Consider the following 96,828-nt stretch of genomic DNA (forward strand, 5'->3'; position numbering starts at 1 on the left):
CGACGGGCCGTCGCCGTAGAAATCGTCGTATAACTTCGTATAAGTGTATCGCTATACGAAGGTTAGTTACGAGAACTCGTGCGGATAGCGCGTACCCGCGTCGGCGGGCAGGCCCACCGATTCGAGCGCCTCCGCTACGCGCGAGCGCGCCCCGGGTCCGTGAGCGAGCCCGAGCGACTCGAGCGGCTCGGCCACGATCCGGTCGACGCGCTGGCGCGGGTCGAGCGACGAGTACGGGTCCTGAAACACCGCCTGCACCGACCCCCGAAACCGACGCATGAGCGACCGATCGCGCAGCTGCAGCGGCGCACCCTCGAACAGGACCGAGCCGCGGCTCGGCGCCGCCAACCCGAGCAGCAGGGCGAGCAGCGTGGACTTGCCCGCGCCCGACTCCCCCACGATGCCCACGGAGTCGCCCGCGCCCACACTCAGGTCGATGCCCTCGAGCGTGAGCCGCTTGCCGTACGAAAAGTCGACCCCGCGGGCCTCGATGAGCGTCACTGTGCCCCGTCCTCTGCGCTTGTTCCGGATCCCGGCTCGCCAGCAGCCCCATCGAGCGCGGCGTCGAGCACCCGTGCGTGCGCGACAAGTTGCGCCGTGTACGGGTGTGCAGGCGAGTGGACTAGCGATGCGACCGTTCCTTCTTCGACCACGTCCCCACGCTGCAAGACGAGCACGCGGTCGGTCATGCGCGACACCACGGCGAGATCGTGGCTCACAAACAGGAGACCCATGCCGCGTTCGGCCACGAGCCGGTCCAGCAGCGCGAGCACCTCGGCCTGCACGGTCACATCAAGCGCGGTCGTCGGTTCGTCGGCAATGAGCAGCTGGGGTCGCGCGGCCAGCGCCAGCGCAATCGCGACGCGCTGCCGCTGCCCGCCCGACAGCTCGTGCGGAAACGCGCGCGCATACCGAGGCTCCGTCAGGCTCACCTCGGTCAGCGCCTTCAGCACCGCGGCCTGTAGGGCAGCCCCGCGCAGCCCAAGGTGACGGCGCATCGGCTCGGCGATCTGCTTGCCCACCCGCATGAGGGGATCGAGCGCGGTCAGGGGCTCCTGAAACACGATGCCCGCGACCGCGCCGCGCAGCGGCTTCAGCGCGGTCTCGCTGGCTCCCACGGTCTCGACGCCGTTCAGCAGCACCGACCCCGAGGCCGTGAGCATCGACGGAAGCAGGCTGGTCAGGGCGAGCGAGGTGAGGGATTTGCCGGATCCGGATTCCCCAATCAGCCCCACCCGTTCCCCGGGAGCGACCGTGAACGACACCTCGTTGACCAGCCGGGCCGTGCCCGTTGCGATCGAGAGGTCGGTCACGCGCAGCAGCTCTGGCGGCGAGGCAGGAGCAACCGAAGTAGCAGCAGTTTCAGAGGCGGCGCTCACGCGGCACTCCCCTTTCGGCGGGTCGGGTCGGCGACGTCACGCAGGCCATCCGCGATGAAGTTCACGCCGAGCACGAGCACGATGAGTGCGATACCGGGAGCGATCGCCCCAGCGGGGGCGACGAGCACGGTGCCCTGCGCCTCCTGCAGCAGTCGACCCCACGAGGCGTTGGGCGGCGGAGCCCCGAGACCGAGGTATGACAGGCTGGCCTCCGCGAGCACTGCCGCACCGAACTGGAGCGCGAACGTGACGTAGAGCGTGGGGGCCATGTTCGGCAGCAGATGCCGCCACACGACACCCCAGGTCGAGGTGCCACTGGTGCGCGCGGCGGTGATGAACTGCTCTGACGCGATGCGCTTGGCGAGGATGCGTGAGATTCGTGCGACCACGGCCGACATGGCGAGGCCGATCGCGATGATCGCCGAGCCGAGCGACGGCGGCTGCAGCGCGACGATGAGCATGGCCGTGAGTAGCACGGGGAAGGCGATCGCGACGTCGATGAATGCTGAGATTGCGTCGTCAATCCAGGAGGTCGCGAGTGCCGCGACGAGGCCGATAATGACGCCCAGCACGGCCGCAATCGCGACCGACCCGAGCCCCACCATGAGCGCGATGCGTGCACCCACCATCAGCTGGCTGGCGAGGTCGCGGCCCAGCTTGTCAGTGCCGAGCAGGTGTTCGAGATTCGGGGCCTCGAGCCGGCCGCCCGAGGTATCGTCGAGCGCGTACGGCAGCCACACGAGCGACACCAGCGCGGTGAGCACGACGAGGCCAACCATTACGATGCCCGCCCACAACGTGATGCTGCGGCGGCGCTTCTTGGATCCGGATCCAGTACCAGCGGCCTGAGCGGCCTCGCGGCCGTAAGTATTGGGCGCCCCGGGCCCACCAACAGACCCGGTCGCGCCGGTCACTGGAGCGGTCATGCGCTAACTCCCGTCGTGGCGCGGAGTCTCGGGTCCACGAAGCGCTGCGCGAGATCGGCCGCGAAGCCGACGAGCAGCACGATGAGTGTGGTCACCACGAGCACTCCTTGAATCGCGGCGAAGTCGTGGCGCGCAATGCCGTCGACGAGGTAGCTGCCGAGGCCGGGGAGCGCAAACACGCTCTCAACGACGACCGCGCCCAGCAGCGTTGAGGCGAGCTCGATGCCGAGGATCGAGATAACCGGCACCGAACCGTTGCGCAGGCCGTGACGCCACAGGGCCTCGCCGAAGCCGGAACCGTGGGCGCGGGCCGTGCGCAGGTAGTCGCTGCCGAGCACGTCGATCGTGGCAGAGCGCACGTACCGCGTGAGCGAGGCGCCCATCACGATCGCGATCGCGATCGCGGGGAGCGCGAGGGACGACAGCGCGTCGACCGGATAGGCCCAGTCGTCGGTAGGAAACCCGCCGGTCGGAAACCAACCGAGCATGAGTCCGAAGATCCAGACGAGGATCATGCCGATCCAGAACACGGGCACCGCGATGCCGAACTGCGCGACACCCGAGAGCGCGACGCCGTACCAGCGGTCGGCGCGCACGGCGCTCGTGACGCCCGCGACGAGGGCGACGATGACCGCGCCCACGAACGCGATGAGCGTCAGCGGAATCGTGACCTGTAGCCGGGCAGCGACGTCCGGGCCAATCGCGGCACCGGTGATGACCGATTCGCCGAGGTCGAAGCGCAGCATCTGCGCGGCCCACGCGCCAAACTGCACGAGCAGCGGCTTGTCGGAGCCGACCTGGGCCTGGGCCGCAGCAATCTGCTCGTCAGTCGCGCCCACCGAGAGCAGCGCGTTCGCGGGGTCACCCGGCAGCATTCGCAACAGCACAAAGATCAGCACCATCGCGATCGCGAATGATCCGAGCAGGAGCGCGCCACGTCGCAGCACGTATCCGAGCATCGGTGTTCCTTCCTGGCCGGGGCGAGCGCCCTGACGCATGAGAGTATTCTCTCGCGTGAAACAGCGCAACGCGCCGAGGTCTCCCCCGGCGCGTTGCGCTGCGTCGTTACAGCTGGTGGGTGTTGCTCGTTTCTGGCCCGCTATTCTTTGACGATGTCGTAGGCGAAGAACTGCGAGTTGAGCCCGTTGACGGGGTAGCCCGAGACGCTGTCAGATGCCACGACGATCTGCGGGTAGAGGTAGAGCCACACGCTCGCCGCATCGGTCGCGATCTGGCGGTTCGCCTTCTTGAGCAGGTCGGCCTGTTCGGCTTCGGTCTTAGCCTGTTCTGCGTCCGAGATCCAGGTGCTGACCTGGGGGTTATCGTAGCCCCAGTAAAAGTCGGGGTTGCCGTACCAGACCACGTCGCGGTCGTTGACGTGCTCCTGCAGCGTTGCCTCGAAGTCGCGCTCCTTGAACACCTTGGTGTACCACTCGTCGGCGCTGATCGTGTTGATCTTGACCTCGATGCCGACCTTCTTCAGCTCGGACTGCAGCAGCTCGGCGACCGCGGGGTGCGGGTCGTAGCTCGGGGTGTCGAGCGTGAACGTGAATCCGTCGGGCAGGCCGGCTTCTGCGAGCAGCTTGGCTGAGCGATCCGGATCATAGGGGTTCAGATCGTTCAGATCCTCGTACCACGGGTCACTCGGGGGCACCATCGAGCCGATCAGGGTGCCGTAATCGCCCCAGATCGCGTTCAGCAGCTTCTCGCGGTCGATCGCCGAGTAAACGGCCTGGCGCACCTTGGCGTCGTCAAACGGGGCAACGCGGTCGTTGAAGGCGAGCAATTCCTTGGTGGTGGACTGGCCTTCACTGATCGTAAAGCCGCCCTCCTGCTCGAACTGCGGCAGCGAGTCGGGGTTCTGGACGCTCGTGATGAGGTCGACGCGGCCGCTGCGCAGCGCTGTGTCCTCTGCCGTGGCATCGGTGAAGTAGTTGAACACGACCTGCTTGTTGGCGGCCTTGTCACCCCAGTAGTCGTCCCAGCGGTTGAGCGTGAGCGTTGAGCCGCGCTTCCACTCGCCGAGCGTGTAGGGGCCGGTGCCGTCGGCCTGCTTCTCAATGTCAGTGGCATCTGCGTTAATGATCCACACGTACGAGAGGAGGTACGGCAGCGAGATCGACGGCTGCGCCAGCGTGAAGACAACCGTGTGGTCGTCGGGCGTCTCAATGCCCGTGATGACCTCAAGGCTGCTCTTGCGCGCCGACTGCGAGTCGGGGCCGAGCACGGCCTCGAGGCTAGCCTTCACGTCTGCCGAGGTGAGCTTCTTACCCGACTGGAACGAGACGTCGTCGCGCAGCGTGTAGGTATAAACGAGACCGTCCGCGCTCACCTCGTGGCCGGTAGCGAGCAGGGGCTCGACGGTGCCATCGTCATTGAGCTTCGACAGGCTCTCGTACACGTTGCCCGTGAGCGCCTCGGTGACGCCCTGGCCACCGCCCGCGGTGTTGCTCAGGTTGACCGGCTCGTAGAGCGAGCCGATCGAGATCTTGGCATCGGCACCGGTCGCGCCACCGCTGCTCGAGCCCGCGCACCCGGTGAGCGCGAGGGCCGAAACGGCGAGCACGCCTGCAGCGGCGAAGAGGTGCTTCTTGAAGGAGGGCATTGAGGTCCTTTGATGCTTGAGGGGTCGAGGAACTGGGTGCTACGGGAGCGGGTGATTACGATCTGAATCGCGACCGGGCCCGCCACCCGATTTAGACGAGGGAGTCGTAGATGTCGAAGTCGCCGGAGAAGCGGGGCTGCTTCTCGCCCGCGGTGATCGCCCAGGGCAGGCGGTTCTGCGGAGGCGGCATCGGGCAATTGTACTGCGCCGAGTAGCCGCAGGGCGGCACGAACGCGCGGTTGAAGTCGAGTCGCACTGGGGCGCCAGCCGTGCGCTCGGCGCCGGTGAACTCGACGAACAAGAACCGGCCCGCGCCGTAGGTCTGTGAGTCGTCGGTCGCGGTGTTGGTCGAGTCACCGAAGACGAGCAGCAGCGTGCCATCGTCATCGAACGCGGCGAGCGTGAACGTCTGTCCGTCGCGCTCGAAGGTGATGTCGCCGGGCACGATGAGGTCGCGGGTGCCTCCGGCGTCGCGAATATGCTCGAAGGGCACGGTGCGGTGGGCCGCCACCGGCGTGAAGGTGGCGTCGATGACCCAGTCGGGGTTGTAATCGAACGTGTCGACGCGCTCGAACGCCTGGATCGCCGCCGAGTTCGCATCCCACACGCGGAAGCCGTACTCGGGCTCGCCAGTGTTGATGTTGGTGCGCTGCAGCTCGGTCACCGTGATGCCCGCAGCGTCAGCGGCCCGAGCCTCAGCCACCTGAGCGGCAGCCTCGTCGGCGGTGGTGCCGGCGGGCAGCCAGCGCGTCAGCGTGAGACTCAGGTTGCCCGTGGGGCTGGTGAGTGCCTCGTGCCGGCCCTGGCGCCAGGCGTCGTGTGCAGCGATCTCGGTATCTACGGCGGTGCTCAATTCGGTGTCCTTCGTCGCGCTCATTGCTTGAGTATCTCAATGCGAGCTATTCAATTACTGAAAGTATCGCGCATCTATCGGCTTGCTCGCTAATTGAACCTGACACAGGCCGTAACGTTTGTCCAGCGCTTCCTGCCCGATTCAGCCCATCCGGGGAACCTGTTATTTCAGTCTTGACTTATATAAGGCATGGTGGAACCATAAAGGACATGCACGCGCTCGATATTCTCGGAGACCCGGTGCGGCGGCGCATTCTCGAACTCGTGCGCGACGGTGAGGAGCCCGCTGGCGCGCTAGCCGCGACGATCACCGATGAGTTTGGCATCAGCCAGCCCGCGGTCTCACAGCACCTGCGGGTTCTGCGAGAGAACGGCTTCGTGACAGTACGTCCCCTAGGCACGCGTCGACTGTACGCCATTGATCCGGAGGGGCTTCGCGAAGCCAGCGAGTGGCTGTCGCCATTCGAACGATTCTGGCGCGGCCCCCTCTCGGCTCTCGGCACCGAGCTCGCCCGGGGCAAGCGCGAACGCAGGCTTGCCGAATCGAATAACCAACCCCATACACCCAAGAAGGAGTGACCATCATGGTTGACGTATCCAAGCAAGTCGACGCCGTGACGCGCGGCCTGCAGGTTGCCGAGGTCGACGGCAAAGCCCTGAACATACAGACCCTCTCGCAGGTGTACCCCGCGGGCATTGACGACGTGTGGAGCGCCGCGACGAACGCCGAGCGCATCACTCGCTGGTTCCTACCGGTCTCGGGCGAACTCGAAGTCGGCGGCCGCTACCAACTTGAGGGCAACGCCGGGGGCGAGGTAGTCGAGTGTTCGCCCCCGCGCGACGGCACCGCCGAGTACCACGTGACCTGGGAGATGGGCGGCGGGGTGACCTGGCTCACGGTGCGCCTCACCGCCGAGGGCACTGAGGCGACTCGCTTCGAGCTCGAACACCGCGCACTGGCCTCGGACATCCCCGCGGGAATGTGGGAGATGTTTGGTCCCGGTGCCACCGGCGTGGGTTGGGACGGCGGCCTGTTGGGCCTGTCGCTGCATCTGGGTGCAGTCGAGGGCTCCCTCTCCCCCGCGGAGGCCGCGGCATGGGCGGCGACTGACGAGGGCAAGGCCTTCTACCGTGGTGCCGCCGATGGGTGGGCCACAGCGCACGTCGCCGCGGGCGCCTCACCCGAGGCGGCCGCGCAGGCCGCCGACGCGACCTTCGGGTTTTATACGGGCACCGCACCCGGCGCATAGCCGCGAGGTCGCCCGGCAGTGCGAGGGCCAGTCGCCCTTGCACTGCCGGCGCGACTAAGCCGACAGAACCGCCGAACTACCAGATCGAGACGCGCTCGGCCTCGTCCATCCACAGGGCGTCGCCGGGTACCGTCGCGAACGCCTCGTGGAACGCCTTGAGGTTCTTTACGATCTGGTTGCAGCGGAACTCGTTGGGCGAGTGTGGGTCGATCGACAGCAGTCGCTTCGTCTCCTCGGGGCGCGACTTCTGCTGCCAGGCCTGTGACCAGGCGAGGAAGAAGCGCTCGGCGCCCGTCAACCCGTCGATCACCGGCGACTCGGCACCGGCTAGCGAGCGCAGGTACGCCTTCCACGCGATCTCGAGCCCCGAAAGGTCGCCGATGTTCTCGCCGATCGTCAGCTCGCCGTTGACCGTCTGGCCGTCGGCGCCCTCGGGCGAGAGCTCGTTGTACTGCGAAATCAGCGCGCCCGTCAGCTTTTCGAACGCGGCCCGATCCTCCTCGCTCCACCAGTCGACCAGCTTGCCGTCGCCGTCGTAGCGCGAGCCCTGGTCGTCGAAGCCGTGCCCGATCTCGTGACCGATCACGGCACCGATCGCACCGAAGTTGGTCGCCGCGTCCCACGTCGCGTCGAAGAACGGCGGCTGCAGAATAGCGGCCGGGAACACGATCTCATTGAAGCCGGGGTTGTAGTACGCGTTGACCGTCTGCGGGGTCATGAACCACTCGTCGCGGTCGATAGGCTTGCCCATCTTCGCGAACTCGCGGGCGAACTCGTACTCAGCGACCCGGCGCGAGTTGCCGAACAGGTCGCCCGCGTCGGCGGCGAGCGCCGAGTAGTCGCGCCACTTCACGGGGTAGCCGATCTTGGGGGTGAACTTGTCGAGCTTCTCGAGCGCGCGCTCGCGCGTCTCGGGGCTCATCCACGCGAGCGAGGTGATCGAGTCGCGGTAGGCCTCGATGAGGTGGCCCACGAGCTCGTCCATGGCACCCTTCGAGTTCTCATCGAAGTGGCGCTCAACGTAGAGCCGGCCGACAGCTTCACCCATGGCGCCCTCCACGAAGGAGACGCCTCGACGCCAGCGGTCGCGCTGCTCGGGGGCACCCGTGAGGGCCGTGCCGTAGAAATCGAAGTTGGCGCGCGAGATCTCCTGCGACAGGAGCGCCGCCGAGCCGCGCACGACCGCCCAGGTGAGCCAGGCCCGCCAGGCCTCAAGCTCGCTCTCTACGAGCAGCGAAGCAATGCCCGCGAGCGCGTCGGGCTGCGCAGCGACGACCTCGGCGAACGCCGACTCGGGCGCCCCCATGGCCGTCAGGTACGCCGACCAGCCCAGCTCGGGCGTGAGCTCCTGCAGCTCGGCGAACGTACGCAGGTTGTACATCTTTTGAATGTCGCGGCTCGCAACCTTGTCCCAGTGGGTAGCGGCAATGCGCTGCTCGAGCCCGTAGGCGAGCTCGGCGACCCGCTCGGCGTTCGCGACGCCCGCGAGCCCCAGCATGCGCTCGATGTGGGCGCGGTACTGCCCACGAATCTCTTCAAACTGCTCTTCGCGGTAGTAGGACTCGTCGGGCAGGCCAATACCGCTCTGCATCACGAACACGATGTAGCGATCCGGATTGCCGGGATCGTTGTCGATAAACATGCCGAAGAAGCCGCCGAGCCCCTGGCGCTCGAGATCCGCGACGAGCGCGGTGAGCTCGTCGATCGAGGCCACCGCGCGCACGCGCCCGAGATCGGCCGCGATGGGCGCGGCCCCCAGCTCGTCGGCGCGCGCGGTGTCCATGAAGCTCGCGTAGAGGGCCGCGACCTTATCTGCTTCGGTGTGTGCGCCGGATCCGGGCGCCGGGGCATCAGTATGCGTGATGATGTCGCGCACCGCGGCCTCGGCGTTCTCGGCCAGCACGGCGAAGGAACCATAGCGGGCCTTGTCGCCGGGAATCTCGGTGCGATCGATCCACCGTCCGTTGACGTGGCGATACAGGTCGTCTTGCGGGCGGGTCTCGGGGTCGAGTTCTGCGAGGTCGATGCCGGAGGCGGGCGCTGCGTTGCTCATGTGTTCAGCCTAGCGGTCGCCCCCGACACACACCCGGTAGCGGCTCATGATGCCGCCGCCTCTACTGACCGGCGCCGCCGCTCCCGTCAACCTCGTCGATGCCATCGACGATAAAGTGCAGGTTTGTTTCACTCAGCGACAACACGTGCTCGCCGGGAACGAAGGTGTCCAGGCCGTCCAGGAACTCTCGGATCTGCTGGTTATCGGCCTCGTCGGCCACCTCAAGCACCACTGACTCGACGTCGGAGTTGACGGGCAGATACACGTAGACGTAGCCGCCCTGCGCCTCCACCTCGACGTTGGTCACGTACTCGACCCCCTGCACCGTGACAGTGCTTGGGCCGTCGGCCGTGGGCCGGTTCAGCCAGAGCACCGCGGCCAGCACCACGAGCGCGATGAGCGCAACGCCGCCCGAGATGAGCCAGACCCGCACGGACACCGCGCTGCGCCGGTGCCGTACCCGGCGCAGCGGCGGTTGTGCCGCCAGTGCGCCGGGCTCTACGTCCGCGTCGTGATTAGCCATGGCTGTCTCCTCAGTCATCTGCGGTTATCCCTCGCTCTTTGCGCGCTGGCGGCGTATTCCGATAAACACGACGGCCAGGCCCAACAGCACCGCGAGGCCTGCAAGCCCGAGTTTGAGATCGGATCCGGTGATGGCGAGGTCGCCGACCGGCACCTGCACGAACGGGTACCGCAGTGTGTCATCGCCGTGAATGTCGGCGATGTCCACGTTACCCGCGTCGTCGAGCGTGACGATCTGTGCCTCCAGGGAAACGATGAGCTCCCCCTCTGCCACCGCCGTGACGCTCCCCGCGCTCAGGGTGTAGCCACTCGGGGTCTCCGTGGTCGTGCGGTATTCCCGCGGCTTCAGGTAGCCCGCTGCAGCAGCATCGAAGTCGGTGGGAAGCACCTCGAATGAGTAGCGTCCCTCATCGTCCGTCAGCTGCACCGAATTGCCGAGGATATCCTCCACAACCGTCCAGTCGCCGTCGATGCGCTCCCACAGCGTGATCTCCTGGTCGGCAAGCGCGAGCTCGCCCTTCTGCTGCTCACCGTCCTCGTTGGCGTCGTCCCAGACCACTCCACCGATCTCGGCGAAGTGCTCATAGGTCTTCAGCCCCAGGTCCATCTCGAGGTCATCGCGCACGGTGGTGAAGTCCACGACCTCACCGGCCAGGTCGGCAATCGAGAACACGTGGGTGACGCCCGTGTGGGCCCCACCGAACTCGGAGCCGACCGTGCTGGCGTCACTGACGTCGCTATCGATGGCCTTATCGTCGCCCACATTCAGCGGCGACCACGACTCGTAACCGTTCCGGTCAGACGTGACCCGGTACTCGCGCGGCTGCAGGAAGTTAGCCTCGCCCTCGTCGTAGTGAGTGGGGGTCACCTCGAACGCGTAACGGCCGCGCTCGTCGGTGACCTGCGTGCGGGCGCCCCGCACGTCGTCGGCTGGAGTCCACACGCCGTCCACAAGCTCCCACAGGGTGACCGTGCGGCCCGGAGCACCGAACTCCTCACCACTCTGTAGCCCGTCGAGGTCAGCGTCTTCCCAGATCGCACCACCGATCGTCACCGACGTGTCGTAGACCGCGAACCCGGCGTCGGCCGTGCGCACGTCGCGCGCGGTATCCAATTCCACGCGACCGTTGTCGGTATCGACGAGAGTGATCGGCTCGGTCAGCACGTAACTGAAGGGCTTCTCGATGTCGATGCCGCCGTAGTTCGGGTTGCCCGCGGCGTCCATCAGGCTGCCCGCGTAGAAGAAGACGTTGTCAATCTCTACGAGCCTCATCTGGGCGGGCGCTTCGACCAACACGCGGTATTCCTCGGCCTGCCGGTAGTGCGGCGACTGCTTGTCGAGGTCTGCAACCTCGACCGCAAATTCGTAGCTGCCGTCCGCGGCAGAGGTGACCGAGGAGTTGCCATCCAGGTCCTTATGGGCTTCCCACAGCCCCGAATCCTGGTTCAGGCGGAACAGGTTCACCACGAGGCCGTCAATGCCGGGCTCGTCGCTGGCCTGCGCGCCATCACGGTTCAGGTCCTCGAACAGGGTGTCGCCGAGCACGCGCACGGAGTCGTGCACGACCACGCCACCGTCGACTCCCAGGTCATCTGCCGAGGTATCGAAGCGGGCAAACCCGCTTCCATCAACCGCCACCAGCGTGACGACGTCAGCAACCGCAGTGTGATCCGGATCAGCAATACTGTGCTGGTAGCCCTGTGAGGCTCCCTCCCCGAGGCTCACGAAGTTCGAGTCGCGCGCAGTGTCGCCGCCCGCCTGGTGCGGCGCAACGGTCTGGCGCGAGGACAGGGTCATCTCGACCACATACTCGAACGGCTTGTTGAGGCCCGGGCTCGCGGGGTCGGTGTTTGCGACCTCGGCCGTGAACGTGTAGCCGCCGTCTGCGTCGGTTACCGTTTCCTCGACGGGCACCAGCTCGCCGGCAATCAGCTTGTTGAGGACGACACGGACACCCTTGATGCCGGGCTCCGTCGGGTCCTGCACACCGTCACGGTTCTGGTCGTTCCAGATGTAGTCGCCCAGCGTGACGTGAGTGGCCAGCGGAATCAGACCGAGATCGACATCTTCAGCGGGCACGCCCGCGAACGTTTCAATCGGCAGCAGCTGATCTGCGTCGCGCATGGCGCCCAGGATCCGGGGATCCGACACGGCCGTGTTGGAGACGGCACGCTCCGCGTGCGTGAAGTCGCTGTCGAGCGCGGTGTCCGTGCCCTGCAGCTTCTTCGTCACCTCCTGCCAGAGCGGCACCTCTCCCACCTTGACGCGGTACTCGTAGGGGGTGAGCGCCTTGTTGTTGATGATGTGCAGGTTCTCAAACAGGTACTCGTTGACGTCGGTGAGTTCGATGGTCGCGTCGGCTGCCGTCGCGAACTCGGGCTCAATCATGACCCCGTTGGCGTCCTGACGAGCAGGCACCCAGTCGTTGCCCTGACGCACCTCGAGGGCCGCATGGTAGATGCTGTCGGCCTGCTGCTTGTCGTTCTGCACGCCGTCACTGTCAGTATCGATAAACACTTCGCCCGAAAGGGACGAGTGCCCATGCTTGACGAGCCCGAGGTCGATGGTGTTGTCGGTGATACCGAAGTCCACGCCACCCACCGTCTCGATGATGCTCACCAGGTGGGTGCCCACGGCGCCCGCGTGCATCGTGCCATTCTTCTCGAAGTCCGAGTCGACCTCGTGCGCGGAGTCGGGCCCAACTGAACCCGCCCGAGTCTGTGCAAACGTGTATCCGGTCACCAGATCGTCCACGACAACCTGGTACTTCGTCTCGATGCGCTTGCTGCCCTCGTAGAGGCTGCTCGGCACGTCACGGAAGTAGTAGTAGCCGTCTGCATTCGACGTGGTCGACTGCGTGAACGCGGTGCGGGTCCAGTCGCCGCCATCGCGAGTGTACTGCTCTAGCCGCAGCTTCTGGCCTGCAATGCCAGGCTCATTCGCGTCCTGAATACCATCGCGGTTCAGGTCGTCCCACACCCGGTTGCCGATCACGCCTACGGTCGATCGGTCATAGAAACCGATGCTCACCGAAAGCCGCTCGGCAAACTTCGACTCGACCAGCTGCTGCAGGTCGAACTTCAGCGCGTTGGTCTTCACGACCGTCGATCCCTTAGGGGTGACGCCGTCGTTGTCATCGGCCCGGTTGAACGGGTCCGTGTGATGCACGATCGGCGAAACGACTGTCTCGTGGTTAAACGCGTTGTTCTCGTCCGTGACCTCGATCGTGTAGCTGCTGTCCGTCGGCAGCACCGTGAAGTCGTATGTGCCGTCGGTACGCGTCTGCATGACCATGTCACGACCCTGCTCGTCGACGACGGTCTTGCCATCCGATCCCTTGAGGGTGACGTAGTAGTCCTTGATGCCGGGCTCGCCGGCGCCACGGATGCCGTCTAGGGTCTTGAGCTGCTCCTTAAAGATGGTGCCGCCGAACTTCACGGTGTGCGCCACCCCCATGTCGAAGCTCATGCGCTCATCATCGGTCGTCGCCGAGGTCACGTGCGCAACATCGGTGATTGTGACGAGCGCGGAGTCGTTGACCGCGGCGGGAATGCCCGCGGCTACTCCGGGCTTGAACACGCTCACGCCGGTGTCCTTGAACACCTCCAGGGTCGTCGCCGAGAACTGGTCATACGCCTTCGGGAACTCGAACATGACCCGGTAGTCACCGGGCTTGATGTTCGAGAACGTGTAGTACCCGTCGTGTCCGTTAAAGTCCTGCTCGGTCACGGTGTCAATCGGTCCCTCCGAGCGGATCGGCTTCGAGAAGACTTCATCAAGCACGGGCTTCCCGTCCTTGTCGACAACAACCCAATCACCTGCCACCCGAGCGATCCGATTGCCCAGGTAGTCGACGTTGTATCCCTCCGGCGACAGCAGGGTGACCTTGACGCCGTTGATGCCGGGGTCGTCGATCGTGCCGTCGTAGTCCAGGTCCTTTGAGGGCTTCAGCAGCGTGCGGCCATTGCCATCGACAAACGAGTCGCCCTCGTCTTGCAGGCCGTTGTAGTCCACGTCGTTCCAGACGTAGTTGCCGATGTAAGCCTTGTCCTTCTGCTCCGTCACGAATGCGCCGGCATTGTTGGACTCCTGCGGCAGGAAGCGGCCCACCCGCTGGGTCGCAACGAACGAGTTCCACACGGCGTAGTCGCTTGCCTCGCCCTGGGGGAACTGCTCGAGAAACGCCGGAGCGTTCAGCGGCGCGTGCATGTTGTAGGTGAGCTTGAGCTTGTTCTGGCCCGGAAGCACTTCATTGGCGTTGTTGAAGAGCACCAAAATGCTCTTTGCCTTCTTCAGCAACGCTTCGTTGCCCTGCACATCGGCGAGCTTGACGAAGTGCGCGTCTCGTACGGCCGACGGCTGGCCGGGCACACCGAGGGAATCGTAGAACGATTCCTTGGCGGCCTCGGCCTTCGCAACCATGTCGGCCTCTACGATCTCACCGTTCGGCAGCTTCTTCATCGGGCCGACATAGACCGTGTACTCGTTCTTGCCGTAGAGCTTCTTGTCGGCGCCCTCGCGTTCGAGGCGCATACCGTCGGCCTGCAACCATGCCGAGTACTTCGAGTTGCGCGGGGTCGCCCCGTCAAACATCGAGGTGTCACCCAGATGCGGCAATTCGTCAAACATGATCGGGTAGGGGTATGCGCGGTCGTCGGCCTCCTTCGAGTTATCGACCGCGATCTCAAACGTGAAATCTCCGCCCTCACGCACCGGGGTCATGTTGGGCGAGACGGTGCCGGCCTTGTTCAGGTCGGAGTAGGCCACCTTTCGTTTGCCAAAGTTATCGAAGGTCTCGTACTGGAACATCGTCTTCTCGGAGAAGACCAGGCGGTCGTTGGCCTTGTCGTTTTCGTTGTAGTCGTTGTTGTCGGTCGCGTACCCCAGCTTGTTCGACGCGTTCTGTCGCGAGTTCAGGGGCGACAGCAGTCCGGTGCTGTTGGTGATCACGGCCCGCGACTTCAGCCCCTCGGCGTCGGTACCCGGCGAGTACGCGTCGACCGATCCGATGAACTCGACCACAACCTTGTCCCCGGGGAACACGTCGCCCTCGAACCACACGGACACCACGTTACGGTCGAGACCGTCCCAGGGGCCCGCATAGATTCGCGTGTGCTTCAGCTTCGACTCGGGGTGTGCCTCCGTGCCGTCGGCACGCACCAGCTTCCAGGTCCACAGATTGTTCTGTTGGTCCGTCAACGAGTAACGCGAGCGGTGATCGGTGCTGAGCGGGTGCCCCGCATCGATGTCTTCCTGCGGCACATAGGTGAACTGTCCGCCAGCTTCCATCACCGCGGGCAGCTGGAATGTCACGAACGGGTCGATCAGCATGTCTTCGGAGTAGATGTTGTCTTCATCACGCGACCACATTGAGTCGTCGGCGTTGATGAACTCACCCTTGAACTTCAGGTGCGGGGACGACTTCGGGGAGATGGCCAGCACGTCCGACCAGCCGAACCGTTCGTCGACGGGCTTCGTTGAGTCGCTTCGGTAGTAGAGCGCGTCGTAGTTGACGTTCACGACCGGGCGTGAGGGGGTGAGGTACGAACGCGACTCGCTCTGCGCGAGCTTGGAAACGCTCGTGCCCACGTAGTTGCCCCACACCTGCGCGGTGTCGTAGACGAACAGGGTCGATACTGCGTCTGACGAGACGCGCACACCCAGCTTGATCGCGAAATCGGTCACGGTGTTTGGGTAGGTCGAGGTGCTGTCGTTGGCTGGGTCCGTATCGAGCACCGACTGCTTTCCATCCAGGTCCGGATCAGCATCGACATCAAGTCGCAGCCCCTGGGGCACGAGGTAGTTGTCGGGGTCGAGCGCCTTCACCACGACCCGAACCTTCTTGAGGCCCGGTCGATCCTGCTCGGGAATGTCGAAGCGCTCGTTCGTGTCGATGGGGGTGCCACCGGGGTTGAGCAGCTGCCAGGAGCCCGCCTCGTATCCGTCTTCTGCCTGCTCGTGTGAGATGTACACAAACGTCTTGAATGCCTCATCGACGCTCGTGCCGTTTGCAGCGAGGCGGTCGAGCGTATCCTGCGGGAGCGCCCACGTACCCGATGACACAAAGAACGTGTTCGTGTTGATCTTGCGGTTACTGACCGACACCGTGCTGTCGCCCGTGGTATCGGTGGGCAGGATGTTCTCTACCACAAATTCCTTGAGCCCCGAGCCAGTGTTTTCGGCATGGGTGATCAGGTACTCGATCGTGTCCGACGAGTTGAAGTAGGTGTCACCCGACATGCCGTTGGAGTAGGCGATGCGGGGGCGCGTGGTGTTGACCCGCACTTCGGCCTTCGGCTTCAGGACCTCAATCTCGGCGTCATCCTTCGCAAAGATGCTCTCGAGGTCGCCGTTGCTATCGATGTCTTCCTGCGCACGATGATCAGTCTCGTGCTCGTGGTAGATGATCGACTTCAGCGACTGCACGATGAAATCGTCGGGGTGCTGCCCGCCCTCGATCAGCGTCTTGTCGTTCGGAATGAGCGACACGTAGGAGTCGACAATGAGTTCGTCGGCGGTCCACACCGGGTCGCCGTCTAGGACGTTGTCAGTGAATCCCTCCACGAGCTGTGCCTCGTAGAGCAGCTTGAAGCTCTCACCCGAGCGCAGTTCACCGCGAGTGCCGCGATCGTTGGCTGGGGTAGTGACCAGCCACTGGATCCGGTTGCGCGTCGAGTCCGCCTCGATCTCTGTGGGAGTCTCGCGCGTGACCGTGTAGCCGAGTGCCTCAAATGCCGCACGATCGTACACATCGCTGCCGAGCTTGATGCGGACATCGCCGGTCGCCTCCGCGAACTTGGTGACGTACTGCGTCACCAAGAAGCGGGAGTTGTGCACGTCACCCGAGGTCTTGTTCTCCTCGTACGGGTTCGCGTGGGGCGTGGGCGCGTTCGTGACCTCGGTGGAGTACCAGTACTTGCCCGCGGCATCGACCTGGATCTTCTCCTGTTCGACCGAGTCGGCGTAGTTCGCCACCCGAGTCGAGTTGGTGATCGAGGGCTTCGCGAGGTTAAGCTTCGTGCCACCGAAGGCGCCCGACTTGTCGTGCTTCGAGGCGAGGCCCGCGGGGGTGAGGTCGACGCCTGGCACCTGCCAGTTGACGTTCTCATTCAGTGAGATTGCGGTCGCATCGTCGTAGCGCTTCGTGGGCGAGATGAGGCGCTCGGTGACCTTGAGCGCCCCCATGTTGTTGCTCCACGTGCTGGTGGCGTCGCGCCGCGTGCGGTCGTTCGCGGTAATCGAGAGCCCGTTCGACGACTTTACGTTGTTCGGGGCGCTCGAAACACCCTGGTCGCGCGAGGTCAGGGACGGCGTCGCGCCGGTCTGGTACCAGTCAGACACGACCGGGTTGAAGACGGGGCGCTTGGTGTTGGCGAGCGTCACAACCTCTTGATAGCGAGCATCATCCGTGTCCGCACCAAACGCCGGGGTGTCAATGGTGACGACCTTCGGGGAGATCACGAGTGACTGCCCGTACGCGATGTCTGCCGCCCGGTCCTGATTCACCGTGAAGTGCATGACATAGCGCTCGCCGTGCACGCCCTTTTCCAATTCAACCGTGACGTTGAAGAACTCGGTCACGTCGGTCTTGAGAGTCGAGGACTTGAAGGTGATGTCGTTCACCGTGGCGGCGAAGTCGACATTCTGCACGCTCTGAATATCGCTGTAGTAGCGAGCGTAGGAGCCGTCCTTCATCACGGGAACGACGCCGTAGGGCAGTGCGATGGTGACCGTCGGCTCGAACCAAGAGCCTCGAGCGCCGCCGATGGTCTGTGGCGCGTTGACCCAGATGTCGGCATTGTAGTTATCACCCGAGTAGCGGTTGTAGCCACTGTTAACTCGGTTGTACTCGCCGATGACCTCGAGCTGCTGGTTCTCGACGGTCGATTCGATCGTGAACTCTTCGTAGAGATCGACGCTGAAGTCCTGGATCGAGCGATCATAGGGCCTGCCGTTCGCCCCCTTCGTAGCCTCGTACTGAGACTCGTCCTTGGTCGCCTTGCTCCACACGCGCAGCGTGGGCTTGCGCATGGCAATCTGGTCGCCCGTGACGAGCACGGGCTTGCCGGTTGCTGCCGTCACGTCGGTGACCTGCGCGTTGAGGCCGCGCACGTACTTACCCCAGGGCTCCACCGAGTAGTAGGAGGTGTAGTACCCGAAGTCGTACAGGAGGTCGTTGACGTCAAGTCCCTCTGACATGCCGTCGTTCGGGTACCGCCAGGGGTTCACCGTGCTGATGCCCGCGTTGAAGGCCCCGTACTCCTTGCTGTATACCTCGGCGTAGGCTTCGTCCGCCAGCGTGGTGAGGGTGAACTCGTCGTGCCAGTACGAAATCCCGTCTGCCGAGGGTGGCAGCTCCTCGTACACGCGCACTCGCAGGTCGACGCGCTGATTTTTGTCGGCCGCAACCGCCTGCGGGGCGTTGAACATTCCGGTCAGCGGGGCGGCAACCTTGATTTTCACGACGTACGGGATCATGTCGTCGCGTGAGGCCTCGGCGAAGCTGCCCGCCTCCTGCGACTGGGCAGGGGCACGGTAGCCGCGATCATTTGTCGGGCTCTGGGCGACCTCGACCTGGTAAGTAGTCGGGTCGAGCGCGCGGCCCGCACCGTCGAAGGCGGTGACTCCCAGCAGGGCGCCCTGTGCGTCGTAGGGCGTGATGCCGAGCGGCAGGATCTCGGTGTACTCGAGCCCGCCGACGATCGGGTAGTCACCGAGGTTCGCTGCGTGCAACTTCACGGTGAACTCCTCGTGCAGCTGGACGGCGTAGCTGTGGCTGTCTTCCACGTAGGGGGTCAACCCGTAACGGTGACGGTTGGACGAGTTGAGCGAACCGTCGTACTCGTAGAAGTTGGCGTCGCCGAACTTGCTCACGTCGGTCGCGTTGCGCTCGACGTCGGGCACCATTTCGCTCGCGCCGTAGAGCCACGCACGGTTCAACTGCATACCGTCTTGGGTCCAGAGGATGCGCTCGTCTGCCGTGACCTTGAGGTCGTTGACGCGCCCCTTCGAGGCAAAGGCAAAGTTCTCATCGAGCGTCGACGACGTAAACGTCGTGTAGAGGTCGTTTGCCTCCGTCTCTCGCAAGTAGGCCTGGTGCGACTTCTGCTTATCCGCAGACGAATCGTAGAAGGTGGTCTGGGTGTACGAAGTCGACGAGTCGCTCGCGTTGCGGCGCTGGTTGTTCGCGCCGGGCTGCCACGAGTACGAGTTCGACAGGAACTCTGCCTTCGTCATTTCGTGACCCTTGTCACCACTGATCCCCGCGTCGTGCAGCAGCGAGGCCATGTCCATGGCAACGGTCTTGGCAGTGTTCGAGACCGGTGCATTGCTGCCGTACCAGCCGAAGAACGGCGCAAACACCGATTTGCCGTTCGGGTAGGTTGCCACGGGCAGGTCGTTCGTGCGAACCGTCGCCCGGTAGATGATCTCGAGCTGCTCGCCGCGGCCCAGCTGTTCATCCTCGAAGGTGTAAGTAAACACCTGGAACTCGATCTCGTCGGCCGGGTTCACTGCGGTGTTGATCGGCTCGGTGCTCGACAGACGACCCCAGCCATCGTTGTGGCGGTCGTTCCTAAACTCCTGCGATCCGGCAATATCCAGCCCTGGCGCCGTGCGCACCGTCACCTTGGGCAGTTTGAGGTCGGTGCGCGGCTGGCCGTCTGCCTGCAGCACCCGCAGCGTCAGCTTGCCATCGGCAATGGCCTGTTCGACGTTGAGCACACCGCCGCTCACGTAACCCGCAAGTTCGGTTTCCAGGTACTCGGGAATCTTGTCAAAGACCACCGGGTCTTTGAGCGGTGCCTTGCCGTAGGACGTGTTCGTGTTGATGCCCTGCGAGCTGTTGTGGTTCTTCGCGGTCACTCGGGTGAAGAAGGTGTCACCCGGGCGGTACCCGGACTTGCCGATCAACGTGCCGTTATAGGGGGCGTTCGCCTCATCGAGCGTCTCGAATGACTGCAGGTTGAACTCGACTGTGGGGATCGCCTTCCATGCCCGGGACGTGGCTTTGGAGGTGTAGTGGTACTCCGCGACCGGAGCACCCGCCTCGTCCTGGTGCGTCAGCATCATCTGCGCCTGCGAGGTAATGTCGTACCACTTCTTGGTCTGCTGGGCTGGCTGTTTGCCCTCGGCTTTCCAGTGCCCAATGCCCGCAATGTCGAACTGCGGCGCCTCGAACATCGCGCTGCTGTGCATCGCCGGCACGACACCGTACGCGATCCGGAGCTCGTTCACATCGCTCAGCTTGTGTGCCGCAGGATCGAAACTGACCCAGTTCTTCTGGCCGCTCTGATTGAGGCCGTCGAGGATAAACACCTGCGGCTCGGCGAACTCGCCGACAAAGCCGGCGGGGTAGCTCGGCTTGGGCAGCTCCGTGAGCTCGAAGCCACCGAGAGCGAGCGTGTCGAGCGTCAGGTACAGGTCGAGACGGGTGTTGTTGTGCAGAATCTCGTTCTTGATGTTCTTGACCGTGAGGGTCATCTTCTCGCCCGAAACGTTCTCGGTGTTGAACTTGCTCTCGATACGGAGCTGGTCGGGGTCAGCGTACTTGTAGGCGTGGTTCGAGACCAGACCGAGGTGTTCGACGAAGGCGTCGCCGTCGTAGTTCTTCTGCGCCGTCGCGCCCGAGACTCGGTTTCCGTTTACGCCATCGCTGTTGTAGCTCATGACGTGGTGCGCGAAGGCGGGGCGGGTGTAGATGTTCCACACCGGCAACTTGCCCTGGGTGATGCTGAGGTCGGTGTTTCCGTCGTCCGTCGCCGTGAACTCAACATAGAAAAACACCGATTCATTGTGCTCGAGCGTGAGATCGTACTCGACGTCGGCGCGCTTCGGGTTGAGCTGCGAGATCGCCACGTTTTCGGCGAGTACCTGCTTGGCCTGCACGGGGTTGGGTTTCGCCTGCTGCGTGATTTCGTCGATAAGCGAGCTGCGATTGCCGTCGGCGAGCAGCACGTCAGATGCAGCCTCAACGGCTGTGATCTCGAGGTATGCCGGGGCCTCGATGTGCGCCTGCGGCTGGAACACCGGGATCGCGCCAGCCTCCGTGTCACTGGGTGCCGGGGCACCGACGTTCCGCACTTCATACAGCGCCTTCACCGTGTCACCCACGGCGATGTTGCGGTAGTCGATCTGCTCGCCAGTGTCGGCGTCGTAGAACAGGTGCGTCGCGTCGGCGCGCGTGAAGTCGTTGTTCATGTGCACCGCAGAGGTCTGCATCCGCGCGACGCGAGTGTATAGGCGGGGCGCCTTTTGGCTGGTTGACGAGTTGCCCGTGTGCGTCAGCGTCGGCTTCTCCCCGCGGTTGCCCGAGGCGCCATCGGTCACAAAGATCGGCTGGTATGCGGTGACCTGCGCGTTCGCGTTGAACGTGCTGTCGTACATGATCTGCTCGTGGCTACCCTTGGGGCGCTGAGTTTCATGCATGAACGTGGGCTTGGAATCCCAGTTGTGGTCGGTGGCGTTGGCATCGGGGTCAACCCAGACGCCCGATACGAGCACGTTGGCGCCCTCGCGCATGCGCTTGGGGAGGGTGACGCCGGGCGCCGGCTCGGCGAGCGAGCCCCACAGCCGTACCGTGTCGTCCTTGGGCACGAAGGTGACCGCGATGTTGTCGACGTGCTGCTTGAGCAGGGTCCCGGCCCCACCGAGCGTGACCTTGGTCTGCTCCGTGGACAGTGCTCCCGAGTCAAAGAGGGGCTGCAGGTTGAACTCGTAGTTTCCTGCGCCATTGAGGCTGAAGTCGGCCGGATCAACGTCCACGGCCTTCGACCCCTGAGAGACCTTCACTGACTTGACTGACCAGTCGCTGTCCGTGAAGATATCTGCCGGGATCTCGATGAGCTGCGAACGGAAGGCCGCATCGGGCTTCACGTTGATGAGCACCGTCTTGATATCGGCCTCGGAAGTGTTCGTGATGCCCACCTCAACACGGGAGGTGTTGGGGGTGACCCCGTCCTTCCCGTAGTCGTACGCCTTCAGGCTGTCGAACTGCATGTCCAGCGTCGCGCCGAGCTTGGGGGTGTAGCCCGTCAGCGTCGCGCTCGTGGTGTGCATGAGCGTGCGCTTCAGTGTGTCGTCGGGCAGACGGTAGAGGTTCGTGGTGCCTTTGAGGGCCTTGTTGCCGTTGACGATGCCGCCGACGCGCACGTCGACTTCTGAGAGGGCGGCGTTCGCCGCGCCGTTGCCGAGGCGATCCTCGGCAACACCATCGAGCTCGGCGGTGCGTTCGCCGAAGCCCGCGATCTTGTTGAACGTGGCCTCGAACTTCGCGGGGTAAACGTCGGCGTCGCCAAATGAGACGGTGAAGCTGCCGTCTCCGTCATCGTGAACGCCCTTGGCGAGCGAGTTGTCGTAGTCGAATCGAGGGGCCTGGGTGAGCGGCTGGTCAAAGCGCAGCGCTACAGACTCACCGTTCTGGCCCAGCACACGCACTCCGGTCAGGTACGGCAGCGTGCTGGTCGCCTCGATGACGACGTGCTTGGGGTCCAGGTGGTAGATCGGGTCGTCGCTCGGACTTGCGGGGTACACAAACTCGTAGATCAGCTCGTCGTGGAAAGACGAGGGGTCGTGCAGGCCCAGCCACTCGTCGTATTCGGTGGCCGCGGGGGTGTACACATCGGGTCCGTGGCCCCCGTAGTACGACCAATCTGCGGTGTTCACGTTCCAGATGGAAGCGAGGTATTCGCCCACGTTACCCATCGTGATCACCTTGTTGGCGAGCGATGTGTTGTCGTGTGCTCCAGTCTTGGCCTGAGCGAACGGGTACTCCACGAGAGAGTTGATCGACGTGCTGGCGCTACGCGTCAGCTCCTTCTTGAGACCAAAAGTGTCGGTCGAGGTGAGCCCGGTTGCCTTCTTCGCACCCACCGTCTGCAACGGCGAGATCGATGACGAGTGGAATCGGCCCATGTACTCGACGATGTCGTCGTTGACGCCCGGCATTTGCGGTGCCGCATCATTACTGTCGCGCGTGAACTCGAGGTTCACCTCGACGCGCGACACCGGCGCTTCCGGCCGCACATCAGCGTCCCACGCGTCCTTGTAATAGGGGTGATTCTGCACGCCTGCGACCGAATTATGGGTCGCAAAGAGCTCTGCATCGGCCATGTCGGGGCGGGCCGTGTTAATGCGCCAGTATCGGGCGCCCTCCTGTGAGTTGTCCACCCACTGGTCGCCGTCGACGGTCTTCCAGAGCACTTCCTGGCCGCCGACCATCCGGTACACGTCGACCGATTGGACGTACGGCTTCATCTCATCACGAATCTTCAGGTAGTAGAGATCGAAGTGCTCGTACGGCAGCGTCACGTCGACGCTCACCCGTTGATTGTTGTTGTCTTGCTTGGCAGTGGGGCGCGTCAGCGTCGACGTGAACCCGCCCAACGACTTGTAGCCCTGGTCGAGCGTGTAGTCATCGGTGTAGTAGTAGCCCGGGTTGCTCCACCGCTTGTAGATTTCGACCGAGTACTTGCTGCCGGCACCGAACGGCTGGGTGACCTGGTTGACGCCCTCGACCTTGACCCCGGTCTTCGTTTCACGGACCGTGATCTGGTTCTGCTTCGTGGCCGACTTGTCCGCGACATAGGGCAGCTCGGGGGTACCGGTGAACGTTGCCCGCACGTTCTGCGAGGATCCGATCTCGATGTCGGCATCGTACTCAACGATGGCGATCGTCTGCAGTCCCTGCAGGCTCAGGTTTTTACCCGAAATGATGACTTTGGCAATGTCCTTCAGCGTGACGTCGGCCAGGGAGACCTCGTCCGTGCTGAACTCCTGCTTCGTGCCTGCCTTGTCGACAAATGTGATCTTCGGGTCGGTGACGTTGTCTAGGTAGGCACGTTGCAGCGCAATCTTGTTGAAGACGAGAGCGCCCGACTTGGTCGGGGCGAGCAAGTCGATGACATACTCCGACTCAACGGCAGTTACGCCGCGGGTTTCGAGCTGGAATTCAACGCCGAAGGTCGACTCGTATCCGACCGGGGTCGTTCCCGTAGTCTTCGTTGAACCGTAAACACCCACGGCCTCGACCTCGGGCAGCAGCTCGTTGGGGAGCTGAATGTCGATGGTGCCCGTGGTCTTGGCGGTGGCTTCCTTGTCGTACGGCTTCGGCTGGTACGTGCGCATGTGGCCGGTGAAGTCATGCTTCTTGAGCAGCCCCTGCCCGGCCGTCGCCGTTACCGTCACAAAGTTCACCGCACCGTTCGTCGTGATGTCGTCGGTGTCAATGATGACCTTGGCCACCCGTGCGGGCAGGTCGAAGACGAAGTCCCCTGTTCCTGCGTGGGCGCTCATGTCGATTTCGACCGGAACCGTGCTGTCCAGGGTGGTGTAGCTCACCCGAACGTTGTCTGCCTGCGCGAAGAGCGCAGACTTCACCGTGAGCGTCGCATCCTGCAGCATCTCGACCGTGGGGTTGAGATCCAGGGTGGTCGTTGAGTTCTTGGCGCTCGTGTCATTGATGCCAAACAGGAAGTCAATGACGGTCTGTGCCTTGTAGGGCACCGTCGCCCGCTTGTTCTTGCCGTCGATGTTGACGTCGATGCGGGGAACGACCTCCTTCGGGTAGATCACCTTGAACGTCGCGTCGAGGGTGGTCTCGTGTGCTACTTCGGTGTAGCTGGTGTTTTGGCCGAAGTCGTCGTTGCTCGCGATCTTCTCGATGAAGGTCGTTGTGGCCGTCGAGGTCATATCGCCCACGCGGTAGGGCTCGCCGTACACCTTGATGTTCACGGGCAGGGTGTACCCGGGCGCAACCTTGTCGACCAGGCTCATGGTGAACGTGTGATCCCAGTTGAGATCGCGCAGATGTGACACGTCAAACGTCAACGTCACGAGGCCGGTGGCGGCGTCGGTATCGCGCGTGTACGTCGACAAAGTTTCGGTGACCGGGTCGCCGCTGACCTTGTCGATGTGGGTGTAGCTAATTTCGGCGTTCTTGAACGCGTCAACGTGGGCCTGATCGAACTCATAGGTCACGCGATCGAGCGTGAAGTCCTGATCGACCCCGTACTTGATCGTCGGCTTGAAGGTGGGGGCGTTCGAGTCGCTTCGAATGTTTTTGATCTCGTTGTACGTCTCGTACCCGTAGACAACCTCGGGCTGCTTCGTCTCATGCGTGAACGAGAAATCGTAGGTTGGGGCGACAATCTCACGCTCGACGATGCGGGTCTTCGACCAGTTCGCGGACTTGGCGAAGAGTACGTTCGTGACCGCACGGACCTTGAACTTGGCCGGCGGGTTGGGGAATCCCTGTCGGCTCAGCGGCAACGAAACCAGAAACTTGCGTTCAGTATCCCCCGCGGCCCCCGCGGGGGTGAGGCCCTGCTTGTTCGCGCCGTGTTCACGATCGATCACGATCATGCCCGTGCCCGAGTAGGTATACGGGATCTCTTCAGTGAGTTCGCTTGCGCCGTCCCAGTCCGTCACGTCATAGATGAGAATGCCTCCCTTACCGGGTACACCCACAAACTGCCCCGCAGTGTCATTGGGGTCGTCATTCTTGACCGGGTCGGAGCCGTCGACGTGAGACCAACGATTGATATCGAAGGGGATAATGCCGTTGATGTTGCTGTCGGTCGAATCGATATCGAACGTGACCGAGTACCCGTCAATGTTGGCGGCGAGGTTGTCGGAGGTGTTCGCAATCGAGTACATGTAGTCGATGTACTGGTACCGGTCCCAGATCGGTACGAGGTCGGAGCCCCCACCCGGGACATACGACTCAATCGTCGTTTCCCAGGTCAGGTCAGAGGAGATCACCGAGACGCGCGACTCGTCATCGATCTGGTTGGGGGTCTCCCACGCCGATCCATCTACCCGGTCGAACATCTCATATGAGACGTACCCGTTCAGCTCAAACGCCGTGCCCTCTGGGACCCCGCCGTACACTCCGTCGGTGCCATCGTTGTAAGTGGTGAGGAAAATATCGAACCCGGGGTTCGTGCCGGCCGACAGGTCGCCGTCATACTCCATCACGATGGGGCCACCCTGCACTGTCGTGTTTGACAGCACGTTCCAACCGCCGCCAGCGCTCACCCGGCCCTGCACACCTAAGGCGGTGGGTGTCCGATCTCGGCCCACAACGCGATAGTCGCCATCGACATATTCGAGTGAAGGCATATACACCTTGACGATCACACCCGAAGCTGCCCCCTTGGCATACCCGGGCACCAACCGATAGTTGACCCGTGTCTCGGTGCCTGAGGACAGCACAACCGACTTCGAGTTCAGGAACCCGGCGGTACTCTCGTCGACCGTGCCGTTCAGCGTGATCGACGGGGTCTCCGCCGCCGACGCCGCCGGAATCGCGGTGAGGCTGCCAGTCACATCAGCGAACGCCAGCAACATAACGAGTGCGGTGGTAACGACACCGGTAAAGATCTTCTTCAACACACGATTCCTTGAGGGCGCAAGCCCGCTCCTGGCTTCTTGTGAAAGCCAATTATTGAAACAAGAAAGGGGTACTTCCTGTGGCGTTCGCTGCCCCGCAACTGAGCAGGATACAAACAGCACGAAAGCAGCGCGGCGGTCTGCCGCGCTACTTGCTATCGGGGAGGAAAGAACTGCCTGCAGGCGCACCGGATAGCTCGACGGTGCACCGCATAGCAGCAAGCGTCTTTTGGACACGCCAAAAAGAAACGAGTATTAGCCACGAACTCCCCCAGTTGTTCAAGCGACCACAACAGTAAGCCCCATCCCCACGGGGCCTACATATATACCCAGCCTACTAAGTTTTGCTTACCTATAATTTGTACCGAGTCCACGCCCGGCTGGCCTTTCGCTGTGACCTCGCACGGCCGCAGTACGATGCCAATGTGACCCCCGATCCTGCCGCGCCCGACGCCAGCAATTCCGAGCCCCGCGCCTCAAACGCCCGCCGCTCCATCGATCGCTCCATCGGTGACCTCGCGTTCCCTGCGCTCGGGGCGCTCATCGCGGAGCCGCTGTTCCTCATCGCCGATTCGGCGATGGTCGGGCACCTCGGCGCCTCACCGCTCGCGGGTCTCGCGGTGGCGAGCGCGATTTTGCAGACCGTCGTCGGGTTAATGGTGTTTCTCGCATACTCGACAACACCGCTCGTGGCCCGGCGCCGCGGCGCCGGCGACCTCACGGGTGCGGTGCAGGCCGGGATCGACGGGCTGTGGCTCGCTCTCGGCATCGGCATCATCGTGGGGGCCGCACTGTGGGCGGTGACCGACCCGCTCGTGTTCGCATTCAACATCGATGCTGAAACCGCGGGCCACGCCCGCGCATACCTGGCCATCTCATGCCTTGGTGTGCCCGCGATGCTGCTCGTGTTTGCCGCGAGCGGTCTGCTGCGGGGCCTCATGGATACGCGCACCCCACTCATCGTCGCAACCGTCGCATTCGGCGCCAACATCGCACTGAACTGGGTGTTCATCTATGTCTTGGGGTTGGGGGTGGCGGGCAGTGCTATCGGAACCGTGATCGCCCAGTGTGGCATGGTGGCGGTGTACCTCGCGGTGATCTCGCGTCACGCGAAGCGCGCGGGTGCGAGTGTCCTCCCGCGCCGCGATGGGCTCGGGCATGCGGGCCGTAGCGGCTGGTGGTTGTTTGTTCGCACACTCGGGCTACGGGCGGCGCTGCTCGCGACCGTGTTTGCCGCCACGAGCCATGGCACTGCCGCGACTGCCGGGTACCAGGTTGTTTTCACGATCTTCTCGACCGCCGCGTTTGCCCTCGACGCACTCGCGATCGCTGCACAGGCGCTCGTAGGCGAGGCGCTCGGCGCCCGCAACGCCGAGCGGGCGCGGGCCGTGGTGAGGCGCTGCGTCTTCTGGGGCATCGCCTGCGGCGTCGGCATCGGCGCCCTCCTCGCCGCCACCAGCCCCGTCATCGGCTATGTCTTCACCAGCGACGACCGGGTACTCGAGATCCTGCCCGCCGCGGTACTGACGCTCGGCCTCTCGCTGCCACTGGGCGGCTTCGTGTTCGTGCTTGACGGGGTACTCATGGGGGCTGGCGACGCCCGCTACCTCGCGTGGACGAGCCTCGTTAACCTCGCTGTGTACCTCCCCGTGCTGTGGGCGCTCACGGTGCTCGTGCCCACGGGCACCGTGGCACTCGTCGCGCTCACGGCTGGATTCACCGTCGTGTTCATGCTTGCGCGGGCCCTCACCCTGGGATTGCGCGCCCGCGGCGGGCGCTGGGTCGTACTGGGCGTGTGATCTTGATCCGGATCAAGACCCCGCGTCATCAGCGCTGAGGTCGTCGGTGCACACCTGCCCATCCAGTGTCAGCAGAGTTGCGCTGCCCAGCTCGTCAGCGAGCACCTGTGCGTACTGGAAGGGGGTCGCGTGGTCGCCCGTAATACCGATTACCAGGATCGGGTCGGCACCCTTTGCCGAGAAGTTATCTGCTTAGTCGAGCCCGCTTTCTGGCAGCGCGTAACACGACATGTCGACGTATGGGGCGAGGACATCGTCGGTCACCTCGGGGCCGCCCATCAGCCGCGGCACCCCGGTTTCTCTCACGTGATCGAGCAGGCCGACCACATTGGGGTCGAGGGGAAACGAGTGACAGGTCACGATGTCCATCGCGAGGTCCACGGTTCCTTCGGTCGACAGATTCTCGGCCAGTACGTCGATCGCGTCTTGATTGCCAAAGAGTGCCAGTGCGATCGTGTCGAGCATGTCCCCGCGCCCCACATGGCTTTGGTAGAGCGTGCCCACCAAGAGCCCATACAGCGCGTCTCCCGTGACGACGGACGCATCACTCGCGACCAGCGGCTTGCGGTTGAGTTGGTCGAGGACCTCGATGAGGGAGTCCTCCGAGGTGAACGGACACACCTCGACGACGTCTGCGTACACCGTGCGGCAGGTGTCGGCGAGCGCGGCAAGCGCATTGGAGATGGCGACCTGCTGATCGAACTGATGGATCGGGCTGGCCCATTCCGCGTTCTCCGCACTATCGAGCATCATCCGGCCCACGCGCTCGGGGAAGATGCTCGCATATGTCGCACCCAACATGGTGCCGTAGGAGTAGCCCAGGTAGTCGAGCCGCTCCTCATCCACCAGGTGCCGCAAGAGTTCCATGTCGCGGGCTACCTGCACCGTTCCCATGGTGCGAGCGAGCGAGTTCGCCGCGACGCACTCAGCGATCTGCACCGCACGCAACTCTGATCCGGCATCATCGCACTCGATGGGCGTGCTGCGCCCGATTCCGCGCGGGTCGAAACCGAGCAGGTCATAGTTGTCGAGCACCTCCTCGAACCCCGGAGACAGCGCCATACCGAGCATGAACTCGACACCGGGTTCGCCGGGCCCTCCCGGATTGCCGAGCAGTGTGCCGCGCGCCGATCCGGTCGACGATACATGCGCGACCGAGAGTTCAATGGTCTCCGAATTGGACGGGTCGTCCCAGTCGAACGGTGCCGCAACCATGGCACATCGAATGCCATCGGCATCGATACCTGCACGCTCGAGCTCGGCCACCGTCGCGGGGTCAGCTCCGAAACTGTCATCACACGGCGCCCACTCGAGCTTCTGCTTGTACAGCTCGGAAAAGTTCGACGCCTGCCACGCCGCGCCCCGGGCGGCAGGATCAATGAGCTCCTCAAGACCCGGGGTAGCGGGGGATGCACAGCCCGCCAGCAGCAGGGTCGCTGATGCGAGCGCCGCAAACAATCCCCGTCGAACTCGATTCCCCCCGCGCGTCCTCATGCGCTCAGACGAGTGCACCGTCGCCGCGCGTGACTAGGCCCACAGCACACCAGTACTGCGCGCAAGTGGCGCGCATTGATACGCTGAATCGTTGGCTCACCTGAGCCACACGACCCCAGGAGTATCGTGCACACTCGGGCATCGGGCCAGCCCCGCTTCGCTACCCGTTGGACCTACGGCGTGCTTGCCATTTTTGCCCTGCTGGGAACCGGATTGGGCAGCTGGCTGAGCCGTCTGCCCGCCGTGCGCGACCACCTGGGAGCATCCACGTTTGAGATGAGCCTGATCGGGCTTACCCTCGCCACCGGATCGGTAATTGGGCTCGTGCTCTCGGGCCGCACTGTGTCACTGCTCGGAGCCCGTCGCTCACTCGCGATCTTCATCGTGACGCAGTCCGTCTTGATGCCGCTTGCCGCGACCCTGTTCTGGGTCGGCGCGGTGATTCCCGGGGCTATCGCGATCGCACTCTTTGGCTTCTCCTTTGCCACCGCCGACGTCGCCATGAACGTGAGCGGGGCCGGGGCTGAGCGGGCCCTACGCAAACCCCGCATGTCCCTGTTCCATGCCGGATACAGCCTCGGCAGCGTCACCTCGATGGGGCTCGGCGCCCTCGCGGAGTCGGCCGGAATGTCAGTGCCCGTGCACCTCGGCATCGTCTACTTCGTGGTTATCGTGGGCGGGCTCATCGCGTTGCGGGTGCTCCCCCACGGCGTCGAGCTCGACCACGCGAGCCCGGCCGCCGAGGCCGAGGCCGCGAAGGCCCACCCCAGTGTGCACACCGGCCCCATTGAGATCATCAAGGCTCCGGCCGCCGATCCGGAGTCGCAGCATGCAGACCCCAGCGCGCCCGGGAAGGGCAAGCGGGCCTACAACCCGTGGCGAGACCCGCGCATCATCATGATCGGCCTCATCACCATGAGCATGAGCCTCGCCGAGGGCACGGCGAGCGACTGGCTGCCGCTCGCGCTCGCCGATGGCCGCGGGTTCGCCAACGACACGGCGGCACTCACGCTCGCCATTTTCTTTGTGTCCATGACCCTGGTCCGGATCGCGGGCAGCTGGCTGTTGCCGCGGTTCGGCCGCGTGACGGTGCTGCGAGCGGGCGCCGTGCTCGTCGCCGTGGGCGTCGGCATCACGATTCTGGTGCCGTCTCCCGCCGCGAGCGTCATTGGTGCGGCACTGTGGGGCATGGGCTGCGCATTCGGGTTCCCGGTGGGTATCTCGGCGGCAGCCGACGACCCCAAGACGGCCGTGCGCGGCGTGGCGGCGGTCTCGGCGATCGCCTACACCGCGTTCCTGCTCGGCCCCATGCTCATTGGATTCCTGGGTGAACAGCTGGGCCTGCTGCCCGCATTCTGGCCGCTCGTTATCTTCGCGGCATTCGTGCTGGTCGTGGCTGGGGTGGCGCGCGAGCGTCCGCAGGAACCAAGCACGCCGGCGCGCTAAACTGTCGCGGTGCGTATCGTTGTTGCTGACTGCTCTGTTGACTATGCGGGGCGCCTCTCCGCCCACCTGCCGAGGGCGAAGCGGGTGCTCATGCTCAAAAACGACGGCAGCATCCTGGTGCACTCCGATGGTGGCTCCTACAAGCCGCTAAACTGGATGAGCCCGCCGTGCTCGCTCGCCGACCTCGAACTCGAGGACGATCACCGCGCCGCTGGCATCTCTGAGATGTGGCAGGTGACCCACAAGAAGACCGCCGACAAGCTCGTCGTATCGCTGTTCGAGATCTTCCACGACACCTCGTTTGACCTCGGAGTGGACCCCGGGCTTATCAAGGACGGCGTCGAGGCCCACCTGCAGGAGCTGCTCGCCGACCAGATCGACCTCGTGGGCGACGGGCATCAGCTCGTGCGCCGCGAATACATGACGGCGATCGGCCCGGTCGACATCCTCGCGCGCGACGCCTCGGGCACCGCGGTGGCCATCGAGATCAAGCGTCGGGGCGAGATCGACGGCGTCGAGCAGCTCACGCGCTACCTCGAACTCATGAACCGCGACCCGCTGCTGGCCCCCGTGACCGGCGTGTTCGCCGCGCAGGAGATCAAGCCGCAGGCCCGCACGCTGGCCGAGGACCGCGGCATCCGCTGCCTCGTGCTCGACTACGACGCGATGCGCGGCATGGAGGACCAGAACACGCTGTTCTGAGTTATCCCTTTAGATCATTGGGATGTGGCGGCCACAGCACGCGCTGCCACAACAAAAAACGACCCCGGTGAGGCTAGTAACACTCACCGGGGTCTAACCAAGAAACACCTAGGCGAGTAGGTGAATCAGGGCTGCGTTCAGTCTAGCCGCTTGAGAGTCACCCCTGTGACCAGTCACACCGGTCACAGATGGGAAGGTTTGTTCGTTTTAGAGCGCCCTAAACCGTACAAACTGTCCTATCTGTGACGCTGCCGGGGCGGCCTAGGCAGCGAGGCCCGTGAGGATGACGTCGAGGCCGCGGGCGAACGCCTCGTCGAGGCCGTCCGTCGACTCGGTTGGGCTGGGGCCAGCCGGGTCGGGTCGGTCGGCCCGGGCGGCAGGGCCGCTCGAGTCAGCCGGGGCCCCCAGAAGCGCCCCAAACGCCGCCGCCTGGCGATGCATCTGCGTCTGCTGCGCCTGCCCAAACGTGTAGATCAACAGCGTGCGCGCACCGTCGCGACCCACCAGCTCTGCGAGCTCGTCTTCGAGGTCGGAGGCGCCCATGCGAAACGCGGCCGCCGTAGCCACGACGTCTGCCCCATCGCGGGTGGCGAGCATCGTGCTGCGCAGCTCCTCGCACATGCACCGAGCCACCCGACGGTTCACCTCGGCCGAGTCGCTCCCCACCGGCCCCATCGCCATGGGTCTGGTCACGGCGGACCCCGTACCCGCCGGGCGCGAGCCCGCCGCTCCGGGCACCTCGCGGCTCTCGGCCGCCCGCTTGCGAGCCCGAGCACCCACCCCGGCGACAATGTCGTCAGCCATGAGCGCGAGCAGCGACTGCTTGTCGGGCACGTGGTGGTAGAGCGCACTGGGCTGCACCCCGAGCTCGGCGGCAACCCTACGCATCGAGCACCCCTCGAGGCCCTGAGCCCCGAGCACACGCAACGCGGCGGCCACGACGTCGACAAGTGAGTTGCGCATTCCAGAATCCTACCGCTAACCTGAACACTGTTCTCCAGAACACTGTTCAGGTTGGGTCGTACCCACCACCCACGCTCCACGAGAGGGATCTCATGTCTCGCACCAGCACCGTTCGCAGGCCCGCCCGGCGGCACAGCACCGCCACCGACCTGGCCCTCGTCGCAACCTTCGCCGCCCTCATCGCTGTCTGCTCGGTGGTGCCCGGGTTCAGCCTCGGCCCCGCCGCCATCACGCTGCAGACCTTCGCGGTCCTCCTGTGCGGCGCGGTCCTGGGGGCCAATCGCGGCTTTCTCGCGGTGCTGCTCTATCTCGCGGTCGGCGCCATCGGCATGCCCGTGTTCTCGGGCGGATCGGCAGGCCTCGCCCCCTTCGCCGGCCCCACCGTGGGCTACCTCCTGAGCTTTCCCCTCGCGGCCTGGCTCACCGGCTTCATCGTCGAGCGGCTCCCTCGCCAGCGCATGTCCACGAGCGTGCCGCTCATCTTCACGGCGGGAGTCGCCGCCAACCTCGTCTTCATCCACACGCTCGGACCGCTCGGGCTCGCCTGGCGCGCGGGTATGTCGATCGGCGAGGCCTTCATCTTCGACCTCGCATTTTGGCCGGGAGACCTGCTCAAGACGCTGCTCGTCGCCGTCGTAGCAACCGCGGTGCACCGCGCGTTCCCCGCGCTGCTCCCCCAGCGCCGCCGCGCGAGCACCGCGACCGCACCGGCCGCAACAACCTCAGCCGCTTCAGCAACCGCACCCACTGAGTAGGCTCTCACAGCGTGATCGAGTTCCACGAGGCCGCTGTCTCCGCCCCCACCATCGACGGCGACCTGACGATCCTGCATCCCGTGAGCCTCACGCTCGCAGAGCCGAAGATCTCGATCATCGGTGCCAACGGGTCGGGCAAGTCCACGCTCGCGAGGCTCATCAACGGCCTCGTCGAACCCACCGCGGGCCGCGTCACCATCACGCCCACAACACCCGGCACCCAGTCACCCGGCACCAAGCCGCTCGACACCGCCCGGGACGGCGCGGCGGTGCGACGCTCCGTGGGCTTTGTGTTCACCGATCCCACCGCGCAGATGATCATGCCCACGGTCATTGAAGACGTCGAACTCTCGCTCCGCCGCACCCACCGCAAGAAGCCCGAGCGCCGCGCCGCCGCAGAGCAGACCCTTGAGCGATTCGGCCTGCAGGCGCTCAAGGACCGCAGCGTGCACGCGCTTTCGGGCGGCCAGCGGCAGCTCCTCGCGATCGCCTCGGTGCTCGCCACCGACCCCGCGATCCTCATCGCCGACGAGCCCACGACGCTGCTCGATCTCACGAACTCGCGGCGCATCGGTGACCTTCTCCTGGGGCTCGCCCAGCAAACAATCATCGTTACCCACGACTTAGAGCTGGCGGCGCGCGCAGACCGCACCCTCGTGGTCGAGGCTGGCCGCATCGCCTTCGACGGCGAACCCCACGCGGCGGTCGCCTGGTACCGGGCGAACGCGTGAGCGCCGCATGAGTACCAACTCACCGCTCGGAACCTACCGCGCCGGCCGCGGCCCACTGCACCGACTGCGCCCCGGGGCGAAGCTCGCGGGCCTCTTCGTCGTCGCGATCGCCGTCATGATGACCTCGGGGGTGTGGTGGACGGCCGCCTGGCTCGCGCTCGGCATCGCCCTCGCGCTCCTCTCGGGCCTGCGGGGTCGCGATTTCTGGCGCGTCGCCCGCGGCTTTGCGCTCATCGCGGTGCCGCTCTTCGCGTTTCAGTCGTGGCAGCACGGCTGGGAGCGGGGCTTCACGGTCGTCGGCGGCCTGCTCGCGCTCATCCTTGCGGCGAGCGCAGTGACCGCGTCCACGGCCACGAGCGACATGCTCGACACGGTGGCCTGGCTGCTGCGGCCCCTCGCACGGCTGGGGATTGATCCGGATCGCATCGCCCTCGCGTTCTCACTCACCATCACCGCGATCCCGAGCATTTTCGCGGTCGCGAAGGAAACGCAGCATGCCGCCCGCGCCCGCGGGCTCGACCGGAGCCTCAGGGCCCGGATCGTGCCGCTCGTGCTGCGCACGGTCGCGCACGCGCAGGCCACCGGTGAGGCGCTCGCGGCGCGCGGCGTCGGTGAGCACGAGCCCAAAGCGGGGCCGTAGGCTAGTCGCATGACCGAACCGCATGAGGCCGAGAGTATCCCCGAAGACGTTCACGCCGATTACGTCAACGAGGCGGCGCAGGCGGCCCTAGCCGCGTTTCAGGCGTCGCCCGATTACGAGCACCTCGCCGTGTTCCTGAACGCGCTGCGCGAGGGCTACCTCGTCGTCGACGTGACGGGTGAGCCGTCGAAGAAGAAGCGCCACCGCATTCGCACGATCCGGTCGACGAAGGGGCAGCTCGTGTTGCCGCTGTTCACGTCGATGGACGAGCTGCGCGAGGTGGTTCCGGCTGAGCGCCGCCACATGATGCGCGGCGCCGTCATGCCAGCCCGTGACGCGCTCGCATTCATTGGCGCCGACCGCTTCGTCGCGGCGGAGTTCAACAAGGGACCGGCATCGCTCGTGCTGTTGCGCAAGTACGTCGCCCTCGCGCTGGGCGAGGACGAGATTACCGCGGCTTCGCTCGAAGCCGCGAAGTAGCGGCGAAGTAGCCGACCGGCGAGACCAACAGTGCGGCCCTGGTCCCCCTCACGAGAGGGCGACCAGGGCCGCACTGTGTTTTCGGCACGCCGCCAAGCGCGCGGTGCCATTGTTTAGATGGCGTCGACGGGCTTCAGTTTGAACGCACGAATGACCTGCACGAGACCCATGACCACCATCGAGATACCCAGCAGCAGCCACAGCGTGACGACGCCCATGAGCGGCGACAAGACCAGCGCAAGACCCGCGATGATGCTGATGATGGCGTAGATGACCGTCCAGGTCTTGTTCTGGCTCTGCCCCAGCGTGGTGAACGCCGTGACGCCCTCGAGCAGCCACAGGAACCCGATCGTGAAGCTCAGGAACAGGGCCAGCACGGCCGCCGTAGCACCGAGGTTGACCATCATGATGATGCCGCCTGCGATGTAGAGCAGGCCCAGCACGATGTGACCAACACGGCCCCAGCCGCTCAGCGAGCGGCCGAAAATGGACGAGCCGATGTACACGACGCCAGCCACAAGTGCGTAGGCCGCCATCACGGCGGCCACGATCTGCATGGCCACGGCACCCGATTTGACGGGGAAGAACAAAATCAGCGCACCCAGTACGACAGCAATCAAGCCACCGACACCGAGCGCGGTGCGGAGCCCGTCAAACGCCCGGTGCTGCTGCTTTTCTTCGGTTACTGACATGAGGTCTCCTTTAGGCCCTGTCGCCGATCAAAGTAGGTCACGACGATCTGCTTTCATCATTGCGTACAAGACGACCAAACGTCTATGCATTGCGGCTACAAAGCCCACATCCGCCGACGCACAAGTAATGACTACGGGCAATGCCCTTAAACCCTCGCCCCGATTACAGGGATTAGCCCTGTGCGGCTCGTCGGATTAGCACGCCACAGGATGGCATACACCACGCTCGCGGCGACCGCGGTAAGAATCGGCCCCCAGGTCGCACCGACACCTCCAAGCGCGGGGTTGAAAGTGCCGAGCTGCAGCATCACGATGCCAATGCCCGTTGCAATCACCCATGAAATCATGCCGTTGGCGTTTACCGCCTTGTAGTCGCGATCATTGATGGCCGCATGCTCTTGCCCTTTGCCCCGCGACAACAGAATATGCGTGAGCGCTATCGCAACCCACGCCGTCACGAGCACGCCCTGCCAGGCCAGGGCCACCAAAATATACTGGACCACCGGCAGCAGCATCAACAGGTAGATGATGAGCGACGACAGGAGCACCCAGCCGATGTTGGGCATGCGAATGCGCAGTGCCTTCTCGCCAAATGAACGCAAGTTCGCGGCGCCGAGAAAGTAGTTGGCTGTGTTGATGCGCGTCTGGGTCGCAATGACCACGATGATGCCCAGCACGCCCATCAAGTTGACGACGCCACCCACGATGCCGGTTTCTGAGGCCTCCGTGCCGGGAATCATAAAGGTGAGCATGATGCCGACGACCGCAGAGAACCCGAAGGCCACGATGTAGAAGAACGGGCCAAACGTAAAGATCTGGTGAAACTTCGTATCCTTGCGCTTGCCGAGTGAGGCGTAGTCCATCGTGTACATCATGAGGATCCACACGCCCATGTATCCAGCGAAGGTTGCGAGCCATCCTGGACCGCCCGAGGCAAATGGCAACGCCACTTCTGGCGTGTAGCTCATCCAGTCCGAGCTGAAGCCGTACTGCACGCCCGCCCACACGACTGCCGCAATCAGCCCGAAGAAGTAGATCGGTAGCAATAGTCCATTGATTTTGTCGAGGAATCGGCGCACGCCGCCCACGATGAGTGGCGTGGTTCCAGCGACAACGACCAGGCTCCAGAACCACATGTCACCGCCAAAGGCCTCCATAAACGCATAGGCTACGAGGGACCCCTCAAACACCGCATAGTAGATGGCGATGAGGGCGAAGATCACCATTGCGATTGCAGAGCCCGCTTTGCCCAAGATCGTGCGTGAGAATGCGGCAACCGTGGTGCGGTTGTTGATTGCGTAGCGCGAGAGCACGGCGTTAATGACGCCATAGACGACGATCGACAACGCAATGCCGATCAATGCGTCGACGGTGCCGTAGGCGAGCGCCATTGCCGCGCCGATGTATACGAAGAAGAACGCGCTGGACACGCCATAGTAGGCCATGGCCAATGAGCCCCGACTCATCTGGTCTTCGTCATTGCCCTCGCGTGCAAGAGCATCTGTGGATTCAACGTCTTCGTTGGTGCCGGTGAGATTTAAGGTCACGATATAACTCCATTGGTATTTCAGTGAACAACTGGATTTTTAGGGAACGCCGAGATTGGGGTGTGCGGTACGCGCACCCCAATCTCGGACAGATGAGTGCCTACCGCGCCCAGTTGTCGGCTGAGCGGCGCGTCATCTGCTCGCGGTGCTGCTTGGTGGTCTCCTCAAAGAGTTCACCCGTGCCCCAGTCGAGGATGACGCCGTGACGACGAATCACGTCGAGTACCACGAGGTCACCCACGCGGTACTGCTGTGCGACCTGCTCGGCGTCGGTTTCCAGCCACGAGCGGCGGTGCTCACGGATCCACGCGCGCTTTGCGAGCGTGGCATCACGGTCAATCTCGTACTGATCCAGCTCCGGATCAATCGGAATGATCACGACGCCGTAGTCCTCTGCGGCCCGCTCGACCGAAACGTAATCATCAATGACATCCTCGAGTACCTCCTCCGCGGTGCGCTCGAGCGGGTCACCGAAGCCACCGCCGCCCGCGGAGGGGCGGAAGAACGTGTCCCCTGGCTCCACCGGAACCGACGAGAAGATCGAGCCCAAGAACTTCTCGTCCTCGGTGTCCTTGTTGAGCCATACCCCGTGCGGAATCGAGGGCAGGCCACCCTCAATACCCCAGGTGATCGACCGAGCACGGTCGCAGCAGTAGCTCATGACGGTGTTATCCGCGTCGGTGAGCGTGCCGCCCTTCTCAACGCCACAGCCACCGCGGAACCGGCCGGGGCCGCCCGAGTCGGTGCCAATCTGGTGCATCGTGGTGAGCACGGGGGTGAGTCGCTCCTGCCCTTCACAGGCCTGGACGGCGAGGCCGACACCGAAGACGGGAGCGGTTGCGCTCGAGCCGTCCTTGGTTGAACGGCCTCCCCAGCCACCGGCCATCCAGTCGTACCACATGAAGTACGGCTTCTCGTCGCTGCGCGCGTCTCGGCCGCCCACAAGTAGGTACTCGAGGTTGAACGCGCACGCCATCGCACGCTCGGGAACGATCCTTGACCACAGCTCGAAGATGCCGTTCATGATCTTCTCGTAGGGACCCGAGACCGTGCCGGTCACGGCCAGCGGCCAGCCGGCGTTGATCACGGTGCCTTCGGGGCCGATGTCTGCCGTCACGGCGGCGTAGAAGCCGGAGTTGAGTGGCACGTCCGGGAAGAAGGTTTTCGTGCCGGCGTAGATGGCCGAGAACGTTGTGCCATAGCCCGAGTTCAAGAATGCCTTGATCGCAGGGCCACCCTCGAGCGTGTAGTGAATGCCCTCGCCATCGAGCGTCATCGTAATGTTGATGGGCACGAGGCGCTCGGAGGACCCTGGGTCGAGGTCGAGGTAGTCGGTGGTGCTCCAGGTGCCGCGCGGCAGATCCTCGAGTCTGCGCAGTACCGTGCGCTCCACGTAATCCTGTGTCTCCTGCATCGCATTTTCTACGGTGTTGGTGCCATATCGGTCGACGAGGCGCAGAATCTCACGCTCACACACGGCCGTTGCTTCGGACTGCGCGTGCAGGTCGCCCATGGCCTGCCCGGGGGCACGCGTGTTCCCCACGAGGAGGTTGGCGATGTCGTGAAGGTAGACACCCTTCGACCAGATGCGCACCGGTGTGATGCGCAAGCCCTCGCCGAATTGCTCGGTCGCAGCCACGTTGAAGGAGCCGGGCACCGGCCCGCCAATGTCGGCCCAGTGGCCCTTGTTCTGAGCGTAGGCGATGATCCGCCCCTCGGAGAATATGGGACGGATGAACGACACATCGTTGATGTGAGTGCCGCCACGGTAGGGGTCGTTGACGGCAAACACATCACCGGGGTGGATGTCGTCGCCGAACTCTTCGATCACTGCCTTGCACTGGAAGTGCAGGGTGCCGACGTGGACCGCGATATCGCCTGATCCCTGCATCACGGTGTTGCCCTATGCGTCGCAGAGCGCCGACGAGAAGTCGCGGGAGTAGATCACGAAGGAGTAGCAGGTGCGCAGAATCTGCTCGCTCATCAGGTCAACACTGGTAGCGAAGGCGTTCTTGAGTACCTCGAAGGTGACAGGATCGAGCCCGTTCGGGCTCTTGACGGGCGTAACTGAAGCGACCTGCTGCGGCACCGGTGCCGTCAGGGTCTCGACTGGGGTGTTCATCGGGTGACCTCCTCAAGGTGGATGCGAATGTTGAGCCATTCATCGATCTCGGCGCGGCTGAACGGGGGGATAACCGTGGTCGAATCAAGCTGGTTCACGATGGCCGGGCCCACAAACTGCGTACCCGCAGCAAGGTCATCACGGTCGTAAACCGGGGTATCGACCCAACCAGTCGTGCCGAAGTACACGGGGCGGATCTCGCTGGGTGTGCCCGGTTCTTGCGTGACGGGCTCCACCGGTCTGAACGAGGGCTTCGGAATCTTGCCAACCGCGCCGAGGTGCAGCTGGTAGACCTCGACGGGGGCGTCGTCCTGACGGAATGCGAACTCGCGCTCGTACTGCTCGTGGAACGTGCGGACCGCCTGCTCGAGTGCGCCGGGACCAGTACCCATCGGCACCTGCAGTGAGCGCCACTGGCCCTGGTAACGCATGGAGATCTTGCGCTGCAGCATCGCATTCTCATCAGCTACGCCCTCATGGCGGAGCCGTTCGCTCGCCTCAGTTTCGAGCTCGATGAATGCCTGCTCAATGCTGTCCTCGTCTGCTGCCGAGGCAAGACCGGTGAACATCTGTGCGAGGTCGTGTTGGATGTCGACGAGCAGGCAGCCCATCGCCGAGGTCACGCCGGGGCTCGGTGGCACAACAACCGAGGGGATACCTAGTTCGCGGGCGACATCGGCGCCGTGCAGGGCGCCGGCGCCGCCAAACGCCAGCAGCGCAAAGTCGCGGGGGTCGTAGCCGCGCCGGATGGACACTAGGCGCACGGCATCCGCCATGTTGGCATTCGCAACCGAGACGATCGCCTGCGCCGCTTCCTCGAGTCCCATGCCCAAAGGCTCGGCAATGACGCTCTGCACTGCTTGCTCGGCGAGCTTCTTGTCTAGCTGCTTGACCCCGCCCGCGAGCGACGTACCGAGGCGTCCGAGCACGACGTTCGCATCGGTGTTGGTCGGCTGCTCGCCACCGGAGTTGTAGCACGCGGGCCCCGGGTCAGCTCCCGCTGACTGTGGGCCGTTGCGGAGGGATCCTGCGATGTCGGTGTAGGCCAGCGAGCCACCGCCGGCGCCGATCGTCAGGACCTCGATCGAGGGGAAGATAATGGGGTGTCCGTACTCAACCTGCCACTCTTGCGATACGCGCAGCTCGCCATCGGCAACGAGTGAGATGTCGGTCGAAGTGCCGCCCATATCGAGGCTCACGGCGTTGTCGTAGCCGCACTGCTGCGCGATGTGCTTCGCCGAGATCGCACCGGCAGCGATGCCCGATGCGGCAAGCCGTACAGGGAACTTCTCGACGAGGCGCGGAGTCATTGACCCACCACCCGAGTGGAGCAGCAGCAGATCACCCTTGTACCCGCCAGCTTGCAGCTGGTCGGCGAGGCGGTTTACATAGCCCGAAACGAGGGGCGCTAGCACGGCGTTGGCAACGGCGGTGTTGAAGCGCGGGTACTCAAAGATCTCGGGAAGCACCTCGGCCGACGTGGTGATAGTCGCCCCGGGAATCACCTCCTGCAGGATCTCACGCATACGCACCTCATGGGCTGGGTTAGCGTAGGAGTTCAAAAAGCAGACCGCGATCGTTTTTACCCCTCGGCGCAGCAGCAACTCCGCCAACTTGCGCGCCTCGGCCTCGTCGAGCGGCACAACGGTGTTGCCCTCTGCATCAATGCGCTCGGTCACCTCGAAGCGATCGCGTCGCCGAATGTAGGGCTCCGAGACGTCGTTGTAGGCGTCCCACAGGTCATCCTTGGTGCCGTCTCGAATCTCGAGCACGTCCCGGAACCCGCGGGTAGTCACGAGCGCCGCGGCCGGGAAGTTGCGGGTGATCAGCGCGTTGGTGGCGACGGTGGTGCCATGCGTGAAGAGCTCGACTTCATTGAGGTCAATCTCGCCGCGCTCGACGCCGTTCATCACCGCGATCATCGGGTCATGCGGGGTCGAGGGCACCTTGGTGACTCTCATCTGGTGGCTCGCTTGGTCAAAAATACAGACGTCGGTGAACGTTCCACCCACGTCTACTGCGACACGAACATTACTCATTTGTCCTCCTGAATATCGTCGTTGAGTTCGGGATGCATCCCAGACTCGACGGTTTCGCGCGCTGGGTCACTAGAAAATACAAAGCTTTTCAACAATTGGATTGTAATTTTTACTAAATCAACATGGTTTCTGGACTAAAGTCCCAGTATCCACTCGTTTGGGAAAAGCAGTTCGCCCCTCCGAGAACCCCCACCCTCAGTGCTGAGAGGACGCGGCCCACATGTCACAAGCAGATTCCGATGAATTAGGTCGACTTCAAACGACGCTCGAAATCACCCATTCACTGCTCTCCGCAGTCTCCTCGACGGACCCTGTCACCGCGCTTGTTGCGCGTATTGCTACCCTCTGCCGGGGTGGAGCGGCAGTGTACGACGAGGAGGGTCGCGTGGTCGCCAACACGGGTGAGGCTCCAGCCAACCTCATCTGGCACGAAATAGCGGATTCGCTGCAGCCCGACCTGTCGTTCACAGTCGGCCGGTGGAGCGTACGGTCCAGGCGCGTGTCGTTGCAGGACGGGGTGCACGTCATCGCGATCTCGAGCCGTGGGCCAGAAACCATCGACCTTATCGGAGGCCTCCTCCTCGACACCGCAGAGCGACTGTTGGGCGCGGTCCATGGAATTCAGTACGGCGCTTCCCAGCGCGACCGTCGTGACAATGAACAACTCCTTGCCGCGCTCCACGATGGCATGCTGCCCGCTCGCGAACACAGATTCTGGGCACGCATGGCCCAGTTCCAGTTCCCCGCCTACGCCCCGATCCGGACTCTCGAGATTAGCCCTCGAGGTGAGACGTCAGCAGCGGGCACCGATCTCACAAGCCTCGCATCGAGCGCCCGCGCGGCTGGTCTCCCCCTGCTGATCATGCTGCACCGTTCCACCATAGAAGTTACAGCTACAGCCTCGGCCATCGTGCCTGATTCACCCGCTTCTGACCAATGGATGCATAGCCTCACAGCCGAGTACCTCGTCGGCTCGTCAGCTCCCACTACCTCGCTCACGGAGATTCCCACGAGCGTGCGTGAGGCCGAAACCGCGCTGCATATTGCTGCAGGCTGGGCTGCGGCAACGCCTAGCCCGACGCCCCTCGCCCCCGTACTGATCGACCGCATCGACCTCTCGACTTGGCTCCTGTCACACGTCAGCAAGCGCCAACTTGACCAGCGCATCGAACGCACGCTCGCACCCCTCGACTCGGTACAGCTGCGCGAGACCCTCATCACGTATCTGGCGGCAGAGCAGAACATTACGCGCACGGCCGAGGCACTATTTCTTCATCCCAACACCGTGCGGTACCGAATCTCGCGCGTCGAACAGGCGTTGGGCCACTCCATAACGTCAGCTTTTGGCCTCTCAAATGCCATCTTGGCGCTATACCCCGCAATCATGGGACGCTACGCTGAGCTGCACAACGAGCCGCGTTCAAGGCAGAACGCGAACCATCAAGGAGGATCATGAGCACCGGTGCAAACGGCGTAATTCAGCTGGAGAACGAGCACTTTCGAGTCACTGAGTGGACCATTCACCCCGGCGGGGTGATCCCCATGCACAAGCATGACTACGAGTACGTCGTGGTGCCCATGGTGACCGACAAGATGCACGTCGTGCAGTCCGACGGCGGTGAAATCGTCGCTGAGCTCGTGGCTGGCCAGAGCTACACGCGTCCCGCCGGCTCCGAGCACCAGGTTGAGAACCGCACCTCGGCCTCCCCCATCGTCTTCGTCGAGATCGAACGCCTCGCGTGAGCACAGTGGCTAGCACGGCGGTCGTGCGCCCCGTCGAGGCGCATGACCGCGAGGCCTGGGGCGAGCTGTACCGCGGCTACCGCGACTTCTATGCGAAGCCGCACGATGCCGAGGTGTTTGAGACCGTGTGGGGCTGGCTGATGGATCCGGATCATGAAACCCGGTGCCTCATCGCGACCGTCGATGGCGTGCCCGTCGGGCTCGGCCACTTTCGCAGCTTCGCGCGACCCATCGATGGGGGGCGCGGCCTGTACCTCGACGATCTGTTCACGTCGCCCGGGGCACGCGGATCCGGCGCGGGAGGCGCGATTCTCTCGCGCCTCGCCGAGATCGCGCGCGACGAGGGCGCGTCGCTTGTGCGTTGGATAACGGCCGCAGACAACGAGACCGCACGCAGGCTCTACGACCGCGTCGCCCGGCAGACGCCGTGGGTGACCTACGACCTCGCGCCCGCGGGCTAGCCCTCTCGAAGCCGCTCGGTGCCCGGGGTCGCCTCGGTGACCCCGTGCACCATCGGGTCGCCGTTGTCATCGACGGCGACGAACACGATTTGCTCGAGCGTGAGCACCTCCGCCCCGGTCACCGCGTTATCGACGCGGCATGACAGGGTGATCGAGGTGCGGCCAAACTTGCTCACCCGATAGGTCAGTTCAAGCAGGTCGCCCCGGTCGGCGCGCGACACGAAGTCGATCGCCGACATGTGACGGGTGACCACGTCGATACGTCCGAGCTGGGCAACGGCCATGATCGCGGCTTCCTCGTCCACCCACTGCAGTAGCCGCCCGCCGAACAGGGCCCCGTGCTGGTTGAGGTCTTCGGGTTTGACCCACTTGCGCACGATGTGGTGGTACTCGCTCATGCCTCCACGATAGACCTGGCCGGAGGATCCGGCACCATTGTGCGCGTTCGCCCTACTCGCCAGACACAGCCCGGGCGGCACGCTCGAAGATCGGCACGGTGTCGGCACGGCTGTGCTCGACATGCGCGAGCGCGAGCGCACTGGCGCGCTGCACCTGGCCGCGCAGCACCGCATCGCACAGATCGTAGTGCTCCCGGTGCAGATCGATGGCGTCGCGGTCGTTCGCAATGTTAAACAGTCGGTTGACGCGCCCCTGCACGGGCACCATCAGGTCGGTGAGCAGCGAGCTATTAGCGAGTTGCACGACGGCGCCGTGGAAGTCGGAGGTCGCACGGGCGATCGCCTGCCCGTTGCCCGTCGCGATCGCGGCCTCCGCCGCGGCGAGCGCGTCCGACAGCATCGATCCGTCCGCGCCAGCGGCGCAGCGCTCAGCCGCGAGCCGGGCCGCGAGCACCTCGAGCGCGGCGCGCACGTCGAACACCTCAATGACGTCGCACAGCTCCATGGGCGCGACGACGGCACCCCGGCGAGGCAAGGTGCGAATGAAGCCCTCGGCTTCGAGCCGCGGCAGGGCCTCCCGCACGGGGACGCGGGAGACCTGAATCTCCTCGGCCACATCGCGTTCACGGATGCGGGTGCCAGTCGGCAGTGTGCCGTCGATAATCCGGTCACGCACCCACTCGTAGACATACTCGCCCAGTGTCTGGCCCTGGCTGGTCGGGGCAAGGTCGTTGGTGGCTTCGGGGGTTCCCATGTGTTCCGTTCTCAATCGCGTACGCGATCGTCGCGCCGGTGCTCGCATCAGTCTATTGCCCCGCAGCACCGCATTTGGCATACCAAACACACTTAACTTGCGACACATGCGCAGCAATACAGCCGTTCAATTTTTGGATAGCCGGCTTTTGGCATACAATTCTCAACGGATTGCCCCACCGGCGCGACCTGCACCAGAACAAAGGAGTTTGCGCATGCCCCGTTACCTTGTTTATGAGCCCATTCAGTATGAAACTGGAGGGGTGGTGGCCAATCAGGCCCGGCATGGTTATTGCCCCCAGTCATCCATGATCCGGGGGTGTTGTCACCGGGCCTGAAGGGCGTCGAGTGATCGCTAATAGGGGCTCGGCCGGGAACTATTTCCAGGGCCGTCCGTAACGTGGATGCCGAGACACGATGCCAGCAACACGGACACCGTTGAAGCAACGGACGGAGCAGTCATGATCGAGAACTACGACAACGTCGACGTGTTCGTCGGCATCGACGTCGGCAAAGGCGAACACCACGCCGTTGCCCTGAACCGGGCAGGCAAAACCCTCTTCGACAAACCATTACCCAACGATGAAACGAAAATGCGAGCCGTCCTTCAGCAGCTCAAACGGCACGGCCTGGTGCTCGTCATCGTCGACCAGCCCGCCACCATTGGGGCGCTCCCGATCGCGGTTGCCCAGGCTGAGGGTGTGCTCGTGGGATACCTCCCCGGATTCGCGATGCGCCGCATCGCTGACCTTCACCCCGGCGAAGCAAAAACCGACGCCCGAGATGCCGCGATCATCGCTCAAGCAGCGAGGACCCTTCCGCACGCGCTGCGGTCCATTCAAATGGCGGACGAATCGGTCGCAGAGCTCTCGATGCTGTGTGGATTTGATGACGACGTCCTCGGTCAAATCACCGCGACAAGTAACCGTGTGCGCGGGCTCCTCACCCAGATTCATCCTGCTCTCGAGCGTGTGATCGGCCCGCACCTTGACCATCCGGCAGTGCTCGACCTGTTGCTGCGTTACCCCACACCGGCTGCGATGCAGAAAGCCGGGACCACTCGTTTAGCAGCGCGCCTCACAAAGCTCGCGCCGCGGATGGGGAGCCGTCTAGCAGTCGACATCGTTGAGGCGTTACACGCGCAGACGGTCGTCGTGGTCGGCACGAACGCTGCCGCGCTGGTGCTCCCACGTCTCGCGGAGCAGCTCGCCGCCCTACGCCGGGCTCGCGCCGGTGACTCGAAGATCAGGGTCCTCGATCCGCGGCGAGCATTCATCCAGGCGCGGCAACCGGGTCCTAAAACGTGCCCTGTTCCTGTCAGCTTTTGCCGCGCTCCGCGACCCAGTCTCGCGCGCCTACTATGACCGGAAAATCGCGCAGGGAAAACGACACAACCAAGCCCTCATCGCGCTCGCCAGGCGACGCTGTGACGTTCTCTTCGCGATGCTCCGAGACGGGTCGCTTTACCAGGCCGATCATGCACTTGCCGCTTGACAAAAGTAATAGGGGCACCCCCTGAGCAGGCGGTGAGGGCGAGCGCAGCGACTGCTGTGGCTCCGACCAGTGTGAGGGATCGTTTGAACACGGGGACTCCTTTGTTCCGTTCGCGCGGGGCGCGTGAGATGAGGTACTGCGAAAGCGTTGGCCGAGTTGCCCCGGCGGGGTGAGTGAGGAAAGTTAGGGCAGGGCGGGCAGCTCGAGGCCGGCCCGGATCACCCGTGCGGGTGCGGGGCGATCGACGACGAGCTGTGCGGTGTTCACAGCATCGAACTCGAGACGCGTCGCAGACTCGGCACCGTTCCAGGTCGCGAGATCCTCGATCCCGAGCATCTTGCCGCCCTCCGTGGAGGAGAGCCGATAGGCCCGCTCGAGCTCTGCATCGGTGATCGCGCCGGTGCGGTACGCGAGCAGGTGGGCCCGGTCGACCATGCTGCCGTTGCCGAACGGGCTCCAGGAGTCTCGCACCCCGTCGGAACCGACGGCCAACTGCACTCCGTGGCGTTCGAACCGCTCGAGGTTCGGCACCGGATCGGGGCCGAGCGCGCAGGTCGCGATCCAAATGCCAGCCTCCGCGACCGCGTCGAGGGTCTCCCCCAGGCTCGGCAGCGCTTCGTCGCACAGCGCGAACGCGTGGCCGATGGATACGCGCCCCTGTCTTCCGCCCGCAATCGTGCGGCGGGCGATCTCGCGGATCTCGGCGAGTCCTTCTTCACCGCCGTCGTGCAGGTGGATGTCGAGGTCGCGCCCGGCGCGGTCGGCGAGCCCGAAGATCGCGTCGAGGTGGCCGTGGAGGTCTCCCTCGACGCCGACGGGGTCGATGCCGCCGACGAGGTCTGCGCCAACCTTCAGCGATTCGGTCATCGAATCGAGCGCGCCGGGGTCGGTCAGCAGCCCGAACTGGGGGAACGCGACGATCTGCACATCGAGGAACGGCTTCAGCCGGTCGGCCGCCGCACGCACGCCCTCCACGTGGGTCGTGCCGATCTCACTCGAGATGTCGACGTGCGCGCGCATCGCGAGCGTTCCGTTCGCCACGGCGTTCGACAATAGAGCGTATGCGCGTTCTTCAACGGTGAGCTCGAAGTCGAACTGCGTCGCTCGATCGTTTTCAATGAGGTCGGCGAGCGTCGCGGCTGGGCGGCGAGACATCCACGGCCCGCCCCACGACGTTTTGTCCGGGTGGATATGCGCATCGACGAGGCCCGGCATTGCGAGCCGGGAGGCCTGAGGTGTCACCGTCATTGGGACCCTTTCTCGAGGTAGTTTGCCGCGCTGCTCACTTTGAAGCTGGCACCGAAGCACTTGTCAGACATATGATAACCATACAACTAGTTCAATCTGCAAGGATGTTTCACGTGAGACCAATTCAGAAACGCTCCCTCGTAGACACGGTCGTCGACGAGCTCAAGCGCGAAATCAGCGAGGGCAACTGGGTCGTAGGCGACCGAGTCCCCTCAGAGGCAGAGCTCACCACGGCACTCGGCGTCAGCCGGCCGTCGGTACGAGAAGCAGTGCGGGCGCTCGTCCAGGTCGGGCTGCTCGAGACCCGGCAGGGTGACGGCACCTACGTCATCGCGACCGATCCGACCGAGGTCGCCCTTCGGCGCGCCCTCGACTCGGCAGACAGCCGCGAGGTGATTCGCGTGCGCCGGGCCCTCGACGCACTGGCTGCCCGCGAGGCAGCGATCTCGCGCACCAAGTCAGACGTTGAACGACTCACCCAGCTCCTCGCGGCCCGACGGGACGCGATCGAGGCGGGTGACACCGCCGCGTTCGCCGAGGCCGACGTTGCGTACCACCTCGGCATCGCCAACGCGTCGGGCAATCGCCTGCTCGCCGGCATCTACGCGAGCTTCGATGGCTCGCTGCGCGAGTCCGTCACCGACGCGTCATGCCTCGCGAGTGGCACTGATCCGGATCGTGCCGATATGCACGTCACCCTCCTGCGCGCGATTGCCACGCAGGATCCAGATGCCGCTCAGGCCGCGGCCCTCGGGGTCCTCGAGCAGCAGGAACGGCTGCTCGATGAGCAGCACTAGCCGCCGTCGGGGCATCGCCGCTGGCGCGCTCATTCTCGCAATGGGCCTCAGCGTACGGTTTCCCATCACCTCGGTTTCCCCCCTGCTCAGCGACATTGGTGAGCACTACGGGCTTGGACAGTCGGGGCTCGCCGCGCTCAGCTCGATCCCCGTGCTGCTGTTTGGCCTCGCTTCGCCGCTCGCACCGTGGCTCGTGGTCCGCCTCGGCCTCGAGCGCGCTCTCACCGTGCTGCTGGCGACCCTTGCATTCGCCACGCTCGTGCGCCCGCTGAACACACCGCTGCTGTTTGGCGGCACCGTCATTATCGGGGCGACGATCGCGCTGATCGGGATCCTGGCGCCCCAGGTGATTCGGCGCTCGCTGCCCAAGCGCGGTGGGTTCTGGACCGGTGTGTACACGACCGCATTCGGGGCAAGCGCGGCAGCCGGGGCCGCCTTCGCCGTCCCCGTGTTCACGCTCGTTAACGAGCACACCGCGATCGCCCTCGCGAGCTGGGCGATTCCGCTGCTCATCGCGCTGGGCGTCACCCTCGGGTTCGTGCCGGCGCTGAAGGGCGAGGGGCCCGAGCGCCCCGGCGCGATCCAAGCCCCGGCCGGTTCGGTATTCAAGGCCCGCGGCCTGTGGCCCGTCACGGGGTTCTTCGCGTGCCAGGCGCTCATCTACTTCTCGCTCACGGCTTGGCTGCCCACGATCGCGGCCGATCGCGGCATGGATCCGGTGCAGGCCGGCCTGCTGCTCGCCTGGATGAGCATCGCGGGGCTGCCCGCCTCGCTGCTCGCTCCCACGCTCGCGGGGCGCGCGAACCTGCGCACCGCGCTCATCGTGACGGTCGGGCTGCTCTCGGCCACCGGCCTCTTCGGCCTGGCCTACGGCCCGCTCGCACTCGCTCCGGTCATGGTGGCGGTGCTCGGCATCGCGCAGAGCGCCGCTTTCGGCCTCAGCATCGCACTCATCGTGTTCACCGCCCCGAGCGCAGCGCAGACCGCGTCGTTCTCGGCGGTCAGCCAGGGCGTGGGCTATCTCATCGCCGCGAGCGGGCCCCTACTGCTCGGACTGTTTGCCCAGCTCGGATGGAGCTGGGCAAACATCGTCGCGCTGCTGACGGTGGCCTCGCTGGGTGTGCTCGTGTGTGGCGTCATGGCCTCACGGGCGTCACTGAAGCCCGAGGCCACGGCTGATCCAGATCAATAACCCGCGGTCTGGTGCCTAACTGCGGCCCAGATCACGCTCCGGATCATCGGAATCATCGGTGTCGGCGGTGTCCGTATCGGCGTCAGCGTCTGCATCGTCACCCTCGTTTGCCGAGTAGATGTGGGTCGCCGGGCCCAGGTGCGAAGCACCGCCCTCATCAACCCACCCGTCGCCGGGGGTGTGCGCGGGGTCTGAATCGTGGTCAGGAACCCGAGGTTCTTCGGAGAATTGCATCGTGGCCTCCCTTTCTTCAAAAGGGGTCGCGTCGTCGCTGACCCGTATTCACAGCCTACGCTTGAGGGCCCGAAGCTGAAAGGGGTGACCGGCCCGAGGGAGGCGGCTCACAGCAGGAACTCTGCATTTGGACAGCGCGGACTCTACTATGGAGGAATGAAGCGGATCCTCACCTACGGCACCTTCGACCTTCTCCACTGGGGTCACATCCGGCTGCTGCGCCGAGCCCGTGCGCTGGGCGACTACCTCGTCGTTGCCGCCTCGACCGAGGAATTCAATGAGGGCAAGGGCAAGAAGACCTACCACGACTTCGGGACGCGCAAGAATATGCTCGAGGCCGTCCGCTACGTCGATCTCGTAATCCCCGAGCAGGCGTGGGACCAGAAGATCCGCGACGTGCAGAAGTATGAGATCGACGCCGTGGTCATGGGCGGCGACTGGGAGGGCGACCCGCGCTTCGAGGTGCTGCGCGACTATTGCGAGGTCATCTACCTTGACCGAACCGAGGGCGTCTCGACCACCAAGATCAAGAAGGATCTGGGCGTCAACGCCTAGTGGCGTTGCCCCGCGTCACAACCAGTTCTTGCGCTTGAAGATGACGTAGAGCGTGCCCGCGAATCCGAGCATGACCGCGATGGTCAGCGGGTAGCCGATGCCCCATCTGAGCTCGGGCATGTTGGCAAAGTTCATCCCGTAGATTCCGCTGATCAACGTCGGGGCGAAGATGATGGCCGCCCAGCTCGAGATCTTCTTCATCGAGTCAGACTGCTCGATGCTGGTCTGCGTCATCTGCGCCATCTCCTCCTCGCGCGCCTGAGTCGCGAGGCTGAGGTGCACGCTCAGCACGTTCTGCAGCAGCTGGCGATAGTTGTCAATGCGGTCGCAGATCGGAATCAGATGGTCGACCACGTCGCGAAGCGAGTGTCGCAGCTCGACTTCATGCAGCCCCACGGCTTCAAGCTGGTACGGGTCGCGCAGCGTCTCGAGCAGCGGCTTCGTGGCACGCTGAAACGTGACCACCTCCCGCGACAATAGGTAGATACGGCGGGCGAGCTCACGGCTACTGCCGTCGCCATCGAACAGTTCGTCCTCGATCTCATCGAGCGCCTGTTCAATGCCGAGCATCACTGGCTCGTACTCGTCGACCACCCGGTCGACGATGGCGTGCAGCACGCTCGCTGGCCCAAGCTTCAGCACCTCAGGGCGGCCCTCGAGGGCCTCACGCACCCCCGCAAGCTTCGGGCGCTCAGCGAGCCGGATCGACACCACAAACCCCGGCCCGACAAACACGTGGAGCTCTCCGAACTCCACCAGGTCATCCGCTTCGATGTAGCGTGCTGGACGCAACACCACGAATGCGGTGTCGTCGTAGCGTTCAAGTTTGGGACGCTGGTGCCCAAGCGACACGTCTTCGAGCGCTAGTGGGTGGAGCCCGAAGACCTCGCCCAGCTCCTGAATCTCAGCGCCGCTCGGATTCAGCAGCCCCGCCCACACGAATCCACCCGTAGCCCGCGCTCTCGCGGCCGCCTCGGGAATCGTGATGGGCCCTGAGACGCGTTTCCCCTCAAGGTATACGGCCACATCGACAATGCTCACTGCTGCCCCCTCGCATCACGTCGGCACCGACTCCATCGAGCGTATCGTTCCCTAAACAAGAAAGGTGCCCTTCGCAGAGAATCTGCGAAGGGCACCGATCCGGATCCTGGGACCCGAGATGAAACGGGCGCTACAGCACCTTCGAGAGGAAGGCCTTCGTACGCTCGCGCTGCGGGTTCGACAGCACCTCAGCGGGATCGCCCTCTTCCACGACGACGCCGCCGTCCATGAAGACAAGCTTGTCGGCGACCTCGCGAGCAAAGCCCATCTCGTGCGTCACGACGATCATCGTCATGCCGCTCTCGGCGAGGCCCTTCATGACGTCGAGCACCTCACCGACGAGCTCGGGGTCGAGCGCGCTGGTGGGCTCATCAAACAGCATGAGCTTCGGGTCCATCGCGAGCGCACGCGCGATCGCGACGCGCTGCTGCTGCCCGCCCGACAGGTGCGCCGGGTAGTAGTCGTGCCGGTCGGCAAGCCCCACCCGGGCCAGCAGATCCATCGCGCGCGTCTGCAGCGTCGCCTTGGAGCCCTTCTTCAGCAGCGTGGGCGCCAACATTACGTTCTCGAGCGCGGTCTTGTGGGGAAACAGGTTGAAGCGCTGAAACACCATGCCAATGTCGCGCCGCTGCTTCGCCGCCTCCTTGGGGTGCATCTCGTACACCTTGTCGCCGTGCTGGCGGTATCCCACCAGCTCGCCGTCGACCCACAGGCGTCCCGCATTGATCGTCTCGAGATGGTTGATGCAGCGGAGGAACGTGCTCTTGCCCGAGCCCGACGGGCCCACGAGGCACAGCACCTCCCCGCGCTTGACCTCGAGCGAGATCGACTTCAACACCTCGTTTGAGCCGTAGGCCTTCGATAGCGCCTCGGCCTTCACCATGGGCGTGCTCTTGGTTGACTCACTCATGCTCCGCCTCCTCCGGGCCGTTCATGCGGCGGCACAATGTTTCTGCCACCGCCCTTGCTCGGGTAGGTGGGGGTCGGGTCGTGTTCGACACCCATGACTGTGATCGACGACGTCGCGACGCTCGGCTTCATCACATCGGGGCGCTGGTCGACGCCCTTCGCGAAGTGCTTCTCTAGGTAGTACTGACCGACCATCAAGATCGACGTCACCAGCAGGTACCAAATCGATGCCACAATCAGCATCGGCACCGGCTGGTAGGTGACGGCTGCAATGTCGCGCTGCCGGCCGTACAGGTCGAGCGTCAACGGGACGGCCGCAACCAGCGATGTCGTCTTCAGCATCGAGATGACCTCGTTGCCCGTCGGCGGAATGATGACGCGCATGGCCTGGGGAAGAATGACCCGGGTCATGGTATGGCCCCAGCCCAGTCCCAGCGCGATGGCGGCCTCGTCTTGCCCCTTGTCCACCGACAACAGACCCGCACGCACGATCTCGGCCATATAGGCGGCCTCGTTCAGCGCGAGGCCGATGACGGCGAGCGTGAAGTAGTTGAGCAGATCCTTCGTCTCGATCGTCGCGACGAATTCCGTGAACGGAACCCCCAGCGAGATCGACTTGTAAATGATCGGCACGAGGCCCCAGAAGACGAGCTGCACGTACACGGGCGTACCGCGAAACAGCCACAGGTACACCCACGCGACGGATCGCACGACCGGGTTGGGTGACAGCCGCATCACGGCAATCGTGATACCCAAGACGATCGCGATGATCATGGAGTAGACCGTCAGCTGCAGCGTGACCCAGGCACCCTCGAGGATGCGGGTGTCAAACAGGTACTTGCCTACCTCAGGCCAGTTGAAGACGGGGCGATTGAACGCGGCGTCGTAGATGAACAACACGGCGATCACCACGATCACCACGGCGAACGTGTTACGCCAGGGGTGGCGCAACTTAATCGCCTGGATCGCCTCGGGTGCCGCGTGAGCGGTGGGGGGCGGGGTTACTGGCCCCGCCCCCTCCATCCGGTTCTCAGACATAGCGCCTTGACCGGCCGCTTAGTTCTCGCCCGCGTTGATGGTCGCCGTCGTCAGCGCACCTGACTCGATGCCAGCCTTCTTGAGGATCTCGACGTAGGTGCCGTCGTCCATGAGTGACTGCAGTGCAGCCTGCACGGCCTTCGTCATGTCGCTGTCCTTCTGGGTTGCGAATCCGTAGGGCGCGGCATCGAACAGCTCGCCCACGAGCTCGAGCTTGTCGCCCAGCTTTGCGACAGCGTCGCCGGTCACGGGCGAGTCAGCCGAGAACGCGGCGGCGCGGCCGTCGATCACGGACTGCGTCACCTCGGGCTGGCCGTCAAAGCGCAGTACCTCGATGGGCTCCTTGCCCGCGTCGGTGCACTCCTTCGAGCGTGCCGGCATCTCCTCCGTGTCCTGCACGGTCGTCGCCTGGACCGCGATCGTGAGACCGCAGGCGTTGTTCGGGTCGACGTCAGAGCCGACAGGTGCGGCCCACTGGCTACCGGCGTTCAGGAAGTTGACGAAGTCAACCGACGCCTGTCGCTCCTTCGTATCCGTGAAGGACGAGGAGCCCATGTCGAGCCCGTTCTCCTGGATCCGAGGAATGATGCTGTCGAAGCCCATGATCTCCCACTTCGGCGCGAGCCCAAGCTTCTCTGAGACCGCAGTGGCGAGTTCGACACCCCAGCCGATGGGGTTGCCGTCGGCGTCCTTGTACTCGTTGGGCGGGTACTCGGCATCGGTACCGATACGCAGCTCGCCCGAGTCCTTGACCTCTGCGGGCAGCAGAGCGACGGCAGCGTCGTCGACCTTGACGGTCGAGGTGCCCGAATCTGCAGGCTTGTCGGTTGGCGTTGCACCATCAGTGTTGGTGCAACCGGTCAGAGTGAGCAGCGCGGCTGCAGCCATGGCAGGAAGCGCGTAGCGAATCTTCATTGATCCCTCTCAATTGGGAAGACCAGGTCGCCCTGGTGTTGATGTCGTTTTGAGTGTAGTACCCCGCATTGGTCACTTGACTACAGAGTATCTACCCCGCTCAATACCAGGGCTGTTGCAGGCGTGTTTTTTGGCGCAATTGCACCAATGCGCACCTCTCGAAGCGTCCATAACGTTCTGGTGACACCGCTTAAACTGATGCCGTGTCGCCCTACTCGCCCTCCCTCGCCCGCGGGTACTTCGCGGTGCAGGCCGCCGCCGCGGGTGCCTGGTGGCTGCTCGTATTTGCGGTCGAAGCAGTACGCACCGCGACGCTGGGCAGCCTCGATCCGGTGCTCGTCGGCGCGCTCGACGTACCTCTCTTCGCGATCGCGTCCTTGCTGGTTGCTGTCGGGGCGCGCTGGGCGGTCTGGGTGGTATGGCCGTGGACGCTCCTCGTCACCGTGGCGCTGGCGGGATATGCGACCGTGACCGGCCTCGCGGGCTGGGGCGTCGTCGCCATGGTCGCGGCGAGCGCCGGCACCTCGGCCGCGGCCCTGCTCCTCGTGTGGGGCCGCATCCCGACCGAGCTCATGCTCTCGGGGCCGCTACGTATTCGCGAGGCTCGGGCGGCCAGCGCGGCGCGGCATGCCACTGCCACGGGCGCGCAGATCGTCATCTTCTGGGGTCTCTTTCTGGTGGCCATTCCGCTCGTGATCTCCGTGCTCGAGCAGCGCTGGGGGCTCGCAATTTCCGTGCCCGCCTGGATCCGGATCGCGGGCGGCGCGCTGCTCGCGGCGGCGAGCGCGCTCGGTATCTGGTCTGCGCTCGCGATGTCGACCCGGGGCGAAGGCACTCCGCTCCCCTCGGCCACCGCGCGCAGGCTCGTCGTGGCCGGGCCGTACCGGTTCGTGCGCAACCCGATGGCCCTCGCGGGCATCTCGCAGGGCGTTGCGGTGGGGCTACTGCTGGGTTCGTGGCTCGTGGTCGCGTATGCCCTCGCCGGTTCGCTCGTGTGGAACTGGGGCGTGCGCCCCCACGAGGAGGCGGATCTCGAGGAGCGGTTTGGCGCGGAGTTTCGTGACTACCGGGCCGAGGTGCGATGCTGGGTCCCCAGGTTACGGGCGTACGCTCGCCGGTAGCGCCGCGAGTGCACGACGGCGTGACCTGCGAGGCAAAGGAGCCCCCATGATCGGCGAACTATACGGCGTCGTGCTCGACTGCCCCGACCCCGCGACGCTCGCGGAGTTCTACCGCTCGCTGCTCGGGGGCCGGATCCAAACTGACGTTGAGTGGGTCGACCTCGTGCTCGCCTCGGGCGTGATCATCAGCTTTCAGTCGTGCCCGGGCTACGTGCCGCCCCGTTGGCCGGGCACCGATGGCGACCAGCAGGCCCACCTTGACGTGCGGGTGGCAGACCTCGCCGCGGCAGACCCGACGGTGCGAGCCGCGGGCGGCAGGTTTCTCGAGGCCCACGACGGGTTCTATGTCTACCTCGACCCCGTGGGCCACCCGTTCTGCACGGTGCTGTAGACCTCGCATCTCGGGTATACAGACTGCACACTCATCCTGCGGTGTGGGGATGCTCGGAGTACATGATGACAGACGCTTTCACCTCCATTTGCATGACCCTCATTCCATTCCATACAGTGCAAGACATCGAGCCGTTTCTGTCTCGCCCGCGTTCATTGGAGAATCATGCAGGTCCACCTTCGTCAAAGCCTCACGCACGTGCCCCCGTACCGGCAGGGCAAGCAACCCCTCCCCGGTGCCAGCAAGCTCTCCTCAAACGAGTCCCCGCACCCCCCGCTCCCCGCGGTAGTTGAGGCCGTCGCCCAGCAGCTCGGCACGATCCACCGTTACCCCGACATTGCGGCCGTTCCCGTACGCAGCCTGCTCGCCGAACGCCTCGGGGTAGAGGCCGAGAGCATCACGCTCGGTGCTGGCTCAGTCGAGGTCGCCGCGCAGCTGATTCACGCGACCACCGAGCCGGGTGACGAAGTCATGTTTGCCTGGCGTTCGTTCGAGGCCTACCCGTCGCTGGTGCGCATCGCTGGCGCGGTTCCCGTCGAAGTTCCCCTCGACGATAACGCCGCCCACGATCTCGATGCGATGCTCGCCGCAATCACCCCGCGCACCCGGCTCATCTTCATCTGCAACCCCAACAACCCGACGGGTACTGTGGTCGCGGCCGAGGCGCTCGAGGCGTTCATCTCCGCGGTGCCGCACAACCTGCTCGTCGTCGTCGACGAGGCCTACGTGCACTTCGATCGCACGCCGAGCCGCGCAGACGGCATCCAGCTCTTTCACCGGCACCCGCACGTCGCCGTGCTGCACACCTTTTCCAAGGCGTACGGGCTCGCAGGTCTGCGCATCGGGTACGCCGTATCGCCGCCAGCGGTGGCTGAGGCGCTGCGCAAGGTCGCGGTCCCGTTTGGGGTATCGAGCCTGGCCCAGGCCGCTGCGGTCGCCTCACTCCAGGCGGAGGACGAGCTCGCTGTGCGCATCGAGGAGGTCGTGACCGAGCGCGGCCGCATGTTCGATGCGCTCCAAGCCGCCGGTCTCAACCCCGTCGAGTCCCAGGCCAACTTCGTGTGGGTGCCCGATCAGAACGCCGCGGGCGTGACAGCGGTGAGCCTCGGCGAGCTGCTCGAATCGGGCAAGGTCGTGGCCCGGGTGTTCCCGGGCGAGGGGATCAGGATCTCGAGCGGGGATGCGACCGATGTGGGTCGCGTCGTGGCCGCTATCAGCACGATCGCTGCGGCGCAGCCAGCAGCGGTGTAGTTAGCGCAGGTAAGCGAGTGCCCGGGCCCCGACGGGGTTCGGGCACTCTGCCGTCTACAGCGAGAATGCGCGAGTGTGGGTGTCCACCCAGCCCGTGTCTACCTGCCAGTCGCCCAGCTCGCGCAGCGTGGTGGCCAGGTCGTGCTGCGCCGCCCGCACCGCCGCCTCGTTGGCGTCAGAGAACCCGTCGATGGGAAACAGGATGTTGGTGCTGTGCGCGCCGATCTTGCCCGTCTCGCTCTGACGCCAGATCCACCGCCGGGTGCGCACCGACGAGCCTGCCGCGTACACGACCTCGTCGGGCGCGACCTCTTCGGGCTCCGTCGCCCCAAACGGAATGAACTCGTCGCCGGTGCGCGCGAGACGAATGCCGAGCTCACCCGCGGTCGAGTCAATGTCGTGCGCCCCGATGGGCACGCGGTGACGCAGGGAAACGGCGTTGCCGAGGTCAACAACGGTGTTGATGCTGGGCATTCCCTTGCCCTTGGCGATGCGCGAGAGCAGCGCTTCAATCGAGCACTGAAACTTGTTGGGGTTGATGCCCATCGCCGTGAATGCTTCACGGTAGCGGGCAACCGATGGATGGGCGCGAACGTCGGTGTCGGCCAGCGCCGCCGTGCACTCACTGACGCTCTCGGTGAGGAGCGCCCCGACCTTCGGATTCGGCGCCGAGTTGTCGATCCCCGAGACCACAATCACCCCAAAGCAGGCTGGTCCGAGTGCATCGAATACGTCGTCTTGAACGGTAAATCGCATGGAGTTCCTTTGCTGTGGGCAGTCGATGTGAGCGTAACGGAGGGCACCGGCCCTGAAACACTCGCACCCCCACGAACGCAAATCGCTATACAGCTTGCATACCACCTCTCCGATTTCACTTGCGCAAATGCACCATCTGTCTATGCGCGGCCCGACGAGTGGCAACGCACCAAATGGTCTCGTTACGATCGAGGCCTGGACAGTGCTGTTCACCCGCAGTGCTTCCGCATCTGGCGCCAATTCGGGCTCGCAGATCGAAAGCCACCTTCGAATGAGGAAATGACAATGACCGTCAACCGCCTTCCCCGCAAACTGCTCACCCTCGCGGCCCTCGCCGCGACCGCTGCGCTCGGCCTGAGCGCCTGCTCGCCCAGCGCCGGCAACAACGAAAGCGCCGGCGGCGCTGAAAAGGTCACGATCGGCATCGGCCAGTTTGTGCAGGCCCCGCCCCTCGACGCCGCAACGAAGGGCTTCAAGCAGGCCTTCATCGATGCCGGCTACGTCGAGGGCGAGACCGTCGAGTTCGACGTGAAGAACGCCAACGCAGAGGTCGCCACGAGCACGACCATCGCGCAGACCTTCGCCACGCAGGGTGTCGACCTCGTGCTCGGCGTTGCCACCCCGATGGCGCAGGCCGCCATGCAGAACATCACCGATGTTCCCGTGCTGTTTACCGCGGTCACCGACCCGGTCGCCGCCGATCTCGTCGAGTCGAACGAAGCCCCGGGCTCCAACGTGACCGGCACGAGCGACCTCACCCCGGTCGCCGACCAGATCGACCTCATCACCGAGATTCGCCCCGAGACGAAGAAGATCGGCATCGTTTACTCATCGGGCGAGGTGAACTCGCAGGTGCTCGTCGAGCTGGCCCGCGAGGCGGCCAAGACCCACGGCATCGAGATCGTCGAGGCCACCGTGACGAACGCCGGCGAGCTCAAGCAGGCCACCGAGTCACTGGGTGACGTTGACGCCATCTACACCCCAAGCGACAACCTCGTTATCTCGGGCATCGGCGCCATCGTCGGCGTCGCCGAGGAGCGCGGCATTCTGGTCGTCGGTGCCGACGCGGCACACGTCGAGGGCGGCGCAGTCGCCACCATCGGCATCGACTACGAGAAGCTGGGCAAGCAGACCGGCGAGATGGCCGTGCGCATCCTGAAGGATGGCGAAGACCCCGCCACGATGGCCGTCGAGACGTCGAATGAGCTGCAGCTCGTGCTCAACCTCGAGTCGGCCAAGCGCATCGGCGTCGAGCTCCCCGCTGAGCTCGTCGACCGCGCTGACAGCACGATCGAGTAACGACCGTGATCGGAGCTCTCGAACTCGGCCTCATCTATGGCGTGATGGCCCTCGGCGTCTACCTGACGTTTCGTATTCTCAACTTCCCCGACCTCACGGTCGACGGCAGTTTCACCACCGGAGCCGCCGTCTCGGCAGCCATGATCGTGAACGGTCAGAACCCGCTGCTGGCCACCCTCGCGGGGGCCGCAGCGGGGCTCATCGCGGGCGCCGTCACCGGCGTGCTACATACCAAGGGCAAGATCGATGGACTGCTCGCCGGCATTCTGACCATGATCGCGCTGTGGTCCATCAATTTGCGCATCATGGGCATGGCGAACGTGCCGCTCTTGCGCGAGGACACCCTCTTCACGCCACTGCGCGAGGCCGGCTGGATCGGCAAGACCTGGCTCGCGGTGCTTGTCATCGCGGTGGTGCTGCTCGCTCTGAAGCTGCTGGTCGACTGGTTCCTGTCGACCGACCTGGGGCTCGCGATTCAGGCCACCGGCAACAACGAGCAGATGATCCGCAGCTTCGGTGTCAATACCGACGGAATGAAGATCCTCACGCTCGCCCTGTCGAACGGTCTCGTCGCACTGGCGGGCGCCCTGGTGGCGCAGTACCAGGGGTTTGCTGACATCAGCATGGGCATCGGCCTGATCCTGATCGGCTTGGCCTCGGTGATCCTCGGCCAGGCGGTCCTCGGTCAGCGCAACATCTTCATGGCCAGCCTTGCGGTGCTCGTGGGATCGGTGCTCTACCGACTCATCATCTTCTTCGCACTGATCGCGGGCCTCAACCCGAACGACATGCGCGCGGTCACCGCGGTGCTCGTCGTGGCGGCCCTGCTGCTGCCGCGTTGGGGGTTCCTCAAGAAGATTCCCTCGCTCAATCAGCGCGGCAATCGAAAGCCCTCGCAGGATCCCCCCAGAGAACCGGACGTCTCCGCGACGACCGGCGTCAAGATTCCCGTTTAAGGAAGGTAGCTAGAGCATGCTCAACATCGATCACATCTCCAAGACCTTCTTCCCGGGCACCATCAATGAGCGCAAGGCCCTTGTCGACGTCAGCCTGCGGCTCGAGCAGGGTGACTTTGTCACCGTCATCGGCTCAAACGGCGCGGGCAAGTCCACGCTGCTCAACGCGGTGGCCGGTCGGTACATCGTGGATACCGGCGAGATCTCCATTGACAACAAACCGGTCACCAAGCTGCAGGAGTACCAGCGCGCCAGGTACGTCGGCCGGGTGTTCCAGGATCCGATGGCGGGCACCGCGCCCGACCTGACGATTGAGAAGAACCTGTCGCTCGCCCTGCTGCGCGGCAAGCACCGCGGGCTCAAGCGCGGCACCACCAAGGAGCGCCGCGAGCGCTTCGTCGAGGAGCTTCGGTCGCTCGAGCTGGGGCTCGAGAATCGGCTCACCGCCAAGGTGGGGCTGCTATCGGGCGGCCAGCGCCAGGCGCTCTCGCTGCTGATGTCGGGGTTCACCGAGCCCAGCATTCTACTGCTCGATGAGCACACGGCTGCGCTCGATCCGCAGCGCGCCGCCCTCGTCACCGATCTGACCGAGCGCATCGTGACAAGCGGCGGCCTCACCACCCTGATGGTGACGCACAACATGGAGCAGGCGCTGCGGTTGGGTAACCGGCTCATCATGATGCACGAGGGGCGCATCGTCTTCGAGGCGAACGCCGAACAGAAGCGCGAGCTCACCGTGCCGCTGCTGCTCGAGGAGTTCGCCAAGATCAAGGGCGCCCAGCTCGACGATCGCGCGCTGCTCGCCTAGCTAAGCCCACGCGTCACGCACCGATCCCGCGAAAGCCACCTCAGAAACCCGGGTTTCTGGGTGCGTTTCGCGGGATCCGTGCGTTGGGCGGGATCCGGATCACGCCTGCGGCGCCGCCCGGCCCGCGAGGCCCACTCCCGGGCACCGGGGCGCGCCACGCACTCTCCACGACCGAACTGAATAATATTGAGACTGAATACGAGGACGACTGTGGCGAACAACGAGGTGGAATTGCAGATCGATTCATTGGACGCTCGGCTCATTCAGCTGCTGAGCGCCGAGGCGGGCATCTCGATCGTCGAGTGCGCAAGGCGCCTGGGCGTCGCCCGCGCCACCGCGCAGAGCCGGCTCGACAAGCTGCGCAGCAAGGGCGTCATCGCCTCAGAGGCTCCCTCGATTGAGCCCGCGGCCCTCGGATACCCGCTGCGCACGTATTGCATCATCCAGGTGCGGCAGACCATCAGTCACGACGTGATCGCCGAGCGCCTCGCGCTCATCCCCGAGATGCTCGAGCTGCACACGATCACGGGTGACTTCGACATGATGGCCACCGTAGTGTCGCGGTCGACCGTCGATCTGCAGCGCGTGCTCGACCTGATCTCAAACACCGACGGCATTCTGCGGGTCTCGACGCGCCTCACCCTGGCGAGCCACTTCAGAAACCGGGTGCTTCCACTCGTGCAGCAGGCCTCTGAGCAGATTCCCTAGGCGGCTCACGCTCAGGATCACGAACCACCGCTTCTGCAAATCACTCTTGGGACCGGCGGCCGCGCTCAGGGCGCAGCGCCTACTTCGACGCGCGGCGCAGCTGCATCGCCCCGACGAACCCGAGCGCCAGGAACACGAGACCAACGAGCATCGAGAACCGCGTCGCATCGGTGAATCCTGACGCGAGCGCGTGCACAGCCGCATCCGTGTGTTCCCCGAGCTTGCTCGCGGCGCCCTCAGCGCGCAACTGCGTGATCGTGGTGCCCGCCGACTGCCGGGTGGCCGACGCCAGCTGATCGGCCTGCGCCGACGGCAGTCCCGCCCCCGCGAGCGCTGCCGGCAGCGTGAACGCGAGCGACACCGAGAGCGCAGCTCCGGCGACGGCCGTGCCGAGCGCCGAGCCGATCTGCCGCACCGTGCTCTGGGTCGCTGACCCCTGCCCCGAGACCTCGACGGGCACGTCGCGCAGCACGGTTCCCGTCAGCTGCGCCGACGCGAGCCCGAGCCCGAGGCCGTAAATCACGAGCGGGGCCGCTACGACCCAGCCCGAGCTGTCGGGCCTCAGCACGAGCGCGACACCGGCGACGCCGAGCACTTCGAGGCCGAGGCCGATCAACACGGTGCCGGGTGCGCCGAACTTGGCCGCCACGTGCCGGGCTGCGGCGCCCGACATGAACGCGCCTACCGCCATTCCCGCGAGCACGAGGCCCGCCCCCATGACGTCGAGGCCCAGCGCGTTCACCAGGTACAGCGGCAACACGAACACGATCGTGAACTCGCCGACCGCCACCATCGCGGCGGTCAGGTTGCCCCACGAGAACGTGCCGAACTTGAAGAGCCCGAGGTCGAGAATGGCCGAGCGTTGCACACGTTCACGGTGCCGCTCCCAGAACACGAACAGCGTGAGCGCGACCGCGGCGAGTGCGAAGGCGACCGGCACCGCCGACACGGGAGCCGACTCAGACCACTTCCACCCGAACACGGTGAGATCGGCCTTGGGCTTCCACCAGCCGAGATCCGGACCCTCGATCACCGCGAACACGAGCGCGCCAAAGCCGATCGCGCTCAGCAGCGCGCCGTCGACGTCCATACCGGGTCGGTCGGTCCCGCTCTTGGTCTCGCGCACCGTGAAGAGCGCCGCAATGAACACGAGCGCGCCGATCGGAATATTGACGAGGAAGATCCAGTGCCACGAGGCCCACTGCGTGAGCGCGCCACCCGCGAGCGGGCCGACGGCGGCGGCGCCCGAGATCACGGCGCCCCACACGCCAAACGCGGCCGCGCGGTACTTGCCGCGGAAGGTCGCGTTCACGGTCGACAGGGTCGACGGCATGATGAACGCGGCGCCCACGGCCTGCACGGCGCGCGCCGCGATGAGCGGTCCGGCGGCATCGGCCATGGCGGCGAGCACGCTACCGCCGACGAATACGACGATGCCGATGAGGAACAACAGCTTGCGTCCGAGCCGGTCAGATAGCTTGCCAGTCGATAGCAGCAGCGCCGCGAGCAGCACCGCATACAGGCTGTTGACCCACTGCGCATCGGTGAGGTCGAGGTGAATATCGGCGATGATATCGGGAAGCGCGACGCCCACGATGGTGCCGTCGAGCACGATCATGCCCAGGCCCGTGGAGAGCACGGCGAGCGATAGCCAATCGCGGCGACCGGGCGCGCGCGTATCCTTGGTCTGTTGATCCCGCGATGTCATGGCGCCCCGTCCCGTCGGTGTTGTCTCGCGTGACCGCCGTGGTCGCGCTAAATCAGCCCTGCGTCTTCGGCGACTCGGATCGCCCTCGACCTACTATCGACCTCTAATTTTCCAAATATATGCGACAAGTGACTCTTGATGGTCGCTTCTGACACGAACAGTTCGCGCGCGATCTCGCGGTTCGTCGCACCGGTCGCGGTAAGCCGCAGCACCTCGACCTCGCGCTCCGTGAGTTTGGGGAGCGGCTGCCGCATGCCACTGAGCACGCGGGCGGCCAGGTCGCCGGGCAAGAACAAGCCCCCTGTTGCGGCCCGTTCGATGCCCTCGATGATCGTCTCGGGCGCGACATCCTTGAGGAGGTAGCCCGCCGCCCCCGCCTCGATCGCACCAATCAGCTCGGCATCGCGGTCAAAGGTCGTGAGCATCAACACCGCGGGGGCCGGGGAAAGCGCGCGCAGCTGTTTGGTCGCTGCGATGCCATCAATGCCGGATCCCAGCCGCAGGTCACACAACACCACATCGGGCTGCAGCGATTGGGCGAGCAGTACGCCCTCCTCGCCCGTTGCGGCCTCTCCGACAACCTCGATACGTCCGGTGGCCTCGAGCACGGCTCGCAGGCCGCTGCGCACCACCGGGTGGTCGTCGATCAGCATCACGCGCACGCTCACTGGGCGGCTCCTTCGTTTGGCTCACCTGAAAGTGTAGGGCTGGCAGGGGCGTTGGTGTGGACGGTTGAGGCTAAAGCGGCTGGTGCGGCCAGGGGCAGGTATGCGCTGATGGCGCAGCCCTCCCCGATCGCGCTCTCGATGTCGAGCCCGCCCCCTAGGTCGTGCAGGCGTTCTCGCATGAGGCGCAGGCCGTAGCTCGCGCTGCCCGACGCGGCAGCCTCGGTCGGCCACCGTTCCGCCGCAAACCCGATTCCGTCGTCGCGCACGTCAAGCCGCACGCCGCCGCCCGCGGCCGACAGCGTGACATCGACGCGGGTTGCCTGGGCGTGCTGGCGCACATTCGCAAGCGCCGACTGCGCGACGCGCAGCAGCGCCACCTCAACGCCAACCGGCAGGTGCGGCAATGCCTCGTCAACATGCAGTTGTGCGCGGAGGGCCGACGAGTGATCGTGCGCAAACCGGCCGACCAGGCGCTCGAGCGCCTCCGAGAGCGCGCTGGCCTCGAGCTCAGCCGGGGTGAGCGCGGCAATGATGCGGCGCACATCGCCCAGACTCTCGCCCGCGAGCTGCTCGATGCGTTCGAGCGCGCCAGGCGCGGCATCGCTCGGGCCAGGCAATGCCGACGGAAGAGCCACGCCCCCGGGGCCGCCCGGGGGCGTGGGGGCCGATCCGGATCCCACCGCCTCGGGCCCGCGAGCAGCCGTCGCGCCCGAGGCCGCGTGGGCGATCAGCCTGATGGACGAGAGGCCCTGGGCCACCGTGTCGTGAATGTCCCGGGCGATGCGGGCGCGCTCGCCCATAGCCCCCGACTGCCGCTGGGCAAGAGCGAGCTCGCCCTGCAGCAGTTCGGCCTCGTGGCGGGCCTGGGTGAGGGAATCGACGAGCGCCTCACGCTCGGCCGCGTCGTGCAGCAGCTGCAGGTACCCCCGTGAGATGCCGAACGCGAAGATCCCCCCAATGAGGGGCCCGAAGATGTTGGCGTAGCTCGTGGTGCCGTGGTGCAACACCGGAGCGACCACGACGACCGCATACACGAGCGCCGAGAACCCCAGCGCCCACCACATCGGCAGCAGATGCCCCGCGAGCAGCCACAGCAGAAACGCGAGCCAGACGAACTCCGCTGACACCGCGACGGCGGCACCCCACACCGCCGCAAACCCAATGAGCCACCAGGTCGCGATCCAGCGTGGGCCGTTGGCCGGCAGCAGCGCACCGGCGGTGTGCCAGGCGAGCACAGCGGCGCCCGCAACGATCGCCGCCGCGACGTCAGTGCCGTCGCTCACCGCGCGCACCACCCCGATGGCGGTGAGCGCGAGCGCGATCACGTGCTGCCCGACGCGCATAGCGCGGGCCGTGCCCGATGCGGGGCCGAGCCGGCTTGCGCCCCGGGCCCCGGGAAGCGACGTCACCATGTCCATGCTCCTTATTCTGCGCTACTCGGCACCGACTGTGTGGTTTGTGCGGGCTATCGGGCTGCCGGGTTACCGGGCCGCGCCCGCGAGCTCGGGTGCCGGGGCGTCGTCGGGCTGGGTATCCCCTGCCGAGACGCCCGGTCGTGCGTCGTGCTTGCCGCCGCGGCCCGGCCACCAGATCTTGTCACCGAGCAGCCCGAAGATCGCGGGAACGATCACGGTGCGCACGACCAGCGTGTCAACAATCACGCCGAAGCCCACGATGAGACCCAGCTGGCCGAGGGTAACGAGGGGCAGCACGCCGAGCGCTGCGAAGACAGCGGCAAGCACGATGCCGGCGCTCGTGATGACGGCACCCGTGTGGGTGACCGCGCGCACCATGCCCTCGCGGGTACCGTGCTGCTCGGCCTCGGCGCGGGCCCGGTGCACGAGGAAGATCGTGTAGTCGATGCCGAGCGCGACGAGGAACAGAAACGCGAGCAGCGGCACCTGCAGGTCAAGCGCGTGCTGATCGAATACGACCCGACTGAGCCAGGCACCCGCCCCGATCGCGGCAGCGGCGCTCGCCACGTTCGTGAGCAGCAGCAGCACGGGGGCGACCAGCGAGCGGAGCAGTATCAGCAGCACGACGAAGCTCACCCCCAAGATCAGAGGCGCGATCACCAAGAAGTCGCGGTCGTTACCGGCGCGCGCGTCGACGTCGGTGGCAACGCCACCGCCCACGAGTGCGTCGGCACCCGGGACCGCATGGGCAATCTCACGCAGCTGCTCCACCTGCGCCAGCGCCTCGGGCGTTCCCGGAGCGTACTCGCCGGTCACCATGACCTTGGTCAGGGCCCCGTCGGCAGTTTCGCCGGCGGGATGCGCGCGCACCACACCGTCGACGTCCTTGACCGCGGCCACCACGTCGGGCGCCTGTGCCGAGTTGACGACGATCATCGTGGGCTGGGCCTCGCCCGCCGGGAAGTGCTGGGAGAGGGTCCCAAGGCCCGTCGCTGACTCCGACTGCACGCGGAACTTCTCGACCTGGTTGAGCCCCACCGTGGTGCCCGCGAGCCCCGTTGCCATGATGGCGAGCAGCAGCCCGCCCGCGACGAGGGCACGCACCGGGCGGCGCACGACGGCTGACGCGATCCGGTTCCACCCGCTCGCGCGCTTCGGGGCCTGACCCGGGCGCGGCACGAAGGGCCAGAACACGCGGCGTCCGCACACGGCGAGCAGCGGCGGCAGCGCGAACAGCACCGCAGCGAGGGCGATGACGAGGCCGAGCGCGGCCGAGAGGCCGAGGCCGCGGGTGCCGGGGATCACGGCGAACATGAGGGTCGCGAGCGACAGCACGACCGTGACGTTGGAGGCGAGGATCGCGGGGGCGGTGCCACGCCAGGCGGCGGCGAGGGCGTCTCGGTGATTGTCGGTAAGCAGCAGCTCCTCGCGGTAGCGCGAGATGAGGAGCAGCGCGTAGTTGGTACCCGCGCCGAACACGAGCACGCTGATGATGCCGGAGTCGAACTGCAAATCGAGGGCGCCACCGAGGGCATTCGTGGCGAGGCTGGCCAGGCGGTCAGAGAACGCGACCACCACAAGCGGGACGAGCCACAGCACCGGCGAGCGATAGGTCACGATGAGCAGGATCGCGACGATGAGGATCGTGACAGCGAGCAACGTGAAGTCGGCGCCCTCGAAGGAAGCGGCAACGTCGGCGCCAAACGCGGGACCACCCGTCACCTCCAGGGTCAGGCCACTGGGAGCGTTGTCGGCGATGGCGGCGCGCAGCTCCTTAATGGTGCCCGCAGTCTCGGTGTTGCTGTCGCCCGTGGTGAGGGGCACGACCATGATTCCGGCCATGCCGTCGTCACTTACGAGCGGGCCAGACGCGGCCTGATCGGGGCCCTGATCGCCCACCGCTGCTTCGAGCGTGGGGGTGAGGTCTGTGAGCGCCTGCTGGTCCTGTGCGTTCAGCTTGGCACCGTCATCGCGGGTAGCGACGACCAGCACGGGCTGCACGTCGGCGTTGGGGAACGTCGCGAGCAGGTCTTGCGCCTGCGCGGACTCAGAGTTCGGGGCCGCCTGGGCGTTGCCGCCGGGAGCCTCGAAACCCGAGAGCAGACCGAAGAGTGCGATCACGGCGACGAGCACCGCGACGAGCGAGATGCGCGCGCCGCGCTTTGAAGTGAGCGCGTGCGCTAGAGAACCAGATTTTGCCATGATTCCAGCAAAGCCGCTTTGGGGTGCTGCGGCATCGGGGACTTGGCTGGTCCTGGAGTCATCCTTTTGGTTGATACGGGCGGGGCAGGGCGCGTGATGCGGCACCGCTTGAAGCATCAATCCGGCGTAGAGCATCACCTTTCGTGCAGAAGTGGTGCTCTACGCCGGATTGGTGCGTTTCGCGCGCACGCATGCTCTCGGCCCGAAAGTCGGGTCGGGACCGCAGCCAACTGCTGCGCCGCAGCCGACGCATTCGTCTGGCGCAGACTATTGGGAAAGAGTGCACACAATCCACCAAGCTGCGTGGTACAGCGACTCAATGCAGTGACTACGCACACCAGCCCCACCCGACACCCAAGTACGCACATAACACTGCAGGTGTAGTTCGGGCAGTACGCACACGCTCCCCAACATCACGCACTCACGGCAATGGCTTCCTCGGGGAAAGTGCAGGATGATTGCACAGAACCGGCTAAGCTTTGTCACCGTACGACAGTCGTAGTGCTATTCAGGGGGCACCATGCCAAACAGGTCTGCGCGCTCGCGTGCTGTACTGATTTCCCAGCTCGTTGGGTATCTTGAGGTACCCGGAGGCACGCTGGCCATCGGTCCTACCGCGTCCGGCAGGTCACATGTGCTCGCTGCTGTGGCCGCAGCCCTCAGCAGCGTCGAAACACCGTACGTACTGATCCGATGCAGCGAGCACGTGGGCGAAGAAACGACCGATGCCGACCTCGCTCGAGATCTTCCGCCCGCCACCGTTCTGCTCATTGATGACTTCGAGCTGGCGAGCGAAGAGCTGCTGCGCTCGCTCGGCCAGCACTGGGCGGCCGGCGGAAGTTCGCTCTGCACCATCGCCGAGCAAACCACCGGCGACACCTATGACGCGGTGCTCATGCGCGCGCTCAACACCGGCCCGACCCTGCGGCGCACGCTCGAGTCGGCACGCCACGTGCAGATTCCTGCCCTCACTGACACCGAGGTGGCCGAGCTGATTCATGAGTCGAGCCCCCGCATGCTCGATTCAGCCAACATCTCCTCGATTCAAGCCCTCGCCTGGGGGCGGCCGGGCTGGGCGCTCGACCTCATGCAGATCTCACAGTCTGATCGCATCTCGGTCACGCCCTCACCGGCCATTTCGAGCGTGCGCCTCAGCGACTTTTCGCTGCCATACCTGCGTTCGGCCGAGGGACTCACGAGCGCCCTACCGCTCGAAGCCGTCGCTGGCGCCACCGTGCTGTCGGAGGTAGATCCCCTCACCCTCACGGGCGCGCGCGACCTGATCGGCGCGGTCGCGGTCGACACGCTGCTGCAGCACGCGGTACTGATTCAGACCAAATGCCGCACAGGGTTGTACAGCGTGCCAATCATCTACGCCGCGTCGCTTCCTCGCCTCTCGAGCGTCACAATCGACCCGATGCGCGAACGTGCCGCACTCCACTTGCTCGCGCAGGAGGAGCTGGGGCTCCCCCTCTCGACGAGCGACGCGTTCTTTTGCACGCGCGCCCTGCAGCGGCCCGACGCAGTGACCTCCCCTCAGGCGCACGAGGCGCAAGCCAGCCTCCTCCATCGCACCGCCGCTGACTTCATTGCTTTTGGTGAGGGCGGTGAGGCGCGCGCGCTGCTGCTGCGGGCGGGCACCGGATCCGGTGCTCTGAACCCGCTCCTCAAGGCGCGCACGGCTACCGTGTTGAGCTCGCCGCTTGCCGGGCTTGATGTGCTTATGAAGAACCGCCGGCCCGATGCCCAGACACCAACTGAGCGAAACCAGCTGCTCGGGGAGCTGTATCTGCAAGCCCGGTTGGCCGCAGAGGTGGGGCTCAGCACCGAGAATCCGCTCTACCCCCGGTCTGACTCCCTCGCCGGACCGGTGTCTCGCGCAGCACTCGAGGTGTTCACAATGTGGAACGACACCAGTTCCACCGACCTGGACACCGAACGACTGCACGAAATCTCGGTCACGCACGAGGTCCCCGAGATCGCTCTCGCTGCCGAGCTCCTGCTCGAGCTCGAGCTCGTGCGCAATGGCTTTCTCCCCCGCCGTGACCTCACGCTCGCTGACCTGACCTCGCGCATCGCGAATTCAACGATGCACTCCACGGTCGAGCTGCGTGACATCGTTGCGACGGTCGTGCTGGCCGAGGGCCTCATCGTGTTCTTCCTGGCGCAGCATGCGCGTTTGGGCGGGCAGCTGCGCGAGATCATCTCCCGCATGCCCGCGCCCCACCGCCACGTACTGTGGGCCAATCACCTCCTCGCGACGGCCGAGGCCCTCGCGTGTGGAGACCTCGACCGCGCGCAGCTCGAGTGGGGCCGGTTTGAGAAGCGTGTGCCCCGCTTTATCCCGGCCCGGTTGCAGATGACCATTTCGCACATTGGTGCCCGACTCCGTACCCCCGAGGCTCCGATCACCAGTACCTCGGCCGTGCACGAGCAGGTCTTCGCCTACTTTGCGGGCCAGTACGATCTGGTTTCACCGACGCAACAGCAGCTCGCGCCGATTGGCAGACGATCCCCCGGCATTGTCTCAAGCGTTGCTACTGAGTGGGTCCCCATGCTCACCCTGGCGCAGCGGCATCTGAAGGCCCAGGCCGACGATAACCCGGCCGAGCTTCTGCGCGTCGCCGCGGCGCTAGAGGAGCGGGAGCTCTGGGGGCCGGCGCTCACGGCCGTCAGCACGGCGCACGAAATCTTCACGCGCAGGCGGTCGAGCGCAAACATTGCTCGCTGTGATGAGATTCAGCTCCGGATCGCGGCCGCCGCCAAGGCGCGCTTGGCGTGGTTCACGCCGCCCAATCTGGCCACGAACCAGCGCACGGAGCTGACGCCGCGCGAGCTCGACGCCGCCAAGCTTGCGGCCGAGGGTCTCAGCAACAAGGAAATTGCCGAGCGCATGCAGTGCAGCGTGCGCACCGCGGAGTCCCACGTCGCCCGTGCTCGCGCAAAGCTCGGCGCACGCAATCGTCACGACCTGGCCGAGCGGCTCCGAGCTGCCGCCTAGAACTCCAAAAACACCGCGGGCTCCGGATCACAGAAGCGATCCGGAACCCGCGGTGCATTGAGGTCTTGTTATACCGCAGCCTGCGGCTGCGGTAGCTCGAGGTACCGCTCAATCGAGTCGTCGAACTCGGCAAGCCACGCGGTGTGGTGGCGCGCCGCCATCGTGCCAGTGATGACCGACGGGTAGACGCGGTCGCGATAGGTCAGGATATTCTCCTGCTTGTCTGCCTTCCAGGAGAGGAAGGTGCGCACGACCTCGTCGAGGTCGAACATGGGGTAGTCCGTCGCCTCAATGAGGTCGCGAATGTAGTCGGCCTGAAACTGGACCTGAGCCTCGCCGGTGTCGGCCGCCATGAAACGTTCGTGCCACGCTTGCGCGTGTGCGGCGCGATCCGTTGCGTTCGGCAACTCGGCGCGTCCCAGAATCAGGTCGCGCACGTACCAGGCCTGAGCATCAAACATATTGAACGTGAACCACTGGTCCTGCGCCCCCAGGTAGTACAGCTTGGGATTCTTCTGCCAGACCACGCCGCGGTACAGGCCCTCGGGGTAAAGGTTGTTCGGTGAATCAATATGCATGTCTCGCGACAGGAATGGGTAGTGGTGCAGGTAACCCGTGCACAGAATGACGGTGTCGAACTCGCGGGTCTGACCGTCAACGAAGGTGGCCACGCGGCCGTCGAATCCGACGATCTCAGGCACTTCCTCCATACCCTCCGGCCAGGCGAAGCCCTGGGGCTGTGAGCGGTAGCTCATCGTGACCTGCGCGGCACCCATCTTGTGCGCCTGCACGCCGATGTCTTCAGCCGAGTACGATCCTCCAATGAGCAACACCCGCTTGTCCTCGAGGCGCTCGGCGCCACGAAACTCGTGCGCGTGAATGACTTCACCGGGAAATGACTCCATCCCGGTGAAGTTGGGAACGTTCGGAAAGGCGAAGTGGCCGGTCGACACGATCACTTCGTCGAATGTCTCGCGCTTGGTCTCTTTCGAGCGCAGGTTGTCGACGATGAGCGTGAACTTCTCGGTCTCTTCGCTGTACTCAACCCAGCGCACGGCATGGGCGAAGCGAACACGGTCCTTCACGCCCGACTGCATGGCTCGGCCGTTGATGTAGTCCCACAGCACCTCGCGCGGAGGGTAAGACGAGATCGGCCGACCGAAGTGGTCGTCGAAGGTGTACTCTGCGAATTCGAGCGCTTCCTTGGGCCCGTTTGACCAGAGATTTCGGTACATGCTTGAGTGGACCGGCTCACCGTAGTGATCGGTGCCGGTGCGCCATGAGAAGTTCCACTGGCCGCCCCAGTCGTCCTGCTTCTCGTAGCAAATGATTTCAGGGTTCGTGTCCCCCTGGAGCTCCGCTGCCGCGAATGCTCGCAGGGCCGCCATTCCGCTGGGGCCCGCTCCGATGATCGCAATTCTCTTTTGCTGTTGCACATCAACCTTTCCGACCGAGGGGCTCTCCCCCAGCCATCAATATTCCGTTTTCAAGGACCCCCTGCCGCGCGCGCGTTGCCGAACGACACGACCTTCGTCGCCACACGGACAGAAAAGTCCACTTATTTACCATCGCAGATAAGCAGCAATAGTCAAGTTGGGGATGTTTTTGTAAAATTCGATAATTTTTTGCGGCTTGGGTGCCGCGGTACTGACCCCTCACTGCACCGTTAACCTCGTGACCGCGTACCGCACCGCTCGCCACACCCTGCGCCTGCACCTTTTGTGCCCCTTGTCGAGGCCTTGTCGGCCCGCAGACGCTGCCCTAAAATCGCCGCATTGGAGCCCGGATCTCCCCCAGGAGAATCCCCCATTCCCCCATCTCCGCGCCCCGCCTCCGAGCTCCGCATCGGTGCGCACAAAGGACCCAATCATGGCAACCAACACTGCTGATGCCCTCCGCTCGCATGCCTCCGGCGAGGTGTTCGCGCCCCCTGACCCCGGCTTCGCCGAGGCCCACGCGGGTTTCAATCTGGCCGAGCAGCACCAGCCCGACCTCGTACTTCGGGCCACCAACGAAGCTGACGTCGCCGCGGCCGTCAAGCTCGGCGCGACCTCGGGCCTCCCGGTGCGCGCGCAGGCCACTGGCCACGGCATCGGCATTCCCATGCCCCGCGGCATCCTGGTCTCGACGGCAGGCATGCGGTCGGTCCACATCAACCCGGCCCGGCGCACCGCGACTGTCGGCGCCGGGACCCAGTGGCACGAGGTCATCAACGCCGCGGCCCAACACGGCCTCGCCCCGCTCAGCGGGTCATCTCCGACCGTCGGCATCGTGGGGTACACGCTCGGCGGCGGTATGGGGCCCATGGCCCGCACCTTCGGGTTTGCCTCCGACCGTGTGCGTCGCCTGCGCATGATCGATGCCACTGGCCGAACCGTTGAGATCGACGCCGAACGCGAGCCCGACCTGTTCTGGGCCCTTCGCGGCGGCAAGCCCTGGGTGGGAATCGTCACCGAGACTGAGTTCGAGCTCGTCGAGGTGCCCACCTACTACGGCGGGTCGATCTTCTTTGCGGGCGATCACGCCGAACGGGTGCTCCACGCGTTCGCCCAGTGGGCCCCCACCGTCCCCGATGCGGTGAGCACCTCGATCACACTGCTGCGCCTCCCCGATCTCCCCATTTTTCCCGAGCCCCTGCGGGGTCGGCTCTCGGTGCACCTGCGGTACGTACACATCGGTGATCCGGCGCAGGGAGCCGAATGGCTGGCCCCGATGCGGGCCGCAGCGACCCCGGTCCTAGACCTCGTCGCGGTCACCCCCGCCGTCGCCATCGGTTCGGTGCATCAGGATCCCACCGAGCCCATGCCCGCCCGCGATGACAGCATTCGGCTGCGCGAGCTCACGCCGGCGACGGTCGACTCGCTGCTCGAGGCGGCGGGCCCCGGAGTCGATACGCCGCTGATCATGGCCGAGGTGCGGATGATGGGTGGCGCACTCGCGCAGGCTGGCACCCACGACTCTGCGGTGGGCGGGCGCGACGGTGCGTTCAATGTCTGCGTCATCGGCCCGTATCCGCCGCCGCTGCGCGAGGCCGTCGACGCGGCGAGCGCCGCGACGCTCGGGGCCCTACAGCCCTGGGCGCTCACCGGCTCACTCATCAATTTCCAGGGCTATGCCCTCGCCCCGGATCAGGTGCGCGCGGCTTGGTCACCCGAGGTGCGCGGGCGGCTCGATGCGATCGAGCGCTCCTGGGATCCGGATCACCTGTTCCAGACCGCCTTCTCGCACGCGCGTGGCGACTAGCCGGGTAGCTCAGCCGCCGAGCAGCAGCTCGCGGGCGTGCGTGTACTTGGCGGCGAGCCGCTCGCGCGTGGGCTCATCGAGCTGCACGGTGCGAGTGGGGTCGGTGTTGTCGTCGATGTCAGCAAGTTTCACGTGCAACGCGATGGGGTCGCGCCGGATCACGCGGTAGTAGTCATCTGGTGCGACCCCGTGTCGGCGCGTGAGCAGGATCACCGCATCGACCACGGCGTCGGGAATCCCGGCATCACGCAGGTCATCGGGCAAGATGTCGCAGTCCTCGACAGTGTCGTGCAACCACGCCGCGGCGTGCTCGAACGGTGCGGCATGCGGGTCGAACCGGGCGGCGACGCGTCGCGGGTGCTCGATGTAGTCGTCGCCGTTCTTGTCGGCCTGGCCGCGGTGCAGGATCGTCGCGATTGCCTCGGCCCGTGCGGCGAGTGCAATCGCTGCGTCGTGCTCGAGCGGCGCGTGGGTCGTCATCGCCCCATCTTCGCACGTGCTCATCATCCCCTTGGCGTCCACAACACAATCGAGTTGTAAGAATTTGTGGTTTGGAGGCCCAGAATCCACAAGTTTGCCCAAGTCGATTGCCCGGCGGCCCCTTCCGCCCACGACACATCGGCGACAATAGAACCATGACTGAATCGAACACCGAGCTTCCCGACGACGCCCTCGAGTTTGCGCACCGCCTGTTCGATGGCGCCCGCACGGGCGATACCGCGCTCGTCACCAGCGCGATCGACCAGGGCGTTCCCCTTGAGCTCACCGACGAGAAGGGCAACACATTTCTGATGCTCTCCTCGTACCATGGCCACACGAGCCTGGTGGCAGAGCTGATTCAGCGCGGCGCCGACGTCAATCGCCCCAATGATCGCGGGCAAACGCCCGTCGCGGGCGCGGTGTTTAAACGCCACAACGAGATCGTGAGGCTCCTACTCACCGCGGGCGCAGACATCAACGCCGGCGTCCCATCCGCCCGTGCGGCCGCCAACATGTTTGGCATCGATCTGACTGAACTCATGAACGGCGACACCGACCTGTAGCCGGGTGCCTACGCCGCTTCGAGCGCCCGCTCCGAAACGATCATCGCGCGCACCACGTCGCGACCGGCCCGGTTCGCCCCGATTGTCGACTGCGAGGCTCCGTACCCAATCACGAACAGGCGTGGCTCATCGAGCGAGCGACCCGCCGCGACCCGGATCCCGCCATGGGGCGTGCGCAACCCCAGCGGTGACAGGTGCGAGAGCTCCGCACGAAACCCGGTCGCCCAGAGGATCACATGGGCGCGCTCAAATGAGCCATCCGGCATGCGCACGCCGCCCGGTTCAATGCGGGTGAACATGGGGTGGCGCACGAGCACACCGCGCTCGTCGGCCCGCTCAACCCACGGCGCACGAAACATGCCGGTCACCGAGGCCACGCTCTGCGGGGCGAACCCCTGTCGGGTGCGTTCCTCCACGCGGGCGAGCGATTCAACAATCTGGCCCTGCGCGAAGAGGTCCTCCCACACGACCTCCCTGCGGGTCACCCACAGGGTGTCGGCGTGCCGCGAGATCTCCTCGAGCTGCTGCGTCGCCGAGATACCAGCGCCCACGATCACGACGCGCTGGCCCGCGAATTCCGCGGCAGAAACGTAGTCTCGCGTGTGCAGCTGCCGCCCGCGAAAGGTCTCGCGGCCAGCCACGTGCGGCCAGTACGGCCGGTTCCAGGTACCCGTCGCATTGATGACGTACCGAGCCAGCCAGGTACCCGCGTCGGTCTCGACACTAAGCCCGACGGCAGCATCGGAGGCCCGGCTCACCGCCTGCACCCGCACGGGGCGCCGGATCTCGAGCCCCATGCGCGCTTCGTACTCACCGAAGTAGGCGGGCAGTACGTACCGGCTACTCCCCCGCGGATCGGCGGCTGGCACCCGCATGCCGGGGAGCTCGTGAATACCGTTCACGGTCGCCATCTTGAGCGACTCCCAGCGGTGCCGCCACGCGCCACCGGGCCCCGCTTCTCCGTCGAGCACGACGTAACTCTGGTCGCCGGGTTGCGCGCGCGAAGCGGGCACGAACCCGCGATGCTGAATATGGTAGGCCGCCGAGAGCCCGGCCTGGCCGGCCCCGATCACGAGAACATCGACTGGCTGCATGTTCCCTTCAACCGTGGCCTGCACCCCGGCATTCCCCGGGTTCGCCCGCGGCCAAAATCGCGCATCGATCTGGGGCTAGGCCCGAATCGCCTCGGCAATCGGGACCTCGCCATCATTGAACCGGATCGTGCGGTGAATCGTCGTCGCATCATTCAGCACCGCGGCGATCACGCGGGCGACCGTTTCACGGGAAACATGGCCCGACGCTTCGGCGTGCACGTCGATGCCGCCGGTCGAGGGTTCGAGGGTGAGCGAGCTCGGCCCGAGCACCGTCCAGTCGAGACTCGATGCGCGCAGGTGCTCGTCGGCGGCCGCCTTTGCCTCGGCGTACGTCCAAAACGAGTGCGCCGAATCGATCCCGTGCTCCTTCGACGAGCCAAAGTACGACACCATCACGTAGCGCTGCACCCCGGCCCGCGCGGCCGCATCCATGGTGCGTATCGCGGCGTCGCGGTCGACCGAGAGGGTGCGCGCGGGGTTGCCGCCACCCGCTCCGGCAGACCACACCACGGCGTCGTGGCCGGCGATCAGTTCGGCGAGGGCGGCCTCGTCAAGTGCCTCGACGTCTGCGACCAGCGGCGTCGCGCCGGTCACCCGCACAGCGTCGGCGTGATCCGGATTTCGAATGATCGCCGTCACCTCATGGCCGCGCTGTGTCAGCAGCGGCTCCGTGAGCATCGCGATTTTGCCGTGGCCACCAAAGAGAATCACCCGAGTCATACCCGCAGCGTAGCCCCGCAAACACAAAATCCCCGCCACGAAGCTGGGGGACGCTTCGTGGCGGGGATCTCACGGCCCGAGGGCCGTTCAGTTGTGTCGAGCTTAGGCCGCGACGAGTGCGCCCTCGCGCACCTGCTTCATCGCGTTGGTCCACACGACGAGCTGATCGAACATGGGCTCGACCGAGGCGGCCTGCAGCTCGGTGGGCTTGAAGGTCGAGAAGTTCTCGAAGTCGGTGAAGAGCGAGAACATGCCCTGCTTCTGCACGTGTGCGATCTGCAGCTCCGAGAGGATGCCACGCAGGTGCTCGACGGCACGCACGCCGAAGGCCGAGCCGTAGCCGACGATGCCGGCTGCCTTGTTGGCCCACTCGTTGTTCAGGTAGCTGATCGCGTTGGCGAGCGCCGGCGGCACCGAGTGGTTGTACTCGCCGGTGATGAAGATGAAGCCGTCGAACTCTGCGATCTTCGCAGCCCAGGCCTGCGTGTGCTCCTGAGCGTACTGGCCGTAAGCGGCGGGCATGGCCTCATCGAGCACGGGCAGGTTGTAATCGGCGATGTCGACGAGTTCGTACTCGGCGTCGCCGCGCTCGACAACGCGATCAAACACCCACTCGGCCAGGCCGTAGTTGATGCGGCCGGGGCGGGTGGAACCGGTGATGATGGCGATCTTGGTCACGATACTCCTGTAGTTGTATGGCCCCAGTCACTGGGGAAGTTCATGAAGCGAAAGCACATCAATGCGAACGCATGTAAATATCTTCACACACGATTCGCTTCCACGCAAGCTATTTTCTGGATTACTATTGAACTAGGATTTTCGCTGCCCTCGCGGGCATCTCAAGGAGCACTCATGAATGACCCAGCCGCAACGAGCATCGATGACGCGACGGCAATCGAGCTCTGGGGGCGCGTGATTCACGGCTTCATGGCAACCAACCGTGGCCTGCACGCCCACCTCAAAGCGCAGTTTGATCTCACCGAGGCCGAGGTCGAAACCATGCTGAGCCTGTTTCGCTGCCCGGATCACCGATCGCGCCACAACTCGCTCGCCAAGGGTGCAGGCTTCTCAACGGGCGGCTTCACCAAGATCGCCGACAAGCTCACCGAGCGTGGCCTCACTGAGCGCGCGGCGTGTGCCGAGGACCGGCGCGTGTCCTACCTCGCACTCACCAGCGAGGGCCTTGAGCTCGCCTCGCGGTTGACCTCGGTCGCAGCCCAGCTCAACCGCGAGCGGTTTATCGATGTCCTCGGCCTTGAGCGCGCACAGCTCGTCGCCGATGCCATGACGGAGCTCTACCGGGCCCACACCTCCCGCTAGTTGCCACTAGGGCGTGTCTGTTAATTGATTCTTAAGGAAGCTGGGATCGTGGAACCATGTCACGATTCCAGCTTCTATCTGATGAGCAATGGGCTCTAATCTCCGATTTGATGCCAGGCCCGACCGGGAAGAAGGGCCGCCCCTTCGCTGATGCCCGGTTGATGATCGAGGCGATTATCTATCGGTACCGGTGCGGAATCGCGTGGCGCGATCTGCCCGAAACCTTCGGGCCATGGCAAACAGTGTGGCAGTGGCACCACCGGATGGCGAAGGATGGTACTTGGGGCCATGTACAGGCTCGACTACACGAGTATGCCGACCGTGCAGGGATGGTCGATTGGGATGTGTCAGTGGACTCCACGATTGCTCGCGCACACCAGCACGCGACGAACGTCACCCGCCTAAAAAAGGGCTTCGTCGAATTACAAGAATCTGCTGACCGAGCCGCCTGATCACGCGATTGGCCGCTCCAGAGGCGGCCTCTCGACGAAAACTCATCAGCTCGTCGACGGGCATGGTTTACCGTTGGTGACGATCTGCACGGCCGGGCAGGATGGTGATGCGCCCTTGTTCATTCCGTTGATGGAACAGCTGCAGGTTGGTCGCCGCACCCGTCCAGTTGCGGCGTTGGGTGACAAGGCGTACTCGTCGCGTGGGAACCGAGCGTATCTGCGTCAGCGTGGCATTGAGGCGGTAATTGCTGAGCCTCGTGATCAGCAAGGGCATCGGAAACGACGGGGTTCACGGGGTGGTCGGCCGCCGAAGTTTGATGCGGATAAGTATCGAGGCAGGAACGTGATCGAGCGTGGTTACTGCCGGTTGAAGCAGTGGCGTGGGCTTGCGACCCGGTATGACAAGCTCGCGGTTGTGTACCGGGCCGCGGTAGTGCTCAACGGGGTGATCGCTTGGCTCAAACATTTAACAGACACGCCCTAGTTGTCGCCGGGTGCCGCCCCGCGCTCTTCGCTGCGCGCCCGCACGTCGAGAATGATGGCCGAGAAATCGAGTCCGTCCCCCGAACCGTCAGTAAAGGCTCGGTACAGCGCGCTCGCGAGCCGTCCAACCTGCGCGTCAACCCCCACGTGATCGAGTGCAGCCTCAGCCAGCCCGAGGTCCTTCGCCATGAGGGCTGTCGAGAACCCCGGGGCGTAGTGATGATTTGCGGGGCTCCCTGGCACCGGCCCGGGCACCGGGCAGTTTGCGGTGAGTGACCAGCACTGCCCCGATGCGTTCGATGCCACATCGAACAGCGCCTCGTGAGAAAGCCCGAGCTGCTCGCCGAGCACAAACGCCTCACTCACCGCGATCATTGAAGCGCCGAGAATCAGGTTGTTGCACACCTTTGCCGCCTGCCCGAGCCCCGACCCACCGCAGTGCACGATGCGCTGCCCCATGGCCTCAAGCACTGGCAGTGCCGCGGCAAAGTCCTCGTCGGAACCTCCCACCATGAACGCGAGCGTTGCAGCCTCTGCCCCCACCACGCCACCCGATACAGGCGCATCAATACCCCGGTGCCCGGCCGCCAGCACGAGCGCGTGCGCCGCTTGCGCGTCCTCAACCGAAATCGTCGACGACTCAATAAACAGCGAATTCGGGGGCGCCGCCTCAAGAATTCCTGCAGCGTAGAGCGCAAGGACACTACTGCCCGTCTGCAATACGGTCAGCACCACTTCGGCACCGATCACAGCCTCCTGCGCCGACACCGCAGCCCGCACCCCGCGAGCGTGAGCTGCCTCCAGCGCTGCTGGCACCAGATCAAAACCTGTCACCTCATGCCCGGCCAGCACGAGGTTCGCGGCCATCGGCCCGCCCATATGCCCCAGCCCGATCACGGCAATGTTCGTCATGACACGCTCCCTTCGTCAGGTGAGCGTCGCCCTCAAGGCCAGACCGTGAGCGCCATCGCTCAAACTACCTTCATGGTACCTAGCGGGCTCGTCCCTGACCAGGGCCGGTCGGGCTTCTCCCCTCGCACGGCGGTACACTCGCAGTCATGAGCGAAGCCGAACGCCCCAGCAACTCCGCCAACTCCGATGCCGTGCAGGTCGACTTCGGCGGCGCCGAGCTACTGCAAGATCTGCAGCCCCTCTGGGAGGAACTGTTTGCACACCAGTTCTCGGGTGAGGCGGCCGGTCTCCCCGTGCAACAGCAACCTGACAGCTGGCCCCTCCGTCTCGCCCACTACGAGCGCATCTTCGACAGGCAGCCCGCGTTTGTAATCCTCGCGCGCCAGGGCAAGAAGGCCGTCGGTTACGCCCTCGCCTACGCCGACGAGCCCATCGAGGGGGCCGGCGATGGCCCGGTCGTGACGATCGAGTCGCTGATTGTTGTGCCCGAAATGCGCGGGCAGGGGCTGGGCGGCTGGCTCCTCGAAGAAGCCGAGGCCGAGGGTATCGACCAGTGGGGGGCCGAGGTCAGCGCGCTCGAAGTTCCTGCGAACGACCCCGCCGCCGCCGAATTTTATGGTCGCTTCGGATTCGTTGAACGCGGCGAGACCTGGATGCGCCCAGCCCCGCAGGGCGAGGCAGTGGGCACACAGCACATCGATGATGACCGGCTCGGTGACCTGCTCGACGAAGGGTCAGAACTGTTTGCGCTTGGCGTGGAGGAGGGACCCGACAACATTTGGTTGTCCTCCGAGGTGCTGACGCTCTGCCAGCCCGAGCCCGGCTACCCGGCAGACCCTGCCGCCCTCGAGGCCGTGCTCGCACCCTTCGCTGAAGCCGGGGCATCGTCAGTGCTTGTGGCGCTCGACGATTCGTCGGATTCAAACTGGGGCGAAGCACTCACGAGCCTTGGATTCCATCGGGTGCTGCGTCTCGTGACTCGCCCGCTCGTCATCGACTAGTCGGGGCACGTTCCCGCTTTACACACCGGATCCCCGCGCTCGACTCGAGCGCGGGGATCCGGTGTGTAGGGCCGACCGCAGTGGGCGCCCACGCGGTCAGTACCTAAAGGTTGCCAAGCCTCTGCTCTCGGTCTCGCCGAGCGTACGAAGCGCTCCCGAGCTCTTGAGTGTGCCCACCAGGGCACGGTTGGCGAGCGCCTGCACGTCCTCGCCCACGAACTGGGTGTGGTCGCGGGGCAAGAAAAGCGTTTCCACCCGGCCCCCCTCGGCAGCATTCGCGATTTCAGCGATATCGAACGAGCCCTTGCCGGCGTGCGCGACCGACCGCGCGTGATCTTCTTCTTCGGCCTCGTGCGCGGACTCGTGGGCATTCACAAGTCGCCAGGCTGCCGAACGCAACTGATCCGGCAGCAGGTGCTCTGGATTACCCGCGATTGCCTCGTCAAAGATTGCCGGATATGTGCAGGCCTGCTTGAAGATCGGCAGGTACTCATTTACCGCCGCGAGCACAAGCAGTTGCGACCGGGCTGTGCCCAACCGCCCCCCTACCGCATGCCCGACCGCGCGAATGTACTTCTCAAGCAGGGTGCGGTTGATGTCACCCTCGGTGCCCTGAAAGCTTGCGGTGCCGTGGGTTCCGGCAGACCCTGCCCGGACGTCGACAACTCGCTCGGGCAGTTCGTCGATAACATCATCAAACGAGGCCGGAATGTTTTCGAGCGGCAGCTCTTCAATGACATTTCTCGTCGTATCAAACAGGCGCACCGCGTTCTTAGCGAGGGCCAACACATACAGCTTTCGGTCGCTCGCGAGCACAGGGGCGAGCGGCAGCATGTCGAAGCTTTCGCCGATCGTGAGGCTGGCGGGCAGTTCGACCGGCACGCGGGTCGCCTGGAAGAAACCGTCCGCGACAAATACGACCAGGCTGCGACTCTGCAACCTCCAGTACGACGAGTCATCGAGCAATTCAACAGCGGGTGCGAGCAGCCGTGAGACCTCAGCTTCAGTCTGACCCTCCGCGACGAGACTGTTCTTCGCATCACGCAGCTGGTTCTTCAGCGTTATGACCGAGAGGGAGTCGGTACTGCCGGTAACGTCAGTCGGAACAATGATGGTGACCTTGGTTCCAACAACCTGCTGCTGGTCAAGGACGCGGCTAAAGTCCAGGGAGTCAACGGTTCCTTGAGAATGGCGTTCCATTAATCTGTGTCCTACTCTGGCGCCTCGCGCCGCTCGGTGTTCAGAATCGATCGCAATTGCTCGAAACCATATCAACTACGGTCGATTCTGAACACCCCTGGGCTATGCACGAGTGACCACCGAATCCGCCCCGGGGCGGCCGCCGCTAGCCGTTGAACTCGGCGGGGGTCGGGCCGATTCGGCCCGCCGCGCCAGGCAGCTCCAGCGCGGTGATCGCCGCGATATCGGTGTCCCCCAACTCGAAGCTAAACACGTCAAGGTTCTGGGCGATGCGCGCCGGGGTCACCGACTTGGGAATTACGATGCGGCCCTGCTGCAGGTGCCAACGCAGGATCACCTGTGCCGGGGTGCGCTCGAGCTTGTCGGCGAGGGACACGACGACGGGGTTGGCGAGCATCGATCCCTGCGCGAGCGGACTCCACGCCTCGGTCGCGACGCCATGGGCCCGGTTCCAGGCGACGGTGTCCGCCTGCTGCAGGCCCGGGTGCAGCTCGATCTGGTTCACTGCGGGTACGGTACCCCCGAGTGCCACGAGGCGGTCCAGGTGCTCGGGCAGAAAGTTGGAGACGCCGATCGAGCGGCTGCGGCCCGACGCTTTGATCTCCTCGAAGGCGGTCCAGGTGTCGAGGTAGCGATCATTTGCGGGTGCCGGCCAGTGAATGAGGTATAGGTCGAGCCATTCGAGCCCCAGCTTTTCAAGGCTGGATTCGAAACCTGCCGCGGTGCCCGCGCCCTGATCCGTGTTCCACAGCTTGCTCGTAATGAACAACTCTTCGCGGGCAATGCCCGATGCGGCGATGGCATGCCCGACGCCCTCTTCGTTGCCGTAAATTGCAGCGGTGTCGATGCTGCGGTAGCCGGCCTCGAGCGCGGCCGATACTGCGGCCTCGGTCTCGTCATTGGGGACCTGAAATACGCCGAAACCGATCTGGGGAATCTCGGCTCCGCTGTTCAGAGTGATGGTGGGGACTACTGGGTTCGTTGACACGATGAGTCTTCTTTCTGGAGGGTACTGACGTGAAATTGTGTTGTGGATTAGCTGGAGATCGAGGCGGCAGCGGGCCCGGTCGCATGCACGAGTTCCGGATCAGTGGGCGCGGGCGCCCCTTTGCGCGCCGCACGCCCGGCTCGGGCAAATTCTCCGCCGGGCACGAATAGGGCAACACCCAGGACAGCGAGCCCTACGACCGTGATCGCGGCGCCCGCCCAGAGCGGTGAGGTGAATCCGAGACCCGCGGCGAGCGCAAGCCCGCCACCCCAAGCCCCCAGAGCGTTCCCGAGGTTGAAAGCGGCGATGTTGGCACCCGAGGCCAGCGTCGGCGCTACTTCTGCATGGGCCATGACTCGCATTTGCAACCCGGGCACCGTCGCGAACCCGAAGGCACCCATCAGCAGTAGGCTCACGATTGCCATGGTCTGGTTCCCCGCAGTCAACGCAAACACGGCCAGGATGGCGGTGAGTACAAGCAGCAGCACTACGAGCGTGAGACCCAGGTTCTTGTCGGCTGCCTTACCCCCGACCCAGTTGCCCACGAATAGCCCCAGCCCAAACAGGATCAGCAGCCACGGAACGGCCGAGCTAGCGAAGCCGCTCACCTCAGTCAGTGTGAAGGCGATGTAGGTAAAGCCTCCGAACATTCCGCCGTACCCCAGCACTGTGATGGCGATCGAGAGCCACACCTGGACGCTCCGGAACGCTGCGAACTCCCGTCGCAGCAGGGCCGGCTCCGCGTCGGTATCGCGACCGATGCCGGCTGGCACAAGGAGCACGATTCCAACGAAGGCGATCACGCCGATAATGGTGATCGCCCAGAACGTTGAGCGCCACCCCGCTGACTGGCCCAGCAGGGTGCCAAACGGAACACCCAGCACATTGGCGACGGTGAGGCCCCCAAACATGAGCGAGATAGCGGCGGCGCGCCTGTTCGGCCTAACGATCTGGGCCGCGACCACTGCCCCGATTCCAAAGAACGCACCGTGGCACAGTGCGGCCACGATCCGGCCCAACATCATGGTGCCGTAGTCGGGAGCCAGTGCCGAGATCATGTTGCCGAGAATGAAGAGGATCATTAGCCCGAGCAGTGCTCGTTTGCGATCCATGCGTGTGAGCAGGGCGGTGAGCGCGATCGCGCCGACCGCGACGCTCAGCGCGTAGCCTGAAATGAGGTAGCCCGCGACGGTCTCGGTCACCGCGAAGTCTGCCGCCACTTCGGGCAACAGCCCCATGATGACGAACTCAGTGAGTCCGATGCCGAACCCGCCGATGGCGAGCGCGTAGTTACGCCCGGGATCGATCCGGGTCAACTACGGCCGCGAGCTAGCTCCGCGGAAACCGTTTGCGCAGCGCGTCAATGCTCTGCTGCGCGGCCCGCCGCACCTCAACCTCGGGGTCCTTGAGCAGCGGGCGAAGGTCCTCGACATTGTCGAGCTTGCCGACGGCGCCCAGTGCACGAGCCACTGCGATGCGTACGCGCGGAGTCTCGTCCACGAGCAGCTCGACGAGCTCGGTCGAGGCGGGAAGGTCGCGGGCCACAATCACGCGGGCCGCCATCTCACGCACGCGCCAGGCGGTGTTGTGCAGCGCGTTGACAACGGCGGGAGTCGCCTTTGCATCCCACACGTAGAGCAGAGCACGCAGGCCCCACAGCTCGGGCCAGTACAGCACCGGCGCACCGTCAAGAATGCCCTGCGCATGCTCGCCCCCCACGAAGAGCAAGAAGTCGTCACCCTCGTTGTTTCCGTCTAGGAGCGACAGCGCACGATCGATCACTTCGGCCTCGCCGTAGAACTTCACGGCGACCTCCATTCTCAGTTTCGGCGCAATACCGACGGGAATGGGAGGGAGAGATGAGTCTGCAGCTGATTGGTAAGGCACCCCCTTAGCCTAGGCGCTCCACCTGTGCGCGGCAGCCTCGACATCGAAGGCAGAGCACCGTCGGTGACTGTCTCATTCACCCCTGTGCCACCCTCGGCGAATGCGACGGCAATCGCCGCCGCCAGCGGCGCGAGTGACAACCTGGTCAACACCGGATCGCCCGAAGAAAGTCCACGTGTCTATATCTTGCTACTACTGGGTTTCTGGCGAGCTGCGCTAGGCCTGAAGCCGCGTCACCCGGCCGCGCACAGCTAGGGCTCATGGGCAGGCGGTCGATCTCCACACGCTAGACCTTGACCCTAGAGTCGTTGAGGATGCAGCTGCCGGGCACTAGTCAGACGTCGACTGCATAACTGACCCTTGCCAACCAGCACCGCGAAAGGAACGAGCCTTCTCCGCGAAATCCGCCTTAGACCGAACCGCACCAACTCGCGTACCATCCTCGACACTGAGCATCGATTTGAGCATAACCTGGCTCACCTGAAGCAGCTTCTGGTAGCGAGCGCGCGACCGTTCATCCGCTTCCATGTTCTCGGGCCAGTAGTCTATGTCCATCCACTCATGCCTGTTGTACAGGTGATAAATTGGGATACTTTTGGGCGCCTCTACACGATATCCGTGCGTGAACAGTCGAATTGAGTGGGCGGTTTCATCTCCGACGAAGATGTACTCGTGATTCGGAACTCCTATCGAAACCGCACCAGCAGCAAACTGAAATCCCCCGGCAACAAACAGCGATTCACCGCATCGGCAACCGTCGATATCAGTTCGCAACAGCGGTGCGCCGTGTTCAGTCAAACCATCTACAACAATTCGGTGCGGCAACACGTCTTGAACGAATTCATGGCCATCTCGAAATCCATATATCGCCGGATAGCAAGAAAGAACAACTTTCGGGTCCTTTCGAGACTCCCAATCTGCAACGAGCGTAGTGTCCCATCCCTGTTGGAACCTCATGTGTGAGTCAAGCTGAAGACTAAACGTCTCCCCGCTCCACATTTGGTCGCAGAGCCTCCTCGCCCACCCGAGCCCGAGCGAGTGACTCCACGCCACCTCATGGATATTGAAATTTGGGTTTCCACGCACCGAGTCAAGTTGATGTGCAGTCTCTGGACCAACCTGATTCACGATTGCAAACCTCAGACGCGAGGGAAACTCGGCCCTTGAGAGCGCAGCCTGCAAGGTTGGAACGAGTTCCGTATCTCGGTAGGCAGCGAACTTCAGCAGAATCGTAGCGCTTTGCTGCGAGTCCACACGCCTAGGGTGTGAAGGTTGCAGGCTCAACAGGATTCCGGCGGTTAAAACGCGCAAACACGAGGAGGAGGCCCGCTCCAGAAAGCGCGGACGCCAGCAGCATCTTCCACCAGGCCGATGTGGAAGCACCCGTATTCGCGAGCACAATCGGGGCTTAAGGAGTCTGTTTCGGCACTTCACTGGTCGGCGGGACTGGCGGAACTTCATCAACGGGCGGGACCGGCGGCACCTCATCAACGGGCGGAACCGTGGGGTCCTCTGCATCACCCAGCGTGATCGACGAATTGGCACATATTTCTGGGCCTACTCGAGTGCCCGACCAGTCAGTGTAGAACTGCTCGACATCGGCAGGCCAGACAGTGGGGCCGCCCTGGAAATAGACAATTTGCTCGCCTTGATCGAACAGGTCTCGGAACGGGCTCCTGGTATACCGCATCGGGTTGGTTCGAGTCGCTGTTCCACACGTCTCAGAAACAACGCTGCCGTCAGCTTCGACATCCAGGAGCACCTCGTATGTGAAAGCAGAGGTCCCGCTCGCACCAATCACCCCCGAGGCCACCAGCGAATTGTTATTGAGCAGGAGACTCGGGCCGACGGTGTCCCCGCTTTCCCACGCAAAACCGAGCAGCGTTGAATTGGCGTTATGGGAAAGCACATCCGTCAGGTCCTCGACGGAGCTAAAGCTGTCGCCCTGCTGACCTCGGAGTTCGACTCTGAATGTGACAACGTCGCCGAGCACTGCGCTAGTCACGGAAGTCGTCCTTGTGACGTCAAGCTCAATGGGTTGTTGGGGAGTCCTCGCGAAAGCGATTGCCGCATGGTCTCGCTCCACCGCATCGAGAACGATTGGGTAGATGGGATCCCCCACATGGAACAGGTCTGTACTCGGGATAGGCATTCCCGTGTCAGGATCGAGATGCGTGGCCGCTGCGTTGGCCGGCACAACTTGTAAACACGAGGCCGAGACAAAAGCCAAGCTCACAATGCCTGATGTGATGAATCGTTGTTTGCGTGACAAATCAGCGATGATGTCTTCCCCTTAAGACCTGACAGCAGCCAGTACGTACAACCCGAGTTGCAGCCGCACTGCTTCGCATAGTACCTATGCAAAAACACTTGCTGAGCAATGAAAAAAGTAATAACAACTCGTGCAGTTCGACACCAACTTAGAGGATCGGTGTCGTCAAACTTACCTACAGCGCTACCGGTCTCCCAGGTACAGGCGAGCAGGGCTTGCGACATCGGCCGCAGAAAACAAGAAGACCCCGAGTCAATTGACTCGGGGTCTTACTCTTACTCGTGCGCGAAGGGGGACTTGAACCCCCACGCCCTTGCGGGCACTGGCACCTGAAGCCAGCGCGTCTGCCATTCCGCCACTCGCGCGAGTTTGTCGAAACCGTTTCCGGTTTTGGCAACTCCCCAAGCTTAGCAGATCATGCGGCCTCTCACCAAAGCGGGCTAAACTGCAAAGACACCACGAGATAGTTCGTAGAGAGCAGAGGAGGGCACGTGGGAATTCTAGACACCGTTGAGCGCGGCCTTGAGCGCGCTGTAAATGGCGCATTCGCACGCACCTTCCGCTCGGGCGTGCAGCCCGTAGAGATTGCATCTGCCATCAAGCGCGAGCTCGATATTGGTGCCGTGGTGGTTGACCGCGACCGCGTGTTGGCCCCCAACCGCTTCGTCGTGCGCGTGTCAGAGAAGGACGCAGCACGCCTGCAGGGCCTCGGTTCCACACTCGAACAAGAACTGCGCGGCGTCATCAATAAGCACGCGAAGCGTCAGAACTACCAACTGCTCGGCGAAGCCGACGTTGAGGTACGCGCCGACCACAGCCTCACGCAGGGCGTGCTCGCAGTGGATGCCACCCGTGTTGAAGGTTCGGTTGACTGGATCGCAGCCATCGACGTCGACGGCGTGCGCCACGAGCTCAAGCGCGGTACCACCACGGTGGGCCGCGGTACGGACTGCGGTATTCAAATCGGTGACAGCGCCGCCTCGCGCCAGCACCTGCAGCTGATTTGGGACGGCAGCGCGGGCCTCGCCCGCGACCTCGGCTCAACCAACGGCTCAAAGATTAACGGCGAACGGTTCCGTGAAGCGGCACTGGCCCCCGGTATTGTGATTACGATCGGGCAAACGGCGCTCCAGTTTCAACTGGTGCCCGGGCGCGCGAGCGGGAGCACGGTTGCACCTCGCCCAGCGGGCGCAGCCGGCGGGCAGGCCCATGCGCCTCGCCCCAGCAGCAGTAATAACACCCCCGCACCAGAACCTCGAAGCACTAGGCCCGATTCAGGGGCCGCAGGCCAAGCGCCGGGCATCGACCAAGACTTTTGGAGTGGCCTGTGAGTGACCTCACCCTCATGATCCTGCGCATTGGCTTCTTGCTGGTGCTGTGGGCCTTCGTGTTCGCGATCGTGTACGCGCTGCGCAGCGACCTCTTCGGTGCGCCGGTGCGCAAGCTCCGGGGTGACGGATCCGCGCCGCACGTGCAGCCCATTGTCTCGGCCGCACCGACCAACGCCGCAGCTCCTGCTCCTGCCCCCGTCAACGCGCCAGCCTCCCCCGACGCTGCCACCGGTATCGCCCTGGGCGCGCCAGTCACGCCCAGCGGTGGGGCCCTCCCCTCCGCGGGCGGATCCGGAGCCCCCAAGAACCTCGTCATCACGACGGGAGTGGCATCTGGCACCTCGATTCCTCTCGACGAGAACATCTTCACGATCGGCCGTTCGAGCGATTCAACCCTCGTCATCGTTGACGAATACACCTCGACCCATCACGCTCGCCTCGCCCTCTCGGGCGGCGAGTGGGTTCTCACCGACCTCGACTCGACCAATGGCACGCGCCTCGACGGCGTACGCGTGACCAAGTCGGTCCCCGTGCCCCCGTTCACCCCGGTGACCATCGGAACGACGACCTTCGAGCTGAGGCCATAGGCGTGACGGTCAGTTATGACAGCGCCATCGGCTCACACGTGGGCATGGTGCGCTCCAACAACCAGGACTCGGGCTTCGCGGGCGGTCAGCTGTTTCTTGTAGCCGACGGCATGGGCGGCCACGCGGGCGGCGACGTCGCCTCCGCAATCGCCACCAAGACCATGGCCGCCCTGGACACTGAACCCCAAGGGTCCCCGGCGGCATCGGCCTCACGGCTGCGTCACGCGCTCCTTGAAACCAACGCGAAACTGCGCGGCACTGTGCGCGACCGGCCCGAGCTCGCCGGCATGGGCACCACATTCGTCGGGTTCCTCACCGTCGGCGACAAGCTCGCGCTCGCCCACATCGGCGACTCCCGGCTCTACCTGCTGCGCGACGACGTGATGCACCAGATCACCAAGGATCACACCTTCGTGCAGCGCCTCGTCGATAGCGGCAAGATCACCGAGGAAGAGGCGAAGACCCACCCCCGCCGCTCGGTGCTGATGCGTGTACTCGGCGACGTCGATTCGTCACCCCAGATCGACACCGACGTGCTCGAAAGCCGCCCGGGCGACGTCTGGCTGCTGTGCTCCGACGGCCTCTGCGGCTACGTCGAAGACCCCGACATCGAAAAGATTCTGCGCCGCCGCACCTCGCTGCAGGACGGCGTCGACCGGCTCATCGACAAGGCCCTCGCACACGGCGCCCCCGACAACGTCACCGTCGTACTCGTCGAGACGCACGAGGGCCCGGCCTTCGACCCCAACACGACGACAGAGCTGCCCCGCAGCGAGCAGCGCTTCGCCGGCTCAGCGGCAAGCTCCCCCGAACCCCGCGATGGCACGGTCTCGACCGCACGCACCCGCCTCATGGGTCGCCGCATCCGCCGCGCCCAGGTCGTCGAGGAGAGCCACTTCGAGCCCCGCGTCGACGAATACCTCGCCGAACTCATCGCCGAGACCAAGCGTCGCAACCGCAACCGCCGCCTGCTCTGGGCCCTCGGTGGGCTCTGCGTGCTGCTTGCGATCGGCGGCGCCCTGATCTTCGGGTACCAGTGGACCCAGACCCGCTACTTCGTGGGCACCAATGGCGACACGGTCATCATCTACCGCGGCGTGCAGCAGGATGTCGGATCGATTTCGCTGCATTCCGAAGCCGAAGACACCGGGATCCCGCTCGATCAACTCGACGGCCTCGAGCAGCGCCAGGTCGAACGCACCCTGAGCGCTAATTCGCTCGACGAGGCTCGTGAGATCGTACTGCGATTGGGGCCGATCAATGAGTAACGAAGCCAAGGAGCCGCGCTCGTTCGAGAAGACGCGCACGAGCGAAACGGTGCTGCACCGGATCACCGCGCTGCGCGCGCCCCGGCTGCTGCTGGGATTGGAACTGTCGCTGCTGATCTTCGCGATCGCCATCGGCGTCGGTGCGGTCATGATCATCGACCTCACGGTCAAGGGTGAACTCTCGACCGAACTGGTGCCCGCGGGCGCCCTGTTCGTCGCGGCACTGTTCGCGCTGCACATCGTGATCCGGCGCGTTGCGCCCGATGCCGACTCGCTCATCATGCCGATCGCGGCATTTCTGAACGTGCTTGGCGTCGCGATGATCTACCGGATCGACCTCGCGCGCGACGTAAGTGGCTGGGAGTCGACCTCGGTGCGCCAGCTCGTGTGGTCGGCGGTCGCCGTGTTCGCTGCGATCGCAGTGCTCGCCGTGATTCGCAACCACCTGGTGCTGTTTCGCTACACCTATCTCACCGGCCTCGCCGCCGTGATCCTCCTGCTGCTGCCGATGCTGCCCATCGTAGGGCAGGAGATCAACGGCGCCCGCGTCTGGATCCACATTGGCTCGTTCTCGTTCCAGCCCGGTGAGATCGCCAAGATCTTGCTCGCGATCTTCTTCGCGGGCTACCTCGTGCAGAGCCGCGATTCACTCGCGATGGTGGGCAAGAAGATTCTCGGGATCCGGTTCCCGCGTGCCCGCGACCTGGGACCGCTGCTCGTGTTCTGGCTCGCCGCGATGAGCGTGCTCGTGTTTCAGCGCGACCTCGGCACCTCGCTGCTCTACTTCGGCCTGTTTCTGTCGATGCTGTACCTGGCCACCGGCCGCGTGGGCTGGATCATTCTCGGCGTCGGGCTGTTTCTCGCAGGCGGCATCTTCGCGAGCCAGACCCTCGACTACGTCGGCAACCGGTTCAACAACTGGCTCGATCCGTTCGCAGACCCCTACGGCGGTGGCCACCAGATGGTCAACGGCCTCTTCGGGCTCGCCAACGGCGGCATGACCGGCACCGGGCTCGGCCAGGGGTACCCCGAGCTCACGACCTTCTCGCAGAGCGACTACATCTTTGCGAGCCTCGGCGAGGAGCTTGGGCTGATCGGCCTGTTCGTGGTGCTTGCGGCGTACCTGCTGCTCGTGGGCCGCGGGCTCCGGATCGGCTTCGCCGGCCAAGATGACTTCGGCAAGCTGCTTGCCGCGGGTCTCGCGTTTACGCTTGCGCTGCAGGTGTTCATCGTCGTGGGCGGCATCACCCGCGTGATCCCGCTGACCGGCCTCACCGCGCCCTTCCTGGCCGCGGGCGGTTCATCACTCGTCTCGAACTGGATCATTATCGCACTGCTCATCTTGCTTTCGGGCTCTATTCGCAACCGACCGAAGCTGGTGATCCGCGCATGAATAAGCAGTTGAAGGCGCTCACGCGCACCATTTTCGCCATGTTCCTGGTGCTGTTCTTTGCGGTCACGATGATTCAGGTCGTGCAGGCCGACGATTTGCGCGCAAACGAGCTGAACACCCGCACGCTGAAGAACAGCTACAAGATCGAGCGCGGCTCCATCTTGGTCGACGGCAACCCCGTCGCATACTCGACGCCTACGGGTGACGACTACCGGTTCGTGCGGCAGTACTCCGAAGGGGCGCTGTATGCCCCGATCACCGGGTACTTCTCGCACACGCAGGGCATGAGTGGCCTCGAGGCCGCCATGAACGTGGATCTCACCGGCACGGGCGGCGCACAGTTCTTCTCGCGCATCATGAACACCCTCAACGGGGTGGCTCCGCAGGGCAGCTCCGTGCAGACGACCATTCAGGCGAAGGTGCAGGAGGCCGCGAGCGCGGCTATGGCCGAGCTCGGCGTGGAGGGCGCGGTTGTCGCCATCCAGCCCAAGACCGGCCGGCTGCTCGCGATGACGTCGACCCCGAGCTTTGACCCCAATCTGCTGTCGGGCAACAACGACGCCGAGATTATCGCGAACTATGGGCAGCTTGCCGACAGCCCCGCGCAGCCTCTCAACAATCGTGCGATTGCTGGCGATCTGTACCACCCGGGCTCGGTGTACAAGCTTCTCGTCGCGGCCGAGGCCATCGAATCGGGCAAGGCGACGCCGTCGAGCTCGTTCCCGAACCCGGCCGAGCTGAAGCTCCCCGGTTCGACCGCGGTGATGCAGAATGCGTCGCGCACCACCTGTGGCTCGGGCGCGAAGGCCACGCTCGAGCAGGCCATCGTGATGTCGTGCAACATTCCCATCGCCGAGCTCGCAATGAGCATGGAGAACGACGCCGTGCCCAACATGGCGAAGGCGTTCGGGTTTGATCAGGAGATCACGATTCCGCTCAAGGTCACCCCGAGCCTCGCGCCGGTGCCCGAGGACAAGGCCCAGACCGCACTCGCGTCGATCGGTCAGCTTGACGATCGGGTCACGCCACTGCAGATCGCGATGATCTCGGCGGGCATCTCTAACGGCGGCACGGTGATGAAGCCACAGCTCGTCGACAAGGTGATTACGCCCGACCTGCGCGTCGAAAAGGAATACGTGCCCGAGGAGTTCTCGAAACCCATCTCAAAGAAGACTGCAGACGCGGTTGCTGGGATGATGGAGAAGGGTGTTTCTACGCCCGAGGGCCTCGCACAGAAGTCCGCCATCGATGGGGTTCGAGTTGCTGGTAAAACCGGTACCGCGGAGAACGGCACAAACGCCGAAGGGAATGACCTTCCCTTTACGCTGTGGTACACGGGCTTTGCGCCGGTCGAGGATCCGCAGGTCGCGGTTGCGGTCGTCATTGAAAATGGTGGCGGCGAGAACTTTAATTTTGAGGGTGGATCATTCGATCTCCCCACGGCTGTTGGAAAACGAGTTATGGAAGCGGTGTTGAGCGAATGAGGCCATCGGCAGGGATCACATTCGGCGGACGCTACGAGCTAAGCTCACGGATCGCCGTTGGCGGCATGGGCGAGGTTTGGAAGGCGAGCGACAGCATCATTGGTCGTACCGTCGCGATCAAAATCCTCAAGGACGAGTACATGGGAGACCCCGGGTTTCTCGAGCGCTTTCGGGCTGAGGCCCGTCACGCTGCGCTCGTCAACCACGAGGGCATCGCGAACGTGTTTGATTACGGTGAAGAGCAGGGTTCTGCCTACATCGTGATGGAGCTCGTCCCGGGCGAACCTCTTTCCGCGATCATCGAGCGCGAGGGCCGGATCCCGGCTAATCGCGTACTCGGCATCGTGGCCCAGACCGCCACCTCGCTGCAGGCCGCGCACGACGCTGGCCTGGTGCACCGTGACATCAAGCCGGGCAACCTACTCATTACGCCCGAGGGCCGCGTCAAGATCACCGACTTCGGCATCGCTCGCATTGCCGACCAGGTGCCGTTGACGGCCACCGGTCAGGTCATGGGTACGGTGCAGTACCTGGCACCCGAGCAGGCAAGCGGCCACACTGCCACCGCCGCGACCGACATCTACTCTCTCGGCATCGTCGCCTACGAGTGCCTCGCCGGCAAGCGCCCCTTCACGGGTGAGTCGCAGGTTGCGATCGCAATGGCTCAGATCAACGACACCCCGCCCGAGCTGCCGGCCGATGTGCCCGAGCACGTGCGCAACCTCGTGTACGCGTGCCTCGCGAAGGATGCAGCGGGCCGACCGGCGACCGCTGCGAAGCTCGCTCAGGCCGCGACCGCACTGCACCGCGGCGACGTACAGCTCGCTGCGAGCTATGTGCCGCAGATCATGGGACAGCAGGATCCGGCCACGATGGTGCTGCCGAACACCCCGGGTGCCGATGCTCCCACGACCGCGTTGCCTCAGACGGCTGCCCTCGCGGGCGCCGGCGTTGCAGGAACCCCGATGGGCGGCGACCTCACCGATCTCCCTGAGGACGGCGAAGAGCCCGTCAAGAAGAAGCGCAGCGCGTGGACGTGGCCGCTGATCTCGCTGCTCGCGCTGCTACTCGTTGTCGGCGGCGGCACCGTGTATGCGCTGCTCTCCGGCGGCGACAAGGCTCCGACGACTCCCACCGAGGAGAAGAAGCCAGAGACAAAGCCCGTAAAGAAGGACCCGACGACGGCCGCGATCAACGCTGCCGACGTCATGGGCAAGCCGGTCGAAGAGGCCGAGGCCTACCTCACCGATCTCGGCTTCACCGACGTGCGCACCGTCGCTGGCACTGCCGTGCCCTCGGCTCAGGCCGGTCTCGTCACGGACGTCAACCCGACGGGCGACAAGGTGCCGTTCTCGCAGACGATCACTCTCACCTACTCGGTCGCGTTTGGCGCGATCTCGCCGCCGTCGACCCCCTCGGGGCCCGCCACCGTCAAGGTCGGCGATACCTTTACCGTTCAGGGCTTTTCTGGTTCGTGCCCCACGCCGCTGCAGCCGGGCAACTTCGTGGTGAACTACAGCAGCGCCACCGCGCAGCTCGTGACCGATGTAACGAACAACAGCGCGCAGTTCAAGGCGACCGCCGCGGGCACGCTGACGATCAACTACACGTTCGATTGCTCTGACGGATCGTTCACGGCCACTTCGCCCGTGTCGGAGACCCTGTCGATCACGGTTGAGCCCGCGGATGAGCCGACCCCTGAACCCGAGACCGATGCCGACACCGATACCGGCGCCAATGGAGGTGCCAATGGTGACTCAGATGGCGCCCCAGCCGGCGGCCGCAACTCGTCTGGTAACGGCGCCGCCTAACTCGGACACGAGCCAGGCTTTCGGGGCCGACCCCAGCGCGGCACCACTACACTGAGAACAGTTCTTTTGAGCACGGAAGAGGTTGATATGCCCGAGACGGCCGACGTCGGCGCGCAGCGCATCCTTGCTGGGCGCTACGCCATCGGTGAGTTCATCGGACAGGGCGGTATGGCTACGGTCTACCGCGGTACCGATACGAAGCTCGGCCGTCAGGTAGCGATCAAGATCATGAAGGCCGACCTGGCCGGAGACGAGCAGTTTCGTTCGCGCTTTCGGCAAGAGGCCCGGTCAGCATCGCGCATGGCTCACCCCACCGTTGTACGGGTGTTTGATGCCGGTGCCGACCTCATCCAGACGCCCGACGGGCCGAAGCAGCTGCCCTTCATCGTCATGGAGTACGTCGAGGGCACCAACCTGCGTCAGCTCGTCGCCGAGAACAAGCTGTCGCAGGCCGAGGCCTGCCGCGTCGTCGACTCGGTACTGACCGCGCTCGAGTATTCGCACCGTGCCGGTATCGTGCACCGCGACATCAAGCCCGCCAACATCATGATCACCACGACCGGCCAGGTCAAGGTGATGGATTTCGGTATTGCCCGCGCCGTCTCTGAGACGTCGTCGACGCTGCAGCAGACCACGGCGATTCTTGGCACTGCCGCGTACTTCTCGCCCGAGCAGGCGAAGGGCGAGTCGATCGACGCGCGCACCGACCTGTATTCGACCGGTGTGCTGCTGTACGAACTTCTCGCGGGCGACGTTCCCTTTCGCGGTGACACTGCCGTCGCGGTCGCCTACCAGCACGTGAGTGAGCGTCCCATCGCTCCCAGCGAGATGAACTCAGAGATCACTCCCGAGCTCGACCGCGTTGTGTTGTACGGGCTCGCGAAGGATCGCGCGAAGCGTTTCCAGACCGCGGCAGAGTTTCGCGATGCCCTGCGCACCGCAGCTCGCGGTGAGATGCCCAAGCTCGCGACGCACGCACAAGACGCCGTCCTGTTCTCGGGTGGCGACGAGGTCTCAGAGTCAGACCTCGCGCTGCGCCAGCTCTCAGAGGGCGGTGGCACGCGTACGCAGAGCCGCCCGCCGGTGATGTGGACCTGGGCTGCAATCCTGACGATCGGCGCCGTCATTATCGCCGTCGTGTTTTGGCTCGTCACGCTCGCACCGCAACAGTTCTTGCCCGACACCTCGCGTGAGGTGCCATCACTCGTCGATGTGAAGCGTACGACCGCGCTCGACACGCTGAAGGCGCAAGATCTCAAACCGATTCAGGTTGATGAGTCGAACGACGATGTCGCTGCTGGCCACGTCATCTCAACGGACCCCGAAGCTGGCACCATGCTCAGCGTCGGTGACACGATCACCGTGTTCATCTCCACGGGCCCCGAGACCGCCGAGGTGCCCGAGATCAACCACATGTCCCTCGAGGAGTACACGGAGGCGATCGAAGACCTCGGTCTCTCCGTAGGCCTCGTCACGACCATCGATGACCCGGTGCAGAAGAAGGATCGCGTGCTGGCCGTCGTACCCGAGGTGGGTACCAAGCTCGAATCGGGCGAAAGCGTCGAGATTCGCATCTCCAGCGGTCAGGTCGATGTGCGCGATGTGCAGGGCCAGCCGCTCGACGTGGCCCGCTCGATGCTTGCCAACCTGGGGCTCAACGAGGTCTACACCTCCGAGGACTGCCCCTCGCAGCCCGGCTACCCGATCACGTCTCAGTCGGTCGTGGGCAAGCAGCCGCAGGGCACCAGCCTCGAACTGAAGTACTGCTCGGGCTAGCCCCGCAACAGCACCCATCACGNAAGACNCGACGACACTACGTACGCGTCGTCGTCGTGTGTATGTGTAGGTGGTGGTACGTGTCGACGTACCTACGTCGTCGTAGTAGTCGTA

General features: G+C 64.6%; 74 protein-coding genes, 1 tRNA gene and 3 pseudogenes. 36 read left to right on the forward strand and 42 right to left on the reverse strand.

All coding sequences use genetic code 11. The features are described from left to right. Window positions 1-66: 66 nt before the first annotated feature. The 6 genes from C795_RS15240 to C795_RS0104685 form a co-directional block, all read right to left on the reverse strand. Window positions 67-501 carry an ATP-binding cassette domain-containing protein gene (locus C795_RS15240; RefSeq protein WP_017792596.1) on the reverse strand — a complete coding sequence of 145 codons (435 nt, stop codon included), beginning with the start codon at window positions 499-501 and terminating at the stop codon, window positions 67-69. Beyond that, window positions 498-1,379, reverse strand: a complete 882-nt coding sequence (locus tag C795_RS0104665) for an ATP-binding cassette domain-containing protein (RefSeq protein WP_017792597.1) — start codon at window positions 1,377-1,379, stop codon at window positions 498-500. The genes C795_RS15240 and C795_RS0104665 overlap by 4 nt, the downstream gene beginning before the upstream one ends. After that, window positions 1,376-2,305, reverse strand: a complete 930-nt coding sequence (locus C795_RS0104670) for an ABC transporter permease (protein ID WP_017792598.1) — start codon at window positions 2,303-2,305, stop codon at window positions 1,376-1,378. The genes C795_RS0104665 and C795_RS0104670 overlap by 4 nt, the downstream gene beginning before the upstream one ends. After that, window positions 2,302-3,303 (reverse strand): ABC transporter permease, encoded by a 1,002-nt coding sequence (locus C795_RS0104675; protein WP_232225434.1) that lies wholly within the window; start codon window positions 3,301-3,303, stop codon window positions 2,302-2,304. The genes C795_RS0104670 and C795_RS0104675 overlap by 4 nt, the downstream gene beginning before the upstream one ends. A gap of 101 nt (window positions 3,304-3,404) precedes the next feature. Further along, complete coding sequence (locus C795_RS0104680) at window positions 3,405-4,910, reverse strand: ABC transporter substrate-binding protein (RefSeq protein WP_017792600.1); 1,506 nt, start codon at window positions 4,908-4,910, stop codon at window positions 3,405-3,407. A 91-nt stretch (window positions 4,911-5,001) separates the two neighbouring features. After that, window positions 5,002-5,787, reverse strand: a complete 786-nt coding sequence (locus tag C795_RS0104685) for a DUF1684 domain-containing protein (RefSeq protein ID WP_017792601.1) — start codon at window positions 5,785-5,787, stop codon at window positions 5,002-5,004. A 185-nt stretch (window positions 5,788-5,972) separates the two neighbouring features. On the opposite strand from C795_RS0104685, the gene C795_RS0104690 reads away from it, so the two are divergent. Both C795_RS0104690 and C795_RS0104695 read left to right on the forward strand, forming a co-directional pair. Further along, a complete protein-coding gene (locus C795_RS0104690; RefSeq protein ID WP_017792602.1) occupies window positions 5,973-6,341 on the forward strand; it encodes an ArsR/SmtB family transcription factor in 369 nt (122 codons plus the stop codon). A gap of 5 nt (window positions 6,342-6,346) precedes the next feature. Continuing rightward, window positions 6,347-7,012, forward strand: coding sequence for an SRPBCC domain-containing protein (locus tag C795_RS0104695; protein WP_017792603.1), 666 nt, complete (start codon window positions 6,347-6,349; stop codon window positions 7,010-7,012). A 76-nt stretch (window positions 7,013-7,088) separates the two neighbouring features. Here the strand turns inward: C795_RS0104695 and C795_RS0104700 are convergent, their stop codons facing one another. The 3 genes from C795_RS0104700 to C795_RS0104710 form a co-directional block, all read right to left on the reverse strand. Continuing rightward, window positions 7,089-9,065: a M13 family metallopeptidase gene (locus C795_RS0104700; protein WP_017792604.1), complete on the reverse strand. Its 1,977-nt coding sequence runs from the start codon at window positions 9,063-9,065 to the stop codon at window positions 7,089-7,091. 61 nt (window positions 9,066-9,126) lie between these two features. Beyond that, window positions 9,127-9,588: a hypothetical protein gene (locus tag C795_RS0104705; RefSeq protein ID WP_017792605.1), complete on the reverse strand. Its 462-nt coding sequence runs from the start codon at window positions 9,586-9,588 to the stop codon at window positions 9,127-9,129. Window positions 9,589-9,612: 24 nt separating this feature from the next. After that, window positions 9,613-25,980 (reverse strand): SdrD B-like domain-containing protein, encoded by a 16,368-nt coding sequence (locus C795_RS0104710; protein WP_017792606.1) that lies wholly within the window; start codon window positions 25,978-25,980, stop codon window positions 9,613-9,615. Window positions 25,981-26,402: 422 nt separating this feature from the next. Here C795_RS0104710 and C795_RS0104715 point away from each other — a divergent pair, with 422 nt between their 5' ends. After that, window positions 26,403-27,776 (forward strand): MATE family efflux transporter, encoded by a 1,374-nt coding sequence (locus C795_RS0104715; RefSeq protein ID WP_017792607.1) that lies wholly within the window; start codon window positions 26,403-26,405, stop codon window positions 27,774-27,776. A gap of 12 nt (window positions 27,777-27,788) precedes the next feature. Here the strand turns inward: C795_RS0104715 and C795_RS17820 are convergent. Further along, a pseudogene (locus tag C795_RS17820) lies at window positions 27,789-27,947 on the reverse strand (alpha/beta hydrolase); the annotation flags it as partial. 21 nt (window positions 27,948-27,968) lie between these two features. Further along, entirely contained in the window at window positions 27,969-29,270 is a 1,302-nt protein-coding gene (locus C795_RS0104720) for an alpha/beta fold hydrolase (RefSeq protein ID WP_083879134.1), read from the reverse strand. 126 nt (window positions 29,271-29,396) lie between these two features. Between C795_RS0104720 and C795_RS0104725 the strand changes: the two genes are divergently transcribed. Continuing rightward, entirely contained in the window at window positions 29,397-30,716 is a 1,320-nt protein-coding gene (locus tag C795_RS0104725) for an MFS transporter (RefSeq protein WP_017792609.1), read from the forward strand. A 9-nt stretch (window positions 30,717-30,725) separates the two neighbouring features. Further along, on the forward strand, window positions 30,726-31,418 hold the full coding sequence (nucS, locus tag C795_RS0104730) for an endonuclease NucS (RefSeq protein ID WP_017792610.1): 693 nt from the start codon (window positions 30,726-30,728) through the stop codon (window positions 31,416-31,418). A 261-nt stretch (window positions 31,419-31,679) separates the two neighbouring features. On the opposite strand, the gene C795_RS0104735 is transcribed toward nucS, so the two are convergent. Beyond that, window positions 31,680-32,381 carry a TetR/AcrR family transcriptional regulator gene (locus C795_RS0104735; RefSeq protein WP_017792611.1) on the reverse strand — a complete coding sequence of 234 codons (702 nt, stop codon included), beginning with the start codon at window positions 32,379-32,381 and terminating at the stop codon, window positions 31,680-31,682. A 92-nt stretch (window positions 32,382-32,473) separates the two neighbouring features. On the opposite strand from C795_RS0104735, the gene C795_RS0104740 reads away from it, so the two are divergent. Genes C795_RS0104740 through C795_RS0104755 form a run of 4 tightly spaced genes read left to right on the forward strand, consistent with a single transcriptional unit; the run spans window position 32,474 to window position 34,987 of the window. Beyond that, window positions 32,474-33,136: a biotin transporter BioY gene (locus C795_RS0104740; protein ID WP_017792612.1), complete on the forward strand. Its 663-nt coding sequence runs from the start codon at window positions 32,474-32,476 to the stop codon at window positions 33,134-33,136. Window positions 33,137-33,147: 11 nt separating this feature from the next. Then, window positions 33,148-33,867: an energy-coupling factor ABC transporter ATP-binding protein gene (locus C795_RS0104745; RefSeq protein ID WP_017792613.1), complete on the forward strand. Its 720-nt coding sequence runs from the start codon at window positions 33,148-33,150 to the stop codon at window positions 33,865-33,867. A 7-nt stretch (window positions 33,868-33,874) separates the two neighbouring features. Then, window positions 33,875-34,507 (forward strand): energy-coupling factor transporter transmembrane component T family protein, encoded by a 633-nt coding sequence (locus C795_RS0104750; protein WP_017792614.1) that lies wholly within the window; start codon window positions 33,875-33,877, stop codon window positions 34,505-34,507. A gap of 9 nt (window positions 34,508-34,516) precedes the next feature. Next, window positions 34,517-34,987 (forward strand): SseB family protein, encoded by a 471-nt coding sequence (locus C795_RS0104755; RefSeq protein ID WP_017792615.1) that lies wholly within the window; start codon window positions 34,517-34,519, stop codon window positions 34,985-34,987. A 113-nt stretch (window positions 34,988-35,100) separates the two neighbouring features. On the opposite strand, the gene C795_RS0104760 is transcribed toward C795_RS0104755, so the two are convergent. The 4 genes and pseudogenes from C795_RS0104760 to C795_RS0104775 all read right to left on the reverse strand — a co-directional run bounded on the left by C795_RS0104760 (window position 35,101) and on the right by C795_RS0104775 (window position 41,387). Beyond that, entirely contained in the window at window positions 35,101-35,679 is a 579-nt protein-coding gene (locus C795_RS0104760) for an HdeD family acid-resistance protein (protein ID WP_017792616.1), read from the reverse strand. A gap of 146 nt (window positions 35,680-35,825) precedes the next feature. Then, window positions 35,826-37,226, reverse strand: coding sequence for a purine-cytosine permease family protein (locus tag C795_RS0104765; RefSeq protein WP_017792617.1), 1,401 nt, complete (start codon window positions 37,224-37,226; stop codon window positions 35,826-35,828). Between the two features lie 100 nt (window positions 37,227-37,326). Beyond that, window positions 37,327-39,348, reverse strand: a pseudogene (locus C795_RS16260) (hydantoinase B/oxoprolinase family protein). Then, entirely contained in the window at window positions 39,345-41,387 is a 2,043-nt protein-coding gene (locus C795_RS0104775; RefSeq protein ID WP_026139454.1) for a hydantoinase/oxoprolinase family protein, read from the reverse strand. The pseudogene C795_RS16260 and the gene C795_RS0104775 overlap by 4 nt, the downstream one beginning before the upstream one ends. A gap of 220 nt (window positions 41,388-41,607) precedes the next feature. Here C795_RS0104775 and C795_RS0104780 point away from each other — a divergent pair, with 220 nt between their 5' ends. The 3 genes from C795_RS0104780 to C795_RS0104790 are packed head-to-tail and all read left to right on the forward strand — an operon-like array spanning window position 41,608 to window position 43,591. Next, on the forward strand, window positions 41,608-42,843 hold the full coding sequence (locus tag C795_RS0104780) for a PucR family transcriptional regulator (protein WP_083879135.1): 1,236 nt from the start codon (window positions 41,608-41,610) through the stop codon (window positions 42,841-42,843). Then, complete coding sequence (locus C795_RS0104785) at window positions 42,840-43,130, forward strand: cupin domain-containing protein (RefSeq protein ID WP_017792622.1); 291 nt, start codon at window positions 42,840-42,842, stop codon at window positions 43,128-43,130. The genes C795_RS0104780 and C795_RS0104785 overlap by 4 nt, the downstream gene beginning before the upstream one ends. Window positions 43,131-43,135: 5 nt before the next feature. Further along, a complete protein-coding gene (locus C795_RS0104790) occupies window positions 43,136-43,591 on the forward strand; it encodes a GNAT family N-acetyltransferase (protein WP_026139455.1) in 456 nt (151 codons plus the stop codon). Here C795_RS0104790 and C795_RS0104795 read toward each other — a convergent pair. Next, on the reverse strand, window positions 43,588-43,989 hold the full coding sequence (locus C795_RS0104795; RefSeq protein ID WP_017792624.1) for an acyl-CoA thioesterase: 402 nt from the start codon (window positions 43,987-43,989) through the stop codon (window positions 43,588-43,590). The genes C795_RS0104790 and C795_RS0104795 overlap by 4 nt on opposite strands. 52 nt (window positions 43,990-44,041) lie before the next feature. Continuing rightward, window positions 44,042-44,743, reverse strand: a complete 702-nt coding sequence (locus C795_RS0104800) for a GntR family transcriptional regulator (protein WP_017792625.1) — start codon at window positions 44,741-44,743, stop codon at window positions 44,042-44,044. A 460-nt stretch (window positions 44,744-45,203) separates the two neighbouring features. On the opposite strand from C795_RS0104800, the pseudogene C795_RS16265 reads away from it, so the two are divergent. Beyond that, window positions 45,204-46,236: pseudogene (locus tag C795_RS16265) on the forward strand (IS110 family transposase). Between the two features lie 183 nt (window positions 46,237-46,419). On the opposite strand, the gene C795_RS0104810 reads toward C795_RS16265, so the two are convergent. Then, window positions 46,420-47,484 carry an amidohydrolase family protein gene (locus tag C795_RS0104810; RefSeq protein ID WP_017792626.1) on the reverse strand — a complete coding sequence of 355 codons (1,065 nt, stop codon included), beginning with the start codon at window positions 47,482-47,484 and terminating at the stop codon, window positions 46,420-46,422. 113 nt (window positions 47,485-47,597) lie between these two features. On the opposite strand from C795_RS0104810, the gene C795_RS0104815 reads away from it, so the two are divergent. Further along, a complete protein-coding gene (locus C795_RS0104815; RefSeq protein WP_017792627.1) occupies window positions 47,598-48,281 on the forward strand; it encodes a FadR/GntR family transcriptional regulator in 684 nt (227 codons plus the stop codon). Further along, window positions 48,268-49,473 carry an MFS transporter gene (locus C795_RS15255; RefSeq protein ID WP_017792628.1) on the forward strand — a complete coding sequence of 402 codons (1,206 nt, stop codon included), beginning with the start codon at window positions 48,268-48,270 and terminating at the stop codon, window positions 49,471-49,473. The genes C795_RS0104815 and C795_RS15255 overlap by 14 nt, the downstream gene beginning before the upstream one ends. 15 nt (window positions 49,474-49,488) lie before the next feature. Here the strand turns inward: C795_RS15255 and C795_RS0104825 are convergent, their stop codons facing one another. Next, on the reverse strand, window positions 49,489-49,707 hold the full coding sequence (locus tag C795_RS0104825) for a hypothetical protein (protein ID WP_017792629.1): 219 nt from the start codon (window positions 49,705-49,707) through the stop codon (window positions 49,489-49,491). A gap of 156 nt (window positions 49,708-49,863) precedes the next feature. Between C795_RS0104825 and tagD the strand changes: the two genes are divergently transcribed. After that, the gene (gene tagD, locus C795_RS0104830) at window positions 49,864-50,262 is read left to right on the forward strand and encodes a glycerol-3-phosphate cytidylyltransferase (RefSeq protein WP_017792630.1); all 399 of its coding nucleotides are present in this window, start codon (window positions 49,864-49,866) and stop codon (window positions 50,260-50,262) included. Window positions 50,263-50,277: 15 nt separating this feature from the next. On the opposite strand, the gene C795_RS0104835 is transcribed toward tagD, so the two are convergent. The 4 genes from C795_RS0104835 to C795_RS0104850 form a co-directional block, all read right to left on the reverse strand. Beyond that, on the reverse strand, window positions 50,278-51,303 hold the full coding sequence (locus C795_RS0104835; RefSeq protein WP_017792631.1) for a magnesium and cobalt transport protein CorA: 1,026 nt from the start codon (window positions 51,301-51,303) through the stop codon (window positions 50,278-50,280). Window positions 51,304-51,433: 130 nt separating this feature from the next. Next, on the reverse strand, window positions 51,434-52,213 hold the full coding sequence (locus C795_RS0104840; RefSeq protein WP_017792632.1) for an amino acid ABC transporter ATP-binding protein: 780 nt from the start codon (window positions 52,211-52,213) through the stop codon (window positions 51,434-51,436). Further along, the gene (locus C795_RS0104845) at window positions 52,210-53,250 is read right to left on the reverse strand and encodes an amino acid ABC transporter permease (protein WP_026139457.1); all 1,041 of its coding nucleotides are present in this window, start codon (window positions 53,248-53,250) and stop codon (window positions 52,210-52,212) included. The genes C795_RS0104840 and C795_RS0104845 overlap by 4 nt, the downstream gene beginning before the upstream one ends. An 18-nt stretch (window positions 53,251-53,268) precedes the next feature. Then, entirely contained in the window at window positions 53,269-54,165 is an 897-nt protein-coding gene (locus tag C795_RS0104850; RefSeq protein ID WP_017792634.1) for an ABC transporter substrate-binding protein, read from the reverse strand. Between the two features lie 203 nt (window positions 54,166-54,368). Between C795_RS0104850 and C795_RS0104855 the strand changes: the two genes are divergently transcribed. The 3 genes from C795_RS0104855 to hisC all read left to right on the forward strand — a co-directional run bounded on the left by C795_RS0104855 (window position 54,369) and on the right by hisC (window position 56,928). Further along, window positions 54,369-55,286: a methyltransferase family protein gene (locus C795_RS0104855; RefSeq protein ID WP_017792635.1), complete on the forward strand. Its 918-nt coding sequence runs from the start codon at window positions 54,369-54,371 to the stop codon at window positions 55,284-55,286. Window positions 55,287-55,332: 46 nt separating this feature from the next. After that, a complete protein-coding gene (locus C795_RS0104860) occupies window positions 55,333-55,677 on the forward strand; it encodes a VOC family protein (protein ID WP_017792636.1) in 345 nt (114 codons plus the stop codon). Window positions 55,678-55,842: 165 nt separating this feature from the next. Continuing rightward, window positions 55,843-56,928 carry a histidinol-phosphate transaminase gene (gene hisC / locus C795_RS0104865; protein ID WP_017792637.1) on the forward strand — a complete coding sequence of 362 codons (1,086 nt, stop codon included), beginning with the start codon at window positions 55,843-55,845 and terminating at the stop codon, window positions 56,926-56,928. Between the two features lie 54 nt (window positions 56,929-56,982). Here the strand turns inward: hisC and C795_RS0104870 are convergent, their stop codons facing one another. Next, window positions 56,983-57,684 carry a B3/B4 domain-containing protein gene (locus tag C795_RS0104870; RefSeq protein WP_017792638.1) on the reverse strand — a complete coding sequence of 234 codons (702 nt, stop codon included), beginning with the start codon at window positions 57,682-57,684 and terminating at the stop codon, window positions 56,983-56,985. A 285-nt stretch (window positions 57,685-57,969) separates the two neighbouring features. Here C795_RS0104870 and C795_RS0104875 point away from each other — a divergent pair, with 285 nt between their 5' ends. From C795_RS0104875 to C795_RS0104890, 4 genes are all read left to right on the forward strand, one after another. After that, the gene (locus C795_RS0104875) at window positions 57,970-58,983 is read left to right on the forward strand and encodes an ABC transporter substrate-binding protein (RefSeq protein ID WP_017792639.1); all 1,014 of its coding nucleotides are present in this window, start codon (window positions 57,970-57,972) and stop codon (window positions 58,981-58,983) included. Window positions 58,984-58,988: 5 nt separating this feature from the next. Beyond that, the gene (locus C795_RS0104880; protein ID WP_017792640.1) at window positions 58,989-59,939 is read left to right on the forward strand and encodes an ABC transporter permease; all 951 of its coding nucleotides are present in this window, start codon (window positions 58,989-58,991) and stop codon (window positions 59,937-59,939) included. 16 nt (window positions 59,940-59,955) lie between these two features. Continuing rightward, window positions 59,956-60,747, forward strand: coding sequence for an ABC transporter ATP-binding protein (locus tag C795_RS0104885; RefSeq protein ID WP_017792641.1), 792 nt, complete (start codon window positions 59,956-59,958; stop codon window positions 60,745-60,747). A gap of 210 nt (window positions 60,748-60,957) precedes the next feature. Beyond that, window positions 60,958-61,455, forward strand: a complete 498-nt coding sequence (locus C795_RS0104890; RefSeq protein WP_017792642.1) for an Lrp/AsnC family transcriptional regulator — start codon at window positions 60,958-60,960, stop codon at window positions 61,453-61,455. 79 nt (window positions 61,456-61,534) lie between these two features. On the opposite strand, the gene C795_RS0104895 is transcribed toward C795_RS0104890, so the two are convergent. The 4 genes from C795_RS0104895 to C795_RS0104910 form a co-directional block, all read right to left on the reverse strand. Continuing rightward, complete coding sequence (locus C795_RS0104895; protein WP_017792643.1) at window positions 61,535-63,163, reverse strand: DHA2 family efflux MFS transporter permease subunit; 1,629 nt, start codon at window positions 63,161-63,163, stop codon at window positions 61,535-61,537. 47 nt (window positions 63,164-63,210) lie between these two features. Continuing rightward, window positions 63,211-63,831, reverse strand: a complete 621-nt coding sequence (locus C795_RS0104900) for a response regulator (protein WP_017792644.1) — start codon at window positions 63,829-63,831, stop codon at window positions 63,211-63,213. Continuing rightward, window positions 63,828-65,243 carry a sensor histidine kinase gene (locus C795_RS0104905; RefSeq protein WP_017792645.1) on the reverse strand — a complete coding sequence of 472 codons (1,416 nt, stop codon included), beginning with the start codon at window positions 65,241-65,243 and terminating at the stop codon, window positions 63,828-63,830. The genes C795_RS0104900 and C795_RS0104905 overlap by 4 nt, the downstream gene beginning before the upstream one ends. Window positions 65,244-65,312: 69 nt before the next feature. Beyond that, entirely contained in the window at window positions 65,313-67,448 is a 2,136-nt protein-coding gene (locus tag C795_RS0104910; protein WP_017792646.1) for an MMPL family transporter, read from the reverse strand. Window positions 67,449-67,968: 520 nt separating this feature from the next. Here C795_RS0104910 and C795_RS0104915 point away from each other — a divergent pair. Beyond that, window positions 67,969-70,449, forward strand: a complete 2,481-nt coding sequence (locus tag C795_RS0104915; RefSeq protein WP_083879137.1) for a helix-turn-helix transcriptional regulator — start codon at window positions 67,969-67,971, stop codon at window positions 70,447-70,449. A gap of 68 nt (window positions 70,450-70,517) precedes the next feature. Here C795_RS0104915 and C795_RS15260 read toward each other — a convergent pair whose 3' ends face one another. Beyond that, complete coding sequence (locus C795_RS15260; protein WP_033349146.1) at window positions 70,518-71,885, reverse strand: NAD(P)-binding domain-containing protein; 1,368 nt, start codon at window positions 71,883-71,885, stop codon at window positions 70,518-70,520. Window positions 71,886-72,318: 433 nt separating this feature from the next. On the opposite strand from C795_RS15260, the gene C795_RS0104925 reads away from it, so the two are divergent. Further along, window positions 72,319-73,692 carry an FAD-binding oxidoreductase gene (locus C795_RS0104925; RefSeq protein WP_017792649.1) on the forward strand — a complete coding sequence of 458 codons (1,374 nt, stop codon included), beginning with the start codon at window positions 72,319-72,321 and terminating at the stop codon, window positions 73,690-73,692. A gap of 9 nt (window positions 73,693-73,701) precedes the next feature. Here C795_RS0104925 and C795_RS0104930 read toward each other — a convergent pair whose 3' ends face one another. Beyond that, window positions 73,702-74,172, reverse strand: a complete 471-nt coding sequence (locus C795_RS0104930; RefSeq protein WP_051053760.1) for a hypothetical protein — start codon at window positions 74,170-74,172, stop codon at window positions 73,702-73,704. Between the two features lie 155 nt (window positions 74,173-74,327). On the opposite strand from C795_RS0104930, the gene C795_RS0104935 reads away from it, so the two are divergent. Further along, on the forward strand, window positions 74,328-74,735 hold the full coding sequence (locus C795_RS0104935; RefSeq protein WP_017792651.1) for an ankyrin repeat domain-containing protein: 408 nt from the start codon (window positions 74,328-74,330) through the stop codon (window positions 74,733-74,735). 8 nt (window positions 74,736-74,743) lie between these two features. Here C795_RS0104935 and C795_RS0104940 read toward each other — a convergent pair whose 3' ends face one another. The 3 genes from C795_RS0104940 to C795_RS0104950 form a co-directional block, all read right to left on the reverse strand. After that, window positions 74,744-75,829, reverse strand: a complete 1,086-nt coding sequence (locus C795_RS0104940) for an NAD(P)-binding domain-containing protein (RefSeq protein ID WP_017792652.1) — start codon at window positions 75,827-75,829, stop codon at window positions 74,744-74,746. Window positions 75,830-75,904: 75 nt separating this feature from the next. After that, window positions 75,905-76,549, reverse strand: a complete 645-nt coding sequence (locus tag C795_RS0104945) for an SDR family oxidoreductase (protein ID WP_026139460.1) — start codon at window positions 76,547-76,549, stop codon at window positions 75,905-75,907. Between the two features lie 102 nt (window positions 76,550-76,651). Continuing rightward, complete coding sequence (locus tag C795_RS0104950) at window positions 76,652-77,227, reverse strand: NADPH-dependent FMN reductase (protein WP_017792654.1); 576 nt, start codon at window positions 77,225-77,227, stop codon at window positions 76,652-76,654. Between the two features lie 174 nt (window positions 77,228-77,401). Here C795_RS0104950 and C795_RS0104955 point away from each other — a divergent pair, with 174 nt between their 5' ends. Both C795_RS0104955 and C795_RS16840 read left to right on the forward strand, forming a co-directional pair. After that, window positions 77,402-77,869: a MarR family winged helix-turn-helix transcriptional regulator gene (locus tag C795_RS0104955; RefSeq protein WP_017792655.1), complete on the forward strand. Its 468-nt coding sequence runs from the start codon at window positions 77,402-77,404 to the stop codon at window positions 77,867-77,869. A gap of 56 nt (window positions 77,870-77,925) precedes the next feature. Then, window positions 77,926-78,805, forward strand: a protein-coding gene (locus tag C795_RS16840; RefSeq protein WP_157486967.1) for an IS5 family transposase whose coding sequence is annotated in 2 segments (ribosomal slippage) — window positions 77,926-78,273 and window positions 78,275-78,805 — 879 coding nt in all. Because the reading frame shifts where the segments join, the coding sequence is not laid out codon by codon here. On the opposite strand, the gene mmsB is transcribed toward C795_RS16840, so the two are convergent. Beyond that, window positions 78,802-79,716 carry a 3-hydroxyisobutyrate dehydrogenase gene (gene mmsB, locus C795_RS0104970; RefSeq protein ID WP_017792658.1) on the reverse strand — a complete coding sequence of 305 codons (915 nt, stop codon included), beginning with the start codon at window positions 79,714-79,716 and terminating at the stop codon, window positions 78,802-78,804. The two genes, C795_RS16840 and mmsB, sit on opposite strands and share 4 nt — an antisense overlap. Window positions 79,717-79,862: 146 nt before the next feature. Between mmsB and C795_RS16520 the strand changes: the two genes are divergently transcribed. Beyond that, window positions 79,863-80,717 carry a GNAT family N-acetyltransferase gene (locus tag C795_RS16520; protein ID WP_017792659.1) on the forward strand — a complete coding sequence of 285 codons (855 nt, stop codon included), beginning with the start codon at window positions 79,863-79,865 and terminating at the stop codon, window positions 80,715-80,717. 96 nt (window positions 80,718-80,813) lie between these two features. Here C795_RS16520 and C795_RS0104980 read toward each other — a convergent pair whose 3' ends face one another. The 7 genes from C795_RS0104980 to C795_RS0105010 form a co-directional block, all read right to left on the reverse strand. Beyond that, window positions 80,814-81,917: a baeRF3 domain-containing protein gene (locus C795_RS0104980; RefSeq protein WP_017792660.1), complete on the reverse strand. Its 1,104-nt coding sequence runs from the start codon at window positions 81,915-81,917 to the stop codon at window positions 80,814-80,816. A 145-nt stretch (window positions 81,918-82,062) separates the two neighbouring features. Next, window positions 82,063-82,905, reverse strand: coding sequence for an aldo/keto reductase (locus C795_RS0104985; protein WP_017792661.1), 843 nt, complete (start codon window positions 82,903-82,905; stop codon window positions 82,063-82,065). Between the two features lie 47 nt (window positions 82,906-82,952). Further along, window positions 82,953-84,221 (reverse strand): MFS transporter, encoded by a 1,269-nt coding sequence (locus C795_RS0104990; protein WP_017792662.1) that lies wholly within the window; start codon window positions 84,219-84,221, stop codon window positions 82,953-82,955. Between the two features lie 13 nt (window positions 84,222-84,234). Further along, window positions 84,235-84,711, reverse strand: a complete 477-nt coding sequence (locus C795_RS0104995; RefSeq protein WP_232225435.1) for a HEAT repeat domain-containing protein — start codon at window positions 84,709-84,711, stop codon at window positions 84,235-84,237. A 411-nt stretch (window positions 84,712-85,122) separates the two neighbouring features. After that, a complete protein-coding gene (locus tag C795_RS0105000; protein WP_083879138.1) occupies window positions 85,123-86,310 on the reverse strand; it encodes a GlcNAc-transferase family protein in 1,188 nt (395 codons plus the stop codon). Continuing rightward, window positions 86,201-86,797, reverse strand: a complete 597-nt coding sequence (locus tag C795_RS17145) for a hypothetical protein (RefSeq protein WP_157486969.1) — start codon at window positions 86,795-86,797, stop codon at window positions 86,201-86,203. The genes C795_RS0105000 and C795_RS17145 overlap by 110 nt, the downstream gene beginning before the upstream one ends. A 549-nt stretch (window positions 86,798-87,346) precedes the next feature. Continuing rightward, window positions 87,347-87,429: transfer RNA gene (locus C795_RS0105010), tRNA-Leu, on the reverse strand. Between the two features lie 126 nt (window positions 87,430-87,555). Between C795_RS0105010 and C795_RS0105015 the strand changes: the two genes are divergently transcribed. The 7 genes from C795_RS0105015 (at window position 87,556) to pknB (ending at window position 96,714) form a co-directional block, all read left to right on the forward strand. Continuing rightward, on the forward strand, window positions 87,556-88,395 hold the full coding sequence (locus C795_RS0105015) for an FhaA domain-containing protein (protein ID WP_017792666.1): 840 nt from the start codon (window positions 87,556-87,558) through the stop codon (window positions 88,393-88,395). Further along, a complete protein-coding gene (locus C795_RS0105020) occupies window positions 88,392-88,982 on the forward strand; it encodes an FHA domain-containing protein FhaB/FipA (protein ID WP_017792667.1) in 591 nt (196 codons plus the stop codon). Before C795_RS0105015 ends, C795_RS0105020 begins: the two co-directional genes overlap by 4 nt. A 2-nt stretch (window positions 88,983-88,984) precedes the next feature. Then, complete coding sequence (locus tag C795_RS0105025; RefSeq protein ID WP_017792668.1) at window positions 88,985-90,250, forward strand: Stp1/IreP family PP2C-type Ser/Thr phosphatase; 1,266 nt, start codon at window positions 88,985-88,987, stop codon at window positions 90,248-90,250. Then, window positions 90,243-91,643 (forward strand): FtsW/RodA/SpoVE family cell cycle protein, encoded by a 1,401-nt coding sequence (locus C795_RS0105030; RefSeq protein ID WP_017792669.1) that lies wholly within the window; start codon window positions 90,243-90,245, stop codon window positions 91,641-91,643. The genes C795_RS0105025 and C795_RS0105030 overlap by 8 nt, the downstream gene beginning before the upstream one ends. After that, window positions 91,640-93,127: a peptidoglycan D,D-transpeptidase FtsI family protein gene (locus C795_RS0105035; RefSeq protein WP_026139463.1), complete on the forward strand. Its 1,488-nt coding sequence runs from the start codon at window positions 91,640-91,642 to the stop codon at window positions 93,125-93,127. Before C795_RS0105030 ends, C795_RS0105035 begins: the two co-directional genes overlap by 4 nt. Next, the gene (locus C795_RS0105040; RefSeq protein ID WP_017792671.1) at window positions 93,124-94,938 is read left to right on the forward strand and encodes a protein kinase domain-containing protein; all 1,815 of its coding nucleotides are present in this window, start codon (window positions 93,124-93,126) and stop codon (window positions 94,936-94,938) included. Before C795_RS0105035 ends, C795_RS0105040 begins: the two co-directional genes overlap by 4 nt. Before the next feature lie 66 nt (window positions 94,939-95,004). After that, window positions 95,005-96,714 (forward strand): Stk1 family PASTA domain-containing Ser/Thr kinase, encoded by a 1,710-nt coding sequence (gene pknB, locus C795_RS0105045; protein WP_198008431.1) that lies wholly within the window; start codon window positions 95,005-95,007, stop codon window positions 96,712-96,714. The last annotated feature ends 114 nt before the right edge of the window (window positions 96,715-96,828 follow it).

It is taken from the genome of Leucobacter salsicius M1-8 (genome assembly GCF_000350525.1).
Classification (GTDB): domain Bacteria; phylum Actinomycetota; class Actinomycetes; order Actinomycetales; family Microbacteriaceae; genus Leucobacter; species Leucobacter salsicius.

Bases quoted from the DNA above. Each gene is read 5' to 3' on its own strand.
- C795_RS0104675 (WP_232225434.1), bottom strand. From the start codon at position 3,303: ATGCGTCAGGGCGCTCGCCCCGGCCAGGAAGGAACACCGATGCTCGGA.
- mmsB (WP_017792658.1), bottom strand. From the start codon at position 79,716: ATGACGAACATTGCCGTGATCGGGCTGGGGCATATGGGCGGGCCGATG.
- C795_RS0104750 (WP_017792614.1), top strand. From the start codon at position 33,875: ATGAGTACCAACTCACCGCTCGGAACCTACCGCGCCGGCCGCGGCCCA.
- C795_RS0104935 (WP_017792651.1), top strand. From the start codon at position 74,328: ATGACTGAATCGAACACCGAGCTTCCCGACGACGCCCTCGAGTTTGCG.
- C795_RS0104930 (WP_051053760.1), bottom strand. From the start codon at position 74,172: ATGACGACCCACGCGCCGCTCGAGCACGACGCAGCGATTGCACTCGCC.
- C795_RS0104825 (WP_017792629.1), bottom strand. From the start codon at position 49,707: ATGCAATTCTCCGAAGAACCTCGGGTTCCTGACCACGATTCAGACCCC.
- C795_RS0104875 (WP_017792639.1), top strand. From the start codon at position 57,970: ATGACCGTCAACCGCCTTCCCCGCAAACTGCTCACCCTCGCGGCCCTC.
- C795_RS0104955 (WP_017792655.1), top strand. From the start codon at position 77,402: ATGAATGACCCAGCCGCAACGAGCATCGATGACGCGACGGCAATCGAG.
- C795_RS0104940 (WP_017792652.1), bottom strand. From the start codon at position 75,829: ATGCAGCCAGTCGATGTTCTCGTGATCGGGGCCGGCCAGGCCGGGCTC.
- C795_RS0104850 (WP_017792634.1), bottom strand. From the start codon at position 54,165: ATGAAGATTCGCTACGCGCTTCCTGCCATGGCTGCAGCCGCGCTGCTC.
- C795_RS0105040 (WP_017792671.1), top strand. From the start codon at position 93,124: ATGAGGCCATCGGCAGGGATCACATTCGGCGGACGCTACGAGCTAAGC.
- hisC (WP_017792637.1), top strand. From the start codon at position 55,843: ATGCAGGTCCACCTTCGTCAAAGCCTCACGCACGTGCCCCCGTACCGG.
- C795_RS0104980 (WP_017792660.1), bottom strand. From the start codon at position 81,917: ATGGAACGCCATTCTCAAGGAACCGTTGACTCCCTGGACTTTAGCCGC.
- C795_RS0104720 (WP_083879134.1), bottom strand. From the start codon at position 29,270: ATGAGGACGCGCGGGGGGAATCGAGTTCGACGGGGATTGTTTGCGGCG.
- C795_RS0104945 (WP_026139460.1), bottom strand. From the start codon at position 76,549: ATGACTCGGGTGATTCTCTTTGGTGGCCACGGCAAAATCGCGATGCTC.
- C795_RS0104755 (WP_017792615.1), top strand. From the start codon at position 34,517: ATGACCGAACCGCATGAGGCCGAGAGTATCCCCGAAGACGTTCACGCC.
- C795_RS0104775 (WP_026139454.1), bottom strand. From the start codon at position 41,387: ATGAGTAATGTTCGTGTCGCAGTAGACGTGGGTGGAACGTTCACCGAC.
- C795_RS0105035 (WP_026139463.1), top strand. From the start codon at position 91,640: ATGAATAAGCAGTTGAAGGCGCTCACGCGCACCATTTTCGCCATGTTC.
- C795_RS0104735 (WP_017792611.1), bottom strand. From the start codon at position 32,381: ATGCGCAACTCACTTGTCGACGTCGTGGCCGCCGCGTTGCGTGTGCTC.
- C795_RS0104740 (WP_017792612.1), top strand. From the start codon at position 32,474: ATGTCTCGCACCAGCACCGTTCGCAGGCCCGCCCGGCGGCACAGCACC.
- C795_RS0105030 (WP_017792669.1), top strand. From the start codon at position 90,243: ATGAGTAACGAAGCCAAGGAGCCGCGCTCGTTCGAGAAGACGCGCACG.
- C795_RS0104795 (WP_017792624.1), bottom strand. From the start codon at position 43,989: ATGAGCGAGTACCACCACATCGTGCGCAAGTGGGTCAAACCCGAAGAC.
- C795_RS0104670 (WP_017792598.1), bottom strand. From the start codon at position 2,305: ATGACCGCTCCAGTGACCGGCGCGACCGGGTCTGTTGGTGGGCCCGGG.
- C795_RS0104860 (WP_017792636.1), top strand. From the start codon at position 55,333: ATGATCGGCGAACTATACGGCGTCGTGCTCGACTGCCCCGACCCCGCG.
- C795_RS0104810 (WP_017792626.1), bottom strand. From the start codon at position 47,484: ATGACGGTGACACCTCAGGCCTCCCGGCTCGCAATGCCGGGCCTCGTC.
- C795_RS0104705 (WP_017792605.1), bottom strand. From the start codon at position 9,588: ATGGCTAATCACGACGCGGACGTAGAGCCCGGCGCACTGGCGGCACAA.
- C795_RS16520 (WP_017792659.1), top strand. From the start codon at position 79,863: ATGAGCGAAGCCGAACGCCCCAGCAACTCCGCCAACTCCGATGCCGTG.
- C795_RS15255 (WP_017792628.1), top strand. From the start codon at position 48,268: ATGAGCAGCACTAGCCGCCGTCGGGGCATCGCCGCTGGCGCGCTCATT.
- C795_RS0104680 (WP_017792600.1), bottom strand. From the start codon at position 4,910: ATGCCCTCCTTCAAGAAGCACCTCTTCGCCGCTGCAGGCGTGCTCGCC.
- C795_RS0104780 (WP_083879135.1), top strand. From the start codon at position 41,608: ATGTCACAAGCAGATTCCGATGAATTAGGTCGACTTCAAACGACGCTC.
- C795_RS0104685 (WP_017792601.1), bottom strand. From the start codon at position 5,787: ATGAGCGCGACGAAGGACACCGAATTGAGCACCGCCGTAGATACCGAG.
- C795_RS0104845 (WP_026139457.1), bottom strand. From the start codon at position 53,250: ATGTCTGAGAACCGGATGGAGGGGGCGGGGCCAGTAACCCCGCCCCCC.
- C795_RS0104695 (WP_017792603.1), top strand. From the start codon at position 6,347: ATGGTTGACGTATCCAAGCAAGTCGACGCCGTGACGCGCGGCCTGCAG.
- C795_RS0104915 (WP_083879137.1), top strand. From the start codon at position 67,969: ATGCCAAACAGGTCTGCGCGCTCGCGTGCTGTACTGATTTCCCAGCTC.
- tagD (WP_017792630.1), top strand. From the start codon at position 49,864: ATGAAGCGGATCCTCACCTACGGCACCTTCGACCTTCTCCACTGGGGT.
- C795_RS0104905 (WP_017792645.1), bottom strand. From the start codon at position 65,243: ATGGTGACGTCGCTTCCCGGGGCCCGGGGCGCAAGCCGGCTCGGCCCC.
- C795_RS0105000 (WP_083879138.1), bottom strand. From the start codon at position 86,310: ATGCAGAGGACCCCACGGTTCCGCCCGTTGATGAGGTGCCGCCGGTCC.
- C795_RS0104925 (WP_017792649.1), top strand. From the start codon at position 72,319: ATGGCAACCAACACTGCTGATGCCCTCCGCTCGCATGCCTCCGGCGAG.
- C795_RS0104870 (WP_017792638.1), bottom strand. From the start codon at position 57,684: ATGCGATTTACCGTTCAAGACGACGTATTCGATGCACTCGGACCAGCC.
- C795_RS0104760 (WP_017792616.1), bottom strand. From the start codon at position 35,679: ATGTCAGTAACCGAAGAAAAGCAGCAGCACCGGGCGTTTGACGGGCTC.
- C795_RS0104885 (WP_017792641.1), top strand. From the start codon at position 59,956: ATGCTCAACATCGATCACATCTCCAAGACCTTCTTCCCGGGCACCATC.
- C795_RS0104690 (WP_017792602.1), top strand. From the start codon at position 5,973: ATGCACGCGCTCGATATTCTCGGAGACCCGGTGCGGCGGCGCATTCTC.
- C795_RS0104785 (WP_017792622.1), top strand. From the start codon at position 42,840: ATGAGCACCGGTGCAAACGGCGTAATTCAGCTGGAGAACGAGCACTTT.
- C795_RS0104895 (WP_017792643.1), bottom strand. From the start codon at position 63,163: ATGACATCGCGGGATCAACAGACCAAGGATACGCGCGCGCCCGGTCGC.
- C795_RS0104840 (WP_017792632.1), bottom strand. From the start codon at position 52,213: ATGAGTGAGTCAACCAAGAGCACGCCCATGGTGAAGGCCGAGGCGCTA.
- C795_RS0104700 (WP_017792604.1), bottom strand. From the start codon at position 9,065: ATGAGCAACGCAGCGCCCGCCTCCGGCATCGACCTCGCAGAACTCGAC.
- C795_RS0104800 (WP_017792625.1), bottom strand. From the start codon at position 44,743: ATGGGAACCCCCGAAGCCACCAACGACCTTGCCCCGACCAGCCAGGGC.
- C795_RS0104910 (WP_017792646.1), bottom strand. From the start codon at position 67,448: ATGGCAAAATCTGGTTCTCTAGCGCACGCGCTCACTTCAAAGCGCGGC.